The following is a 103,870-nucleotide window of genomic DNA, read 5'->3' on the forward strand; positions in this document are numbered from 1 at the left end:
CCGGACCACGTTGGTCACCCCTTCCCGTACCGCCCAGCCGAACAACCGGTCCCACTCCCGCGGCAGGTCCGGCACCTCGGTCGGCACGTCCGCCGCGATGCCCGCCGCGGCCAGCGCCGAGCGGGCGCCGGCCACCTCGGCGGCGAGGCTGACCTCGCGGTACGCCCCGACCGTCTGCCGTACGTCGGCCAACGCGGCCCGAGCCAACGCCTCCACCTCGGCGATCTCGGCGGCGGCCCGCTCCCGGTCGACATCGAGCAGCCGCCCGGCCAACTCGGCCTTGATCGCCACCACGGTCAGCGAGTGCCCGAGGATGTCGTGCAGGTCGCGGGCGGTGCGGGCCCGCTCCTCGGCGACCGCGAGCCGACCGATCTCCTGCTGGGCGGCCCGCAGTTCGCTGTTGCGCTGGGCCAACTGGGACACCCCGAACATGGCGAACGAGGCGAGCAGCACCGCGAAGACGATGCCGTGCTCCGCCTCCCACCCCGGCACCAGCCACGACGCCAGCACGGGGGTCACCGCGCAGAGCGCCACGACGGCCAACGCCTCCCACTGCGGCAGCAGGAAGACCGCCGCCGCGGCCACGTAGACCAGTGTGGCCAGCCAGTCCCCGCCGGTGCCCGGGAGGCTGGCCAGGCCCACAGCGAGCAGCAACGCCAGCCCGGCCCGCGCCCGGCCCGCCGGGATCGGCCGCAGGGACTGGCGCAGCTTGCGGGCCCACTGGAACAGCAGCACGTAACCGACGCTGAAGACGACCAGGGTCGACACACCGAGGATCCGCCGCCACGGCTCCGGTTGGTGCAGCGCGGTGGCGAGCGGCACGTTGAGGAAGAACAACCAGACGGCGGCCAGCAGCCAGCCGGTGTACCGCCAGTGGCGGCTCACCGGCCAGGGCTGCCCCGTCGAGAGGTCCATCGGGATCACGCTATCGGCCCGGCCGGTCAGACCCGCGCGGTGTCCCGGCGGAACAGCCGGGCCGCGCCGACGCCGAAGACCAGTGCCCAGACGACGAGGTTGACCACCGCCGCCATGCTCACCCCGTCGCCGGTGAGGGGGGCGCGAGCCAGCACACCCATGCCGTACACCGGGGTGAACGTCGCGACCTGCTGGAGCACGTCCGGCAGCACCTCGACCGGGACGAACAGCCCGCCGAACATGGCCAGCACCGCCAGCACCGGACCGATGATCTGCATGACGTTCTCGGCCGGCGCCAGGTACCCGATGAACAGACCGAACGCGGCGAAGACCAGCGAGCCGACCCAGGCGGCGAGCCCGGACAGCAGCCAGACGTACGCCGGGACGCGAACGCCGGCCACGGCGCCCACCAGGAACTCGATGACGACCGCGAGCAGGCCCAGGCTCATCGCGGTGATCAGCTTGGTCGCCACGTACGCCGCCGGGCGCAGCGGGGTGAGCCGCAACTGTCGGCTCCAGCCCAGCGCCCGTTCGGTGGCCACCGCACCACCGACGCTGGTGGTCGCCACCATGGCCGCGTACACGGCCAGGCTGATCATGACGTACGCCGTCACCGGGCGGCCGTTGTCCAGTGACTGCCCGCCCTGCGGCAGACCGAAGATGAGGAAGAAGACGCCCGGCATGATCAGCGTGAAGGCGAGGGTGCGGCGGTTGCGCAGCACCCGGCGCAGCTCGATACCCAGGGCACCCGGGGCGAACCCGCCCAGTGCGGGCAGCCGACGGTCCGGCGTCGTGACAGCGGCGCGCGTGGAGGTGGAGGTGGTCATCTCAGGCTCCGGTCTGCGTGGTGGTCAGGGCGAGGAAGGCGTCCTCGAGGTTGCGGGAGGTGATCTCGACGTCCCGGGCGGCGGTCCGGGTCAGCAGGTGCCGGGCGACCGCGTCCGAGTCGCCGGTCCGCACCAGCACACTGTCGCCGCGCACCTCCACGGCGTCCACGCCGGGCAGTGCGGCGAGCGCGGCCTGGTCCGCGCCGGGCAGGGTGGCCCGCACGGTACGACCGGCGGCCAGGTTCTTGATCTCGGCGGTGGTGCCGTCGGCGACGATGCGCCCCTGCCGGACCAGCACGATCCGGTCGGCGTACGCGTCCGCCTCGTCCAGGTAATGGGTGGCGAAGATGACGGTCCGTCCACGTCGGGCGTCGCGGCGCAGGGCCTGCCAGAAGTCGCGCCGACCCTCGACGTCCATGCCGGTGGTCGGCTCGTCGAGCACCATCAGGTCCGGGTCGGGCAGCAGGGCCAACGCGAAGCGCAGTCGCTGCTGCTGACCACCCGAGCAGCGCCCGACCACCCGGTCGGCGATGTCGGTGATACCGGCCCGCTCCAACACCTCCACCGCCGGGCGGGTGTGCCGGTAGAAGTGGGCGGTCATCCGCACCGTCTCGCCCACCGTGAGGTCCTTGAGCAGCCCGCCGGTCTGCAGGACGGCGGCGACCCGCCCCCGGGCCACCGCGTCGTCCGGGGTGCCGCCGAGGACGCGGACGGTGCCGGCGTCCGGGCGGGACAGCCCGAGCAGCATGTCGATGGTGGTGGTCTTGCCCGCCCCGTTCGGGCCGAGGAACGCCACCACCTCGCCGGGCTGCACCCGCAGGCTCAACCCGTCGACAGCGGTGACCGCGCCGAAGCTCTTGCTGAGGCCGTCCAACTCGACAGCCGGATGCGTACTGGTCATGGCACTGATACTCCGGCGGGGCGTACCCCGGTGCCCGGAGCGGTCGTCACCTCCCGGCCGTGACATTTGTCAGGGGCCGGACGCCACGGAGAGTGACCTCCGTGCGAGCAAACACCGCGACGAGCGTGATGCCCCTGAGTCATCACGATGCCCCTGTGTCATCACGCTCACTGCCACGTCCGCCTCCCGAACGCGACCCGCCGAGGCGAGCAACCGGCGGAGGAATTCCCGGCACGGCAGCGGGTAACCGCTGCCCCGGATGCCGCGACACCGGGGGGACGAGATGGGTGCCACGCCGCAGGGCCAGGTCGACACGGTCGTGCTGATCCACGGGCTCTGGATGACGCCGCGCAGCTGGGAGGGGTGGGCGCAGCGGTACACCGAGCGTGGCATGCAGGTCATCGCCCCCGCCTGGCCCGGCATGGACCGGTCGGTGGAGCAGTTGCGGGACGATCCCAGCCCGATCGCCGAGCAGAGCATCGCCACGATCGTCGCGCACTACGACAAGATCATCCGGGCGCTGCCGCGACCACCGATCATCATGGGGCACTCGTTCGGCGGCCTGTTCACCCAGATCCTCGTCGACCGGGGCCTCGGCGCCGCGGCGGTCGGAGTGCACCCCGCGCAGGTGAAGGGCGTGCTCAAGGTGCCGCTGAGTCAGCTGCGCTCGGGCTTCCCGATCCTGCGCAGCCCCGCCAACCGGAACAAGGCCGTCCCGTTCACCCCGGACGACTTCGCCTACACCTTCGGCAACGCCATGAGCCGGGAGGACTCCGACCGGGCCTGGCAACGCTACGCCGTCCCCGGTGCCGGGCGGGTCTACTTCGAGGGCGCGTTCGCCAACCTCGACCCGCGCTCGCCAGCCCGGGTCGACGTCGGGCGTAACGACCGGGCGCCGCTGCTGCTGATGGCCGGCGAGGTCGACCACGTGGTGCCGGCGTCGGTGGTCCGCGCCAACGCGGGGCTCTACCAGAAGTCGCGGGCGCTCACCGCGTACGAGCAGTTCGCCGGCCGCTCGCACTTCACCGTCGGGCAGGACGGCTGGGAGAAGATCGCCGACTACGCGCTCGACTGGGCGCTGCGGGCGGCGGCCCTGCCCCGGGAGGCCACCATCGCCAGCGAAGCCCCCCGCCGCTGACCGATCAGGCGAAGTGCCCTCGCATGCCCACGGCCTGGCGGGGTACCCCGCTCGGATGAGGGCCAGTTTCCGGCTTGGCCGGGTCGCGGGAGTGCCGGTCGGCGTCAACTGGAGCGTGCTGGTCATCTTCGCGCTGATCGCGTGGGGGTTGGCAGCGAACCAGTTCCCCCGCTCGTACCCCGATCACTCGCCGGTGGCGTACACGCTGGCCGGGCTGGCCGCGGCGGTGGTCTTCTTCGTCGGCCTGCTCGCCCACGAGGTGTCGCACGCGGTGGTGGCCAAGCGCAACGGGCTGACTGTCGACGGCATCACGCTGTGGCTGTTCGGCGGCGTCGCCGAGTTGCGGGGCGAACCGCGTGACCCGGGCGCGGAGTTACGGATCGCGGGCGTCGGCCCGCTGGTCAGTCTGCTGATCGGGGCGTTCTTCGGTGCCATCGCGGCGGTGCTCGCACTGGCCGGGCAGACCGGGCTGCTGTTCGGGGCGGTGGCCTGGCTGGCGGGAATCAACGTGCTGCTGGCCATCTTCAACGTGCTGCCGGCCGCGCCACTGGACGGTGGACGGTTGCTGCGCGCGGCGGTCTGGAAGGCCACCGGTGACCGAACCCGGGCGTCGGTGGTCGCCGCCCGGGCCGGCTGGGTGCTGGGGGTGCTGCTGATCGGCCTGGGGCTGTGGCAGTTCCTGTCCGGGGTCGGGTTCGGCGGGCTGTGGCTGGCGCTGATCGGCTGGTTCCTGATCGGCGCGGCCGGGATGGAGGAACGGCAGGCCCGCACCGGCACCGCGCTGCGCGGGATCCGGGTGGGCGATGTGATGACCCCGCAGCCGCAGACCGCCTCGGCGGAGATGACTGTCGCGGACTTCGTCGACCACTACCTGTTCGCGTACCGGCATTCGGCGCTGCCGCTGACCGAGGACGGCCGGCCGACCGGCCTGGTCACCGTCGACCGGGTGCGGGGCGTACCGCCGGAGCGGCGGGCGTCGACCACGCTGGCCGAGGTGGCCTGCCGCGCCGACCAGTTGGTGCTGGCGAAGCCCGGTGAACAGCTCAACGACCTGCTCCCCCGCCTCACCGAGTGCGCCGACGGCCGAGCCCTGGTGATAACCGAAGACGGCCGCCTGACCGGCATCATCTCCCCCAGCGACATCAGCCGAGCCGTCCAACGCAGCACCCTCGCCAGCTCTCGGTGATCATGAGGTTAGCGGGCACGACACGCCGACATCGGTATCGCTAACCCCATGATCAACCGAGGTCAGCGGGGGAAGTAGTGGGCCAGGGCCTCGGTGTGGAACTTGGCCTTGGGGTCCAGGTCGGTCAGGAGGGTGGCGAAATCGGGGTGGCGTGGGTAGCGGGCGGCCAGCTCGGCCGGATCGGTGACGAAGACCTTGCCCCAGTGCGGGCGGGGCGCGAAGGGCGCCAGGCGCTCCTCCACGGCGGCCACCACCGGCAGCACCGCCCTGGTGTCGTCGACCCAGGTGAAGTGCAGCACGAAGCTGTCCCGCCGGTAGTTCGGGCTGAGCCACAGCTCGTCGGCCGCCACGGTGCGCAGCTCGGATACCAGCAGCACCGGGGCGATCAGCTCCGCCACGTCGTCCAGCGCGGCGAGCGCGTCAGCCGCCACCGCCCGTGCGACGTGGTACTCGGACTGCAGTTCGTCGCCGCTGCTGGGGGTGAAGCCGAGCTTGAAGTGCGGCAGCCGCTCGTGCCACGGGCCCGCCTCGCCGAGCTGCGGGGTGCAGTTCTCCGGCGGCATCCCGAGCACCGGGTGCCGGGGCTGGTCGGCCGCTGTGGTGCCGAGCCAGTCCGCCGGGGGTGGCGGCTGGTCCGCCAACTGTTTGCGCCACACCTCGCGCAGTCGGGGCGTCCGGAAGTCGGTGAAGACACTCACGCTGTACGCCGAGCCGAGCGCCTCGTCGAGCGCCGCTCGGTCGAGGTCGAGGCGTACGTACTGGCGCAGCGCGAAGGTTGGCACCACGTCCAGCGTGACCCGGGTGACCAGACCGAGCGCGCCGAGCCCGACCACCATGCCGGCGAACCTGTCGGTGTCGCGGTCGACCCGCAGCAGGTCGCCGTCGGCGGTGACCAGCTCCAGACCGGCGACGGCGCTGGCCAGGTTGCCATGGCTCTGACCGGACCCGTGGGTGGCGGTGGCCACCGCGCCGGCCACCGAGATGTGCGGCAGCGAGGCGAGGTTCGCCAGCGCGTACCCCTGGGTGTGCAGCTGTCGGGCGAGGTCGCCGTAGCGCATCGCGGCGCTCACGGTGACCTGCCCGCGCTCGTGGTCCACCTCGACGACCGGGGGCAGCCCGGCGAGGCTGACGAGGTCGCCGTCGGTGTCGCCGAGGCTGTTGAAGGAGTGCCCGCTGCCCACCGCCCGGATCCGGCTGCTGCCGGCGACGAGCCGGCGCAGGTCGTCGACGGAGGTGGGCCGGTGGAACGCCTTCGCGGCGTACCGTACGTTGCCGGCCCAGTTGCGGCGCGGAACGTCGGTGCTCGACGCGGCGTGCGGTGCCTGCGCGGTCATGTGGCGGTCTCCCGATCGGTGCTCTGCTGGTCGGCCAACGCGGCGACGAGGGCGTCCAGAACGGTATCCGTCTGGAGCGTGTGGTAGCCACGCTGGGCGATCGGCAGGCCGGCCGCGCTGGCGCGTTCGATCTCACCCCGGGCCGCCTGCCGGGTCGCCGCGTCCCCGGACATCAGGGCGTCCTGGCCGCGTCGGATCAACCGGTCGACCCGGTCCATGTGGTACCCGCGCAGGCCGACCGGGAGATCCGGGGTGTCGAAGGCGGCGCGTCGCAGCGCGAGCAGGTCGACGAAACGACCTCCGGCATAGCGGGTGAGCGCGGCGGACACCTGGTCGGGCTGCTCCCGGACCTGGTCGAGAACGAGCAGTTCGATGGCGGGTCGGCCGTCGATCGGGTGACGGGCGGTCACCGGCTCAAGCGGCACTCCCGGCGCGGGAACCAGCAGCAGTCGCGGCGGTTCGGGACGACCGTCGCGTCGGGGCGGCTCGTCGAGGACCAGCACGCCGACGTCGGCCCACCGGATGTCCCGGCGCAGGCCGGGCCGTCGGATGGTGAGCCCGTCCGCGTGGATCCCGAAACGGAACGGGCGCAACGCGCTGACCAGCGCCACCGCGCCGAGCGCGATCGCCCCCACCGCGATGATCGTCCGTAGCAGGGCGCCGTCGCTGGGATAGACCAACAAGAGCACCCCGCCGAGTACGCAGACCAGGGCGAGCACCCGGGCGCCCCGACTCCGGCGCAGTTCCACGCTCGGACCCCCGTTCATGACCGTGGCGTCGGTCCCCGCATCTTCCGCCAAACCGGGCACCGGGGACACCGGACGATCGGGCACGGTTGTTCTCGTCATCGTCGGGGAACCCTACGCCCATGAGCAGCTACCGTGATCCGGCCGCCCGAGGTGACGTCTACCCCTCCGAGGAGGAGCTTGACCCGACCGGTACCGGGGTCGAGCAGGCCAGCGCACCGCCGGCCGACGGGTTGCCGAGTCACCCGTCCCCCACACCCGGTCCCCGGCCCACGCCGGCGCCCGCGCCCGCCCCGACACCGGTGCCGACGCCCGGTCCGCCACCGCGCGCCCCCGGCGCCCAGACGATCGTGACCCGTCACCTGGACGGCTCGGTGGAGGTGGTCACCGACCTCGACGGTGACGGCGTGGCCGACGTCGTCCAGATCGACGTGGACGGTGACGGTGTCCCGGACATCACCTACGTCGACAGTGATCGTGACGGGCGGCTGGACACCGTGCTGGGCGACCCGGACGCGGTCGGGAGCGGCGCCCACCGGGCCTGACCGGCGGCGTCGCTCCCCACCATCCGCCCGGCTCAGAGCTTCGCCATCACCTCGCTGGCGACCAGCTCCAGGTGCTCCAGGTCGCTGAGGTCCAACACCTGAAGGTAGAGCCGCTCACTGCCGATCTCCGCGTACCGGCCGATGGTGTCGAGCACCTCGGCGGGAGTCCCGGCCAGACCGTTGGCCCGCAGCTCGTCCGGTTCGCGGCCGATGGCCGCGGCGCGGCGGGCCACCTCGGCGTCGTCGCGCCCACAGCAGAGCACCAGCGCGTTGGACCAGACCATGTCGGCCGGGTCCCGGCCGATCTCGGCGCAGGCCGCGCGGACCCGGTCGAACTGCGCCGCCGTGTCCGGCACCGAGGCGAACGGCAGGTTGAACTCGTCGGCGTAGCGGGCGGCCAGCCGAGGGGTGCGCTTCGGACCCGTCCCGCCGAGCAGGATCGGTGGGCGCGGCTGCTGCACCGGCTTGGGCAGGGCGGGCGAGTCGCGGACCGGGTAGTACCGGCCGTCATGGTCGAACCGCTCCCCCGCCGGGGTGGACCAGAGCCCGGTGATGACGGCGAGCTGCTCCTCCAGCCGGTCGAACCGCTCGGCGAGCGGCGGGAACGGCATGCCGTACGCGCTGTGTTCCTCGGCGTACCAGCCGGTGCCGATGCCCAGCTCCACCCGGCCGCCGCTCATCTGGTCGACCTGCGCGACGGTGATCGCCAGCGGGCCGGGCAGCCGGAAGGTGGCGGCGGTCATCAACGTGCCGAGCCGGATGCGGCTGGTCTCCCGGGCCAGGCCGGCGAGCGTGGTCCACGCGTCGGTGGGGCCGGGTTCGCCGCTCACGTCACCCATCATCAGGTAGTGGTCGGAGCGGAAGAACGCGCCGTAGCCAGCGTCCTCGGCGCACCGGGCGACGGCGAGCAACTGGTCGTAGGTGGCGCCCTGCTGGGGCTCGGTGAAGATCCGAAGTTCCATGATCCGAGCATAGGGTTCCCCGGTCGGCCCGGCCGGCGCTATGCCGACCGGACCGCCGGCGTCAGCTCAGACGTACGGCCGTTTGGCGTACGCCTCGCGGAGCGCCGTCAACCCGGGCGCCTTCGGCGTCAGGGTGCCCCAACCGGAGTTGAAGTAGTTGGTCCGCACGATCCGTGGTCCACGCTCGGCGTTGAGCTGGGCGATCGCCGCCGGCACGGTGGCGATCCAGGCGGCCTGGTTCGGGATCTCGGCCACCCGCACCCCCCACTCGGCGATGATCACCGGTCGGGACAGCGCCACCGGGCCGAGATCGGCCACCGCCCAGTCCTTGGTGCGACGGAACCGGGCCAGCGCGGTGTGGCTGGCGTTGGTGGCGTACGCGTTCCACTGGAGATAGTCGAGGCGGGACATCAGCGACTCCGGGTGGGTGCGCTGGAAGCAGGCCCTGTCGAAACCGCCGAGCCCCACCGAGAAGGTCGTGCCGGCCGGCAGCGTCCGCGCCTTGAACCACGTGAGGATGTAGTTCATCGCCTGCACCGCCCGCGCGTCCGACTCGGCCCAGCTGTACGCCTTGCCGTCCTCGGTGGTGCCGAACTCGTGGTCGGTGTCCAGTTCCGAGGCGAGCTGGATGTTCACCCCGAAGCCGAGCGTGCGGTACTGCGACAGCGCGCGGGCCAGCAACCCGTCGCACTGCCCCTTGATCACCTGCCCGTACCCGTACGCCCTCGGCCAGGTCGTGCCGGGTCGCTGCTGGATGGTCATCGTCGGTGCCGGCACGGTGTAGCTGGTGCCGTCCACCGAGAAGCTCTGCGTTCCGTAGTTCGAGGCGCCGTAGTGTTTCAACTCCAGGACCATGTTCATCTGCACACCGGCCTTGCCCAGGTTGACCAGCCAGGGCCGGTTGTAGCCGGGGAAGATGTAGCCGTCCGCGAGGCTGCGGTACTGGGTGAGTGACCGGAAGTTGCCGCCGGCCATGTCGGCGGTCGGATCGGCGCCCCCGGAGAGGTAGTAGCCGCCGAGCACCGGTTGTCCCAGGCTGTAGTCGGCGGCGGCCGTCGCGGTGTTGCCGGCGGCGTCACGGACCTGGACGGTGACCCGGGGCATCACGCCACCGACCGATACACGGCCACGGAGCCGTTGTCGGAAACCCGGGTCCAGGTACGCCCGGAGTTGTCGGAGACGGTCACGGTGAGTGGGTCGATGACCGCCGTGACCTTGACCGGCGCGCTGCTGTTGCCCTGCGCGTCGGTGACCACGATGGTGACGGTCAGCGGCTTGGTGTCGGCGTCCGAGTAGGTCACGGTCAGCAGCATCTGGTCACCCGGCGCGAAGACGGATGCGTTCAAGGCTGCGGTCGCGGTGGGAGCGGCCATGTCGGGCCCTTTCTGGCTCGGTCGCCAGGGCTCGGCGCGCGGTCGAGCGACGCCGGACCCCGGCGGGGTCCACGGTGCGAAAGGCCGGCGGGGCACGGGGGCGGCGGCACGGCCGGCGGACGGCGTTGCCTGACAGCCGACGGTGCTGACGTCCCTGTCCCGGTGGGCGGAGGCACCGCTGCGGGCGCCCGCAGGGTGTCGGTGGCAGCCTCGGCCTGTCGTACGCGCGATCGGAGCGGCAGCTGTGCCGTGACCGTCGCGGCTTCGAGGCCGGGCTGGGTGAGGGCGGCACCGGTACGGACGATCTTGTCCGAACCGGGCCGGAGGATCGGGATGTGGCCCGCCACCCGTCTACCTCCACCTGCCCCAAGAGTGCTCTACCAGGGGCTTTACCGTCTTGTCCGAATTGCGACAAGGCTCCGGTGGGGCTCGGCGCGACGGTTACTCGGGCGGCATGCCGCGTACGGCCCTTCAGTCACGTTTCGAAATGCCAGATATCGTCTACTTCGTCCTTGTGCATGGAAGAGTGAGCACCATGACGACGAATCATCCGGCATCTGCGGCGACAGACCCGGGGTACGCCGCCGCGCTGGACACGGCTGAGCGTCTGCTGGGCTTCCGCTTGGAGCGCTTTCTTGGCGCCACCCCTGGTGAGCCAGCCAACGGCGCAGACTTCAAACGGATCGCGACGATGCACGCCTTCGGCGACGTCTGGCCGCGCACCGAGCACCTGGATACACGGACGCGGGCACTGGTGTCCGTCACCATCGCGGCGACGCTCGGTGTCCTGGAGCCCCTCCGTGGTCAGCTGCGCATCGCGCTCAACGCCGGCGCCACCAAGGAAGAGATCGCCGAAGTCTTTCTTCAGGTCGCGGCCTACGCTGGCGTAGCACGCGCGTTCGACGGCTACCAGGTCGCCGCCCAGGTCTTCGCCGAGAACCCCGAGCCCTCAGGCCCTGGTAAGTAAGGTCCCCCGCAGGACCTGATCACCCACCGCCGGGACCGTTACGCGGAAAGGCTCATTGGGCGGCTGAACGACGAGGTGAGCGAGCCCACGCCGTGCGGGGACGGACCCCAGCGACCCATCCGTGCAGACGCTCAGTGCCTGCCCGTCAGCTTCGCCCGACGCCGCGCAACAGCGCGTCGACGACCAGGTCGGCGGCGGGTGCGGCGGCCAGGTCGGGAAAGTTTTCCGCGGTGGCGTTCACAAGTTGGTCCAGCAGCGTCCTGACCCAGCCCGGTGGCAGGTCGGCGCGGAGTAGCCCCTCGTCGGTGGCGCGCTGGATGAACCGGTCGAGCCGCTCGCCGAGTTGCTTGCTCCGGGCCGCGGCCTCGACGTCCATGTTCATCATTGGCTTGAGGACCTGGATCGACCACCGCCGGATGACCGGGATGATGCCCTCCACATAGCGGTGCAGGGCCACCGCGACCGGTGCCTCCGTCAGCCGGGCGTCGTCGAGCGCGCGCTCGGAGGCGTCGAGCTTGGCCTGGTAGACCCCGGCGAGCAGGGCCTCCCGGGTGGCGAATCGGCGGTAGACGGTGCGCCGGTCGACGCCGGCCGTGGCAGCGATCGTGGCGATGCTGGTGGCCGGATCCTGCGCGAGCAGCCGAGCACCCACGTGGAGGACCGTGTCGAGGTTACGGGCTGCGTCGGCTCTCATAGTGCCGTCAATTCTACCCCTGTGTGGCAGGTCACGCCGCTAGTTGCACACGTTGGTGGCGAAACCAGAGATAAGCGCTACGGTTTTGTGGCAGCTAGACATACGACGCGCCACATCGTTGTGCCCCCCGATGATCGCGGCGCGGAACGCGTACGCGGCGGGGGCGGCAGTCCGGACGCCGATTACGAATCGGCCCAAAACCTGCAATAAGGGAGTAGTCACTGTGATCGTTCACGACAAGCTCTACGTTGGTGGCCAGTGGGTAGCGCCCGCCGAGGGCGGCCTGCTCGACGTCCACTCGCCACACGACAAGTCGCTGGTGGGGCGGGCCGCCGAGGCCTCACCGGCCGACGTCGACCGAGCGGTCGCCGCCGCGCGGAAGGCCTTCGACGACGGGCCGTGGCCCCGGATGACGCCGCGGGAACGCCAGGCGGTTATCGCCCGATTCAACGAACTACACGCGGCGCGGGCCGACGAACTGGCCGCATTGATCACTTCGGAGAACGGCTCCGCGTCGTGGTTCACCCGGTGGACGCTGCACGCACTGGCGGAGCAGACCGGCGCCTACCTGAGGGCCGCCGAGGCCTTCGGGTGGGAGGAACGGGCAACCGAATCCGGCCCGCTGATCCGACGCGAGCCGGTCGGTGTGGTCGCCGCGGTCATCCCGTGGAACGCCCCGCACCAGTCGGCACTGGTGAAGATGATTCCGGCGCTGCTGGCGGGCTGCACGGTCATCCTGAAGGCGTCGCCCGAGACCGCGCTGGACGCGCTGGTGCTGGGCGAGATCTTCGAGCAGGCTGGGCTGCCGGAGGGCGTGGTCAGCATCCTGCCGGCGGGCCGGGAGACGAGCGCGTATCTCGTCGCGCACCCCGACGTGGACAAGGTCGCCTTCACCGGATCGACCGCCGCCGGGCGCACGATCGCGTCCGTGGCGGGCCAGCAGCTCAAGCGGGTGAGCCTGGAGCTGGGCGGCAAGTCCGCGACGGTCATCCTGCCGGACGCGGACCTCTCGGCCGTGGTCGAGGGACTCAGGTTCCTGTCGTTCGGCAACAACGGCGAATCCTGCGTCGCGCACACCCGCATCCTGGCCCCGCGCAGCCGCTACGAGGAGGTCGTCGAGGCCGTGAAGACCATGACGGAGAGCCTCGTCGTGGGAGACCCCGCCGACCCGGGTACGTGGATCGGCCCGATGGTCCGCGCCGACCAGCAGCAGCGGGTCCGGAGCTACATCGAACTCGGCATCTCCGAGGGGGCGCGTCTCGTCACCGGCGGTCCCGAGGTGCCGGAGGGGCTCGAGGGCGGTTACTACGTACGGCCGACGGTCTTCGCCGACGTCGACAACGGCATGCGCATCGCCCAGGAGGAGATCTTCGGACCGGTCCTCGTCGTCATCGCGTACGAGGACGAGGACGACGCGGTACGCATCGCCAACGACTCCCCGTACGGGCTCGGCGGTGGGGTGTGGACGGCCGACGTCGAGCGTGGCCTGGCGCTCGCCCGCCGGATCCGTACCGGCTTCTTCACCGTCAACGGCGCCGACCCGGGCTTCGACGCGCCCTTCGGCGGCTACAAGGGCAGCGGTATCGGCCGCGAGTTCGGAACCGTCGGCCTGGCCCAGTACGTGGAGCACAAGACCATCGCGGTCTGAGCAGGACCGCTGTCTGCTCCCGACCACCGAGAACTGGAGTCTTTTCGTGGCTCGGACCACCACCCGTACCCCCTACCGGATCACATTCGCCGTCCTCGCGGCCGGCGCCGGTTTCTTCGCGATGCTGCAGTCGCTCGTCAGCCCGGTGCTGTCGACGATCCAGCACGACCTGCACACCTCGCAGAACACCGTGACCTGGGTGCTGACGGCGTACCTGCTCTCCGCGTCGGTCTTCACGCCGATCCTCGGACGGATCGGTGACATGGTCGGCAAGGAGCGGATGTTCGTCGTCTCCCTGGTCGCGCTCATCGCCGGCTGCCTGCTGGCCGTCATCGCACCGAACATCGGCGTGCTCATCGTGGCCAGGATCGTGCAGGGTGTCGGTGGTGCCGTCTTCCCGCTGTCGTTCGGGATCATCCGGGACGAGTTCCCGGCGGCCCGGAGCACGGCGGCGATCGGGGCGATGTCGGCCCTGCTCGCCGCCGGCGGGGGACTGGGCACCGTGCTCGCCGGGCCGATCGTCGGCGCCTTCGGCTATCGGGGGCTCTTCTGGATCCCCATGGTCGTGCTGATCGCGACGGCCGTGGCGGCGCACTTCCTCATACCGAAGTCGCCCGTACGGACGCCGGGCCGGATCAACTGGCTCGCCACCGTACTGCTGTCCGGGTGGCTCGTCGCGCTGATGCTGGCGGTCAGCAAGGCCCCGGCGTGGGGTTGGACCTCGGGTAGGGTACTCGGTCTCCTGCTCGTCACGGTGCTCGTCCTCGCCTCCTGGGTGATCACCGAGACCCGTTCGACCAACCCGCTCGTCGACATGCGGGTGATGCGCCTGCCGACGGTGTGGACCACCAACCTGGTCGCGCTGCTCTTCGGCGCGGGCATGTTCGCCATCCTCGCGTTCCTGCCGCAGTTCGTGCAGACTCCGACGGTCGCGGGCTATGGGTTCGGGGCCAGCGTCACCGAGGCGGGGCTGTTGCTGGTGCCGATGCTCGTCGCCATGTTCCTGACCGGCATCGTCAGCGGCCGGATGGAGCGGATTCTCAGCGGTAAGGCACAACTCGCCGCGGGCTCCGCCTTCAGCGTGGTCTCGTGCGCCCTGCTCGCCGTGGCCCACGACGCACGCTGGCAGATCGTGGTCGCCTCGTCCGTGTTCGGGGTCGGCATCGGCCTGGCGTACGCGTCCATGACGAACCTGATCGTGCAGAACGTCTCGGCCGCGCAGACCGGTGTGGCGGCGGGGATGAACGCGAACATCCGGACCATCGGTGGATCGATCGGGGCGGCCGTGATGAGCAGCATCGTCACCGGCCACCTGCGTCCGGACGGTCTGCCGTACGAGTCCGGGTTCACCCACGGGTTCGAGATGCTGACCGTCACCTCGCTCGCGGCAGTGGTGGCGGCGCTTGTCGTGCCCGCCGTCCGCCGAGCGTCCCGCACGGGCGAGAGCGGTGTGGCACCGGCCCCGCTGGTCGCGCGGCGCCCGTAGGCGAGGGCGCGTCCGACCAGCGGGCGGCGGACACAGCGACCAGGCGGCTCCACCGACCCACGTACGCCTCGTACGTGTCACCGTTCGCCCACACCGGCTGCACCATCCCGGACCGATACGACAGGCCAGGGGCCGTCGGTGCTGGCGTTCAGTCGAGATGGTCGGCGGGGCGGTCTGGAGCAGCCAGACCAGCGGCGGGACCAACGGCGCCGCCCACCGCACCCGTTGGCTCAGCGACGCCGCAGCGCCGGGTCGAGCAGGGCGGGCGGGGTGTCGAACTTCTCGCCTGCGGCGAGGTCGACCCCGGGTGCGACGATCGCGTCGATCGCGTCGAGCACGTCGGCCGGGAGCACGGTGTCCGCGGCGGCGAGTTGGGCGTGCAGGTGGTCGATGGTGCGGGGGCCGATGATCGCGCTGGTCACGGCCGGGTGCGCGGTGACGAACCCGAGTGCGAGCTGGATCAGGGTGAGCCCCGCCTCGTCGGCGACGGTGGCCAGCTGCTCGACAGCGTGGAGTCGGGCCTGGTTGGCCGGGATGCTGAGGTCGAAGCGGGCGGGCAGGATCGCCGAGCGGCTGGTGGTGATCTCCCGGCCGGCGCGGATCGCGCCGGAGAGCCAGCCCGAGGCGAGCGGGCTCCAGGCGAGCACGCCGAGCCCGTACTGCTCGGTCACGGGCAGGACGTGGGCCTCGATCCCCCGTTGCAGGATCGAGTAGCTGGGCTGCTCCGTGACGTACCGGCCCAGGTGGTGCTCCCTTGCAGCCCATTCGGCCTGGACGATGCGGTACGCGGGGAAGGTCGAGGAGCCGAAGTAGCGGATCTTTCCCGCCCGTTGCAGGTCGGTCAGCGCCGACAGGGTTTCCTCGTCGCTGGTGGTCGGGTCCCACCGGTGGATCTGGTAGAGGTCGACGTGGTCGACGCCGAGGCGGCGCAGGCTGTTGTCCAACTCGGTGACCAGCCAGCGGCGCGAGCTGCCCCGCTGATTGCGCTCGTCGCCCATCGGCATGCCGGCCTTCGTGGCCAGCACGATGTCGTCGCGACGGCCGGCGATGGCTTTGCCGACCAGTTCCTCCGACTCCCCCTGGCTGTACATGTCGGCGGTGTCGATCAGGTTGATCCCGGCCTCCAACGCGGCGTCGACGATCGCCGTCGCCTCGCCCTGGGTGGTGTGCCCCAGTTTGCCGAAGTTCATTGCGCCGAGCACGAGGGTGCTGACCTGGACGCCGGTGCGCCCGAGGGTGCGGTACTGCATGACTGTTCCTCCACGGAAGGTTGAGGTGACACTGGCCCACCGGCTCTGACATCCTGAGCAAGTGGAACCACGTTCCGCTACGAACGATACGGAACGCTGTTCCGTTTGACAAGTGACGGAGGCGACGGCGGGGTGGCCGGCGAGGGCGCCGGGCCGCGATAACTTATTGATCATGGCGGACTGGGAGCTTCGGCCGGCTTCGGCGGCGGACGTCGAGGCGGTGGCCGAGTTGCGGGCGGTGGTGCTGCGTGCCGACCTGGAGCGGCTGGGGCGGTACGACGACCAGCGGGTGCGGCAGCGCCTGCGGGACGGTTTCGCGCCGGCGTACACCTGGGTTGTCGAGGTGGACGGCGCGTTCGCCGGCTGCGTGGCGCTGCGACCGGACGGGGACGCCCACTGGCTGGAGCACTTCTACCTGGCCCCACGGTTACAGGGCGGTGGCATCGGCACGGCCGTGCTGCGCGAGTTGCTGGAGCGCTGCGATCGCGACGGCACCCCGGTTCGCCTGAACGTGCTGCGGGGCAGCCCGGCCCGACGACTGTACGAGCGGCACGGTTTCACCGTCGACGCCGAGGATCCGGTGGACGTCTTCCTGGTCCGCGCGCCCAGGATGATCAGCGCCGAAGGCCTGTCAATGTAACGTTGACACATGACGTCGGAGCTGGCGCGGTTGGCGGAGGTGCGCGCCGCCCGCGCTCGCCTGGACGAGCGGGAGCTGGAGATCATCGATCGGGCGCGCCACGACGGTGCGACCTGGGCGCAGATCGCGACAGCCCTCGGCCTCGGCAGTCGACAGGCCGCCGAGCAGCGGCGACAGCGGCTGGTGGCGGCGCGGTGGTCGCGGCGGCAGCAGCTAGACCTCCGGCTGCCTCCGCAGGTCGCGGCACTGCGGACGGCGGTCGCCGACCTTGCCCGGTGGATCGGCGCCGATCAGCGGTGGGACAACCGTTTTCGCCGCGCGGCTCTGGTCCGGAGCACTGTGGAGACCGCGTTGGATGCCGCCCCGGGCTCGCTGTACGCGCTGGCAGTGCACCTCGCCACCGACCTCACCGAAGCGGGCGAGCGACTGCCCGCGCCCGCCCGAACCGCGGCAACCACGATCAATGCCGCCTTGTCAACGGAGCGTTGACAGGATCGAGCAGCATTGCGCGCACTCAGCTCACGCTTGAGGATGTGAGTCACCTCGACTCAACTCGGAGCGCTCATGCGTCGCAACGCGAGCCTGTTCGTGGCGATCTCCCTGCTGTCCGGCTTCGGCAGCAGCGCGATGTCACTGGTCAACGGCATCTGGATCCTGGACCTCACCGGCTCCACCGGCCTCGCCGCCCTCGCCGGGCTCTGCGTGTACGCCCCGGTGCTCGCCGGGCCCTGGCTGGGCGGCCTGCTCGACCGGGTGCCCCGGCGACCGCTGGTCATCGCCGTCAACCTCCTGTTGGCAGCCGCCCTGCTGACCCTGCTCACGGTGCGGGGGCCCGGGCAGACCTGGCTCATCTTCACCGTCTCGTGCGCGTACGGCGTCAGCTACGTGCTGATCGACGCCGGCGAGACGGCGCTGCTGCCGTCGGCGCTCGCACCCACTGAACTCGGCGACGTCAACGGGTGGCGCTCCAGCGCGCAGGAGGGCATGAAGCTCGTCGCTCCCCTCGCCGGGGCCGGCCTCTACGCGTGGCGGGGCGGTCCCGCCGTCGCCGTGCTCAGCGCCGCGATGCCGATCCTGGTCGCCGTCCTGTACGCGGTGCTCCGGCTGCGCTGGACGCCCGCCGACCAGCGGATCGAACCCGGCGGCGGCCCGCGTACCGGATTGGTGGCCCTGTTCGGAGAGCGGGCGACACGTCTGCCGGTCGTGCTCGCCGCGGTGTCCATCGCCATGTCCGGCTTCACGACGGCGGGGATCTACGCGATCGTCGTGACCGAGCTGCGGCTGCCGACGACGTTCCTCGGTGTGCTGGCCAGCGCGCAGGGGGCCGGTTCGATTCTCGGTGGCCTGATCGTCGGCCGGCTCATCGCGGCCCGGGGTGCCGTTGCCGTCGGTGTCGCCGGCACGGCGCTGTTCGCGCTCGGCTGCCTGGCACGTTGCCTGCCGTGGTGGCCGGCGACCGTCCTCGGGGCGGTGGTGGCCGGCGTGGGCCTGCCCGCGACCCTGGTCGCGGCCGTCACCGCCGTGCAGACCCACACGCCGGCGGCGCTGCTGGGACGGGTCGCCGCGACGGCCAACACCGCGATGTTCGGACCGCTCGTCGCGGCGATCCCCCTCGGCTCCGCTGCCGTGCACCTGGGCGCCCGCCCGCCGCTCGTCGTCGCCACGGCGATCTGCCTGACAGCAGCGGTGGCCGCCACGGTCACCCGTCGGTCGACGGCGCTCGGCCAGACGCCGACCATGCCCGCCCCGCCGCACCGGAAGGCCGGAACGAGCCCGGCGAGCCGCTGACCGCTGTCACCCGCGTACCGGATGGGTTGCCTGGAACGCGAGCCGAAGGTCCGCGTCGGCGGCGATCCGGTCGAGGATGTCGTCCAGGTCGAGGAAGACCGACTCGTAGCCGGCGGGCTCGTGCGCGGACCCGGGACCGGACAACTCCTCCGGGTGCCGGACCTTGCCGACGTCGTGGGTGGCGGCCCCGAAGAGCACCGCCTCCCGGTCGAACGGGAGCTGCGGGAACCGGACCGCCACCGCGTCGGTGAGCTGCGCGGCGACCTCGTGCACGGCCCGCAGGTGCGCGGCGAGACGCGGCGGCGCGTGCAGGGTCTCCAGCAGGGCGACGACCTGCTCGGGCAGGGGCCGCAGCGGCGGGTCCGCGGGTGCGGTGAGGGCACGGCGCAGCGAATCGGACGTCACCGCAGCAAGGGTACGACCAGCACGCTCGATCACGTGATCGCAGCACCTGCGCGCAGCGGCCGGAAGAAGGCGCGCAGGTCGGCGATCAGCAGCTCCGGCACCTCGAGCGCGGGAAAGTGCCCACCGCGATCGTGCTCCTTCCAGTACCGGAGGTCCGGATAGCGGCGGGTCACCCAGCGCCGGGACGGCCGGGGCAGCTCGGCGGGAAAGATCGAGGCACCGACGGGTACGCGGACCTGAGTGGCGTCTTCGCCGCTGATCCACCCGGACACCCGGTCGATGCTCTCCGCGTACAGGCGTGCTGACGATGCCGCCGTCCCGGTCAACCAGTACAGCGTGACCTGGTCCAGGATCTGGTCCCGCGTGAGGCCGGCGGAAGGGCCAGCGGGGTCGGTCCAGCTGATCAACTTCTCGCCCATCCAGGCGCACAGGCCGGCCGGCGAGTCCAGCAGGGCGTACCCGACGGTCTGCGGCGCGGTGCGGTGGGCTTCCGAGTACGCCGAGCTGGACACGCCGCGTCGGCGCAGGTGAGCCAACGCTTGGCGCTCGGCATCGGTGAGGTCCTCGGCGGCGGCCGGGTCCGGTCCCGCGAGCGGCGGTACGAGGTGAACGCCGGCCACGTGCTCGCCGTCCAGTGCCCCGAGGAGGCTGGAGACGCTGGTGCCCCAGTCGCTGCCGGCGGCTCCGTACCGGGTGTAGCCGAACGCCGCCATGATCTCCGCCCACGCGGCGGCTATCCGTTCGATGCCCCACCCAGGGCGGATGGGTTTGCCACTGAAGCCGTACCCGGGCAGCGACGGGATCACTACGTCGAAGGCGTCCTCGGCGGTGCCGCCATGGCTCAGTGGGTCGGTGAGCGGCTCGACCAGGTCGACCAGCTCCAACACCGAGCCAGGCCAGCCGTGGGTCAGCACCAGCGGCATCGCGCCCGGGTACGACGACCGGGCGTGCAGCACATGGATCGTCAAGCTGTCGACGGTGACGAGGTACTGCGGGACCGCGTTGAGCCGCGCCTCGGCGGCCCGCCAGTCGTACGACTCTGCCCAGTACCCGCAGAGGCTCCGCACCTCGTGCAGGGGTATGCCGTGTGTCCAGCCGGACGCCGTCGCCGCCTCGGGCCAACGCGTACGCGCCAGCCGAACACGCAGGTCAGTCAGCTCCGACTCCGGCACGTAAATTCGATAGGGTTCGACGTCGACGGGCATGCGGGTCCTTAGCTGCCGAGCGGTGCTGACGGCGACACCGGAAGTCCTCAGTCTTCCATGATCGACGCTGTCGGGTACGCCGTCGATCGGCCGGCGAGGTCGCGGGCGTGGTTGACTATCGAACCATGCCGCTCAGTCCGGACGAGGTGGAGCTGTTCGAGCGCTCCAGGGCCCGCCTGGAGGCGATCGCCTATCGCCTGCTGGGCTCGGCCAGCGACGCGGAGGACGCCGTCCAGGACACGTTCCTGCGCTGGCAGGCCGCCGAGCGGGAGCACGTCGAGACGCCCGAGGCGTGGCTGACGAAGGTCCTCACCAACGTGTGCCTCAACCAGCTCACCTCGGCGCGGGCCCGGCGGGAGACCTACGTGGGCACCTGGCTGCCCGAACCGGTCCTCGCCGGGGACCGGATGCTCGGCCCCCTCGACACCGCCGAGCAACGCGAATCGGTCTCGATGGCGGTGCTCACCCTGCTGGAGCGGTTGTCGCCCAACGAGCGCGCGGTGTACGTGCTGCGGGAGGCGTTCGGCTACTCGCACGGTGAGATCGCCGAGATCCTCGGCATCACCGAGTCGAACTGCCAACAGACCTACCGGCGCGCCAAGCAACACGTCAGCGCCGAGCGGGCCCGCGCGGAGGTCGACCGGGCCACCGCCCGGAAGATCGTCGCGGAGTTCCTCACGGCGGCGAACAACGGCGAGATCCAGCGGCTGGTCGAGTTGCTGACCGACAACGTGACGAGCACCGCCGACGGCGGCGGCAAGATCCCGGCCCGGTCCGCGCCGATCGTCGGCGCACTGGCCGTGGCGAAGTTCCTGCGCGGCCTGTTCAAGCCCGCCGACGTCAAACGGGACCTGGTCGGCGGCAGCCCCGCCCTGCACGTCGCCACCGCCAACGGCGCTCCGGCGGTGGTGGTCGTGGTCGACGACCGGGTCATCGGCGTGATGTCGCTGCAGGTGACGCCCGAGGGGGTCACCGCCATCCACAACCAGGTCAACCCCGACAAACTCGGCCGCGCCAGCCGGCAGTGGTCCGTCTCCGAGCACGAGGATCCCGCCCTGCACGTCTGGTGATCCAGCTCATAGCCCGCTCCTGTCAGGAATCGGGGCGCTGTCCGGTTCAGGAAGCGACCACCACCGAGACAGGAGTGCCACCATGAAGCACCGCATCGTCGTCCTCGGAGCGGGCTACGCCGGAGCCATGGCCGCTGGGCGCCTCGCCAAGCGGTTGCACCCCGGCGACACCGAGATCACCGTCGTCAACGCCGACGCGGATTTCGTCGAGCGGGTCCGCATGCACCAACTCGCCATCGGGCAGGACCTCAAACCCCGCCCGCTGAGCGAGATCTACGCCGGCACCGACGTCACGCTCCGGTTGGCGCGGGTCACCGCCGTCGACGCCGACCGCCGGACCGTCGCGCTCGCCGACGACCACGGCACCGACGAGATCGCCTACGACACGCTCGTCTACGCCCTCGGCAGCACCGCCGCCGACCATGGCGTCCCCGGGGTCGCCGAGCACGCGTACGACATCGCCGGCAGGCCGTCGGCGCTGCGGTTGCGCGACCGCCTCGCCCACCTCGCGGCCGGCGGGACCGTGCTCGTCGTCGGCGGCGGCCTCACCGGCCTCGAAGCGGTCACCGAGATCGCGGAGGCCCGGCCGGACCTCCGTGTCGCGCTCGCCGCCCGCGGTGGTCTCGGTGACTGGCTCAACGGCAGGGCGCAGCAGCACCTGCGCGGCGTCTGCGACCGGCTCGGCATCACCGTGCACGAGCACGCCGACATCGCGCGGGTCGAGGCGACCGGCGCGCTCACCCGCGACGGTCGGGAGATCCCGGCCCAGGTGACAATCTGGACGACCGGCTTCGCCGTGCACCCGATCGCCGCCGCCACGACCCTGGCGGTCGCGGAGACCGGGCAGATCATCGTCGACGACAGCATGCGGTCGGTCTCCCACCCCGAGGTGTACGCGGTGGGCGACGCCGCGATCGCCGCGGGACCGGGCGGCAAGCCACTGCGCATGTCGTGCGCCTCGGGCATCCCGATGGCCTGGCAGGCCGCCGACGCCATCGCCGCGCGGCTCACCGGTCGGACGAAGTTCCCCAAGGCCCCGCTGCGCTACTTCAACCAGTGCATCAGCCTCGGCCGCCGCGACGGCATCATCCAGTACGTCACCGCCGACGACCGGGCCAAGCCGGCTCTGCTCACCGGGAAGCTGGCGGCCCGCTACAAGGAGATCGTCTGCGCGGGCGCCGCCTGGAGCATCTCCCACCCGGTGCTGTACCCGGTCCGCCGCCACCGCGTCGTCGCGACCCGATCGGAGATCCGCACCGGCGTGTCCTGACCCGGTCGCGGACTCCTCGGCGGAGGCTACTCACTCCTCCGGCTGTTGATCCGCCCCACCGGACTCAGCCTGGCGCCCGGCCAGCCAGACGGCGTGCTCCTTGAGCAGGTATCCGATCCAGTAGACCGCGAAGAGGATCAGGAAACACGCGAAGAACACCCCCGAGACGATGCTCGCGATGATGAGTGCTTCCCGGCCGTCGCCCGCCCCGTGCGCGGCGAAGGCAACCAGGCCCAGCACGAAGAAGAGGACCATGTAGAGCGGCAGTGTCGAACTGTCCGCCGGGTGGGACGAGCGGGACGGCCACGGGAGGCGAGGGTCGCTGCTGATCACCTGAGGAGTATCGGGGCACGCCCGGTTCGCGGCTGTCCCTGCCGGACACGCGCTGGCGCTGTCGCCGGTGACCAGCAGCCGCGGGCATGCGGTCCCGCTCCGCCTCGACCGGTGGGGTCGATCCGGAGCGGGACCGTCCGACGGCCTACCCGTCAGAACCCGCCCCATTGCCGGGCCGAGCATTTCCAGGTCTTCCCGCCATCCTGCGAAACGCAGAACACCAGGATCTTGCCGAGGATCGGCAGGTTGAGGGTGAAAAGGTGCCCCTTGGTCTTCGCGTACACGACACCGGACTTCTCCGCGATGTCCGCAAGCGCCCACCCGGGATCCGGCCCGTCCACTGTCGCCACCCGCCGCAAGGACTCGACGTCCTTGCCGTCGAGCAGTGCCTTGATCTCATCCGCCGACGGCTCACCCTCGCCGACCAGGGTCTCCACGGTGTCCGGGCCGTCGACGGCGACGCCGTTGGCCTTCTCGAAGGCAGCCTTCGTCTCGCCGATCGTGGTGCCGCCGGCCAGGTCGAGGGTGAGGATCAGGTCGCCCGTCCGGCGCGACAGCAGGCATTCCCAGATGGACTTGCCCGACGCGACGCACATCGTCAGGCACCACTCCCGGCCGTCGGGGGCGGACGACGCGAAGAGCAGTGAGGTCGCCGTCGGGCTGTCGCCGGTGCCGTCGTACGTCCCGTCGGCGAGGTCGGCCATGGTCGTGCCGAGGACGCCCCGGCTGCCCGCAATCGTGCCGACGACAGTGACACCGTCGACCTCCTTGCCGGTGGCCAGCGCTTCGAGCTCGTCGCCGGTGAGGTTCCGCCCGCCGGTGTCGACGGCCAGCACCTTGTCCAGGTCGCCGACGGGCCGGCCGGTCAGCTCCTCGAACCGTTGCAGCATCGTCCCCGGCGCACCGGGGTGGTCGGTGATCGTCGTCCGGGCCGCACCGTCGGCGGCCTGCGACGGCGCGTACGAGGCGGTCAGCCCGACGATCAGGGCGGTCGTGACGACGGTGACGCGCCTGGTGATGTCCCGCAGAGTTGTCATCTTCTTCCCCTCACTGTCTCGATGAGCACTGTCGGTCGGGCTACCAGCGGCACGTGACGATGTCGCCGACGTCGTTGGGGGATCCCCAGTCGCAGTGGTCGTCGATCCACTCACCGATCTCGCCGACCGTGTCGACGATCCAGGCGAACACCGACTTGATCGCTCCCCAGAGGCTGAAGTAGACGACTGTCGTCTCGGGTGTGCCGCCGGCCTCGTCGATGATCTCCTTCGTCGACATGGCGGCGTCCGGCTTCTCGACGATGTCCAGCACCCGTACGCCGGTGTCGTCCTTGCCCGCCAGCAGCGCCGCGACCTGCTCCGGGGTCCGCTGCTTGCCGTCGTCGACCGCCACGATCGCGCGGTCGACGAACACCTCCCGGCTGCCGCTGACGGCCTGGGCGATGCCGGCGATCTCGCCCACTGTGAGGTCGTTGCCAAGCGCCGGGCCGGTGAACCGCCGGACCGACACGGCACCGGCCGGGTCGACCTGAATCTCACCGGCCGTGATCATGTCGTCGGCCGCGAAGGGCGCCCAGCCGAACGTCCACAGTCCGCCGACGCAGCGGAACGCGCCGTACTCCTTGCCTTCGGGCGCTGTCTCGGTACGGACGGTTCCGCCGCGTTCGTCGACGTGCTGGACCACGCAGTCGGCGCCCTTCCGCGGCGGCTTGACGGTCTGGGCCACGGCGGCGGAGGACATGGCCAGCACCGTCGCGCTGGCCACCCCGATCACCGCGAGGCGGTGTGCCAAAAGACTCATCGAACGCTCCATTCCTGGTGCGGAAGAAACTGGTGTCCGAAGAGTGCCGGGCCGCGCTGAAGCGGCCCGGAAACGGCGCTGAAAGCGGGGTACGTCAGTGCAGTCGACTCGCGTCGAGCTGGTCGAGGTTGGCGCGGATCGAGTCGGCGTCGGCATCGCCGAGTTCGTCGAGGATGGTCAGGGCCCGCCGCCAGGCGGCACGGGTGGCACCGAGGTCACCGAGCGCCCGGTGGCTGCCGCCGAGGTTGACGTACGTGCTCGCCTCGGCGTACCGGTCGTGGACCTGCGTGAAGAGTTCGAGGGCGTGCTCGTAGCAGGCGATCGCCCGCCGGTCGTCACCGAGCTGGTGGTGGGCGTGGCCGAGGCTGTCCCAGGTGTCGGCCTGCCCCTGGACGTCGTCCACCTCCTGCAACATCCGCAGCGCCTCACCGCACGAGGCAAGGGCGCTGTGGTAGTTGCCGAGCAGCGCCTCCTGCCAACCGACCGCGTTGAGGGTGTAGCCCTGACCCGCCCGGTTCCCCGCCGACCGGAACAGGGCCAGCGCCCGCCGGGAGTGGGTGAGCGCCTGCTGGTGCTGGCCCTGCCGCTCCGCCAGCTGACCAAGGTTCAGGCAGGTGTGTGCTCGTCCGGCGTCGTCGCCGACGTCGGTGAACAGGTCGAGCGCCCGCCGCAGGTGGTCGTCGGCCTCGTCGTACCGTCGGAGCCGGGAGCAGGCGAGACCAAGGCTGCGGTGCGCGTGGCCCTGCCCGGCCTGATCCCCGATGCGGGACGCGGCGGCCAGCGCGATCCGTTGCGTGCCCAGCCAGTCCTGCCAGTGCCCCTGCCGGTGCAGGAAGCCGGCCATGGCCCAGGCGAGCCGCCAGGCGTGCCCCTCGAACCCGGACCGCGCCGCGAGCGGCACCGCGGCGAGCAGGACGGGAACCTCGGTGCTGAACCACGCCCCGGCGGCCGACCGGTTCCGGGGTCGTTCCGGCAGCACGCCCGCGCGGGGCGGCGGGAGACTGATCGCGCTGAAGTGCGGGTGCAGTGCGAGGTCGGCGGCGTGCGCGGTGTGCAGGCAGTGGTCGAGCAGCCGGTGCACGGCGGCCCGCTGCTCGGCCGGCGGCTCCGCCTCGTCGGCGAGGCTGGCCGCGTACGCGCGCAGCAGGTCGTGGAACGCGTAACGCCCGTACGTGTGCTCGGTGAAGAGATTCGCCCGGGTCAGCTCGGTGAGCAGCGGACCGATCGCCGGCCCGTCAGCGCCGGCCAGGCTTGCCACGGCCGGGGCGGACACGTCCGGGCCGGGATGCAGGCTCAGCAACCGGAACAGTCGGGCAGCGGGTGGGCTGAGCGTCCGGCACGACCAGGAGAAGACCGCCCGGACGTCGGTGGCCTCGTCACCCGCGTGGAAGGCGTCCAGGTCGCCCAGCTCACCGGCGACGGCGGCCAACGAGAACTGCCGGTTGGTGGCGGCTCTGGCCGCCACGATGGCCAGGGCGATGGGTAGCCGCGCGCAGCGGTCGGCGATGTCGTCGGCCGCCGCGGGTTCGGCGGCGACCTGACGCTCGCCGAGCCGACGGACCAGCATGTCGCGGGCCTCGCCAGGGCTCAGCAGATCGAGGGGCACCGGCTGGGCGCTTTCGGTGACGACCAGCGGGATGAGCTGGTCGCGGCTGGTGACGATCGCGAGGCAGTGCGGTGAGCCGGGCAGCAGCGGCCGGACCTGTTCGGCGTCGCGCGCGTTGTCCAACACCACCAACAGGCGCTTGCCCGCGAGCGTCGTGCGGTACAAGCTCACCATCGCGTCCGGGTCGCCGGGCATCCGTGCCGCCGGAACACCGAGCGCCTCCAGGAAGCCGTGCAACGCCCGCGCCGGGTCGGTCGGTGTGGCCGCCGGGTCGAAACCCCGCAGGTTGACGTAGAGCTGCCCGTCGGGAAAGCGTGTGGCCGCGCGGTGCGCCCAGTGCACGGCGAGCGCTGTCTTGCCGACGCCGGCGGTCCCGGAGACCACGACGGCACCGCCCCGCTCGACGAGCGCGTCGAGGGCGGCCAGCTCCGCGGTGCGCCCGGTGAACGTCGGTACGGGAGGAGGCAGCTGCGCCGCCACCGGCGCCACAGCGGCAGCGGCGGGTGCGGGCGCGGCGATGGCGGTGTCCTGGCGCAGGATGGCGCACTCCAGGTCCCGCAGTCGCGGACCCGGGTCGATGCCGAGGTGCTCCCGCAGGTTGTCGCGCAGCCGTCGGTACGCGGCGACCGCCTCGCCCTGCCGGCCGTCGCGGTACAGGGCGAGCATCAGCTGAGCGTGCAGGTGCTCGTCGAAGGGGTGCTGTCGGACGAGCCGTTCCAACCCGGGAAGGAGCCCCGCGTGCTCGCCGACGGACAACCGGGCCTCGACGAGCGACCGTTCGGCCTCCAACCGCAGGCGTGCCAGGTGTTCCGCCTGCTCCTCAAGCCACGCCGACCCGGCCACGTCGGCCAACGGTGGACCCCGCCACAGCGCCACCGCCGCCGTCAGGTGCTTCACCTGCTCGTGGCCGTCCGTCGACCGCCGGGCCAGCTCGATGAGGCGTTCGGCGACCTGCACGTCGGTGGAGTCCGGCCCGGTGTCGAGCAGGTAACCGGGCTGGCGCGCCACGATCGATCCCGGCTCGCCGAGCACCCCGCGCAGATAGGAGACGTGACGCTGCAACGTGTTCGCCGCGGTGGCCGGCAGGTGGTCGCCCCAGACCACATCGATGAGCCGGTCGACGCTGACCACCCGGCCCACGTGCAGCGCCAACGTCGCCAGCACCGCCTTGCGGCGCAGGCCGTTCACCGCCTGCGGACTGCCGGCGACGACCACCTCCACCGGCCCGAGCAGCCTGACGCGCACGCCAGTGCCAGCCATTGAGATCACCAGGTCAGGCTATTCCTGAGCCCAGCGAGCTCGGTCTGTTCGTCGCGCACTGGACACGATCCGCTGTCGAGCCCGGCAGCACTCGGCCCACGCGTCGTAGGCTGACCACTCGCCCCTGAGTCGTCGATGGAGAGCGCAGTGACCACACGCAGCGGCAAGGTGATCGCCGACCAGACCATCTCCGCCGACGGGTACTCGGCCGGTCACAACCAGACCGAGGAACGCCCGTTCGGCGACGACGGCGGTGACGGCTGGGGCGCGGGGCTGCACTCCTGGATGTTCGACGCCGCCGACGAGAACCGGGCCGAACTCGACCAGACCAGAGCCGCCTCAGCGGTCATCATGGGGCGCAACATGTTCGGCCCGGTGCGCGGCGCGTGGGACCGGCAGTGGAACGGCTGGTGGGGTGACGATCCGCCGTTCCACAAGCCGGTGTTCGTGCTCACCCATCACGCGCGTGAGCCGCAGCCGATGGAGGGCGGCACCACCTTCCACTTCGTCACGGACGGGATCGAGTCGGCGCTCGCGCAGGCGCGCGCGGCGGCCGGCGACGGCGACGTCCTGATCCACGGCGGCTCGACCACCATCAACCAGTACCTCGCCGCCGGTCTGGTCGACGAGCTGCGGCTGCACATCGCGCCGCTCACCCTCGGCACCGGCGTACGGCTGTTCGAGGGTGTTCCGCCACTGAACCTCGAACAGGTGACGGCGCGGGCGGCGAGTTCGGTGCTGCACGTGACCTACCGCGTGCTGAAGTGAAGCCGTGCGCCACCGCGTGAATTGCTCCGGGGGTGGTGACGGTGGCGCGCGTCGGTCGCATCGACGGCAGCGAACGCCTGCGGCGTGGTGTGCATCGACCGTTGTAGGGTGCCCGCCGTGGGATACACAGTGTCACCGTCAGGCCGTCTGCACCTCCCGGAGTCGGAGGACGCCGCCGCGGCCATCGCCGTCCAGGCCGCGCTGGCTGAACGAGGTGACTGGTACGGGCCGGACGGGTTTCCGTCCGATGGCACGCTGGTCGACCTCGCGGAGGCGGCCCGCGCCTCCATCGTCCGCGACGGGGACTGGATCGAGTTCGGGCACGACGACGAGGGCGATCCCAAGTGGTCGGACCGGGCAACCGCCTTCTACGTCGCGATTGCACCGTTCGTTAGCGAGGGCACCGTGGAGATCGAGGGTGAGGACGGGGCCCGCTGGTCGTACACCTACGCGGACGGGCAGGTGACCCAGCGAGGTTGGAACGGGTGGGATGGGTCCGTCGAGCCGTTTGGCGACTACGTGGAGCACCCGGCCTCGGATCACTCGTAGCCGCGACTCCCTCACCGGCCGCCCGGGGTTTCGGTGAACGGATCTTCTCGGCGGGCGGTCTCCCAGACCGGTCGCTGCGGCTCGTCGTTGTGCACGACGATGTCGGCGTGCTGGGTCGGGCAGGCCGTAGCGAAGTAGAGCTGCTGAGAAGGGATGTAACGCTCGCGCCAGCGTCGTTCGACGTCGGCCCGAGGTGACACCAGCCGCTCCCGGATGACGGCACGATCCACTGTCTTCTCCAGTGCCGTGGACACGAAGATGCGCAGGTCCCACCGATCGACCAACTCCGCGCGCAGGAGGAAGACGCCGTCGAAGACGAGCACGGCGTCGGGTGGGGCGGTCGTGACCGGCGGGGACAGCACAGCGTCCGCGGCGCGGTCGTAGACCGCGTGTTGGAAGCGCCGATCTCCGCCCGGCCCGAGCGGGTCGAGCAGGACCCTTTTCAGCGCGTCGTTGTCGTGGGTGTCGTGGTAGCAGCCTTCGGCCGAGTACTCGCCGCGCGGATAGCGTTGTGCTCGGGGGAAGAGCAAGTCGTCGATCGAGGCGCGGATGACGTCGCGGCCCTGGTCGCGCAGGACGACGGCCAGTTCGTCGGCGAGGGTGGTCTTGCCGGCGGCGGGTGGTCCGTCGACGGCGACCCGCGTCGGGTGCGCGACGGTCACGGACCCGACCGCCTCAGCCAGGCGGTGGATCAGGTCGTCGCGGGTGCCGTGGGCCAGGTCTGCTGGTTCTCGTCTCACATCGCTCCCCCACCGTCCGTCGACGGCCCGCGAACTGGATGCGAATCCCTGTCACAGTGGGTCACATCACGTATGGTCGTCCGATGGTCGCACGGTTGCTGGCGTACCTCCGCCCCCCGCTTGTCGTCTGCGGACACGTGGTGGCACTGGTGTTGCTCGCCCTGGACGCGCGCCGTGAATGGAGTGCGTACGGGCTTGTCGTGCTTCTCCTGCTGCTTGGTGCGCTTGCCGCGATACCGGCGGCGCTGGTCGACTCGCCGAGGTTCCGGCTGGTCAGCCTGGCCGCACAGACCGTCGGAGCCGGCGTCGTCGCGTTGGGTCTGCACGACTCGGCCGACAAGCGGGCGCTCTGGGTGTACGTGCTGTCCGCACTGGTGGCGGTGGTCTCGCCGACCAGCCGGCCGGGGCTTGGCCGGATGACAGTGATCGGCGTGGGGTCGGCAGTGGTGCTCACCGTCGGCGTGTCAGCTCCGGCACTGGCCTGGGGTGGTGGTCAGCCCGAAGCGGTGGTGTGCGTGCGGCAGGGGGAATCCGCTGACGAACTGGTGCGCGAGAGCCACCGCTTCGACCCCGACGGCGTGGTAGCAGGCTTCGGGTCCGAAGGGCCGCAGGCACCGTGCCTGGAGGTGCTGTTCGATCCCGGTGCCACCGCTGGCGACGCCGCCGACGTCGTCCGCCGCTACTCCGTGGACCCGAGGGTCTCCTCCGTCAACCGGACGCGCTGACGCTGGAGGGTCGACTGTCTGGGCGATTCCGTGGTGTGGCGGGCGGGACTCGGACCCCCACACCGCTCCCGACGCGCGGGGAACCACGGGTCTAACATCCCAGGTCATGCGTAGGTTCTTCACCGTTGGGAGTCGGACTCTTTCCTATCTGGACTTCGGTGGCCCGGGTGCTCCCCTCCTGGCTCTTCACGGGCACTACAACGAGGCGTCGGCATTCGCGCCGCTGGCTGAGGCGTTGGCACCGCAGTGGCGGGTGATCGCGCTCGATCAGCGCGGGCACGGAGCGTCGGACCGTGCCGAGAGCTATGCGCGTGACGATTATGTCGCCGACCTCGCCGCGTTCCACCGGCACCTGCAGGTCGGCCCCGTGGCGGTGCTGGGCCACTCACTTGGCGGAGTCAACGCCTACCAGTACGCCGGGCGGTACGCGGACCGGGTCACCGCGCTGATCGTCGAGGACATCGGCGCGGACGTGGACGTTGATTGGTCGTTCACGACCAGCCTCCCCCGCCACGCGCCGTCGCGCGATGCGCTGACCTCGGCACTGGGCGCGGCGGCGCCCTACCTGGAGTGTTCCTTCCGCCAGTTCACGGACGGATGGGGCTTCTCATTCGACATCGGCGACACGGTCGCGTCCCAGCAGGCACTCAGCGGTGACCACTGGAAGGACTGGGTTTCGGTGAGCTGCCCTACTCTCCTGATCCGTGGTACGCGCAGCGATGAACTGGCGGCGGACCACGCTCGCGAGATGATCGCCCGTCGCGCCGGCCAGGCTCGTCTTGCCGAGCTGCCCGCGGGTCACGTGGTGCATCACGACGCTCAGGCACAGTTCGCCGCCGCCGTTCGCGCCTTTCTGTCCGAACTCGGGGATCGTCCCGACTCAGGATCGCGTCCATAACGCCGCCCGGTTGCTCATGCGCGTTAGGGTGCGCCGTGATCGTATGGATCAACGGCACCCACGGCGCGGGCAAGACGACGACCAGCGCGCTCGTGCAACAACTGGTCCCGAATTCACGGGTGTTCGACGCCGAGAAGGTCGGCGAGACACTCATGGACATCACGCCGGGGCTGCCCGCGACGGACAACTTCCAGCACTGGCCGCCGTGGCGGCAGCTCGTCGTCGAGACCGCCCACCGCGTGCTCGACTACACCGGCGGCACTCTGGTGATGCCGATGACCGTCCTGGTCGAGCAGTACTGGCGCGAGATCAGAGGAGGCCTCGCGCAGCACGCCATACCGGTGAGGCACTTCGTCCTCCACGCCGACCAGGACACCCTCCGTAGGCGTATCGAGGGGGAACACCCCGTCCCCTCCCCGTTCCGCCTCAAATACCTTGAGCCCTACGCCGAGGCGGCCCGCACCTGGCTGCATGCCGAGGCCGAGGTCGTTGACACCACGCACCTCACGCCCGCCCAGGCAGCCCAGCAAATCGTTCTCCGGGCCACCGGGGGGATCTCGGGCACGCTCCTGGCGAGACCTGAAGGCCGGCACTGACGGTGGTTTTCCGGGTCGTCGGCGGCATGGCTGACCGGGGGGACGGCTGGTGGGGCGGGCGGGACTCGAACCCGCGACCGAGGGATTATGAGTCCCCTGCTCTAACCGGCTGAGCTACCGCCCCGAACACCGCGCCGGATCTTATCCCGCTCGGCGGTCAGCAGCCAGCACCGCGCCGGCCGGCGCCCACGCCTGCGCCAGCACGATGGGCAACAGGAATATAACAGCGTGCTCAGGTACGCCTGTCAGCCGGCACGCAGCTCGTCCAGCACGGCGCCGGCGGCGCGCCAGCCGCTGGTGAGAGCGCCCTGGATCGATGGACTGTCCCGGTGATCACCGGCCACGAACAGGCCCTCCCCCAACGCCACCGGCTTGCGCAGTTTGCCCTGCGGTGGTGGTGCGGCGGGTAGCGCCTCGGGGACGGCGACGGTGGTGAGGTGGGTCCAGTCGGCGGTGGAGCGGCCGTACAGCCGGGTCAGCTCGGCCCGGATGGTCGGCTCGGGTGGGGCCGTCGGGCCGACCACCGAGGTGGCGATCAGGTGTCGTCCGGTCGGCGCGTATGTGGGGGCGGCGTTGCTGAGCACCACGGTGTTGGCGACGAGTTCGCGCCGGCCGCCGTCGACGAGCAGGATCGGCTCGGTGAGGGGCGGCTCGGGCGCGCTGTGGTAGTAGGTGGTGTAGCTGTGCATGCGTACCGTCGCCAGGGTCGGCAGCAGCGCGGACGCGGCGGGTGGGTCGACGGCGACCACGACGGCCCGGCAGCGGATGTCGCCGGCCTGGGTGCGGACCCGGCCCGGAGCGACCTCCGCGACGGGGGTGTCCAGGTCGAGCAGGTCGGCGGGTAGCGGCGCGGCGATGGCCAGTGGCAGCGCGGCCATCCCTTCGGCGGGCAGGCCGATCCGGCCGCGGGCGAAGGAGCGCAGCACCATTGCCAGTACGCGGCTGGAGGTGGACAGCTCCCGGTCGATGAAGACACCGGAGAGGAACGGTCGCAGCAGTTCCTCGATGAAGGCGTCGGAGAGGCCGGCGCGGCGTAACGCCGTCTCGGTGCTGGTCTCCGGCGCGGCGAGCAGCCGGGACGTGGGCAGGGTGGCGCAGCCGGTGGCGAGCGCGGCGAAGCGCAGCCGGTCGAACAGCGAGCCGACCCCGGCGAGCGCGGTGCCGGGCCCGCCGGTCGGTTCGCGCACTGGGTTGACCAGCCGCAGCAGGTTGTCGCCCTTGCGGACCAGCACACCGGAGGTGAAGTAGCCGAGGTTGAGCTGGCCGGTGTCGAGCAGCGTGCCGAGCCGGGGGTAGGCGGTGTTGAGCACCTGGAAACCCCGGTCGATGAGGTGACCGTCGATCACGTCGGTGGCGACTCGACCGCCGAGTCGGCCGCTGGCCTCCACCAGCCGCCAGGGCACGCCGGCGCGGTGCAGTCGGCGGGCGGCGGCGAGGCCGGCCAGGCCGCCGCCGATGATGACGACGTCGACCTCAGCGCCCATGCCCTCATCCTAAGCCGATCAGCAGCGCGACCTCGGTGGTTGCCACGGACGGCGAGGAGTACGTGGACGCGAACGAACCCCGGGTTCTCGGCAGGTCCGAGGCCCCGGGGTTCGGGAGGGAACGTCAACCGGCGAGCGCCAGATCGGCGGTCGTGGCCTTGATGCCGCGCATGAGCGTGAGGACGGCCTGGACGGACGGCAGCATCAACGCGCCGGAGCGGGTCAGCGTGACGCCGGCGGAAGTACGGACGAACAGCTTCGTGCCGAGGGTCATCTCCAGGCACTTGATCTGGTAACTCACTGCGGGCTGCGAGTAGCCCAGGGCCCGGGCCGCCATGTCCATCCGTCCGTGCTCGGCCACCGCGACGAAGGCCTGTAGTTCGCGCTCGTTCACCTGATACCCCCGAATATCGACTGGCTCCGCTTGGCTTGTCATCACCAGGCAGTCATCAGAGTAATGACTTTCGTCATGCCGGTCAATACCGTCCGGCGGAAGTCCCAGCCGCATCGTGCCCGGTCAGAGCAGCTTTCAGGAAGTACACAGCCAACGTGTGGTGACTCCATCAGAGTCATGCGCTACAGGAGAGTGAGTCATACCCGATGACTGGATCGGACGAGGACCGCCGTTGGCGGTCGGTCGTCCCGCACGACGACGAGGACCTCCGTCGCAGGTGGCAGTCCCACCTCGACCGGAGGTCCTCGTGATTACCGCTTGTCGGTGCCGCCCACACCCGACCTCGACCAGCGGGCCGCGGCGGCGCACCCGGCACTGGTCACCAGAGCGTCGTCGAAGCGCCGCAGGCGGTGCCCGCGCACAGCCGGGCGGTGGCGGAGGGCCGACCGATCAGGAAGGTCTGGAAGGTCGTGACGAACGACTGCGGGCTCTCGCCGGCGCACGTCACCGGCGACTCCCAGGTGGTGCCGCCGTGCTGGATCTGCACGTGGAAGCAGCCGGTGGCGGTGCCGGTCGTGATGATGCCCTTGACCGTACGCTTCTGGCCGACGCCCAGCGGGTCCTGCTGGACGGTCTGGGTGCCGCTCGCCGTGGCACCGTCATAGGCCACCTGCCACGCCAGGGGCAGCACGGACGTGGTGGCGGACGGGCGGGCGAGCGCGGGCGCGGCGACGGAGACCGCGGCGGCAGTCATCAGTACGGTCGCGGTGACCACCCGGCGGACTTTTCCTGACAGGGACATGAATTGCCTCCGAATACCGATCGATGGTTCGGGAAGCGGCGCGGCGGAAATGATGCGGCAGGTTACCGATCACATTGCCGTGCTCTCGCCGAAGCAATCTCAGCCATCGGGTGACGGGGCGGGCAACGCCATATCGAACTCTTGAAAGAGCAGCCCAGCCGCAGGCGGGGCGGCGCGCGATTTTAAGGGCAGCCGGCTGCCTTACGCCACCCCCGATCAGCCTGGCTCCAAAAAATTCGAACCAGACTCCACCGGCGCGACGCGAGCCACTAGACATAGAGGCATGACGAAGCACACCGCAGCCGCCGCCACTGACGACTCCCGCCTCGTTCGCCGCCTGGTGATGCCGGCGATCGCGTTCGCCGCGATCGCGCTCGCCGGCTCGGAGGCCACCGACGAGGCCGCTACCGACACGTCTCAGACCGGCGTCGTCGCGGTCGCCGACGCGCCGGAGCTCGCGGCCCCGGCGTCGGCCGACTGGCCCTGGTGAACGACGACGCTCGATCAGCCGGTCGCGGCAGCGAGGGAGCCGCGGCCGGCTTCGCGCCCTCCATCACCTGACGGTGCTGGAGGGCTTCTTCATGTGCCCACCGCTTGTTCACGGACCCGGCTCAGGACGCCGGGGCGTCATCCACCTCACGCCAGATCTGGACCGCCCGCCGGTACGCCGAAGCCGCCTCGGCGAGCTGAGCCGCCCGGCGCAACGAGCCGGCGGCTTCCTCGGACCGCCCGCAGCGGCGCTGGGCCCGGCCGACGGCCAGGACGAAACGCACCCGCTCGATGGCCGACAGGTCGGCCTCGTCGACGGTGCTGGCGATCTCCAGCGCCCGCTCCGGCTCGCCGACAGCCACCGCGTACCGGACCTCCAGGCTGGCGGCGGCGGACGGTGAGGTGGCGAGATCGGCGGCGGACATGGCGGCGCGGGCGGCGACCATGTGCGCGGTGATCTCCGACAGGTCGGCTTCGGCGTCCATCAGCGCGGACACCGCCGCGGCGGCGAACCGCGCCCAGTCCCGCAGCGAGGTGGTGGGGTTGGCCAGCATCTCCCGTGCCGAGCGCAGGTGCTCCAGCGACCGCTCGACCTCGCCCATCCGGGCCATCGCGATGCTCGCCACCCAGTGCGCGCGACCGGTGATGGCGGGGCTGTCCAGCTCCAGCGCCATCGCCATCATCCGCTCGACGATCCGGATCACCTCGGCCCCGCCGCCGGCGTCGCTCAGCACCGAGATGTGCACCGCGTACAGGCGAATGTGCTCGCTGCCACGGACGAACGCGGTGCTGGTGATCTCCTGCTCGGCGAGCTCGATGTGGGTGAAGGCCTCGTCGAGGCGGCCCACGTCACGGGCCGCCCCGATCAGCGCGATGCGGGCGCGCACGAGCGCCTCCGGGACGCCGGTCTTCTCGGCGACCTCGACGAGTTCCTCAAGCAGCGCGTGTCGGGCGACCCGGTCGTTGCGCTGCTCCAGGATTCGTTCCAGGGCCAGGCCGTGGCTCAGCATCGACGCCGCCTCGCCGGCTTCCCGGGCGGCACGGTAGGCGCTGGTCAGCCCCTGCTCGGCGCGGACCAGATCGCCCTGTTCGATGGCGCTGCTGGTGACCAGTTCCTGGGCGAGCCGGGCGGCCTCCACTGGCGGTCGCGCACCGTCGTCGGACGGTCGCGGCCCCGGCGTCGGCGCGGGCGCCGGGTCCAGGGCGGCGTCGTCGACCAGGGCCGCCATCGGTACGCCGAGGACACCGACCAGGTGGGCGACGACCTCCAGCGTCGGCACCCGGGTGCCGGACTCGAGCAGCGAGATGTAGGACTGGTTGACCGCACCCACGGCAAGGTCCCGTTGGGACATTCCGCGTTCGGTGCGGAGGCGTCGCAGCCGTCGCCCGAAGTCGGGCTGAGCAATCTGCGTGGCCATGCGACTACCTCGTGTGCCTTTCCGTAATCCAATACGACGCGGTCCGACGCTGGACCAGGGAGCAGAATACGCCGAGCACGCCGACGCATCGCCTCCGCCGAATGGCCCGCGCTGAATTCTGCCGGGACCATACCGGGGTACGGGAGCGGGGGCGGTGAACGCCCCCGCGAGCAACCCCGGGGGAAGGTGCTCGCGGGGGCCGGGACCCGTCACGGCCCGGAGGTGATGACTCCGGTATATGACTGGCCCCGGCTACCTGCCCGACGGGGTCCGACTGGACACCTCCGGGCGGGTCGCGCCTGCTCCCCTCTATCCCACCGAAACCGACGCAGTCCGACAAGTCGCTATTGAAGATTTCGAATCGACACCGGGCGACGACGCCTGGCGCGGTGCGGCACCGGCAGGTGAGCGGTTCAGCAACCGGTCCAGCACCCCCCGGGCCACCCGGGCGTCGAACCGGGCCGACAGCCCCGCTCCGGCCGTCGCGGCGAGGCGTCCGGCCAGCTCGTCGTCGCGGAGCAACCGGACCAACTCGCCGGCCAGCTCCGCGGCGGTCTCCCCGCCCAGGACGTCGACGCCAGCCACCAGGCCCATGCCCTCGAAGGCGATCGGTGTGCCCACCACCGGTACGCCGTACTCGATCGCCTCACCCACCTTGCCCTTGACGCCGGCGCCGTAGCGCAGCGGTGCGACCGCCACCCGGGCCTGCCGGTACATCGGTGCCAGATCGGGCACCCAGCCGTGCACGGTGACCCGGTCACCGGCCATGGCCCTGACCGCCGGCGGCGCCGCGTCACCGACCAGATCTACCGTCACCTCTGGCATCTCGGCCCAGACCAGCGGCATGATCTCGGTACACAGCCAGCGGGCCGCGTCGACGTTCGGCTCGTGCAGATAGTTGCCGACGAAGAGCACCCTCGGCGTCGACGCCCGCTGCGCAGTGGTCCGCGCCGGCCGGTGGATGTTCGACAGCACCTCGACCCACGCGTCGGGCACCAACTCCCGCAGCAGGTGACGCTCCTCGTCGGAGACCACCAGCGTCACGTCGCATTCCCGGGTCAGCAGCAACTCCACCGCCCGCATGCTGTCGGCTCGGGCCCGCAGCGCGTACCGGTCCGGGCTGCCCTGCGCGGCGGCCAGCGCCGCCTGCCGGTCGAGTCGACGAAAGTGCACATCGACCGTGTCGTACGCGACGAGGCAGCCCGGCGCGGCGTCGCGCACCCGCGCCAGCATCTGCACCGCCGGCTCGGGCCGGCAGAGCAGCGCCAGGCCGATCCGGTGCCCCTGGTCGGCGAGGAACCGGACCTGCTGCCTCCGGTCGGTGATGACACCGACGCCGGCCGCCCGCAACCGGTCCGCGTACTGCCGCTCGGCCGTCCCGTTCTGCGGAAGGAACACGACCTGACGCCCCAGGGCGAGCAGCTCGTCGATGACGCGTTGCAGGCGCAACGAACCGGAGTCGCGGTCGGGTGTCGGCAGCTGGTGGTCGACGACGAGGACCAGGTCGGCGGCGGGTGACACGGCGGTCAGCTCGCGGCGAACAGGATCAGGAGCTGTGCCGTGTCCAGCCCGTGGAAGGCGTCCCGCAGCGGGCCGGACGCCCAGGCGGTCCGGGCGATCTCGGCGGCCCGCTGCCGGGTCGCCTCGTCCCGGGCACCGGGGACCGCGCCGATGCCGTGCAGGATCGTGATCAGCACGGCGGTCTCCTCGTCGGGCCGCGCGCCGTTGAGGGCCGCGTCGATCCCGGCCCGGATCTCCCGCTCCCGCGAACCGTCAGCGGTCGGGAAGCTGCGGGTCTTCACCAGGCCGAGCACGCGATTCTCCTCGACCCGGATCGCGCCGTCGGCGGTGAGCAGCTCCAGCAGCGGCTTCCAGCAGTCGTGCCCGAGGTTCTCGGCGGCCCAGCCGACCTTGGTCGGCTTCTCCCCCAGCTTCGCCAGCGCGGTGTCCAGGGCGGGGTCGCCGGTCGGGGTGCCGTCGGAGACCACCACCCGGGCCTCCCGGGCGTCGTCCGACGCGGGGATCGAGATGCGACCGGCCCGCACCAGGTCGAGCAGCACGGCACTGCCGACCGCCCGGTACCGGCGGCCGAGGTCGACGGTGCTGCGCCCGCTCTCGTCGTCGAGCAGCAGCAGGACAAGGTCTTCGGCCAGTCGGGACATGAGCACTCTCCTCGGTGGGATCGGATGAACATCGAACAGCTACGGGTGGATCAGGGTCAGGCCGCGCGGCGGCTCAGGGCGCGGTCGCGGCGGGCGGCCATCGTGGAACCGGACTCGCGGCGGGCCATCAGGCGCAGCACCACCGGCGCGGCCAGCATGCCCAGCACCGCCCAGCCGCCGAGCACCGCCACCGTCTCCCAGTGCCGCCACGACTCGCCGATCTCGGCGGCGAGGGCGCTCTCCGGCAGCAGCGCGGACCGGGCCGCCAACCCCAGCCAGTACAGCGGGAACACCTGCGCGACGACCTGCAACCAGGTCGGGAAACCGGCGATCGGGTGGAAGATGCCGGAGATGGTGGCGAGGGCGAAGACCGGCAGCATGATCAGACCGATGCTGCGCGGGCTCTCGATCAGCGAGCCGAAGACCGCGCCGAGGGGCAGCATCGCCAGCAGGCCCAGCGGCAGCAGCCAGAGCAGGGTGAGCCACCGCCCGGCCTCGCCGAGGTGCAGACCGTCGACGAGCAGCGCGCCGGTGCCGAGCACCGCGACCCAGGCGACCAGGACCATGCCGGCGACCAGCAGCACCTTGCCGATCAGGTACGACACCATCCCGTGCGGCAGCGCCTTGAGTCGCAGCAGCGTGCCGTCCTCGCGTTCGACGACGAGTTGCTGCGCCAGGTTGAGCAGGCCGTTGAAGCCGATGCACATGCTGAGCAGGCTGGGCAGGACGAAGGCCGCCACCGACACGTCGGTGCCGGCGAGCATGTTGTCGCGCAGGAAGTAGATCGGTGCCAGCAGGCCGATCAGCCACACCAGGTTGCTGCCGAGGTCCTGGCCGTTGCTGAGCACCTGACGGAGCTCGGTGCCGCCACGACTCAGGCCCTGCCGTACGGCGTTGCCCGTCACGTTCATCGTTTCGCCTCCTCGCCCGCCACCATGGACAGGTAGATCTCCTCCAGACCGGCCCGGTGCACCCGCAGGTCGTCGACCTCTGCGCCATCCTGGATCAGCTGCCGCACGAACGCGGAGACATCGGCGGTACGGGCGCTGTGCGCCCGGCCGCCGCTGGTCCAGGTCACCTCGGCCTCCCCGCCGAACTCGCGGGCCAGCTCGGCGACGGTCCCCCGGGCGGCGATCCGACCGCCGGCCAGGATCAGCACCTGGTCGGCCAACTTCTCGGCCTCGTGCAGGTCGTGGGTGGTCAGCAGGATCGTCATCCGGGCGTCGGCCAGGGTTCGGAGCAACTCGTGGAACTCCTGCCGAGCCTGCGGGTCGAAGCCGACGGTGGGCTCGTCCAGGAAGAGGACCTCGGGCCGGCCGACGATGCCGACGGCGATGTCGAGGCGGCGGCGCTGCCCGCCGGAGAGCGCGGCGATCGGCTTGTCGGCCTGCTCGGTCAGCCCGACGGCGGCCAGCAGCTCGTCGACATCCCAGGGCCGGGTCACGCCGTCGGTCGCGTACGGCCGGTAGAAGGAGCCGAAGTGCGACAGCAGCTCCCGGACCCGCCACTTGCCGTGGTCACGCCAGGACTGCAGGACGATGCCGAGCCGGGCCCGCCACGCCTCGTCGCCACGGGCGGGGTCGACGCCGAGCACGCTGACCTCACCGGCGGACCGGAGCCGGAAGCCTTCCAGGATCTCGATGGTGGTGCTCTTGCCGGCGCCGTTGGGCCCGAGCAGGGCGACGATCTGGCCTTGGGTGATGGTGAAGTCGATGCCACGCAGCACCTGCTGGGTGCCGTAGCTCATCCGCAGCCCGCTTACCCGCACCACGGGCGGCGGCTCCGCGGGGGCGGTCCGGACCGGATCCGGTGCGGTGAGAGTGCTCGTCATGCCGCGCGTCCTTTCTCGACAGGGGTTGCCCCGGCCAGGGGCAGGTGCAGTTCGATGTGGTCGGCGGCGGCGCGGGCACCACCGGCGGCGGCGATCTCGGCGCGCAGTTCGTCGAGCCGTACCCGGGTTTCGGGGCTGGTCGTGACGGCCCGCACCGCGTCGCGCACGGCTTCCGCGTCGAAGGCCCGGGGCGGGACGACCCGGCCGACGCCCAGGGCCTCGACGCGGGCGGCGGTCACGAACTGCTCGACGCCCTGCGGGACCACCACCAGCGGCACGCCCTGGGTGAGCCCTTCGAGGACGCTTCCGGTGCCGCCGGCGGTCACGAAGACGCCGGCCTGTTCCAGCACCCGCACCTGCGGCACCCAGCGGTGCACCTCGACGCCGGCCGGGAGGTCGCCCAGCGCGGCCGGATCGACTGTGGTGCCGGTGGCGATCACCACGTGCCAGCCGTCGCCGGCCAATGCCGCCGCGCAGTCGGCGAAGACACCGGGCCGGGTGTTGTACGTGGTGCCGAGCGAGACCAGGGCCACCGGGCGGCCCGGCGGGGCGGTCCAGTCACCGTCGGTGCGTCGACGCCACGGCACCGGGCCGACGAAGAGGTACGAGTCGTCCACCTGCGCGGCGTTGACCTGCAACGATCGCGGCATCGCCACCACGCACGGCTTGACGTCGGGGGCGACCCGCACGGGGGCGCCGATCTGCTCCTCGCTGCCGGAGTAGAAGACGTGGGTCGGTGAGAACTGCACCTCCGGCACCCGCCAGTGCCTCGCCAGCAGCGGTGCGTGGGCGGTGACGGTGTCGTACACGATCAGGTCCGGGCGGTCGCCCTGGTACGCCGCCGCGACCTGCGGCAGCGCGACGTCGCGTTCGCGGGCGAAGACCGCGGCGGCCTGCCGGCCGTCGTCGTCGGTGGCGAGCCATCCGCGCCCGGGGGTGCCGGGCGACGGGAACGTCGAGGTGTACGGCACCAGTGTGGCGCCCGCCTCCTCGACCAGCGCACCGAAGGCGGGTGCGGTGGCGAAGGTGACGCGGTGCCCCCGGCCGACGAGCTCCGCCACCACGCCGAGCATGGGGTTCACGTGACCGTGCAGCGGCACGGACATGAAGGCGATGTGGGCTCCGGGCGGCGAGTGGGCTGGCGTCACGGTCGTTCCCCCCTCTTCCAGGTTGGCCGCCGCCGGTGCGAACGATCGGGTCGCTACGGACGGGGGCGGTCGTCGGTCACCACGCTGTCGGCGACTCGGCGAAGCTCGGCCATGTGCGCGGTGAAGACAGTTCTACCGAGCGGTGTGAGCGCCACCCAAGCGTGGATTCGAGAATTGAATGACTCCTTGCGCACTGTCACGTAACCGGCTTCCTGCAACACTTTGAGCTGCTTGCTGAGCACCGAGTCGCTGACCGCCAGGGCGTCGCGGATGGTCGAGAACGACAGCGACTCGACGCGGCTGAGCATGGCGCAGATCTGCAGTCGGTTGAGCGGGTGGATGACCTCGTCGAAGCCGGACCTCATGCCCGCCGGCCCAGGTCACGTACGAGCGCCGCGTCGATGCGACGGCCGGCGACGATCGTGATGACGAGCATGACGACGCCGCAGACCGCCATGCTGCCGCGCAGGTCGGCACCCCATTCGAGGGCGAGCCCGAGCACGATCAGCACGGGCAGCGCCGCACCGGCGCGGACGCTGATCCGGCGGGCGCCGGGGGTCGCGTGGTAGCGGTCCAGTGAGATGCCGGTGACGTGGTTGGCCGCGAGGTTGAACAGCAGTGGCCCGACCAGCAGACCGATGATCACGCCGTACGGGATCCACGCCCAGCCGATGGAGACCGCCGCGAACGCCCACAGCAGGGACAGGCCGATACCCAGGTGGTACCACCAGGGCGCGACGGCCCGGTCGGCGATGATCTCGCGGCCACCGGCGACCTGGACCAGTGCCTGGCGCGCTTCCTGCGGGCCTATCCGGTTCATGATTCCTCCTGTTTCCATAATGGAAAGTCTAGGCTCGACTTTCCACAGCGGCAAGTCGATAGGTCGAAAAGTCGGCGGGCGGGTCACCCAGCACGACGGTGTGACTCAGCGCGCCGAAGAGGTCCCGGGCGGCGGCGGACACGTCCACGGGTCGTGGCGTACGCAGCAGCTCGGGCCGTCGCACCACCCAGTCCAGTCCGCGCCCCGAGGCCGTGGTGTGCCGCAGCGCGTCCGCCAGCCCCGCCGGTGAGTCGAAGGCCGACAGCAACTGCGCCGAGCAGTACCGGCGCACGGCCGCCAGCTCCTCCTGCGACGGCGGCTCGGCGATCAGCGCGGCAACCTCCGCACGGACCCCCGCCACCGCCTCGCCGATCCGGCCCCGCGGCACTGCCAGCCGCACGGACGCCCGCCGGTACCCGGCCAGCACGTCGCGACGCGCCACCATGACATCGGGGTGGCCCAGGCGACGACACCGCTCGGCCAGCCGGGCGGAGGTGTGCCCGCCCAGCAGCGCGGTGGTCAGATACCGGGCGGGCTCCGCCGACCCGACCTCGGGCTCACGCCCGGAGAGCGTGAGATGGACGGTGTCGCCGGCCGCCTCCCGCAACAGCAGCAGCTGCGGCCCGGGATCGTCCGGTGCCGGTCGGGCAGCGGGCCCGGCCGGCCAGCCGCCCAGGACGTCGGCGACCGGGGCGAGGAGCACCTCGGCGTCGGCGGCGCCGACGATGACCAGCGTGGCGTGCTGCGGTCGGAACACCCGCCGGTGCAGCGCGCTCGGGTCGACCGCTGCCGGCCCGGTCCGACCGGCCCAGTGCCGGCGCAGCGCCTCGTCCATCCGCTGCTGTGGGGCGACCGGCACGGGCCGGGCCGGCGGCAGCGGTCGCCACTCGGGCAGCGGCCCCGGAACCAGCACGTCGGCCACCACGCGCAGCAGCGCCGGCAACTGCGCGACCGGCGCCCACGCGCTCAGGTCGGCCCACTGGCCGTCCTGCGCCAGCTGCACCTCACCGCCGATGGCGGCGACCCGCCGGGCCGCGTCGGTGTGCGCGCCGAGGACCCGCAGCAGCTCGGCGGCCCGCCGCGGATCACGCCAGCCGTCCGGCCCGAGCGGTAGCCGCAACCGCAGCTCCACCAGCTCGGCCCGGCGATCGGGGATCGCGATGACCCGCAGACCATTGCCGAGGCTGATCTCCCGCGACCCGGTCAGCGTCGGCGGGACGGCCGCGCCCAGCTCGGGCAGCTGGCGCGGCCCGCCAGGGCTGGAACCGAGCTGCGCGGCGGTGCGCCGGGCCCGGCCCGGACGCCGGCCCGGCGCCCCGACCGCTGCGGAGTCCGGCCGCCGGATGGGCCGATCCTCCCCGTGCGGGCCGGCGACGAGCAGCGCGCTCGGCGCGGCGGCAAGCGCCGCAGCGGCCCGGGACACCCGCTCAGCCGAGGTGTCCGCGATCAGGCGGGGCAGGTCGTCGACCAGCTCCGCCCGACCGAACAGCAGCTCGAAGCGGCCCAGCGCGCGGCAGCGCTCCTCCAGCCGGGCATGCCGCCGGCGGTGCTGCCCGGCCAGTTCGGCAACCGCCCGGCGCACTCCGGCCCCGGCCCGCGCCGGATCGCCGAGGCCCGACCACTCGGCCGCCAGGTCGGCGACGAAGCCGTCCGGCGTCACGTCGTCCGGCAGCACGGCGGTCACCACGAAGGCATCCGGTGCCAACGCGTCGAGCGGCCCGAAGAAGCCGCAGCCGGCGCTGGCGCGTACGCCGGAGCGCGGCGGCCGCCACCGGGTGGTCATCCAGCCCAGCACCATGCACGCCACGTAGTCCGGCAGCTCCCGCAGCGGATCAGGCAGTCGGTAGCCGAGCGCCAGCGCGGTCCGCGTCGCGTCGGGGACCCGCTGACGGACCTGCCGGTCGGAGTCCGGCGGTGGCTCGGCGATCCACGGCGGCGGGTCCGCCGGCCGGGCGGGCACGCCCGCGAAGTGCCGCTCCACCAGCGGCCAGACCGCCGCCGCCGGGTGCGGGGTCACGATCGTGAGAACCGCGTTCGCGGGTACGTAGTGCGCGTCGAAGAAGGCGGCGCAGTCGTCGACCGTCAACGTTCGCAGCCTGGCCACGTCGCCGTACCCGTCGTGGGCGTTGGCGAACGACCGGAACATCACCTCGGGCAGGCCCGGCCACGGCAGCTTGCCGTACAGCCGACTGTCCCGCATGCTCTCGATCTCGCGGCCCACCTCGACGAGCTGACTGGCCAGCTCGGCGTCGGTGAACCGCGGCGCGCGCATCCGGTCCGCCTCCCGGAACAGCGCCTGTTCCAGCGCCGCGGCCGGCACCACCTGGAAGTAGTCGGTGTAGTCGGCGTGCGTGGTGCCGTTGGCCGTACCGCCGAGCGGGTGCAGGTCGTCGTAGAACCGCCCGTCCGGCAGGCTCTCGCTGCCCCGGAACATCAGGTGCTCGACGAGGTGGGCGATCCCCTCGCTGCCCGGCGACTCGGCCCGGAAGCCGGTGCCGTAGTGGACGCTCACCGCGCACCGGGGGGTCGGCCAGTGGGGCAGGAGCACCACGCGCAGGCCGTTCGGCAGCGTGCGCCGGTGCAGCGGATGAGCGGGCCGTGACCCAACCGGGACAGTCATGGGTTTTCCTCAGGAGGACAGCAGGTGCCGGGCGAACCCGGTGTATTTGTCGAAGACCTTCGGCTCCCAGCCGACGTAGCTGATGTAGTCGTGCACGTGCAGCAGCACCCGGAACGCGACGGTCTCGCGCCACCGGTCGTCGAGTTCGCGGCCGTAACCGTCGAGCAACGCGTTGATCAACAGTTGCCACGCCGGCCGGTCGCCGCCGAGATACCACTGCAACTCGACGAGCTCACCGAGGACCCAGCCCAGGTCGTAGTACCAGGGCGCGGCGCACACGTCCTCGCCGATGAGCGCGTCGGCGGCCGCCGGCTCCCCCTCCGCCGGAATGAGCGAGCCCAGACCGGGCGCACCGTGGCACAGGACGCGCTCGTCGTCGGCGGCGATCTGGGCGGTGTGCTCCCGCACCCGGGCCAGGGCCGCGCCGCCGAGCCGGGAGCGCAGCAGGGATTCGGCGTACGCGCCGCGCGGGTGCGGTGAGCGCCCGTTGAGCCAGCGGGTGAACCGGACCAGCCCGCGCGGCGCTCCCCCTGCCGCGACACCGGGCGGGAGCGGTTGCGCGTGCAGCTCCCGCAGCGCCTGGCCGAGCCCGTGCAACAGCGACGCCATCGCCGGCTCGGGGCCGTTGCCCAACAGGACGGCGGCCACCGAGGTCGCGCCCCGTACCCGGTAGGTGCGGGCGTCGCCGTCGGGCTCACCCACGACCCAGTGCACCGACGTCGCGCCCGGTCGTGCGGTGCCGAGCCGGCGCGGTGCGGTGCCGGTCGGCACGAACTGCGCGGGCGCCAGCGGCCCGGGGGCGCGCCGCCACCGGTAGCCACCGGCGGGTTCCGGGCGTACCGCGGTGACCAGCAGGCCGGTGCCGAAGTCCCGGCCGGCCGGCGCGGTCACCGTGGCGGTGGTCATCGGGTCGCTCCCCCGGTCAGGACCGGCACGTCCACCTCGGCCAGCTCGCGACGGCGGGCCTCCAGCCTGCGCAGCGCCTCCGGCAGTGGTGGACTCACCCAGCCGTCGTCACGGCCGGTGGTGAGGCTGCGTGCGGGCAGCGGAGGGATCAGGGCCACGTTGCGCCGCTCGGCCAGCGTCGCCCAGTGCCGCTGGAACGCCGGGCTGTCCAGGCCACCGGGCGGCAGCGCCGGTGACAGGCCGACCGGCGCGGAGGTGCACTGCATCGCCAGCAGCGCGGGGCTGTCGGCGAGCCCGAGGGCGAGCCGGGCGACGAAGTGGAACGTCGCCGGGTAGACCAGCATGGCGTCCGCCCACTCGACGTGCTCGACGTGCCGAGCCCGCTCGCAGTCCTCCCAGGTGTCGACGAGCACCTCGTGGTCGGTCCGCAGGCTCAGCGCCTGCCGGGTCACGAACCGCAGGGCGCTGGGGGTGGCGACCACTGCCACCTCCAGCCGGGGGTACGTCTCCCGGAGCCAGTTCAGCCAGGTCGGCACGTTGCTGGCCGCGGCCGAGCCGGTGATCACCAGCAGCAGCCGCCTCAGCTCCAGCTCCGGTGTCTCCAGGAACTCCAGCGGTGGCCCGGCACTCATCGCGCCACGTTCCCGAGGATGGTCTCCAGCTCGCCCAGCGTGGTCTTGGCCCCGTAGGTCACGCAGACCCCGGCCAGGTTGAACGCCACCTCGTCGGCGCCCGCGGCGCTGAACTCCTTGATGCCCTGCGTCAGCTCCTCCTGGTCGCCGTAGAGGAAGGCGCCACCCTCGACGAGGGCCCGACCGCTGGCCCGCGGGTCGTCGGCCATGTCCACGTCGATGCCCGAGCGGCTCAACATGTCGATGTAGTGCGGCAGGCGCATGTGCCCGGAGTTGCTGTTCAGCGCGAGGTCGACCGGGTCGCGGTCGGGCGTGCGCAGCGCCATCGGCACGATCGCGACCACGCGCGGCATCGGCCGCCCGGCCCGCTCCGCACCCCGGCGCAGCGCGGGCACCACGGTGTCGCGCAGGTACGAGGCCGGCGTCAGCCAGGTGATCGCCACGTCCGCGACCTCACCCGCCAACTCCGCCATCCGGGGCCGCAGCACGCCCAGCCCGATCTCGATGGCCGGGCGGGGGAACGTGCCCAGTTCCATGCCGCAGGAGAAGAACTCGCCCTGGTGGTTGACCTTGCCGGTCTCCAACAGGGACCGGACGATCGTCACGTACTCGCGGACCGCGCCGAGCTGGCTGCGGTACGGGGCACCGAGCGTGCCGCGCTGCAACGACGCGCCACCGGGGCCGAAGCCGGCCACCACACGGTGCCCGGTGGCCACCGCCAGGGTCTGGGCGCGCAGCGCGGCGTCGTACGGGTGCAGGAACGGCATGAGGTTGACCGAGGTGCCCATCGGGACCCGGAAACCGCTGGCCGCGGCGTACGAGAAGCTGATGTGGGTGTCGCCGACGTTGCCCTGCCCCTGCCAGAGGCAGGATGCCTCGCTCCACTGGGTGAGCGCGGCGAACGGCAGCAGTTGCTCGGGGCGGCGCGGCGCGAACGGCATCATGATCGAGTAGTGCGTCATGCCAGGGCTCCTGTTCCGACCAGCATCTGGCCACGGACCAGATCGGTGTAGTTCGAGCAGTTGCGCAGAAGCTCGTCGTGCGGCCCCTGACCGACGACCTCGCCCGACTGGAGGATGACCACGTGGTCGGCGTGCTGGATCGTGGAGATCCGGTGCGCCACCACCAGCACGGCGCGGGTGGCGGCCAGGTCGTCGACCAGGTCACGGAGCTTCTGCTCGTTGATGCTGTCCAGGTGCGACGACGGTTCGTCGAGGAGCACCAGTGGGGCGTCGGTCAGCATGGCCCGGGCGATGGCAAGCCGCTGACGCTGACCGCCGGAGAGGTCGACGTCGCCGGCCAGGACGGTGTCCAGGCCCTGCGGCTTGCGGCGGATCTCGTCGGCCAGGCCGACGCGGTGCAGCACCGCGTACAGCTCCCCGTCGGAGAACGCCGCGTCGCCACGGCCCAGGGTGAGGTTGCGGCGCACGGTGTCCTGCACCGAGCTGGCCGCCTGGTCCACGTAGGCCACCTGGGCGCGCAGGTCGGCGAGTGGCCAGTTGCGGGTGTCCCGGCCCTGCACCCGGATGCTGCCCGAGGTGACGTCGGCGAAGCGCTGGATCAGCTCCACCGCGGTGCTCTTCCCCGCTCCGGAGAGGCCGACGATGGCGGTCAGCCCACGGGCCGGCACCTCGAAGGAGACGTCCCGCAGCACCGGCGTGCTGCCGTAGCTGAAGTCGACGTGGTCGAACTGCACCGCCGGCACCGGACCGGCCGGAACGGTGACCGGCTGCGCGGTCTCGCCGCCGGACTCCTGGGGCTTCTCGAAGAGGCCGGTGAAGCGTTCCCGGGCGACAGTGCCCATCTTCAGTGCCGTGACACCCGCCGCGATCATCATGAACGGGCCGGTGAGCTGAAGCAGGTAGAGCAGGAACGCCACGAAGTCGGCCAGCGACAGGGTGCCGGCGACCAACCGCGCGCCGCCCCCGGTGATCACCGCGACCAGTGCGATCTGCTGGCCCAGGTTGACCACCGGGGTCATCAGGGCCTCCATCCGGGCGGCGTCGATCTCGCGGCGGGCGACGGTCTCGGCGTGGGTGGCCAGGTCCGCGCTCACCGACTCCTCGGCCCGGTACGCCTTGATCACCTTGACGGCGTCGACGGCCGCGACGAACCGCTGGGCCAGCAGGCCGGTGGACTCCTGCACCGCGACGTAACTGCGCCGCAGTCGCTTGACCACCAGGGTGATCAGGCCGCCGGCGACCGCGAACGCGCCCACCGTCACGGCCAGCAGGAGCCAGTCCAGGAAGCCCATGATCACCAACGTGCCGATGGCGGTGAGCCCGGCGATCGGGAGCTGGATCGGGCCGACGTCGATCAGCTTCTTGACCCGCGAGGTGTCAGCGGTGATCCGGGTGACCAGGTTGCCGCTGCCCTCGCGTCGTACGTCGGCGAGCGGCAGACGCAGCGCGTGACCCATGGTGCGGACCCGCAGCCGGCAGATCATCCGCTGGCCCAGCCGGGAGAGCAGGAAGGTGGCGAGCGTGTTGGCCAGTGCCGCGCCGAGCCCGAAGACGATCAGCCAGACCGTCCAACGGTCGGCGGCGCCGTCGCCCAGCGTGGCGATGAGCCGACCGACCGCCCAGGGCAGCGCCAGGGTGCCGGCGGTGGACGCCAGGGCGAGCAGGCCGATCAGCAGCATCGTGCCCGGGTGCCCGGTGGCCAGGTCGCGCAGGATGCGCAGCGGCCGGTCCGCTTGTTGCCGCGCCTCCGGCGGATGGTGTCGCATGGGATTCTCCGTTCGGCAGCTGTGCTAGTGGGCGGTGAACTCGATCAGGGTCCGGACCGCCGTGGCGGGGCCGCGCCAGGAGACCTGGAGGCCGGCCTCGGCGCCGAGCCGCTCGATGTCCTCGACCGTCCGCGTGGGCGCCGGCATCATCGACCGCAGCTGAAGTTCCGAGCCGGGGCCGGAGACCGGCATGGCGATGTCGGCGACCAGCACCCGGCCGGTGGCCCCGGCCGCCTCCCGGCAGCGCTTCAGGATCAGGACCGCCTCGTCGTCGGACCAGTCCGCGAGGATGGCGGAGAGCAGGTACACGTCCTTGCCGGGCGGCAGCGGGTCGAAGAAGCTGCCCTGCACCGCCGTCACCCGGTCCGCGACGTCGCTGCGCGCGAAGCGTCGACCGGCCTCCGCCGACACGTTCCGCAGGTCGAGCAGGGTGCCGTGCAGGTGCGGGTGGGCCCGGGCCAGGGCCATGGTCAGGCTGCCCAGGTGACCGCCGACGTCGATGAAACTGTCGACGCCGCTCCAGTCGTACTCGGAAATGATCTTTCCGGCGTCCCAGCGGAGCACCTGCTTGTCGAGCTCATCGGCGGCCTCGCCCTGCTCGCGCCACTCGGCGACGAAGGCCGGGTCGGTGTTCACCGCGTCCCAGTAGTCCCGGCCGAACTCGGCGGCGTAGCCCGGCCGGCCGGTACGCACCGTGTGGTCGAGGCGCAGCAGGCTCAGCGTGATGCTGCCGATCATGCCGTCGTTGCGCAGGACCTGACGCACGCTCTGCGGATGGTCCGAGCGCAGCGGGTCGCCCAGCGGGGTCAGTGCGTACTCCCCGTCGGGGCCGCTCTCCAGGATCTTGATCTCGACCAGGTAGCGCAGCAGCGTCCCGGTCACGTCGGGGGCGCTGCCGGCGCGGTGGGCGATCTCGGCAGCGGTGGTGGCGCCGGCCGCGATGTGGTCCGCGATGCCGAGCGTGGCGGCCGCGCGGACGGCGGCCGGGACCAGAAGGTCGGTCATGGTCAACAGTTGCTGGAAGGGCGGGATCTCAGTCATCGCGGTGCACCTCGCTAGGGGTCGGCAGGGTCCGAGCGGCGGGCCGGCGGGATTCCGGCCCGCCGCTCCGGACCTGGTACTCGTTTCAGCAGCCGTCGTCGATGGTCTTCGAGACCACCTGGCCGCTCATCCAGCTGACGCCGGCGCTGACGATGGCGCAGCCGGGAGTCGTGGCGGGAGCGTCCGAGACGGCCGAGAGGTCGATGTCCTCGGCGGTGCTGTAGGTCTCGTAACCCGCCAGCAGCTCCTCGATGTTGTTCGCCTTCTCCTGCATGTACCTCTCCTCTGTGTGCGTGGTGTTACCTGACGTCCGCCTGAGCGCGGACGGGATCGGGGAAGAGCTGGTCAGCAGGTCGCCTCGTAGGTGGCGGCGGTGAGGAAGCTGACCGCGGCGCTCGCGCAGTACCAGGTGGTCGCCGGGGCGTCCGCGACGGCGGAGACACCCAGGTCGTCGTCCGCCTCGAGGTAGGTCTCGTAGCTGGACACGAGCTCCATGATGTTGTCGCTCTTGGTGATGTCCGTGTTCACTTCTCTCTCCTTCGGGGAAGCACTGAGCTCCAAACTGGGAACGCCCCTGTTGACCCTCCCAGCAAGCGAGCTCAGGTCTTGGCGATGTGTTGTCGGTCGGTTTCAGACGGTGGTGTTGCGGGCCGGGTTGGTCGGGTCGATGCCGGCCTCCCGGAAGCGCGAGACGATCAGCGAGTCGACCCGCTGGAGGTCGTCGGCGGCCTCCACCAGTGCCGCGGCCAGGACGGTGGCGCGGTGCTGGCCGAAGCTCAGCCCCTGCCTGCCGGACCTGCCGTCGACCGGTTCCCAGGCCGTGCCGACGCCGGGGGCGATCCGCTCGACGAACACCGACGTCTCGGGGCCGGTGCCGCGCAGGCCCTGGGCCAGCTCCGCCAGGTCGGCGGCGACGTGCTGCCAGTCGCTGCCCAGGTAGACGACTATCGCGTCGCGTCGGGGATAGAGCTCCCGGGCTGAGAGCACCTTCGCCCGGTACGGCACCTGGCGCTCCTCGAGGAACGTGAGCACCTCGCGCCAGGCCTCGACCGCGTGATCCACGTCGAGGACGTTGAGGTAGACCCGCAGCACACCCCGGGAGGTGTCCCGTTGCCGGGAACCGTCGACCAGGAAGAAGCCCGGTGACAGCGCGGCCCGCCACGGCGGTACGGCCAACCGCACCGGTTCGCCCGGGGCGTACCCGGTCGTGGTGATCGCTTCGATCGGCGCCCAGATCCGCAGGCCCTCACGTTCGACGAGGATCCGTCCGCGTCCGGCGGCGTCGCGCTGGACGGTGGACCGGACGACGGCCCCGACCTGGATCTGCCGGTGCGGCACGGCCGCGGTGAAGCGTTCCTCGAGTGCGTCCTCCCGCAACCGGGTCGGCACCTTGCCGTCCGGCTGGCCGGAGTGCAGCACGTTGTAGATGGATTCGGCGAGCAACCGGCGAAGCTCGCGGGGGAAGTCGGCGACGACCTCGCGACCACCGATCACGGCCGTGGTCCGGTCCGGGGAGACCCGGATCTGACGGACCGCGTCCCGGATCGCGGGGGCCAGTTCCTCGGCCAGTGGTTGGGCTTGCAACGTCATCGGGCACCTCCAAAGCCGAGGGTGGTGGCGAACTTCTCGGGGTTGACCAGCGCGGCGCGGCCGACGCCGGCGGCGGCGCGCTGGATGGCGGACAGCCGCGACGAGGACAGGGCGCCAGCGACCAGCCGGTCCAGCAGGTGCCAGCCGGCGAAGGCGGTCGCGCGGACCGCGAGGCCCGCATCGATGTCCGGCCGGACGTCGGTGTACGCCCGCCAGAACTCGTGCACCAGCGGCAGCAGTCGGCGCATCTTCTCGACACCGCGTTGCAGGACCAGCTCGTGGGTGAACTCGGTGTCGACGAACGCCTCGTCGCCCCGGTTGGTGACCAGGTCGAGCACCGACCGGTAGACCCACTCCCCGGCGAACGCGCCGACGTCACGGGCCGGGTCGGCCAGTCGGAACTCCTCCCAGTCGGTGAGGAACAACCCGTCCTCGGCGACCAGGAACTGGTCCACCCGCAGGTCGCAGTGCGAGGGGACGCGGGGGGCGTCCCGTTCGGCGTCGCGCAGGCGCTGCACCGCGGCGATCAGCTCGGGGTCGTTCTGCAACAACCGCCAGGCCTCGATCTCGCCGGCACTCGACTTGAGGAACACCGAGAGCGGCAGGCCCTGCAGGAACGTGACCGGCGGAAACCCGGGCGGCGACTCGTCGAGGCGCAGGCCCTCCGGTGGCGGGGTCGCGTGCAGGTGGCCGATCGCCCGGCCGACCTGCTGCGCGTGGGCCAGGCTGAAGGTCTCGTCGACCATCAGCGCGGCACCGTTCACCGCGTCGTTGATTCGTTCGAAAACGACGATCCGGTGGTCGGGGTGGCTGCCGATGAACTGCGGCCAGTGCACATTCTCGAAATTGGCCTTTGCGGCGTAGGCTTCGAAGTCGAGCAGCCTGCGCATTCTGTTCTTGGTGTCTTCGACCTGTCCGGTGAGGCGCTTGACGAAAACGTCCCGACCGCTTTCGGTGACTCCCGACCAGGCGTCGTTACGGCCGATTGGAGCAGAGACAGTGTCCCGTACGAACGGGCCGACACCCAGCTCCACCAGCACTTCGTCAACCTCGGGGACCGAGTCCAAGTCGATCGGCATCACGTGTTTCGTGACCACCGTCGCCACCTCCAACAATTCTCGGACGGGCACGCCAAGGCGCAGCCAACGTTCAGTTGAATATTCCGGCGAGGGTGCCGGACCCGGTCTTCCGCCTGCCTTTGCGACTGTCTTTCTGTCGTACCGGCGAGCGGCGTGGTTGAAGATAATCACGACCGGGTAGGACCCGGCAAGGCATCGATGTCGGGCCGTATTAAATTCGTTTCTACGGGCCGCGGCATTTTGTCCGATGTACCGGTTGGCCGAACCCGACAGGACGGCCGGTCAGCCGGCGAAACCCCAGGTCAGCGCGGATCGACGGGGGTTAAACCCCGGAATTTCCCGGGTTCCAACTTTCGCAACTGGGCGATCCGCTGGCCCAGCGACGGCGAGGCCGCCGCAACGGCCCGCCCGGATGCGCCAAAGTGGCTGGTCAGGGCCCGTCCAGCGGTCCGCGCGACAGCACCGGGCGACCGGTCGCCGGGTCTGCCACGTACCCCGAAACACTGCTGTAGACATTTATGATCTTCTGATGCAGACGACTGTGGATCGAACGGGACTCGGCAGACTCATCTCCGCGGCCGGGGGCAGCGCCGACGGCATCACGGCGGTGATCGACGACCTCGGGGCGGACGCCGTCGCCGCCACCGTGGTCCGCGAGCTGCTGCACCGGGCGGACGTGCCGGCGGGCCCCGACGTCGCCGTCCAGGTGGGACTGCGGCACGGCGACGCGACGATCCGGTACGGGCTCCAGGTCGGGTCGGCGGGGATCGCACACCTCCCCGAGCCCGTCGGGACGCCCGACGCGTCGCTGACCCAGGACCTCACCGAGGTGGTCCGCAGCCTGTTCGGGCCGCGCGGCGCGCAGTCCAGCGCGAGCCGGGTGGTCCACTGGGGGCACCTGGAGGACCCGTCGGCGTTCGACCGCCCACTGCCCGCCTACGACGTGGTCCGCCGACTCGTGGACGCGCTGGACCGGCCGTACGACATCGGCCTGGCCGAACTCTGCGTCCGCTACGGCTCCGACAAGTGGGGCCACCACACCTACCCCCGCCGGTACGAGCAGCACTTCGGCCCGCTGCGCGACCAGCCACTGACCATCCTGGAGATCGGGGTGGGCGGGTTCGGTGACCAGCACCGCGGCGGGGCGTCACTGGAGGTCTGGCGGCGCTACTTTCCCCGGGCGCTCGTCTACGGGCTCGACATCGTCGACAAGTCGCACCTCACCGACCAGCGGGTCACAGTGCTGCAGGGCGACCAGTCGTCCCCCGCCGACCTGGCCCGGGTGGTGGAGGTGATGGGCCGGCCGGACATCGTCATCGACGACGGCAGCCACGTCAGCGCCCACCTGCTCGCCTCGTTCGCCTCCCTCTTCCCCGTCCTGCGCCACGGCGGCCTGTACGTCATGGAGGACCTGCAGACGTCGTACTGGCCGACCTTCGGCGGTCGGGCCGGGACCTACGACGACCCGGCGACGAGCCTCGGGTTCCTCAAGACGCTCGTCGACGGCCTGCACCACGAGGAGATCGTCGGACGGACCCCGGCCTTCACCGACCCGGACATCGGGGGCGTGCACTTCTACCACAACCTGGCGTTCGTCGAGAAGGAGCGCAATCTGGACGGCGGAGCGCCGTCCTGGATTCCCCGGGGAGTGCGGCAACGCGCCGGCGTGCCGGACTGACAGCGGCGCGCGCGAGCCGTCTCAACCAGCGTCGCGCGCCTCCCGCTCGCCGTTCGCCCGGGACAACCGGCCCGGCCACCAGATCTTCGGCCCGATGTCGTACGCGAGCGCGGGCACCAGCAGCGAGCGGACGACGATGGTGTCGATCAGCACCCCGATCGCGACAGCGGTACCCAGCTCGACGAGCACCACAAGCGGCAGGACGGCGAGGGCGGAGAACGTCGCGGCGAGCACGATGCCGGCGGAGGTGATCACGCCGCCGGTGACGGCGAGACCGGAGAGCACCCCGGCGCGGGTGCCGCGCTTCACCGACTCCTCGCGGACCCGGCTCATCAGGAAGATGTTGTAGTCGATGCCGAGCGCGACCAGGAAGACGAACGCGAACAGCGGGAACGACGAGTCCACGCCGGGGAAGTCGAAGACGTGGCGGAACAGCAGCGCGCAGAGACCGAGGGTCGCCGCGAAGCTGAGCAGCACGGTGGCGATCAGCAGCACCGGGGCGAGCAGCGCGCGCAGCAGCAGGGCCAGGATGACCGCGATGACCACCAGCACCACCGGGATGATGACGTTCTGGTCGCGCTTCGCGGCGTCCGAGGTGTCCACGTTGATCGCGGTGAAGCCGCCGACCACCGCGTCCGCGCCAGGCACCTGGTGTACGGCGACCCGCAGCTCGCGGATGGTCCGTTCGGCGCCGTCGCTGTCGGGTGGGTCGGCCAGCGTGGCTTCCAACTGCACCCGCCCGTCGACGACCTTCGGGGCGGCGTTCGCCTCGGGTGGGCCGGTCTGCGGCCCGGTGGTGAGAGGGCGGACGTCGGCGACGCCGGGGACGTCCTTCGCGACCTGGGCGACCTGCCGGGCGGTCTGCTCGGTGGTGAAGATGGTGGCCGGGCTGCCGGTGCCGGCCGGGTAGTGCCGGGAGATCACTTCCTGGCCGTCCACCGAGTCGGTGCGCTGGGTGAAGAGGTCGGACTGGCCGAGGGTGGTGGCGCCGAGCTGGGTGAGGCCGAGCGTCAGCACTGCCAGCACCACGGCGGTGCTCAGCCAGATCGGCCGGGCGTGCCGGGCGACGAAGCCGGCGATGCGGCTCCAGATGCCGTGTTCGGCCCGTGGGTCGGCCTGGTCGGCTTCGGGCCGTCGGGGCCAGAACGCCCACCGTCCGCCGAGCACCAGCAGCGCGGGCAGGAAGGTGAGCATCACCAGCAGGGTGGCGCCGATGCCGATGGCGGCGACCGGGCCGAGCGCCCGGTTGGAGTTGAGGCTGGACAGCAGCAGGCAGAGCAGGCTGACGATGACGGTGCCGCCGGAGGCGATGATGGCCGGCGCGGCGCCCTTCCAGGCGGCGCGCATGGCGTCCCAGGGCCGGTCGTGCTGGTGCAGCTCCTCCCGGTAGCGGGCGATCAGCAGCAGCGCGTAGTCGGTGCCGGCGCCGAAGACCAGCACGGTGAGGATGCCCTGGGCCTGCCCGTTGAGCTTGAGCACGTCCGCGTCGGCGAGCAGGTAGACGAAGACCGAGGCGAGGGCGTACGACATGCCGGCGGCGAGCAGCGGGAAAATCCAGAGGACCGGGCTGCGGTAGACGACCAGCAGGATGATCAGCACCACGACCAGGGTGACCAGCAGCAGTGGGCCGTCGATCGCCGAGAAGACCTCGATCAGGTCGGCGAGCAGGCCGGCCGGGCCGGAGACGTCGACGGTGAGGCCGTCCCGGCCGCCGCCGGTGATGTCGCGCAGTTGCTCGACGACCGCGCCGATCTCCTCGCCCTCGGCGTCGTCCACCGGCACGACGACCTGCAGTGCCTGGCCGTCCTCGCTCGGGATGGGCGGGGGCAGCGGGGTGACCACGCCGGGGATCTGGGCGAACCGGGCGGCGTCGGCGCTGACCCGTTGCCGGTCCGCGTCGGTGATCCCGGAGCGCCGCTCGTAGACGACCAGCGCCGGGGTGGTCTGCCGGTCGACGAACTCGCCGGCGAGATCCTGGGCACGGGTCGCCTCGGCGTCGGTGGGCAGGAAGGCCGCGTTGTCGTTGGTGGCCACCTCGCTCAGACGTCCTGCGTACGGGCCGGACACGCCGCCGATCACCAACCAGGCCAGCACGACCGCCACCGCGATCAGCGTGGCCCTGCCGCCTCGTCCGGACATCCGCACTCACCTCAAGGATCGACGCATCAATCGACGCAGCGGGAGCCTCAGTCGACATCGACCATCCTGCCGGGCAGGCAGGTCCAGGGTGGGTGAAACAGGGTCACACACACGAAAACGCCCGTCGGCATCAGGCCGACGGGCGTTGGGTGGAGAAGCTCCCCCGATTGGACTCGAACCAATAACCTGCCGGTTAACAGCCGGCTGCTCTGCCAATTGAGCTACAGGGGATCGTGCACCGCCCGGAATCGGATCTCGCCGACGCCGTGCGACGGGACAAGAGTACAGGACTTTCCCCCGTGGCGGTCCAGTGGGTTCCACCCGGACACCTGATGATCGACATCCGCAGGTCAGGTGCCACGACACATCGACATACAGGGTAAATCGCCATCCCGGCCCAGACATGCTTGAGCGGAGAGCAGGATGGGTAGTTAGCTGCGGACAGAGGACGCAGGCGCGAACAGGTCGCCTTCCGACGGGGCAACCCACCGGGAGGATGACGGCGCGTCAGGTACGGAAGGAGCCGCCATGCGCGGAAAGATCATGTTTCTTGGCGGGCTGGCTGCGGGATTCGTCCTGGGCGCCCGTGCCGGCCGGGAAAAGTACGAAGAGCTCGTGGTTCGGGGCCGCAAGGTGCTCGACCACCCGACCGTCCAGGAGGCGGCCGGGGTCGCGCAGGCCCAGGCCAACAAGCTCTACAGCGAGGGCAAGGACAAGCTCGGCCAGACCAAACTGGCCGAGAAGCTGGGCACCGGCAACGGCAGCACCGGCAAGCAGGAGCTGACCGCCGCCGACGACGCGTTCGCCGGCACGCCCGCCACCGTGGGCGCCAAGGCGGGCACCAGCACGGTCGGCACGACCTCCGGGTCGCCGTCGTCCACGAACCCCCGCACCAAGCCGTCCGGCTCGGGCACGAACGCCAGCACGCTCTGACCACACGCACGTACACGGGCCGGTCGCCGCAGGGCGACCGGCCCGTGGTCGGTCCGGGGTGCGATCAGTCCTTGCTGCTGAACGCCGCGTCGAAGGCGGCGCTCGGTGCGTCGAAGGCGAGCCGGCGGACGAACTGCAACGCCTCCGGGGCGCCGACCAGCCGGTCCATCCCCGCGTCTTCCCACTCGACCGAGATCGGGCCGGTGTAGCCGATCGCGTTCAACGCGCGGAAGCAGTCCTCCCAGGGCACGTCGCCGTGGCCGGTGGAGACGAAGTCCCACCCGCGGCGCAGGTCCGCCCAGGGCAGGTGCGAGGCGAGCCGGCCACGCCGGCCGTCCCCGGTACGCACCTTCGCGTCCTTGCAGTCCACGTGGTAGATCCGGTCGGCGAAGTCGAAGATGAAGTTCACCGGGTCCAGCTCCTGCCACACGAAGTGCGACGGGTCCCAGTTCAGACCGAACGCGGGCCGGTTGCCGATCGCCTCCAGCGTCCGCTTCGTCGTCCAGTAGTCGTACGCGATCTCGCTGGGGTGCACCTCGTGGGCGAACCGCACCCCCACCTCGTCGAACACGTCGAGGATGGGGTTCCACCGGTCGGCGAAGTCCTGGTAGCCGCGCTCGATCATCGCCGGCGGCACCGGCGGGAACATCGCCAGGGTGTGCCAGATCGACGAACCGGTGAAGCCGACAACGGTCTTCACCCCGAGCTTCGCCGCCGCCCGCGCGGTGTCCTTGATCTCCTCGGCGGCCCGCTGGCGAACCCCCTCGGGCTCTCCGTCGCCCCAGATGCGGCCGGGCAGGATGTCCTGGTGCCGCTCGTCGATCGGGTGGTCGCAGACCGCCTGGCCGACGAGGTGGTTGGAGATCGTGAAGACCTGGAGGTTGTACTTCGCGAGGGTCTCCTTCTTCCGCTCGACGTACGAGTCGTCGGCGAGCGCCTTGTCGACCTCGAAGTGGTCGCCCCAGCAGGCGATCTCCAGACCGTCGTAGCCCCACTCGGAGGCGAGCCGGCAGACCTCCTCGAACGGAAGATCGGCCCACTGGCCGGTGAAGAGCGTGATGGGTCGCGCCATTGTCCTTCTCCCCTGTTGTGATGGGGATTCCCTGTGCGGACCGGGGCGAGGGGTGACCGGACGTACGCGGCGTTCGCACTGTCACCGGTGGGTGCGGAACACACCTGGGCCCGGCGGGTTGCGCCTCCCACCGGGTCACCGGCCACCAGCACGGTCGCCGCCCTCAGCCTATTTCCGAGGTGCCCGATCGGGGAAGCCCTGGAGTCGACAGTTCATCCGATCATTTCCTCGGGGGCGGGCAGGACCGCCCGTACGGCGAAGCCCCCTCCGGCGCGCGGGCCGGCGGAGAAGGTGCCGCCGAGCCGCTCGGCGCGCCTGCGTACCCCGAGCAGACCTCGCCCGGCGACCTGGCTGCCGCCGCCTGCCGGGGCGGGCCCGACGCCCTCGTCGCGGATCTCGATGGTGATGCCCGCGGCGTCGTAGCGCAGGCGGACCCCGACCGCAGCGCCCGGCGCGTGCCGGCAGGCGTTGGTCAGCGCTTCCTCGATGATCCGGTACGCCACCACGTCGACCGGGCCGGGCAGCGGCCGGGGTTGCCCGGCCATGCTCCACCGCACCGGTTGGCCGGCGGTGAAGCCCTCCACCAAGGCGTCGAGACGGTTCAGGCTGGGCGTCGGCTCGGACGGGTCGTCGGGCTCCTCCGCCCGGCCCAGCGCACCGAGCAGCTGATGGCCTCGCGCCAGCACCGTCCCACGCCACTGCGCGAACAACCCCATGCTGGTCAAGGTACGGCAGCAAGCTGTGAAGCGGTCGGCGGCGTCCACGCAATGTGCCGCATCCGAATGCCCCGGCAGCGGTGCGGGGATCAGCCCACACCGAGGCTCCGACCTCCCCCGCAACCCCGCGCCCACGGCGGCCGGGCGAAGCGGTGATGGCGGGCCGGCCGGCGAAGCAGTGATGCCTCTGAGTCATCAGGATGACTCAGAGGCATCACGCTCGTTGGCGACACCGCTCGTCGCGCTTGTGCCGAGGCGGAGGGGCCGACGACGTGGGTCGCAGCCCCTCCGGGATCAGTCGGTCAGGGCAGGGTCCACTTCTGGTTGGCGGCGTTGAGGCAGGTCCAGAGGTGCACGATCGTGCTGTCGGCGGAGTTGTTGCCGGAGACGTCCAGGCACTTGCCCGACGACGGGTTGCGCAGGGTGCCGTCGGACTGCGCCGCCCAGTTCTGCGCGCCGGTGCCGTTGCACGTCCAGAGCTGGATCTTGGTGCCGTCGGCGGTGCCGCTGCCGTTGACGTCCAGGCACTTGCCGAGCGCCTTGATCGTCGAGTTCGGCGTCACCGTCCAGGTCTGCGCCGCGCTGCTGTTGCAGGTGTAGATCTGGATCTGGGTGCCGTCGGCGGTGGCACCGTTGCGCACGTCCAGGCACTTGCCGGCGAGACCCTTGATCGGGCCGACCCCGGTGCTGCCGCCGCTCCCCTTGACCAGTGTGAAGTCGTCCACGTCGAAGAGCCCGGTGCCGCTACCGGTGAAGGTGAGATACAGGTTCTGGGTGCCGGACGGGACGTTGGACAGCGCCGTGGTGACGTTGGCGAAGGTCGTCCAACTGCCGGTGTTGGGCACGGCGACCGAGCCCAGCACCGGGCCGGTGGCCGAACCGGTGCGCACCTGGATGGTGCCGCCCGCGCCGCCGGAGACGACCCGGGACGTGAACGAGGTGACCCCGGTCAGGTTGACGCCGTTGTAGGCGGCCCAGTCGCCCGGGTCGATGTAGCCGATGGTCTGCCCGCCGTTGGCGCCCGCCTTGGTGAACGCGGAGACGCCGTTGGCCGCGCTGAACGTCTCGGCCTGGATCGTGGTGTTGCCGGTCGGCGGCGGCGTGGTGCCCAACTCCTTGATCCGGATGTTGCGGAACGAGGCGTCGTCACCGGTGCCGTGGTTCTGGATGCCGATGTGGCCGGCCAGCGATCGGACCGGGTTGGTGTTGGTGAAGTCGTTGATCTTCACGCCGTTGAGGAAGATCTGCAGCCGCTCCCCCTCGACCAGCAGTTCGTAGGTGTTCCACTCCCCCGGCGCGTTCAGCGCCGCGTCGCGAGCGGCGATGTCGGCGGACTTGAAGGTGTAGACCGCGCCGGTGGTGCGGTCGGTCGCGTCGGTGGCGTCGATCTGGATCTCGTAACCGTTGTCGACCGCCGACCACGGGTCACTCGACGGTGGGAAACCGATGAAGATGCCGGAGTTGTCGTCACCGGCCAGCTTCCAGTCCAGCTTCAGCGAGTAGTTGGTGAACTGCTTGGCGTTGTACCAGAACAACCCCATGCCGCCGACCGAGGTCAGGGTGGCGTCGGAGTTGGTGAAGCTGCCCGGGCCGGCCTGTGACCAACCGGCCGTCGAGCCGTTGAACAGCGGGGTGTAGCCGGTCTCGGGCCGGCAGTCGGCCTTGCTCCGACCGGAGGCGTACCGGATGCCGCCGAGCAGGTGGTTGCGGAACGCCGGCTCCGCGTACGACGCCTGTGTGTGCCCCGCGCCGGTGTAGAAGGACCGGCCGCCGCTGTAGCTCTTGCACCAGCTCAGCGGGTGGTCGGCGCCCATGCCGCCGCCGGAGTACGACGACTCGTCAAGGGTGGCCAGCACGTGCGCGGTCGACCGGGCGTTGGTGCGGTAGTTGTACCACTCGTCGGTGCGGGTCCAGGTCTGCGGCAGGTGAGCGGTGGCCGCGTGGCCCCGGTCCTCCACCTTCATGTTGGCCTGCTGGATCGCCGGGTGCGAGGCGAACCACGCGCCCACCAGGTTGCCGTAGAACGGCCAGTCGTACTCGGTGTCGGCTGCGGCGTGCACACCCACGTACCCACGGCCGGAGCCGATGTACGACTCGAAGGCGGTCTGCTGGCTGGCGTTGAGCACGTCGCCGGTGGTGTTGAGGAAGACGACCGCCTCGTACTGGTTCAGGTTGCTGGTGGTGAACGCGGCGGCGTCCTCGGTCGCGGTGACGGTGAAGTTGTTCGCCGCGCCCAGGTCGCGGATGGTCTGGATGCCGACCGGGATCGCGTCGTGCCGGAAACCGGCGGTCTTGGAGAACACCAGCACGTCGTACGGGGCGTCGGCGGCGCTGGCCGGGGTGGCCGGGGTGGTACAGGCGATGACGGCGAGTGCGGCCATTGCCGCACCGAGGACGGGTCGCAGGCGTCTGCGCATATCGCTCTCCTAATTGCGGTTAGGAGGGGCCCCTCGCACCACACTAGGCGTTGTCGAAGGGCCCCTCCCGCCAGCTCAGGGCAGGGTCCACTTTTGGTTGGCGGCACCACTGACACAGGTCCACAGGTGGACCACGGTGCTGTCGGCGGAGCTGTTACCGGAGACATCGAGGCACTTGCCGGACGACGGGTTGCGGAGCGTGCCGTCGGCCTGGGCGGCCCAGTTCTGCGCGGCCGTGCCGTTGCAGGTCCAGAGCTGGATCTTGGTGCCGTCCGCGGTGCCGGCACCCGAGACGTCCAGGCACTTGCCCAACGACTTGATCGTCGAGTTCGCGGTGACCGCCCAGGTCTGCGCCGCGCTGCCGTTGCAGGTGTAGATCTGGATCTGCGTGCCGTCGGCGGTGGCGGCGCCCCGCACGTCCAGGCACTTGCCGCCCAGGCCCTTGATCGGCCCGGTCCCGCTGGCCGGCGGCGTGCCGGTGACGAAGGTGAACGCGTCCAGGTCGTAGAGCGCCCCGGTGCCCGACCCGGCGAAGGTCAGGTAGAGGGTGGTCGTGCCGGTCGGCGGATTGCTGATCGTCCCGGTGACGGTGGTGAAGGTTTCCCAGCCGCCGGTCACTGGGACCGTGGCCGAGCCGAGCACCGTGCCGGTGGCCGAGCCGGCCCGGACCTGGAGGGTGCCACCGGCACCCGCCGAGGAGACCCGGGCGTTGAACGAGGTCACGTTGCCCAGTCGGTACGGCTGGAAGGCGATCCAGTCGCCGTTGTTGATGTCACCGACGGTCTTGCCACCCTCGGCCGGGGTCTTGCTGAACACGTTGATCCCCGACGAGGTGGCGTAGAACTCGGCCTGACGGTGCCGCGGCGGCAGCGTGTGCTGGGTGTGCGTGGTCAGCCCACCGGCGTCGGTGTACTCGGCGTCGAAGATCGCGAAGATGTTCGCCGCGTCGTCGTGCTCGCCGTCGACCGGGATGGTGATCGATCCCGAGCAACCGGTCTTCGAGGTGATCTGGTGCCCGTGCTGGTCGTGCCCGAGCACGTAGGTCATCTTGACCTTGGTGCAGTCGATGGTGCCGTCCTCCGGGTCGGTCACCGTGATGCTGTACGGCACGGTGTCCCCGAAGCTGAACAGCTGACCGTTACCCGGGTTGTTGATCGTGACCGTGGGCGCGGTGTTGCCGACGCTGATCTGCACGCTGCTGCTGCCGGTGGCGCCCTGCGGGTCCCGCACCGTCAACGTGGCGGTGTAGGTGCCGTTGGCGTTGTACGTCTTCGACGGGTTCGCCGAGGTGGAGGTGGTTCCGTCACCGAACGCCCACGAGTAGGTGAGCGCGCCGCCCTCGGGGTCGGACGAGCCGGCCGAGGAGAACGCCACGGTGAGCGGGGCCGCCCCGGACGTGCGGTTGGCGCTGGCCTTCGCGGTGGGCGCCCGGTTGCCGCCACCGACGTAGTCGAAGCGGTAGAGCGCCGAGTTGGCGTCACCGTTGAAGTAGCCGGTGCCGTAGTCGAGCACGTAGTACGCGCCGTCCGGGCCGAACGCGGAGTCCATCACCTGCTTGCCGACCCAGGGGAAGGTGTCGATGGTGCCCCGGGAGCCGTCGGCGTTGACGTGGATCGGCTTGATCCAGCCGCGGCCGAACTCGGTGGCGAAGAACTGCCCGTCGAACGACTGCGGGAACTTGGTGGTGGAGGTCGACGAGGCGTTGTACCGGTAGACCGGGCCGCCCATCGGCGACTCGGAGCCACCGCCGAACTCGGTCGGGGTGCCGGCGTCGCCGGCGTACCGGATCCAGGCCGGCTGGGCCGGCGGCAGGGTGGTCAGGCCGGTGTTGCGGAACGAGTTGTTCGTCGGCCCGCCGGTGCAGTTGTACTTCGCGCCACTGGTGTTCGTCGCGAAGTCCCACTCGTTGTACGTCTCGGTGCTGGTGTTGGTGCCGGTGCAGTACGGCCAGCCGTAGTTGCCCGGTGCGGCGACCCGGTTGAACTCGACCTGGCCGGACGGCCCTCGGGTGGAGCTGGTGGAGCCGGCGTCCGGCCCGTAGTCACCGACGTAGACCACCCCGGTGGCCTTGTCCACGCTGATCCGGAACGGGTTGCGGAACCCCATCGCGTAGATCTCCGGCCGGGTCTTGGCCGTGCCGGGGGCGAACAGGTTGCCCGACGGGATGGAGTACGTGCCGTTGGCGTTCACCTTGATCCGCAGGATCTTGCCGCGCAGGTCGTTGGTGTTGCCGGCGCTGCGCTGCGCGTCGTACGCGGGGTTGCGGTTGGTCCGCTCGTCCAGCGGCGAGTAGCCGGCGGACTCGAACGGGTTGGTGTCGTCCCCGGTGGACAGGTAGAGGTTGCCGGCGGCGTCGAAGTCGATGTCCCCACCGACGTGGCAGCACAGGCCCCGGTTGGCCGGCACGTCGAGCACGTCGACCTTGCTGGACTGGTTGAGCGTGAAGTCCGCGTTGAGGGTGAACCGGGAGAGCCGGTTGACGCCGTTCCAGGCCGAGAAGTCGGTGCCGGTGGCCGGCGCGTCACCGCCGGGGGTGGAGAGCGGCGGGGCGTAGTAGAGGTAGATGTACCGGTTGCTGGCGAAGCCCGGGTCGACCCCGACGCCCTGCAACCCCTCCTCGTCGTGGGTGTAGACCGACAGGGTGCCGATCACGCTGGTGGTGCCGCCCGCGTCGGTGCGGCGCAGGGTGCCGTTGCGGGCGGTGTGCAGGACCGAGCGGTCCGGCAGCACCGCCAGGGACATCGGCTCACCCATGTCGGTCACGCCGCGGGCCAACTCGACCTGCTGGAAGTCGCTGGCGACGATGGTGTGCGCCTGCGCGGGGGCCGAGCCGGCGGCGAGTGTGACAGTGCCGGCGGCGACCGCGAGCAGCAGTGCCGATCCGGCGGAGAACCATCGTCGGGACCGTTGTCTGAAAACGTCCTTCATGGACATCTGTGCTGCCCCTTCCTGACGAGTGACTGCCAGGCCGGGCGCGCGCCGTCGCGCCGGATGCCGTAGCGGTGGTGGGGGTCGATGGGTTACCGCGCCGCCGGTTCACCTCGACGAAACATTGTCGTGTTGGTCACGACACTAAGTCCCATGTGTCGATGTGTCTATATCTTCCGGCGGTTCAGCATCAACTTTCGTCGATTTGATCGAAAGTCGCCGGTCAGGCGCGTCGGTCGATCGCCTGCCCGGCCAGCTCGACCAGGGCCACGCGGGCATCGTCGGCCACCGCCGCGCTCTGTAGGGCGGACAGCGCGGCCGCCGTCCGGACCCGGATCATCTGCTCGATCCGCTCCCGCGCGCCGGTCGCCTCGATGATCTCGCGCAACTCCGCCGCGCCCTCGGCGTCCAACGCCGGGTTGCCGAACAGCTCCCGCAGCCGGACGGTCTGCGACCGGTCGGCGGCGCTGCGGGCCAGCGCCATCATGACCGTCGGCTTGCCCTCACGCAGGTCGTCCAGGACCGACTTCCCGGTGACCGCCGGATCACCGAAGACGCCCAGCACGTCGTCACGGAGCTGGAAAGCGTCACCCAGCGGATCACCGAACTCGCCCAGCGCGGCGATCAGCTCCGGTCCCGCGCCGGCCAGGGCCGCGCCGATCTGCAAGGGTCGGGTGACCGTGTACCGGGCGGCCTTCATCCGGATCACGGTGAGCGCGCTGGCCACCGAGCCGTCCCCGACGCCCGAGACCAGGTCCAGGTACTCCCCCGCGATCACCTCGGTACGCATCAGCGCGAACACGCCGTAACCCCGGTGCACCTGCTCGGTGCTCAGCCCGCACTCGTGGAACATCTGATCCGACCACGCGGCGCAGAGGTCCCCGCAGAGCAGCGCGGTGTTGCGGCCGTACGCCTCGGGGTCACCCCGCCACGACGAGCGGGCGTGCAGGTCGGCGAAGAGCCGGTGCACCGACGGCTCACCGCGGCGGCGGTCGCTGCCGTCCAGGATGTCGTCGTGGATCAGCGCGAACGCGTGGAACAGCTCCAGGGCGGCGGCCGCCACCACGATCGGGGTGCCGTCGGCCGCGCCCGCCCCGCGCCAGCCCCAGTAGCAGAAGAGCGGTCGTATCCGTTTGCCACCGGCCAGCACGAACCGTTGCAGGGCGGTGAACACGCCACGCGGCGCGCCGTCGGGCCAGTCCGGGCCCTGCCGCTCCAGGAACCCGGCCAGTTCCGCGTCGAAGCGTGCCCGCAGCCCGCTCGTGTCGGTGGGCGCGACGGTGACCGTCATGTCCGCTCCCCTGAACCGCTCGCGCCGTCGACGCCTAATCCGGCCAGCTCCAGCAGCAGCGCCTTGACCTCGGTGGCCGCGATCTTGTCGCGGGCCGCCGTCGGGTCGGAGCAGAGCAGCACCGGGGCGTCGGCCGGGTCGTCCGGCAGCCGCCCGTGCGAACCGCGCACCGCCCGCGCGCCGGCGTCCAGGCCGACAGCGCTCATCAGGTAGCGCATGCCGAGCTTCTTGCGAGCCAGCGCGACCCCGGCCCGGGCCTTCGCGGCACCGGGGTTGGCCGGGTCGAAGAACAACTCCGCCGGGTCGTAACCCGGCTTGCGGTGAATCTCCACCAGCCGGGCGAAGTCCGGCGCCCGGGCGTCGTCCAACCAGTAGTAGTACGTGAACCAGGCGTCCGGCTCGGCCACGAGCACCAGCTCACCGGCGCGCGGGTGGTCCAGCCCGTGTGCGGCCTTGCCGTCGGCGTCGAGCACCTCGGCCACCCCGGGCAGGTTGGCGCAGAGCTTCGCCACCGCCGCGACGTCGGCCGGGTCCTTGACGTAGACGTGCGCCACCTGGTGGTCGGCGACAGCGAACGCCTTCGACGTCCACGGATCGAGGTACTCCATGCCGGCCTGGGTGTGCACCCGTAACAGCCCTTCGGCGCGCAGCAACCGGTTGACGTCCACCGGCCGGGACACGTCGGTGATGCCGTACTCCGACAGCACCACCACCGTGGCGTCCCGGGCCCGGGCGGCGTCCAGCAGCGGGCCGAGGACCGCGTCCAGCTCGGCCGCCGCCGCGGCGGCCTCGGCCGACGAGGGGCCGAAACGTTGCAGGTCGTAGTCCAGGTGCGGCACGTAGACCAGCGTCAGGTCGGGTGACACGTCGGCGAGGATCTGCTCGGCCGCCTGGCAGATCCACCGTGACGACGGCAATCCGGCCGTCGGCCCCCAGTAGGTGAACAGCGGGAACGTGCCCAACCGCCCGGTGAGCGCGTCGTGCAGCTCCGGCGGGTCGGTGTAGCAGTCCGGCTCCTTGCGCCCGTCGGCGTAGTAGACCGGCCGGGGCGTGACAGTCCAGTTCACGTCGGCGCCCATGGCGTACCACCAGCAGACGTTGGCCACCGTGTAGCCGGGTTCGGCCCGCCGGGCGGCCTGCCAGAGCTTGTCCCCGCCGACCAGCGCGTTGTGCTGCCGCCACAGCAACACCTCGCCCAGTTCCCGGAAGTACCACCCGTTGCCGACGATCCCGTGCCCGCTGGGCGGCTCGCCGGTGAGGAAGGTGGACTGCACCGAGCAGGTCACGGCGGGCAGCACGGTGCCCAGCTCGGCCCGGAAGCCGCCGTCGGCGACTCCCCGCAGTCGCGGCATGTGCGCCAGTAGTCGGGGCGTCAACCCCACCACGTCGAGGACCACCAGTCGCCGGCTCATCGCGTCACTCCCATACTCACGGATCGCTGCGCGGTCAGGCCGAGGCCGACCAGTTCGTCGCGGGCGAAGGCCAGTTCCGCGGCGATGCCGGCGGCCAGCTCCGCATCGGTGCCGGGCCGTCGGGCGGCCGGCAGCACCCCCCAGGTGTACGTCTCGACGTCGAGGTGGTCGCAGCCGGCGGTCGGACCCTCGAAGAGCGCTCTCAGGGCCGCGCGGAGCACCGGCAGGGTCGAGCCGAGCGGTTCCTCGGGCGGGGCGTGCAGGGGCACGTGGTAGTGCACCCGCCACGGGCCGGGGAGCGCCCGGTCCAGCGCCTCGTCCAGGTCGTCGGCCGCGTACGCCGGGTCGGCCGGGTCGGCCAGACCGGCACAACCGGCGCCCCGGGTCTGGTGCAGGAAGCGGGGCTCCACCCAGCGGCGCAGCGCCTCGGCCCCACCCTCCGGGTCGGCGGCCTCGACGGCGGCCGACACCTGCACCTTCACCACCGGAAGGCCGGCGGCCCGCAGCCGGTCCAGCGCCTCGGCGGGCTCCTCCCAGGCGCAGGCCAGATGGGCCAGGTCGACACAGACACCCAACCGGTCGGTGTCCATTCCGGACAGCAACGCGGCGGCCTGAGCGGTGCTCTCCACGACACAACCGGGCTCCGGCTCGAAGGCGATGCGCACCTCACGGCCGGTGTCCCGCTGCACCGTGGCCAGGCCGGCGGCCAGCTGGTCCAGTCGCTGTCGCGCCGCGTCCGCGCGGCCGGTGTCCCACGGTTGCCGCCAGGCCAGCGGCAGGGTGGAGATCGAACCCCGGGCCGCGTCGTCGGGCAGCAGGTCGGCGAGCACCCGGGCCAGGTCCAGTGTGTACGTCAGACGCTGCTCGGTGGTCCAGTCCGGGTGGTACACGTCCTGCTTCACCACCGGTGCCTGGAAGGCCGCGTACGGGAAGCCATTGAGGGTGACCACCTCCAGACCGCGCGCGTCCAGTTCGGCGCGCAGCCGGCGGCGCAGCGTCGGGTCGGCGGCCAGCTCGGCGGCGACCGGGGCGGCCAGCCACAGGCCGAGCCCGAGCAGGTCACTGCCGAGCGCCTGACGCACCGGCAGGGCGTAGGTGTCCAGTTGGCCGAGGATGCCGGCGAGGTCCTCGGCGGGGTGCACGTTGGTGCAGTAGCCGAGGTGGACGGTCTCGCCGCCGGCGTGTCGCAGCCGCATCAGCTACCGCCGCGCAGGATCGAGTTGCCGGTCTGCGGGTCCACGGCGGCGCTGACGTCCAGGTCGCTGAGGTCGAGCCGCCCCGACTGCCCGTAGAACTCCACCGGGTTGCGCCACAACACCGTGTCGACGTCGTCGTCGCTGAAGCCGGCCGCCAGCATCGCCTCGCCGGTGGCCCGGGTCAGCAGCGGGTCGGAGCGCCCCCAGTCGGCCGCCGAGTTGACGAGCATCCGGTCCGTGCCGTACTCGCGCAGCAGCTCCACCATCCGCTGCGGGGTCATCTTGGTGTCCGGGTAGATCGAGAAGCCCAACCAGCAGCCGCTGTCCCTGACGAGCTTGACGGTCACCTCGTTGAGGTGGTCGACCACCACGCGACCCGCGTCGATGCCGGACTCGGCGACCACGGCGAGGGTCCGCTCGCAGCCGCGCGCCTTGTCCCGGTGCGGGGTGTGCACCAGCGCCGGCAGGTCGTACGCCACAGCGAGGGCGAGCTGCGCGGCGAACGCCTCGTCCTCCTCGGGCGTCATCGAGTCGTACCCGATCTCGCCGACCGCGACCACCGCGTCCTTGTCCAGGTAGCGGGGCAGCAGGTCGAGGACCGGACGGCAGCGCGGGTCGTTGGCCTCCTTGGGGTTCAGCGCGATGGTGGCGAAGTGGCGCACCCCGAACTGCCCGGCCCGGAACGGCTCCCAACCGATCAGCGAGTCGAAGTAGTCGGTGAACGAGGCCGCGCTGGTGCGCGGTTGCCCCAGCCAGAACGCCGGTTCCACCACCGCGCGCACGCCGGCGGCGGCCATCCGTTCGTAGTCGTCGGTGGTGCGTGAGGTCATGTGGATGTGGGGGTCGAAGATGCGCATGTCACGCCTCCCGGGGCAGTGCGGCGGTGAGCCGGTGGAGCAGGTCGGTGGCGTCGGCGGGCAGGTCCCGGCCGGCGGCGTGCCGTTCGGCGGCGAGCGCGGCCAGCATCGCGGCCAGTTCGCCGTCGGCCCGGGTGTCCAGGTCGGCCACCGCGGCCAGGGGGACGCCGCTGAACACGCACTTGAGCACCGCCTGTCGCCAGGCGGCCGGGTCGAGGTGCCGGGCGTACGGGCCGAGCGCGGCGGCGACCAGCCGGGTGTCGTTGGTCCGGATCGCGTCGTGCAGCAACGGCACGCCGGCGGCGCCGATCGGCAGCAGCGACAGGGCCCGCAGCACGGCTCGCCGCTCGGCCGCGTCACCGTGCTGGTAGAGGCGCTCGGCGTACTCCGCGTGCTCGCCGGGCAGGCTGGTCAGCAGCAGCACCCGGGCCGCGTCGTCGGCGGTCCAGCCGGGGGCGTCGGGCAGCGCGGCCCGGCCGCAGCGGCGGCCGACGGCGGGGAAGAGCCGGGTGATCGCGGTGGGCTCGGTGGTGACCCGGCGCAACGCCGTGTCCAGCCAGTCGGGATCGGGTACGCCTCCCAGCGCGGCCCGTAGTGAATCCGGTGTCATCCCGTCTCCTCCCTCTTGCTGCTCCAGGCGCCCCACCACCCTTTGCTCTGCACCTACATATGCGCCGGGGCCTCTTCAGTGGGTGTCGCCTCGGCGGGTGCAGAGCAAAGGGGGCTGGCAGAGTGGTCATCGGCGGCTGTCGCGGCGGCGGCGCGCAGGAACTCGATCGACCGGGCGGCCACGGCGGGTGCGGCGTGCGAGTCGCGGGGCAGCTCGACGGCGACCAGGCCGCGGTAGCCGGCGTCGCGCAGCGCGGCCAGCACCGGCGGAAAGTCGATCTCGCCGACCCCGAACTCCAGGTGCTCGTGCACGCCCCGGCGCATGTCGTCGATCTGCACGTTGACCAGGTGATCGGCCACCTCGGCGACGCACTGCGGCACCGGCCACGGCTCCAGGCACCGGCAGTGGCCGATGTCGAGGGTGATGCCGAAGCGGGCCGGGCTGCCGAGGGCGGCGTACAGCCGACGCCAGTCGGCGATGTCCTGCACCAGCATGCCCGGCTCCGGTTCGAACCCGACTGTGACGCCGGCGGCGTCGGCCGCGTCGACCACCGTGGCGCACCCGGCCACCAGCCGGTCCCAGGCGCACTGCTGCGGCACCGCCTCGGGTCGGACGCCGGCCCAGAACGAGACCGCCTCCGCGCCCAGGTCGGCACCGATCCGCACGGCCCGCCGCAGGAACTCGATGCGCCGGGTCGGGTCGTCGTGCAGCAACGTGGGGGCGTGCTTCTGCCACGGGTCGAGCAGGTAGCGGGCCCCGGTCTCGATGACCACGGCCAGGCCCAACGATTCCAGCCGGCGACCGACGGCGGCGACCCGGCGGGTGAGCCCGGGCGCGAACGGGTCCAGGTGGTCGTGGTCCAGGGTGAGCGCCACCCCGTCGTAGCCGAGTTCGGCGATGACGGCGAGCGCGTCGTCGAGCCGGTGGTTGGCGAAACCGTTGGTGCCGTACCCGAGGCGCAGCGTCGTGGCGTCGGCGGCCGGCGCGCCCGGTCGGGGCTCGGGGACGCTCATGTCGGGGAGACCTTCCGGGCCAGCCGTCGACCCAGCGGCGCGGCCGCCGCGACGGCCACCCCGAGCAGACCCGCTCCACCCCGCGCGGTGAGGGCACCCTGGAGGGCCGGCAGCCCGGTGATCCCGGCGCCGACGGCGGCGCGGACCCGTCCGGCCGACGGGTCCCGGACAACCTGGGCCTGGGCCGCGCCGTACCGGGCGGCGTACCAGCCGGCCAGCACGGCGGGCAGCACCGCGGCGATCCCGGCCATGCGGCCGCGGCCCGCGCTCACCCCGATCTCGCCGACGGCCTCGGCCCGGTCGGTGGCTCCGGCTCGGTCGGTGACTCCGGCCTGTTCAGCGCTACGAGCGGCGGCGCGTCGGGCCCCTGGCGCGGCGACGGCGGCGCTGGCGGCGACCAGCGCGGTGCCGGCCAGGGTGCGCATCGGCAGGGTGGCGTCGGCGCCGGTGACCTCCCGGCGGGACAGCGCGGTGACCGTCCAGGTGTGCGCGGCGACTGTCGCCGCCGCCGGCAACGCCCGGGTCAGCCGGCCGCCGGACGCGCCGAGCAACACGTCCAGGCCCCGGCAGGCGGCCATCACCGCCGGGCCGGCGGCGGTGTTCTTGGCCAGCAGGTCGTACCCCCAGATGGTGGCGGCCAGCGGCACGGCGAGCGCGGCGGCGCGGCGACCGCCCACGGCGGCGGCCAGGCCCACGCCGGCGGCGGTGAGGCCCGCCGCGAGACCGACCGCGGCGGCCGGGGTGACCCGCCCGCTCGGGATCGGTCGTTCGGGCCGCTCCTCGGCGTCCAGGCGTCGGTCGGCCCAGTCGTTGGCGGCCATCCCGGCCCAGTAGAGCAACACCGAGGCGCCGGCCAGAGCCGGGGTACGCGGGCTCAACGCGCCGGCCGCCGCGGCCCCGGCGATCACGTCACCGGGCACCGAGAGCGCCGCCGGAGCGCGGACCAGCTCGGCAAGATCAGCCAACGTTGTCATGGGCACCGTCCCCGCCGTGCAGTTGCCGGGTGAAGGCGGTCAGCCGGGCCCACTGTTCGCCGAGCGAGTGGGTGGGCGCGCCCAGCGGGTCCTTGAAGAAGAAGCCCAGGTCGACGAGCGGTCCCACCTGCCCGGCGGCGTGCGCGGCGGCGGTGAGTCGGGCCAGGTCGAGCACCAGCGGCGCGGCCAGCGCCGAGTCGCAGCCGTGCCAGGTGAACTCCATCCGCATGCCGGTGCCGAGGAAACCGGTGAAGGTGATCAGATCCCAGGCGGTCTTGAAGTCGCCCAGCTCCTCGACGTACTCGATGCGGGTGCCGCCCTGCGGGACGTAGCCCAACGTCTCACCGAGCACCCGCTGCTTGCTCTGCACCTTCGCCGCGTTCGCGGCCGGGTCGGCGAGGGTCGCGCCGTCGCCGCCGCCGAGCAGGTTGACCCCGGACCAGGACCCCACGGCCAGGTTGCGCATCGCGAACATCGGCGCGAGCACCGACTTGACCAGGGTTTCCCCGGTCTTGCCGTCGTGGCCGGCGTACGGCAGGCGGGCCTCCTCGGCCAGCGCGGCGAGCGCCGGCAGCCGCAGCCCGGTGGACGGGGTGAAGTCGACGTACGGGCAGCCGGCGAGCAGCGCCGCGTAGCCGTAGAGGGAGCTGACCGGCAGCACCTCGTCCGGGCCGTCGAGGGCGGCGCGCAGCGCGGCCGGGTCGGCGTGCCCGGGGTGCGGTCGAGGGGCCGGCTCGGTGGCGGAGACGTTGACCACCACCACCCGGTCCAGCTCGTGTCGCTCCCGGAAGGTGGTGAGATCACGGACCACGGCGGCGGCCCGGTCGGCCTGGGTGTCGCCCACCGGTGCGGGGCGCAGCTCCTGCTCGACCACGCCCAGCTCGTCGCGGAGCGCCGCGACCAGCCGCCAGGGGATGACACCGGCGTCAGCGAGGGCCTCGGCGCGTTTGCACAGCGGAGTGGTGGCCAGGTCGTGCCCGCCGAAGACGAGGTCGGCGAAGGCCGGCAGGGCCGGGCCGCGCAGCTCGGGCAGCTCGGTGACGCAGCCGGTCGGCCCGGCCAGACCGGCCCGCAGCGCGAGCCCTCCGACGATGCTGGTGGTCGCAACGGACCCGCGCGCTCCTACCAGCCAGACACCTGTTCGCATGGTGCTCCTTCCCCGTTCACGAGGAACCGTCGGTACCGCTAAATATAGGAATATCAGAATATGTTTCGGAAAGATACGCCCCGGTTTTCCGAACAGCCGGGGTGGATGGGCCCCGTCCGCCCGTCCCGCACCGGAACAACACCGGCTTCCGACGTCGGCGTCGGCGGCGACGACGCCGGACCGGTCCCGGCAGGTGCGAGCAGACGGGGCTGGTAGGCAGGGTCGGGTCGGCGTCTCGACCCTGCCTCCCCCGCATCCGGCCGGTCGGGGCGTTGGCATGCCCCGGCCGGACGCCTCAGGCCGCCGCGCCCACCGGAACACCGACCGGACCACGACCCGTTGGAAAGCGTCGGGCGGGTACGGCAGGGCTCGGGGTAGCGGCGGACGGTCTCATCAGGTCCTGTGGATCCTCACCGGTGGCGGTCCTCCGGTGCGACCGGGGAATCCCGGTCCGGTCACACCGGACGACCGTCCTGCTCGTGCGCCACCGGGCCGTACGGCCCGGGTGCACGCTCCCCGATGCCGACCTCTGTCCCGGCCACGGGGCGCAATCCGTGGCTGGTCCCTCGCCGGTCGGCGTCGGAAAGCCCGTCGGGCGACGGCGGCGCGTTCACCGCCGTCGCGGATGGTCAAAGGTCAGACGGCCGCCGCGGTCAGCGTCGGCGCCACCTCGGCCCAGGAGGAGCCGAGCTCCGCCGAGCGCGTCACCGCGTCCAGCACCAGCTGGACCTGCAACGCGTCGGCGAAGGAGGGAGTCGGGTCGACACCGGTGGCGACCGCCTCGATGAAGTCGCGCATCTCGTGCGTGAACGAGTGCTCGTAGCCGATGATGTGGCCTGGGGGCCACCACGCCGACATGTACGGGTGCTCGCCCTCGGTCACCAGGATGCGGCTGAAGCCCTGCTCCGCGGCCGGTCGGGTGGCGTCGTAGAACTCCAGCTCGTTGAGGCGCTCCAGGTCGAAGACCACGCTCCCCAGCGATCCGTTGATCTCGACGCGCAGGCCGTTCTTGCGGCCGGTCGCGAAGCGGCTGGCCTCGTACGTGGCCAACGCGCCACCGTCGAGCCGGGCCACGAAGACCGCGGCGTCGTCGACGGTTACCGGCCCGGTGGGCGCACTGCCGCCGTCCACGGTGGCCGCCAGGCCGCTCGACTCGGCCGGCAACGGCCGCTCCTTGACGAACGTCTCGGTGACCGCGCTGACGCCACTGATCCGCTGACCCGTCACGTACTGGGTCAGGTCGATGATGTGCGCCCCGATGTCACCGAGCGCGCCGGAGCCCGCCCTGTCCTTCTGCAACCGCCAGACCAGCGGGAACTGCGGGTCCACGATCCAGTCCTGCAGGTACGTCGCACGGACGTGTCGAATCACCCCGAGCCGTCCGTCGGCGACCAACTGGCGCATCATCGTGACCGCGGGGACCCGGCGGTAGTTGAACCCGCACATCGACCGCACTCCGGCGGCCCGGGCGGTGTCCGCCGCGGCGGTCATCGCCCGTGCCTCCTCCACCGTGTTGGCCAACGGCTTTTCGCACAGCACGTGCTTGCCGGCGGCCAACGCGGCGAGAGCGATCTCGGCGTGACTGTCGCCCGGGGTGCAGATGTCGACGACGTCGATGTCGTCCCGGTTGATCAGGTCACGCCAGTCGGTGGTGTACGCGTCCCAGCCGAGCCGGTCGGCGGCGTCGGCCACCTTCGCTGTGTCTCGGCCGCAGATCAACGCCATCCGGGCCCGTGCCGGCAGGTCGAACACGCGGTTCACGGTGCGCCACGCCTGCGAGTGCGCGGCGCCCATGAACGCGTAGCCGACCATGCCGACCCGCAGTTCTTTGTCGTTCGTGGACAAGGTGGGTCTCCCCCCGGTATGTCAGAACCCGAGCTTGTCGTAGCTGCTCGCGTTCTCCTTGGTGATCGTCTCCGAGGCCAGGGTCACTTCCTTGGGCACCTGCAGCTCCGTCAGGTCGCCCAGGCCCCGACCCTGCGCGATGAGCCGCGCGAGGGAGACCGCCGAGGAGGCCATCGACGGGTTGTAGGTGACAGTGGCCTTCAGCACGGTGTTGTCGGCCTTGATCGCGTCGATCGCGAGCTTGGAGCCCGCGCCGCCGACCATGAAGAACTCCGACCGGTTGGCCTGCTTGATGGCCGCGAGCACACCGATGCCCTGGTCGTCGTCGTGGTTCCAGACAGCGTCGATCTTCGGCAGCGCCTGGAGCAGCTGGGCCGCCTCGCGCTGGCCGCTGTCCGAGGTGAACTCGGCCGAGCGCCGGTTGCTCACCGTGAACCCGTAGGTGGCCAGGGCTGCCTTGAAGCCGTTGCTGCGCTCGACGGTCAGCGGGATCTCCAGACCGGCGATCTCACCGATGACCGGGTTGGCGACACCCTTGTCCTTGAGCATCTTGCCGATGAAGTGCCCGGCCGAGACGCCCATGCCGTAGTTGTCGCCCTTGATGACCAGCCGCGAGGCCAGCGCGTCGGGGAACGCCCGGTCCAGGTTCACGATCGGGATGCCCGCCTGCATCGCCTGGAGGGCAACGGCGTTGACCTCCTTGCCGTCGTGCGGCAGCACGACGATGATGTCCGGCTTCTGGGCGATCAGCGTGCCGAGCGTGGAGCGCTGGGCCTCGGAGTTCGACCCGCCGTCGACCTCCTTGAACTCCACGTCCGAGTAGGCCGCGGCCTGCGCCTTGGCGTTGGCGTGGATCGCGCCCATCCAGCCGTGATCGGCGGCCGGCGCGGAGAAGCCGATGACGACCTTCTTGCCCGGGGCGTTGTTGCCTTCGGCGTTTCCGGCGGCCTTGGTCTGGGTGCTGGCGGCCGGAGTCTCGTTGCTGGTGCACGCGGTGAGAAGGGTGGCAGCGCCCACTGCGGCTCCACCGAAGAGCAACCGGCGGCGCGACAGGTCGCGACTGTGCTGGGTCATGAATGACCTCCTGGGAGCGGGATGTGACTTTGTGAGGGTGTGCGGGCCCCGGCCACCGTCGAAGATCTCGACGTCGCCAGGACAACGGTGCGGTGCGTCAGGTTGCGGTGGTGACCCTGTTCCGCGCGAGGAGCCGAGTGACGGACTTGAACTGGAACTGCTGGACCAGGACGGCGGCGACGATGATGCCGCCCTTGACCATGTTCTGGGCCTCGATGGAGAGGCCGTTGATGGCGAAGAGGTTCGTGATCGTGGCGAAGATGATGACGCCGAGCAGCGAGCCGACGATCGTGCCCCGGCCGCCGCTGAGCAACGTCCCGCCGATGATCGCCGCGGCGATCGCGTCCAACTCGTACAGGTTGGCCATCGCCGCCTGCGCCGAGGTGGCCTGCGAGGTGAGCATGATGGCGGCGATGCCGCAGCAGAGACCGGAGAGCGCGTAGAGCAGCATGGTGTGCCGCCGGACGTTGATGCCGGCCAACCGGGCCGCCTCCGGGTTGCCGCCGACGGCGATGGTCCGCCGGCCGAAGGTCGTCCGGTTGAGCACCACCCACCCGGCCAGCACCACCGCGCCGAGGATGTAGACGAGGATCGGGATGCCGATCACCTTGCGCGCCGCGATGTCGTTGATGAAGGTGCTGCTCGACACCTGGGTCTGCTTGTTGGAGATCGACGCGGCGAGGCCGCGCGCGGCCACCAGCATCGCCAGCGTCGCGATGAAGGGCACCAGCCGCCCGTACGAGATGAGCACACCGTTGACCAGGCCGACGCAGATGCCGACCACCAGGGCGGTGAAGATCATGCCGCCGGCGCCGTAGCTCTGGGTGGCCACAGTGGTGCACCAGACCCCGGCCAGCGCGACGATCGCACCGACCGACAGGTCGATACCACCACCGATGATCACGAAGGTCATCCCGACCGTGACCACGCCGACGACGGAGGCCAACTGGAGGATGGCCAGCACGTTGTTCCAGACCCAGTTCGGGTCGCCGTACAGGTCGGGCTTGGTGACCGCGCCGACCACGATGAGCGCGGCCAGCACCCCGATCAGACCGAGGTTGCGCTTCGCGCCGTCGCCGCCGTCACCCCGCCACCAGGAGAGCTTCCCCCCGGAGGATGCTTTGTCGCTGGCCACCGCAGTCTCCGCCGGGTCCACCGGCGGCGACTGTGCCGGAAGCTGCGGGCGCTCCGGTGTCGCGGTGGGAGTGGGAGTCGCGTCGCTCATGCCGGTGCGCCTTCCATCAAGGACCCCGCCATCACGAGGTCAAGCACAGTGTTCTCGTCGAGTTCGCCGGCCGCGGCTTCGCGGACGACCCGCCCTTCCCGCATCACCAGCACCCGGTCGGCCAGACCCAGCACCTCGGGCACCTCGCTGGAGACCAGCAGCACCCCGACGCCCTGCGCGGCCAACGCCCGGATGACCTGGTAGAGCTCAGCCCGGGCGCCCACGTCCACACCCCGGGTCGGCTCGTCGAGAAGCAGCAGTTTGGTGCCGCCGAGCAGCCACCGCCCCACCACCACCTTCTGCTGGTTGCCGCCGGACAGGGTGCGGACCGGCCGGTCGACGTCGCGGGGCCGCAGCTCCAGGGTCTCGGCGATCCGGTCCGCCTCGGCGCGTTCCTTGGCCGCGTTGGTGAAGCCGAGCCGCGCGTACCGGCCGAAGGTGGCCAGCGTGACGTTGCGGTAGATCGGCTCGCCAAGCAGCAACGCCTGGCTCTTACGTTCCTCCGGGGCCATCCCCATGCCGGCGCGAACCGCCGCGCCGACGCCGGGCCGCAGGACCTTGCCGTCCATCCGCACCGTGCCGGCCTCCGGCAGGCGGGCACCGTAGATCGTCTCCAGCAGCTCGGAACGACCGGAGCCGACCAGCCCCGCGATGCCCACGATCTCCCCGGCGCGCACGTTCAGCGAGACGTCGGCGAACTCGCCCTCGCGGGTCAACCCCTCCACCTGGAGCAGGTCGGCACCCGCCGGGTCGTCGGCCGGCCGGTCCGGGAAGACGTACTCGATGGTGCGGCCGGTCATCCGGCTCACCAGGTCGCGGGTCGGGGTGTCGCGCGCCGGCAGGTTCGCCGCCGTGGTCCGGCCGTCCTTGAGTACGGTGACCCGGTCGCCGATCTCGCGGATCTCCTCCAACCGGTGGGAGATGTAGATGACGGCGATGCCCTGCGCGGTCAGCTCGCGGATGATCCGGAACAGGTTGCCGACCTCGTCGTGGGCCAGCACCGCGCTCGGCTCGTCCATGATGATCAGTCGGGCCTCGTGCGACAGCGCCCGGGCCATGCTGACGATCTGCTTGCCCGCCGCCGGCAGGGACCTGACCATCCGCCCCGGCGGAATCTCACCGTGGCCGAGCCGGCTGAGGATCTGCCGGGTGTGCCGGGCCATCCGGCCGCGCCGGACGAACCCGAAGCGGCGGTACTCGTGCCCGAGGAAGGCGTTCTCCGCCACCGACAGGTCCTCGACCAGGTCAAGCTCCTGGTAGATCGTGGCGATGCCGGCCTTCATGGCCGCCTGCGGGTTGGCGAACGTGGTCGGCTCACCGCGCCACTCCACCAGCCCGGAATCCGGTTGGTGCACCCCGGCGAGCACCTTGATGAGGGTGGACTTGCCGGCGCCGTTCTGCCCGAGCAGGCAGTGCACCTCGCCGGCACGCACCTCCAGCTGCACGCCGTCGAGCGCGCGTACGCCAGGGAAGGTCTTGACCAGATCGGTGAGGCGCAGGACCACCTCGCCCGCGACGGTGTCGGCGGGAGCCTCGACCAGCGGCGCCTCGGCGACGGCCTCGGCCGACGCGGTGGCGGGGTCATCCTCGGGCAGGGCCACAGTCTCCTCCTCGCTCACGACGGAATCTCGAACAGCTCACTGTGCCGGCCTCTGTTCGCGACTGCGGGGCTCGCAAACCCGGCTCACTCCTCGCGCTCACGATGCCGGCCTCTGTTCGCGACTGCGGGGCTCGCAAACCCGGCTCACTCCTCGCGCTCACGATGCCGGCCGCTGTTCGCGACTGCGGGGCTCGCAAACCCGGCTCACTCCTCGCGCTCACGAGGCTTCCCCGAAGGCGACGTCGCTCGCGAGCACCGCCGCGCCGGTGACACCGGCCCGGCCGCCCAGCTCGGACAGGACGACGGGAAGGTTGCCGGTGGCCAGCGGCAGCGACCGGCGGTAGACCACGCTGCGGATCTCGGCGAGCAGGATGTGACCCAGCTGGGCCAGCCCGCCGCCGATCACGATCATCGACGGGTTGGTGAAGCTGACCAGGCCGGCGAGCACGCCGCCGACCCGCCGTCCGCCGTCGCGGATCAACTGGATGCAGGTCAGGTCGCCCTCGACGGCGCCCTCGGCGACGTCCAGGGCGGTCACCACACCACGCAGGGCCAATCGCTCGGCGAGCGCCGGCGACGTGCCACTGCGGGCGGCGGCCGCCGCGTCCTTGGCCAGCGCGGCGCCGCTGAACAGCGCCTCCAGGCAGCCGACGTTGCCGCACGAGCACATCGGACCGTGTGAGTCGACCTGGATGTGGCCGATGTCGCCGGCACAGCCGTCGGTGCCCCGGTAGACCTCGCCGGTGAGGTAGATGCCGCACCCGACGCCGGTGCCGATCTTCACGAAGAGGAAGTCGTCCACCGAGTGGGCGACACCGCCGTGCCGCTCGCCGATCGCCATGATGTTGACGTCGTTGTCGACGACCGCCGGGCAGCCGTGCTCCCGGCTGAGCAGTTCACGCACCGGGAACCGGTCCCAGCCCGGCATGATCGGCGGTGAGACCGGCACGCCGTCACGGAAGCTGACCGGGCCGGGTACGCCGATGCCCACCGCGTCCAGTCGCTCGTACGCGCCGTCGACCCGGGCCTTGTGCAGCAGCTCGTTGACCCGTTGCAGGGTCACCTTCGGGCCGTTGCGGATGTCCGCCGCCTCGGCGTAGTGGGCCACCGGTTCGAGGCGACCGTTGACCACCTCGACGTCCATCGAACTGGCGCCGAGGTCGACGGCGGCGAAGCGCAGCTTCGGGTTCAACTCGACGAGCGTCGAGCGACGCCCACCTCGGGACGCGGCGAGCCCCGCCTCGGCGACGTAACCCAACGCCACCAGGCGGTCCAGCTCGGCCAGCATGCGTGGACGCGGCATCTGGAGGCGGTCGCCCAGCTCGGCGCGGGACACGGCCCCCTCGTCGCGGAGCAACCGCAACAGTCGCACGTGCAGGGGGTCGACGGTACGCACCGGGGAGGCCCCCTCTTCATTGGCAGCGTTCACATCGACGCAATGCCGATGTGTTGTGTCCGACACAGTAAGAGCGTTCAGCGCCGCCTGTCCAGAGCTTCAACCGTTCCGAGACCAACTTTTGTCCGAAAGAACAAAAGCTACTAGTCGATCAAGGAAAGGATCACGGACGGCCTGCGACCCCTCGCCGCCAGTTTCATCGACAGACATGCAATCGCCCCGCCAGCCGATCCTCGGGTGGCGGGGCGATTGGCGCTCTGCTGGCCTGTGCTGGCCCGGCTCCTGGCGCTGGGCCGTCAGCGGCGGCCGGCGGAGTTGCGCTTCTTGCGGAGCTTGCGATCGTCGCGCAGCTCGACGTACGGCTCGTCGTCCACCGGGTGGCCGGCGGAGATCGCGCGACCGCGTTCCAACTCCGCGTCGAACTCCGCCCCCAGCAGGATCGCGATGTTGCTCAGCCACAACCAGACCAGGAAGATGATCACGCCGGCCAGCGTCCCGTACGTCTTGTCGTACGAACCGAAGTTGCTCACGTAGAAGGCGAACAGGCCGGAGATCACCAACCAGATCACCACGGCCAGCACCCCGCCCGGGCTGACCCAGCGGAAGCCGCCGTGCCGCGCGTTGGGCGAGGCCCAGTAGAGGATCGCGAACATCAGGCTGACCAGGACCAGCAGCACCGGCCACTTGGCGACGTCCCACACCGCCACCGCCGTCGAGCCGACCCCGATCACGTCACCGACCGATTCGGCCAGGCGGCCGGTGAAGACCACGATCACCGCGCTGGCCAGCAGCAGCACCCCGATCACCGCCGTCACGCCGAGCCGGATCGGCAGCGTCTTCCAGATCGGTCGCCCCTCCGGCACGTCGTAGATGGTGTTGGAGGCACGCATGAACGCGCCGATGTAACCGGAGGCCGACCAGAACGCGGCCAGCAGACCGACGATCGCGGCGATGCTGGCCAGGCCACCGTTGCGGCCCGCGGTGTCGATCGCGCCCTCGATGATCTTCTGGATGCTGTCGTTCGGCACCGCCTGGTTGACGGTGTCCTTGACGCCCTCCGTCGCGCTCTCGCCGAGCAGGCCGAGCAGGGAGATCAGCACCAGCACGCCGGGGAAGATGGACAGCACCCCGTAGTACGTCAGTGCCGCCGCCCAGTCGGTCAGGCTGTCGTCCTGGAACTCGGTGATCGTTCGGCGGAAGGCCGCCTTCCAGCCACTGCCGGGCAGGTCGGTGGGGCTGTCCGGGCCCGCGTCGGGGCCAACGGGCGTGGTGGCCCGATCGCGATCACGCTCGCGCTGGGCGGAAGACTCGTCCGAGGCCATCGCCCCTCCTCCTGGTCGGTGGTGTCACCTCCGGTCATGCCCCGTCGACGGGCGCGGATAACCCCTAGGTGTAGAGCAACCTGGCCATTCGCCGGGAAGCCACCAGCAGGCCGAGCACCACCATCGCCAGCAGGTAGAGCACGTCGAGCAGCCAGAGCCAGCCGCCGCTGCCCAGCGTGACCCCGCGGATCAGGTGCACCGAGCGGTACAGCGGGGTGATCTCGACGAGCCAGTGCAGCACCGTCGGATAGGCCTGCGCCGGCACGAAGGTGCCGGAGAAGAGGAAGAGGGTGAACTGCGCGGAGCCCATCAGGTCGAAATCCTGCCAGCTGCGCATCAGGGTGGCGATCGTCATGCCGAGCGCCCCGAACGCGAACCCGACCAGCACCGCGGCCGGGAGGGCGGTCAGCGCGCGGGCGACGCTGGTCAGATCCAGGGCGACCATCACCCCGAGGAACGCCGCCGAGTAGGCGCCGCCCCGCAGCATCGCCCAACCCAACTCGCCCACGGCGATCTCGAACGGCCGTACCGGGGTGGCGATCATCCCGTCGTACAGCTTCATGTACTTCATCTTGCCGAAGAAGTTGAAGGTGGTCTCCGCGAGCGCCCCGGTCATCGCCGAGGCGGCGAGCATCGCCGGGGCCACGAACTCGGCGTACGAGACCAGCCGCCCGTCGGGCAGCGGCAGGTCGCCGACGAGCGCTCCGACGCCCACCCCGATGGAGAGCAGGTAGAGCAGCGGCTCCACGAAGCCGGAGAGCAGCAGCAGCCAGTAGACCGACTTCAGCGCCGCGACGTTGCGCCCGAGCACCGACGCCGACCGCCGGGACGCGGCGGAGACGTCGACCAGCCGGGGCAGGATCAGCGTGACCACGACACCCTCTCTGCTCGCTCTTCGGGTTGCTGTTCAGACGACGAGCTTGCGGCGGAACGCGCGCACCGCCAGCAACCAGCCGGCGATCGCCCAAGCGGCCAGGTAGAGCAGGTGCCCGACGATCGACCACTGCGGGGCGACACCGAGCGTGGCCGCCCGGCACAGGTCCACGGCGTGCCACAACGGCGTCACGTACGCCAGCCAGCGCAGCGCGTCGGGCAACGACTCGACCGGGAAGAACACCCCGGCGAAGAGCGTCATCGGAATGACCGCGAACCGGAACAGCATCGCCAGCCAGTTGTCGCTCGACACCGACGCGGCGTACGCGAAGGTCGGCGCGGCGACGGCCAGCCCGAGCAACGCCACCACCGGCAGGGTGGCCACCGCCCACGGCGAGCGCAACGCCCCGAACACCCCGGTGACCAGCAGGAACGCCGCGATGGTGGTGAGCACCCGGAACAGCACGAAAGCCAGGTGCCCGGCCACGATGTCACCCACCCGCAGCGGCGAAGCGCCCTGCGCGAAGTAGGTCTTGACCCACTGGAAGTTGCTGAACACCGGCCAGGTGGAGTCGCCGACGGTCACCTGGAGCGCGGTCGAGGCGATCAGCCCGGGGACCAGCCAGTCGAGGTAACGCACCCCGCCGACGCCCTGGTCGATGTAGGCGCCGACGCCCAGCCCGAAGCCGAGCACGGTCAGCACCGGCAGCAGGAACGAGGAGAACACCCCGGCCCGCCAGGTGCGTCGCAGACCCACCAGGTAGTGCTCGAACACCGCGTACGCCGGCACCCAGGGGAACCGCGCCGATCCCGCCACACTCACCCGATCACCCCGCCCACCGCGTCGTCCACCACGACCTGTCTACCCCTGGGGTACGACAGACCGCCGGTCACCCTACGACGGGCCCGCCGACGTGTCGCCCGGGTTTCGCCGCGCGCCACTCGAGGCCCGCTCGTTGATCAACTCGGGTTTCAAGAAGTCGGGGTGTCAACGGCCGCGGGTCGGCCCGACTTCCTGAAAGTCGAGTCGATCAGCGGGGCGACCCGCACCCGAGACGGGTCGGTGCCGACGGCGTCGACCGGTATCGGGAACTCCCTCCGGCCAGCGTCCACCCGAGTTCGGCCGCGGAACCGATCGGAGCGACGACCGCCACCTACCGGCCGACGGGGTCGGACCCGACGAACGCCCGCCACGCGCCAGGCGTGAAGACGAGCACCGGGCCGCCCGGGTCCTTGGAGTCGCGAACGGCGACCACACCAGGAATGTTGTCGGCAACCTCCACACAGTTGCCGCCATCCGGGCCGCTACGGACGGTCTTGCGCCACCGGGCGCCGGTCAAATCCATGTCTCCGCTACTTCCGCCATCAGATCGAGGGACTGCCTGTGCGATAGTGCCTCACCGCGGATCGACTCCCACACCTCGACCATCTGCCGGATGTACTCGACTCGGTCGATCACCTGCCCATGGCGCTGTCCGGCGAGGTAAACGAGGTCCTCCCCCTGCGTCGAGGTAGCGATCACAAAGGGGCCCCCGAGCCCAACGTAAGCACCGGCAGCGGTTGGCACCACCTGAATTCGGACCCTGGGAAACGCCGAACCAAGCTTCACGAGGTGCTGAATTTGCTCGACCATCACTGCCGGCCCACCAACCGAGCGGCGCAGCACGTGCTCATCGATCACGGCTGTGAGCAGTGGGGGCCGGTCGCGGGTGAGCAGTCCCTGACGGTCCAGCCGGGTCGCCACCTGCTGCTCGACCTCGTCCGGCGCGAACAACCCGCCGCCGGTCAGTAGGGCGCGGGCGTACCCCTGGGTCTGCAACAGACCTGGCACACACAGCGGCTCGAACGAGCGCAGTGCGGTTGTCTCCTGCTCGATGGCGGCCCAGTCGCGGAACCACGGCACCACGGCCTCGCGGCTGATCCGCCGCTGGATGCGTTCGAACCGACCGTCAGCTGAGAACACGGCGTCACACCGGCGGGCGAAGTCGAGACTCGGCCGCCGCTCGGACGTCTCCACCTTGGCGACCAGCGCCCCGGAGTAGCTCAGCGCCTCGGCCAGCGCCGTCTGCGACATGCCACTGGCGGCCCGGGCCAGCCGCAGCTCCTCGGCGAAGTGCTCCAGCATGGACGAACTCTCCACGGACAACCCCCGTACATCCTCGTACCGTGCCGGGCCGGCCGCCGTACGCGCTGGTCGTCGGCGTGCGGAACCTCCCACCGTAGTCGGATCCTCAGCAGACTGTCACGCAGCGGAACCGCTCACGGGATCGGACGGCGGGCGGAACCAGGCCGGGAGCGCCCTGTGACCCCCCGATCCGGGGCGCTCCCACCCACCCGACGGAGGTTCCCTCGTGCCACTGACCCGGTCGACTCATGACGGTGGCGGGCACTGATGCCCCGGTACCGCCCGCACGTGGCGGCCCGGCCGTCCTGGCGCTGCCGGGTCTGCGGTGCGGCGTGGCCCTGCTCGCCGGCCCGTCTGGCGCTGCTCGGCGAGTACCGCGAGGACCGGATCAGCCTGCTCATCTACCTCGCCACTGTGCACCACGAGGCGGCCGGGGACCTCGCCGGCCAGGTCGACAACGACCGGCTGTGCGACCGGTTCCTCACCTGGGCCAGAGCCCGCTGAGCGGTGATCGTTGGCAGCTCAGCAGCGCGACACGCGGCAGCGGTTGCTGCTGAGCTGCCAACGATCCGAACGGGTCGACCTCGACGGCCGCCACCGGTCAGGCCGGTCGGTACGCGCGGACCAGCGCCTGCACGGCGTAACCGAGCAGCAGCACTCCCGCGCCGACGCCGACCACCAGACCGGCGGAGACCGCCGAGGCGAGGGCGATGCCGAGCCCGGCCGCCGCCACCAGGCACAGCGCCCCACCGAGCGGGCGAAGCAGCGGGTCGCGCAGCAGCGGCGCGAGTGGGAAGAAGTGCAGACCGACCACCAGGCAGACCAGCACCGGAACGTACTCGGACCAGTCGGCGGCGACCAGCACGGCGGCACCCAGCCCGGCGGCGGCGAACTCGGCGACGACGATGAGCAGGTACGGGCGGTCAGCTGCCCGGTCCCGGGCGCTGCCGGCCCCCCGGAGTCGGGCGGACAACACGCCGCCCAGCACGGCGGTGAGCAACGCGGCGATGCTTCCCACCACGAGCAGGGCGCGCAGCGGTTGCTCCGCCGCCGGCACACTGAACCAGACCATCGCGAAGAAGCCGAGGTAGAGGGCGGTGAGCCCGGCCTGACGTCGGTTGGCGGTCACCAGATCGGACATGAAGCTCCTTCGGGATACGGCATACCGCCGGTCACCTTACGGCGGCCCACTCCCCGCCCGTTCCTTGATCGACTCGGGTTTCCGGAAATCGGGCTGTCGGGCCCGCCGCGTCACCCCGACTTTCAGAAAGCCGAGTGGGTCTTCGCGGGTCCGCGTCGGTACGCCGGAGATGTCGCGGCCGAGCTGGCAGCGATCAGGGGTGGGCGGTCAGTCGACCAGGGTGCGGCCGGTCAGCCGTGGGTGCTCAGTCGACCAGGGTGCGGCCGATCAGATGCAGGAAGACATCCTCCAGGCCGCTGCGCCGGACCAGCACGTTCGCCGGCTGGAGCCCCAACGCGGCGACCTCGGCGACCGCCGTGTCACCGTCGGGCACGTAGAGCAGGACCCGGTCGGGCAACACCTCGACCCGCTCCCCCAGCCCGTCGAGCTTGCCGGCGAAGGGCTCCTGCGACTCGGCGGCGAAGCGCAGCTCGACCACCTCGCGGGTCGAGTGCTGCTCGATCAACGCCCGGGGCGAGCCCTCCGCGACGATCCGCCCGCCGTCCATCACCACCAACCGGTCACAGAGCTGCTCGGCCTCGTCCATGTAGTGCGTGGTGAGCACCAGCGTGACGCCCTGCTGCTTGAGCCGGAACAGCCGCTCCCACACCAGGTGCCGGGCCTGCGGGTCGAGCCCGGTCGTCGGCTCGTCGAGCAGCACGATCTCCGGGTCGTTGACCAGCGCGCGGGCGATGGTCAGTCGACGTTTCATGCCACCGGACAGCGGCTCGACCTTGCTGTCGGCCCGCTCGGTGAGCTGGACGAAGTCGAGCAGCTCGGCGGCCCGCTCCCGAGCCGTCCGGCGGGAGATGCCGAAGTAGCGGGCGTAGACGGTCAGGTTTTCCCGGACGGTCAGCTCGGGGTCGAGATTGTCCAGTTGCGGGCACACCCCGAGGCGCGCGCGGATCGCCGGCCCGTCAGCCACCGGGTCCATGTCGAGGATGCGCAGCTCGCCACCGCTGGGCGGGGAGATGCAGCCGACCATCCGCATGGTGGACGACTTGCCCGCGCCGTTGGGCCCGAGGAAGCCGAACGCCTCACCCGAGCGGACCTCGACATCGATGCCGGCCACGGCGGTGAAATCGCCGAACCGCTTCACCAGCCCACGAGCCTGAATCAGTGGTCGCCCCGAAGTCACCGCCCGACACTAACCGCCGGGTCCGACAGACCTCCACGCACATACGTCCGCATTGGCCGGTAGCGCCGGTGCCGGTGCCGGCGGTGGGGAAACGCCGATCGATGCCCCACCCGTCAGCTGATCGACGTGTATCGTCCCCCTGTGTCGCCCATCAGCTCGCCCGATGGTTCGTCGTCACCTACCCGACCAGCCAACTTGCCCGCCGACAAGAGCGCGGCGCGCCCCGGCGGCAGGCCACCCCGACCACGACCGGGAGCCGGGCCGGCGGAACCCGCCGAATCCGACGGCACCAGCCCGGCGACCAGACCCGACCAGACCGAGCCCGACGCAGGCAAGCCAGGCCAGGCCAGGCCCGACCCGAGCAAACCCGACCAGGCCAGGCCCGACCAGGCCGACCCTGATCCGGGCAAGCCCGACCAGGCCGGGCCGGACGTCGCCGAGCAGGCGACTCGGGACCTGGCCGCCCAGTTCGAGGACGAGAAGCCGGGCCGGGTGCTCTCCGGGCCGACCGGGCTGCTTCTCACCATCGCGGCGCTGGCGGTCGGCGCGCTCGCCCTGTGGCAGGTGTTCCAGCCCCTGTCGCAGGGCAGCAAGTATTACCTGATCATCTTCCTGGCCGGCGTCCTTCCGCTGGTCTTCCTCGCCTACCCGGCCGACCTGCGATTGCCGGCCCGCCTCCGCATCCGGCGGCGACCCGCGTCGACGCGGCCCACAGTGACCGACTGGGTGCTCGTCGCCCTGGCCGTCGCGGCCTGCCTCTACCCCATCGTGCCGATCCGGATCGGCGACGGTGGCGGCGGCTACAACGCGTTCCTCGACCGACAGGGTCTGCTGTCGCCGACGGATCTGGTGCTGGGCACCGTCCTGCTGCTCCTGCTGCTCGAAGCCTGTCGACGGACCACCGGTTGGATCCTGCCCGCCATCTGCCTGGTGTTCCTCGGCTACGGCTACTACGGCGGGTTGCTGCCGCAGTCCTGGCCGGTCGCGCACGCCGGGCTGGACTTCAGTCAACTGGTCGACGCGTTCTACAACTCCGACAGCGGCTTCTACGGCACACCACTCGACGTGGCCGCCTCGTACATCGTGCTGTTCACCATCTACGGCGCGGTGCTGGACCTGTCCGGGGCCGGGCGGTTCTTCGTCGACCTGTCGGCCGCGGCGTTCCGGCGCTCGCGTACCGCCGCCGGCCGGACCGCTGTCGCCTCCGGCTTCCTGCTCGGCACCGTCTCCGGCTCCGGGGCGGCGACGACGGTGAGCATCGGCGCGGTCACCTGGCCGCTGCTGCGCCGCGCCGGCTACCCACCGGAGCGGGCCGGCGGCATGCTGGCCGCGGCCGGTGTGGGCGCCATCCTCTCCCCGCCGACCCTGGGCGCGGCGGCGTTCATCATCGCCGAGTACCTGGGCGTCTCGTACCTTCAGGTGCTGGGCTGGGCAACAGTGCCGACGGTGCTCTACTACCTCGGCATCCTGCTCGCCGTGGAGATCGACGCCCGCCGCTCCGGCGTACGCCCGGTGGTGGTCGACGTCGGCTCGCCCTGGCGTCTGCTGGGCCGGTTCGGCTACCACTTCGCCTCGCTGATCGCCATCATCGTGTTCCTCGCGATGGGAATGTCCGCGACGAGGGCGGTCGTGTTCGCCACCGTTCTGGCCGTCGCGCTCTCCTTCCTGGACCGCACGCACCGGCTCACCCCGGGCAGGCTGGTGACAGCGCTCGTCACCGGCGTACGCGGCGTCCTCGCCGTCACCGCCGTCTGCGCCGCCGCCGGCATCATCACGGCGACCACCACGAAGACCGGCCTGGGGCCGCAGGCGGCGGCGCTGCTGATCGGCGGGGCGAAGGCGGCCACGTCGGATCCGACGCTGGTGCTGGTGCTCACCGCGCTGCTCGCCGCCCTCGCGCTCAGCCTGCTGGGCCTGGCCGTGCCGGTCACCGCGTCGTTCGTGATCGGTTGGGTGATCGTCGGCCCGGCGCTGCTCGACCTGGGCGTCACCGCGCCGGCTGCGGCGATGTTCGTCTTCTACTTCGCGGTGCTGTCCGAGGTGTCCCCACCGACCGCGCTCGCCGCGGTGGCCGCCGCCGCGGTCACCGGCGGCCGGCTGGTGCCCACCATGTGGCAGACCCTGCGGTACGCGTTGCCGGCGTACCTGACCCCGATCGCCTTCGTCATCACGCCGGCCGGGCTCGGTCTGCTCGGCATCGGTGGCGTCGGGCGCATCGCCTTCGCCGCCGTGGTCACCGCGCTCAGCGTGGCCGTGCTCGCCGTCGCCGCCGGTGGTTGGCTGCCCGGCGTGGGGCCGGTCGGCGCCCCGGAACGGCTGCTGGGCGTCCTCGCCGGCGTCACACTGCTCTGGCTCGAACCCGTTCCGGTCACCGTCGGCGCGACGCTGGCCGCCGTCGCGGCAGCGGGTGTGTTCCTGCGACACCGGTCCGCCGACCGACAACCGTCCGATCCTGTGGAGGAACAACTGTGAGACGAATCGACGTACGGCTCGCCGCGAGCCTGAGCGTGCTCGCCCTCGTCGCGGTCGGCGCCGCGGGGTGCGGAGGTCAGCAGGGCGGTGCGGCCACTGACGACGCGGCCAGTGAGGTCACCTGCGAGGTGACCAAGGAGACCCGCGTCGGCATCGCCACCGGCAACGCGACAGGCGTCTACTACGTGGTCGGCAACGCCCTGGCCGGGCAGTTGTCCGGGGCGACCGGTGGCAAGCTCACCGGCACCGCCGCCGAGACCGGCGCGTCGGTGCAGAACGTCGAGCAGCTCGTCGGCGGCCAGTACGACGTGGCGTTCTCGCTGTTCGACACGGCGGTCAACGCGGTCGAGGGCAAGGGCAGCTTCTCCGCGCCGCAGCCGGTGCAGGCGCTGGCCCGCATCTACGACAACTACACGCAGGTGGTGGTCCGCAACGACTCCGGGATCACCTCGGTGGCCGACATGCGGGGCAAGCGGATCTCCACCGGCTCGCCGAAGTCCGGCACCGAGGTGATCGCCAACCGGCTGTTGGAGGCCGCCGGCCTCGACCCGGCGAAGGACGTCCGAGCGCAGCGACTGGACCTGACCAAGACTGTCGAGGGAATCAAGGACGGCAGCGTCGACGGCTTCTTCTGGTCCGGCGGTCTGCCCACCGGAGGGCTCACCGACCTGTTCACCACGGCCGGCGACTCGGTGAAGTTCGTCGACCTCTCGCCGTTGCTGCCGAAGATGGCCGCGCTGAGCCCCGGCTACCAGGAAGGCACGATCGGGCGGGACGCGTACGGCACGGCCACCGACACCCCGACCATCGTCGTACCCAACGTGCTGTTGGTCCGCAAGGACCTGGACGCCAACGTCGCCTGCGCGATCACCCGGACGGTGTTCGACAAGCGCGACGCGCTGGCCCAGGCCAACCCGGCGGCCAAGGGGATCTCGCTGGAGAGGGCCCGCAGGACCCTGCCGGTGCCGCTGCACCGCGGCGCGGAGAAGGCGCTGAAGGACCTCGGCGCGAGCTGACCCGGCCGCTCAGACGTCGGCCGGCGCGGTGGCGGCGCGGGCCACGGCGACCAGCCGGTCGGTCTCGGCGAAAAGGGCCTCGTCGTCCGCCGCAGTGCCGGGGTCGAGTCGGACCGTCCAGGTCAGACCGTCGACCCCGGCCACGCGCCGGGCCGCGACCCGCGCCGCGCCGCCGGGCACCGGCTGGTGCTCGGTGTACGCGACCGAGCGGGTCACCCGGGCCCGCACCTGGTGCGGCAGCTCTCCCGGGTCGAGCAGCAGGTACGTCTCCGCCGGACCGTCGACGACCACCGTGTAGCCGTCCCGCTCGGCGACGGGCTCGGCGGGTGTGACGGTCAGCTCCCGGCCGGACCAGACCGCCTTGAGGATGGTGTGCCAGCCGAGCCGCTGCCCCCGACCGGGCAGCCACAACCCGAGGTTGGTGGCGACCACCACCCCGTCGCCCTCGCCGTTGCCGGCGGCCGCCCAGGCCAGCACCCGCTCGTCGGAGGTCAGCGGCGGCCGGTCGGCCGGCGGCAGCTTCGGCTTACGGCTGAACAGTCCCATCTAGAGGCCTCCCGCAGCCTGCTCGCGCAGCGCCCGGGCGTGCTGCTCCAGGGACAGCAGCTCACCGAAGGCGGCGAAGTACTCGTCCTTGTTGTTGACCGGGTTGATCCGTTGGATGCGTGACTTGAGGTCCCGGATCCGGCCGGTCACCGACCCGAACTGCACCCGGGCCATGGTGATCGACACGTAGCGCGGGTCCGGTTCGCCGTCGATCCGCAGCGGTTCGACGGCCAACTCACCGACCAGCGCCGCTGCCGCCAGGTCGTCGCAGGCGTCGCGGACCGACTCGATCCAGACCGCGCCGCCGGTCGCCGACGCGGCACCACCGGCCGCGGCGATGGCCGTACGCACCGCGACGTGCACCGGGTGGCGGTATTCGGTGGCCTCCACCGCGTCGAACATCGGCCCGGCCAGGACCGGCTGCTGGAGGGCGAGTTTGAGCGACTCCCGCTCGACCATCGACTGTGGGCTGTCCACTGCCGGCTCGGGGCGGGCCGAGGTGGGCCGGCCGGCGGGGGCGGCGTCGCGGGTGCCGGGCGACGCGGTGTTGCCGGCGGCGAGCACCGCCCGCTGCACCGGCTCGATCTCCATGCCGAGGTCCATGGCGAGCTTGCGCACGTACTCCGGGCGCTTCTCCCGGTCCTTGAGGCGGGCCACCAGCGGCGCGGCGTGCCGCATCGCCTCGACCCGGCCGTCCACGGTGTCCAGGTCGAAGCGACCGATCACGTGGCGCAGCGCGAAGTCGACGAGCGGTTCGCGGCGGGCGACCAGGTCCCGCACCGCCAGGTCGCCCTTGGCCAGCCGCAGATCGCACGGGTCCATGTTGTCCGGGCTGACCGCGATGAAGGTGCGCCCGACGAAACGCTGATCGTCCTCGAAGGCGCGCAGCGCGGCCTTCTGCCCGGCGGCGTCGCCGTCGAAGGTGAAGATGATCTCGCCGGCCACCTCGTCGCTGTCGAACAGGAGCCGCCGCAGCACCGAGATGTGGTCCGCGGCGAACGCGGTGCCGCAGGTCGCCACCGCCGTGGTCACCCCGGCCAGGTGACAGGCCATCACGTCGGTGTAACCCTCGACGATCACCGCCCGCCCCTGCTTGGCGATCTCCCGTTTGGCCTGGTCGATGCCGTAGAGCACGTGCGACTTCTTGTAGATCGGCGTCTCGGGGGTGTTCAGGTACTTCGGGCCGTCGTCGTCGTCGAAGAGCTTGCGCGCCCCGAAGCCGATCACGTCACCGGCGAGGTCGCGGATCGGCCAGAGCAGCCGGCGGCGGAACCGGTCGATCAGGGTGCCGGAGCGGGCCTCCCGGGACAACCCGGCGGTGACCAGCTCCTGGTGGGTGAAGCCCTGCTGGCGCAGGTGCTTGGTGAGCAGGTCCCACCCGTCCGGCGCGAACCCACAGCCGTAGCGCTCGGCGGCGGCCCGGTCGAAGCCCCGTCGGGCCAGGAACTCCCGGGCCGGCCGGGCCCCGGCGGTGCCGAGCTGCGCCCGGTAGAACTCGACGGCGGCGGCGTGCGCGGCGACCAGACGCTGCCGCTGACCCTGCTGCGGGCGGGGCCGCGGGGTGCCCTTGTCGTCCTCGACGTAGCGCAGTTGGATGCCGGCGCGGCCGGCCAGCCGCTCGACGGACTCCACGAAGCTGAGGTGGTCCGCGTCCATCAGGAACTTGATCGCGTCCCCGCCGGCCCCGCAGCCGAAGCAGTACCAGACGTTGCGGGCCGGAGACACGTTGAACGACGGACTCTTCTCGTCGTGGAACGGGCACAGGCCCTTGAGGTTGCCGCCGCCGGCGGACTTCAGGGTGACCGTCTCGGAGATCACATCCCCGATCGAGGTGCGTTCCCGGACCAGTGCGATGTCCTCGTCCCGGATCCGCCCAGCCATTCGCCACCCCCTCCCCGTACATCCTGCCCTGCCGGACCGACGACACGCCGGCCGGGGGACGCCGGTGTGGCGGCGGCCGCTGCCGGCTGGGCGGTTCCGACCCGCGAGCCGGGTCCGCGCGGGGACCATGACCAGATGCGCCGGGTACGGACCCAAGCCCTCCGCCTGCCGAGATGGCTGGCCGGTCTGGTCGGGCTACCCGACCAGACCCCGGGTGCGGACGAGGCCGGGCATCGGCACGCCACCTGGTTGGAACTCTTCCTCGACCTCATCTTCGTGTACGCGCTGGCGGCGGTGGTGGCCCGGCTGGGCGACGAACCGAGCCCGTCGCCGAGGGCGGTGCTGGCCGTGATCGGGCTCTTCGTGGTGGTCCAGTGGGCCTGGATGGGGCAGGTCTACTACGACACCCGCTTCGACCCGGACGACGCGCTGCACCGGGTGCTGGTGCTCGTCGCGTTGGTCGGCGCGGGCGCGATGACCCTCGGCGTCGACGAGGTGCCGGAGAGCGTGCTCCTGCCGGTCGGGTACCTGATCGTGCGGGGCGTGCTGCTCCTGCTGTACCTGCGCGCCCGTCCCACCAGCCCGATGGCCCGGATGGTCACGACGGTCTATCTGATCGGTTTCGGGTCGGGCTGGACGCTCTGGCTGGTGTCGCTGGCCGCGCCCATCGAGCTGCGCCCGGTGCTGTGGATCGTCGCGATGGTGATCGAGCTGGCCACCCCCTGGGTCGGGGTGCGCTGGCTCAACCGCTGGCCGGTGGACAACCGGCACCTGCCGGAACGGATCGGCCAGTTCACCATCATCGTGCTGGGTAGCGCGCTGGCCAGCCTGCTCTTCGCCGTGCCGGACCACCCCCCGCCACACATGATCCTCACCGCCGCGTTGGCCTTTCTGATCCCGGCGGCGGTCTGGTGGGTCTACACCACCTTCGTCACCACCCGCCTGACCCAGCGCCGACTGCGCGGCGGGCAGGCGTACAGCTACCTGCACATTCCGCTCGGCGGTGCGCTGCTGCTGCTCGGCTGGGCGCTCGGGCAGGTCGTCCGGCTGGTCGACGACAACGCCAACCGACTGCCGCTGGAGCTGCGGCTGCTGCTGGGTGCCGCGATGGTGATCTGGACGGTCTGCGGGCTCGCCCTGTACTGGCTGTGGACCCGACCGAGCGCCGCCCGGTTGGCGATCGCCGCCTACGGGGTGGTCTCGGTCGGCGTGATCACCACGACGGTGCACCAGCCGAGGCTGATGCTGTCGCTGCTCTCCCTGGCGGTCGTCGGGTACGCCGTACTGCTCAGCCGGCGCCTCGCCCGCGCCGGTCAGGAGCTGAACACGCCCGAGGGATGACCGGCGCGTCAGGCCGCCGCGGCCGGCGCCGGGACCGCTGCCTCCTCGGCCGCCACCTGCTGGTTCCAGGCGGCCTTGGTGGAGCGCCAGCCCTCGTCGTCCATACCGCGCCGCCAGTAGCCGGAAATGGAGAGCCGGTCCAGGGGTACGCCCCGCTCGCCGCGCAGCAGCCGGCGCAGCTCCCGGACGAAGGCCGCCTCGCCGTGCACGAACGCGTGCACCTGGCCGGCCGGGAACTCCAACGCCCGCACCGCCGCGACCAGCGCCTCGCCCACCGGGCGTGCGCCGCGATGCAGCCAGGTCAGCTCGACCGCCCCCGGGCTGAGCAGCTTCTGCTCCTCCGCCGGGTCGGAGATCTCCACGAAGACATGGGCCCGCGCGCCCAGCGGCAGGCGCTCGCACGCGGCGGCGATCGCCGGCAGGGCGCTCTCGTCACCGACCAGCAGATGCCAGTCCGCGTCCGGGTCCGGGGCGTACGCGCCGCCCGGCCCGAGGAAGTGCACCGGGTCGCCGGGGCGCAGCGCGGCGGCCCACGGGCCGGCCAACCCCTCGTCGCCGTGGTAGACCACGTCCACGGTCAGCTCCCCGGCCAGCGGATCCCAGCGCCGCACCGTGTACGCGCGCAGCCGGGGCCACTGCTCCCGGGGCATGTCCCGGCGGATCGCGGCGAGGTCGAACGGCTGCGGGTACGCCACCCCCGGCTGCGGGAACACCACCTTGATGTAGTGGTCGGTGAACTCGCCCACCGGCAGGCCGACCAGTTCGTCCCCACCGAGGACGAGCCGGATCAGGTGCGGGGTGGGCCGCTCGGTGCGCAGCACCCGGGCCGAGGTGACGTTCCTGGGGCGTTCCGTCATGTCAGTTAGGTTAGCCTAAGTTCGCTGGTGGCCGGTCGGGGGTGCACCAGTACCGACCAGGCGGGTGTGCCAGGTCACCGCCGCCGGGTCGGTGAGCGACGCCACCTGGTCGATCACCACCCGCAGTCGGGCCGCGTCGTCCGGGGCGGCCCGCCACAGCGGGGCGAAGATCGGGTCGAGCCCTTCCGGGGCGTGCCGGACCAACGCGGCGACCAGTTCGGCCAGCATCGTCCGCTGCCGCTCATAGCGGCCCCGGAAGCCACGGCGACGCATCACGTACCGCAGCGCGATGCCCTTGAGCAGCGCGCACTGCGCCCGGACCAGTCGGGGCACCACCAGGTCGGCACCGTAACGGCGGTGCGGGCCCGGACCGAAGCGCTCCTCGGTGGCAGCCACCGCCGCGGACACGAACAGCCCGGTCACCCCGCTGGTGGTCGCCTTCAACGCCACCTGCGCCCGGTGGCTGCCGTCGTACCCGGCGAGCGGAGCGAGCAACGGGCCAGCCAGCAGATCGACAAGGACCTCGGCCAGGTCCGACGCGGACTCCCCGGAATAGGCGGCGGCCACGTCCGCGCAGAGCGCCGCCCGCTCGTCGGCGTCGGTCAACAGCGGACGCAACGTGACGTATCCACCGTGGATGCCGTCCTCCACGTCGTGCACCGAGTACGCCACATCGTCGGCCCAGTCCATCACCTGGGCCTCCAGGCAGCGCCGCTCACCCGGCGCACCGGCCCGGATCCAGTCGAAGACGGCGGCGTCGTCCGCGTACACCCCGAACTTGCGCTCGCCCGGCCGGCGCGGCCAGGGGTACTTGCCGATCGCGTCGAGCGACGCCCGGGTCAGGTTCAGCCCCGCGGACGAGCCGTCCGGGGCGAGCACCTTCGCCTCCAGGCGGGTCAACACCCGCAGGGTCTGCGCGTTGCCCTCGAACCCGCCGCACGGCGTGGCGAGCAGGTCCAGCGCCGCCTCGCCGTTGTGCCCGAACGGCGGGTGCCCGAGATCGTGCGCCAACCCCGCCACGTCCACCACATCCGGGTCGCAGCCCAACCGGGCACCCATCTCCCGCGCGATCTGGGCCACCTCCAGCGAGTGCGTCAGCCGCGTACGCAGGAAGTCGTCAGTGCCGGCGGTGTGCACCTGGGTCTTGGTGGCCAGCCGGCGAAACGCCGCCGAGTGCAGCACCCGGGCCCGGTCGCGCTCGTACGGCGACCGGCGGTGCCCAGTGTCCTTGGGCGGCTCCTCGACCAACCGCGCGTCCGCCGCGTCACCCCTTCCGCGCATCAATTCGCTGCAGTTCGCGACTGCGGGGCTCGCAAGACCGGCTCACTCCTCGCGCTCACGGGGTTTCCGCAACTCGCGACTGCGGGGCTCGCAAGACCGGCTCACTCCTCGCGCTCACGGGGTTTCCGCAACTCGCGACTGCGGGGCTCGCAAGACCGGCTCACTCCTCGCGCTCACGGAGCACGCAGAACTCGTTGCCCTCCGGGTCGGCCAGCACCGTCCACTCGACGTCGCCCTGACCGATGTCGACGTGCCGGGCGCCCATGTCGACCAGCCGCTCGACCTCGGCTTCCTGGTCGGCGGGGCGCAGGTCGAGGTGCAGGCGGTTCTTGCGCTCCTTGCCCTCGGCGACCGGCACGAAGACCAGGCCGGGCAGGCGGTCGGCGGACTGGCGGATCTCCACCTCGTCGGGCTTCTCGGTGACCACCTGATAGCCGAGCGCCTCGGCCCACCAGCGGGCCAGCCGGGCGGGATCGCGGGCGTCGACAGTCAGGCTCTCCCAGACACTGGTCATGCAGTCACCTCTTCCCGTTCGACGCGGCGCCCAATCGGCCGTGTGCGAGGGAGCCAAGATTACGCCCGCCACCACCGCGCGAAGCACCCGCGACGCATCGACGGAAGGCACACAACCACCGATTGGCCCCCAGTTGCCAACCGATCGCCGAGGGTTACGGGCTCGCGGTCGGAAGTGGCTACCGGTAGCGTTCCCAGCGCGGAACGTGACCAGGCGACTGACACGCAGAGCCAACCGATGAGGGGTGACGCTCGTGGACGCAGACACGGTGATGGGTTCGGAGCTACGCGGGCTACGCCACCGCCGCCCCGACATCGCCGGGGCGGTGCTCGCCGGCACCGACGGGCTGCTCATCTCCAGCGACCTGCCCCGCACCGACGCCACCCATCTGGCCGCGCTCGCCGCCGCGAGTTTCGGGCTCGGTCACCGGGTGGCCGACACCGTCGGGCACTGTGAGTTCCGGGAGTCGGTGGTCTGCACCACCACCGGTTGCGTGGTGACCTACCCGGCCGGGCGCAGCGCCCTGCTGACAGTCGTCACCGGGTCGACCGTCGGGGACCTGGAGGCGTTGCACGAGGAGGCGCGGGCGGTGGCCCGTCGGGCGGGATCGTTCCTGGACGTCCGTGGCACGGGCATCGGCGCCACCTCCGTGCCGGACGCGCACGCCCCGCTGGCCACGCGTACCCCGATGGCGACCCTGCCGGCGCAGTTGCGCCGCTCGTCCCGACCCACCTGGCGTCGCCCGCCGATCTGAGCGTCGACGGCGGCCCGGACGTCCGGGCCGCCGTCGACGTGCGTCAGCGGCTGTCCGACCCGCCGCTCTCCACGACCGCCCGACCGGCCTCCAGCCGCGCCACCGGCACCCGGAACGGTGAGCAGGACACGTAGTCCAGGCCGACCTCGTGGAAGAAGTGCACCGAGTCGGGGTCACCGCCGTGCTCACCGCAGATGCCGAGCTTCAGGCCGGGCCGGGCGGCGCGCCCCTCCTCGGCGGCGATCCGCACCAGCCGGCCGACGCCGTCGCGGTCGATCGACTCGAACGGCGAGATGCCGAAGATGCCCAGCTCCAGGTAGCGCCAGAAGAACGCGCCCTCGACGTCGTCGCGGGAGAAACCCCAGCCCATCTGGGTCAGGTCGTTGGTGCCGAAGGAGAAGAACTCGGCGGCCTCGGCGATCTGCCCGGCGGTCAGCGCCGCCCGGGGCACCTCGATCATGGTGCCGATCAGCACCTCGACCCCGCTGTCCCCGACCACCTCCGCGATGATCTTCTCGGCCTCGGCGCGGACCGTCTCCAGCTCCTGCACGGCCCCGACCAGCGGCACCATGATCTCCGGCTTGGCGACCCGACCCTGGCGGGCGCAGGTGACGGCCGCCTCGGCGATGGCCCGCACCTGCATCGCGAACAGGCCGGGGATGACCAGGCCGAGGCGGACGCCGCGCAGCCCGAGCATCGGGTTCTCCTCGTGCATCCGCCGGACGGCGGCAAGCAGCGCCTCCTCCTTGGCGACGTCCTCGCCGCGTTCCTGGGCGACCGCCACGTTGACCGCGAGCTGCTCCAACGGCGGCAGGAACTCGTGCAGCGGCGGGTCGATGAGCCGGACGGTGACCGGCAGACCGTCCATCTCGCGGAAGATCTCCTCGAAGTCGGCCCGCTGCAACGGCAGCAACGCGGCCAGGGCCGCCTCCCGCTCATCTGCGCCGCGCGCCAGGATCAGCCGCTCGACCAGCTCCCGCCGGTCACCGAGGAACATGTGCTCGGTGCGGCACAACCCGATGCCCTCCGCACCGAAGCGCCGGGCCCGGGCCGCGTCCGCGCCGGTGTCGGCGTTCGTGCGGACCGCGAGCCGCCGCTTGCCGTCGGCGTGCGTCATGATCCGGTGTACGGCCCGGACAAGCGCGTTGTCGATGTGCTCGGGGTCGAGGCTGCCCTCGAAGTACTGCACCACCTCGGAGGGCATGACCGGCACCTCACCGAGGTAGACCTTGCCGGTGGTGCCGTCGATGGACACCACGTCGCCCTCGTTGACGGTCTGCCCGGCCACCGTGAACCGCTTCGCCGGGACGTTCACGTCGATCTCGTCGGCACCGGAGACGCAGGTCTTGCCCATCCCCCGGGCCACCACCGCGGCGTGGCTGGTCTTGCCGCCGCGCGAGGTGAGGATTCCCTTGGCGGCGATCATGCCGTTCAGGTCGTCCGGGTTGGTCTCCCGGCGGACCAGGATCACCGACTTGCCCTCGGCGGCCATCTCGACGGCCCGCGCGGAGGTGAAGACCACGGTGCCGGACGCCGCGCCGGGCGAGGCGCCGATGCCCTTGGCGACCGGCTGGAAGTCGTGGTCGAGCTGGAAGCGGGGGAACATCAGCTGGGCCAGCTGCGCCCCGTTGACCCGGTGCAACGCCTCGTCCAGGTCGATCAGGCCCTCGTCGACGAGCTGCCCCGCGATGACGAACGCGGCGGCGGCGGTGCGCTTGCCGACCCGGGTCTGCAACATCCACAGCTTGCCGCGCTCGATGGTGAACTCGATGTCGCAGAGGTCCTTGTAGTGCTCCTCCAGCCGGGCCATGATGCCGAGCAGCTCGTCGTAGGAGGACTTGTCGAGCTGCTCCAACTCCTGCAACGGCACGGTGTTGCGGATGCCGGCGACCACGTCCTCACCCTGGGCGTTGGCCAGGTAGTCGCCGTAGATGCCCTGCGCGCCGCTGGCCGGGTCACGGGTGAACGCGACGCCGGTGCCGGAGTCCGGCCCGAGGTTGCCGAAGACCATGCTGACCACGTTGACAGCGGTGCCGAGGTCGGCCGGGATCCGCTCCTGGCGGCGGTAGAGCACCGCGCGCTCGGCGTTCCACGACTCGAAGACCGCCCGGATGGCCAGGTCGAGCTGCTCGCGTGGCTGCTGCGGGAACTCCCGCCCGGTGTGCTTCACAAAGATCTTCTTGTACGCGTCGACCAGCCCGCGCAGGTCGTCGGCGTCCAGATCCAGGTCGTTGTGGGTGCCCTTGGCGTGTTTGACGTCGTCGAGCGCGTGCTCGAACTCCTCGCCCGGCACCTCGCACACGGTCTTGCCGAACATCTGGATGAGACGGCGGTAGGAGTCCCAGGCGAACCTGTCGTTCTGTCCGGCCTGGGCGGAGAGTCCCACCACGCTCTGGTCGTTGAGGCCGACGTTGAGGACGGTCTCCATCATGCCGGGCATGGAGAACTTGGCACCGGAGCGGACGGACACCAGCAGAGGGTCCTGCGGGTCGCCGAGGCGCTTGCCCATCGCGCGCTCCAGCGCTTCCAGGTGCGCCTCGATCTGACCGGCGAGCCCGTCCGGCTCCCGGCCCGTCGCCAGGTACGCCTGGCACGCCTCGGTGGTGATGGTGAATCCGGGCGGGACGGGCAGACCCAGGTTGGTCATCTCGGCGAGGTTCGCCCCCTTGCCGCCGAGCAGGTCCTTGAGGTCCTTGTTGCCTTCGGAGAAGTCGTAGACGTACTTGTGATCGACGGTCTCTTGCGCTGCCACCAGAGCCTCCACAACACACGCGCCGGGATTGACACTTAACGAAGGTTCAGTTTCTTCTTCCCCGGGACGGACCGCCGGTAATCCCGGGGTCAACGTCGGTCGGTGGGCGAAGGTTAAGCGACCATCGAGTGACCTGGGACCGTTCGGTGACAATTGGCACAGCCATCACGACTATCCGTGTTCGTACCGGTTTTTGGGAACGCTTCCATGCGCACCATCACGCATCCCGGCCGAGCGTCGTACGCTTGACGCCACGCCAGCCGGTGAACCTCACTTTTGCCATAACGGACGCGAATACACCCCCCGGAGTCGCCGCCGTGTCGACCATCCCCTCCTCCGCCCCCAGCGCCGTCCCCGCCACCGACGCGGTGCCGCTGCCGACGCGGGAACCTGACGCGGCCACGCTGGCCCAGGCCGACGCGGCCACACTGGCCCAGGCCGACGCGGCCACACTGGCCCAGGCCGACGCGGCCACACTGGCCCAAGCCGCCGAGCGGGCGGCGGGCGACCTGCTCGCCCCGCCGGCCCGACACCGGCTGGCCGACGTCGTCCCCGCCCCGCAGCAGGTCCAGCCGGACCCGACCGGGGACTGGGTGCTGCCGGCCGAAGCGGTCATCGTGGCCACCGCCGACCCCGCCGCGCTGGCGGTCGCCGAGCAACTCGCCCACCTCCTGCGTCCGGCCACCGGCTACCCGCTGCCGGTCACCGACGCCACCACGCCGGAGCCCGCGGGTGGCATCGCGCTGGTGCTGGACGACACCGTCGACCTCGGCGCGGAGGGTTACCGGCTCGACATCACCACCGACGGGGTACGCGTCACCGCCAGCACCGCCGCCGGCCTCTTCTACGGCGTACAGACGCTGCGCCAACTGCTACCGGCGGCGATCGAGAGCCGCGACCCGGTCACCGAACGGTGGGCGCTGCCCGGCGGGACGATCACCGACGCACCCCGGTTCCCCTACCGGGGCGCGATGCTCGACGTCGCACGACACTTCTTCGCCGTCGAGGACGTGCTGCGGGTGGTCGACCACCTGGCCCGCTACAAGCTCAACCATCTCCACCTGCACCTCACCGACGACCAGGGGTGGCGCATCGCCGTCGACTCCTGGCCGAAGCTGACCACCCTCGGCGGGACCACCGAGGTCGGCGGCGGCCCCGGCGGGCACTACACGAAGGCCGACTACACGCGGATCGTCACCTACGCGGCCGACCGCCACATCACCGTCGTCCCGGAGATCGACCTGCCGGGGCACACCAACGCGGCGCTGGTCGCGTACCCCGAGCTGGCACCCGACAAGATCGCGCCGCCGCCGTACACCGGCACCGAGGTCGGTTTCAGCTACGTCGACCCTGCCGACGAGCGGACGTACGACTTCGTCGCCGACGTCCTGGGCGAGCTGGCCGCGCTCACCCCCGGCCCCTGGTTGCACGTCGGCGGCGACGAGGCGTTCAAGGTCAAGGGCGAGGTCTACACCGGTTTCGTCGAGCGGGTCCAGCGCATCGTGGCCGGCCTCGGCAAGACCGTCGTCGGCTGGCACCAGCTCGCACCGGCCGCCCACCTCGACGGGCGGGTCCTGCAGTGGTGGGGCACGAACGGCGAAGACCCCACCACCGCCGAGGCCGTACGTCGTGGCGCTCAGCTGATCATCTCCCCCGGCAACCACGCTTACCTGGACATGAAGTACGCCCCGGACACCCCGATCGGGCACGACTGGGCCGGACTCATCGACGTGCGAAAGGCGTACGACTGGGATCCCGGCACGCACGTTGCCGACGTACCCACCGAGGCGGTACTCGGGGTGGAGGCCCCGCTCTGGACCGAATCGGTCACCTCGCTGGCCGACATCGAACTCCTGCTGCTGCCCCGGCTCCCCGCCATCGCCGAGCTGGGCTGGTCGCCCCGGGCGACCCACGACTGGAACGGCTTCCGCGACCGCCTGGCGGGCCACGGCCCACGCTGGGAGACCGCCGGCATCACCTTCCACCGCGCGCCCGAAATCCCCTGGTCCACCACACCGGCCATCCCGACACAGCGCAACGTCCCCCAAACGGACACCACCAAGCCCTGACCTCCGCCCCGACCCAGTCCGCCCCGGCGCGGCCCTCTAGGCGCGGCCGCCAAGGCGCGGTCGACCCAGGCACGGCCCGTCGGGGGCACGGCCCGGCCCGGCCCGGCCCGGCCCGGTCGACCCAGGCGCGGTCCGCCCGGGCAACACGGCCCGCCCAGGCACGCCCCCAGGCACGGTCCACCCAAGCACGGCCTGCCCGGGCACGGCCCGCCCAAGCACGGTCCCCAGCCACGGGCCGCCCAGGCACGCCCACACGACCCGCCCTGCCCGGATCGTCCTGCCCGGACCGCCCCGGCCCGGACCGGCCCGGTCCGCCCCCAGGCGGCACGAACGGCGCAGACGGGCGTGATCCACTCGGGTTTCATGAAGTCGGGGCATCCTGGGCTCCGGGACAGCGCGGTTTTCAGGAACCCGAGTCGATCACGCCGCCTCGGCCGTCGTGTCGGGTTGGACCGATGGTCAGGGTGTCCGGTTTGGGGGCGAGTGTCGGGTGGTCGGGGCCACCCCGACGGCGGAATCGCCGACTGGGCCGGGTCGTTATACCTGGCAGACCACCGCACCCCCGCCAGCCGGTGGAGCAGCCGCCGGGAACACCCGCCAGGCCGCCCCGGTTACACCCCCCGCACGGCCAAGCACCACCGGCCAGCCCCGGGCACGCCGAACCAGCCAGCCCCCGAGCACCACAACAGGGCCGGCGGGCCGGCGGAATGACCCGCCACCGCCAACCGTTACACCCTGTCCCGACGCCGACCCCAGCGGGTCGCCGGGCACCCCGCGAACGTCCCCGCACGGCCACACCCCCGCACGGGCACACCCCCGGTTGAGTGCCTGTGCTATCTCCCCCGATGCAGAGGAGCACGCCATCATGCGTACCGATCTGATCCGTAAGACCGCCCTGACCGCCGCCGGCCTCGCCTTCACCGGCGGCGCCATCGCCGGCCCCGTCACCACCGCTTTCGCCGCCCCGAACACCAGCAAGCCGGCGTCGCAGACCCAGACCGACCGCCAGCCCGCCGGTGAGCGTCAGCTGGGTGTGCGCTACGAGGCCCAGCCGAACTTCTACTACTGCGGCCCCGCCGCCGCCCGTAACGCCCTGTCCGTACAGGGCAAGGACATCAGCGTGGACGCCATGGCCAAGGAGATGGGCACCACCGAGGCCGGCACCAACTCCATCAACGACATCACCCCCGTGCTGAACAAGGAAACCGGTAAGAACGACGCCTACCGCTCGGTGGAGATCAGCACGCCCGCCGCGGATGACAAGCAGACCGACCAGCTACGCGCCGACATCGTCCGCACCGTCGACGACGGCCGGGCCGTAGTCGCCAACATCGCCGGCACCACCACCGACACCGACGGTGGTATCCACTCCTTCGAGGGCGGGCACTACATCAGCGTCGTCGGCTACCGCGACAACGGCAACACCGTCAAGATCGCCGACTCCGCCAACCCGAACACCG

94 protein-coding genes, 2 tRNA genes and 1 pseudogene (1 of these 97 cut by a window edge) are annotated in these 103,870 nt (G+C 71.4%); 26 read left to right on the plus strand and 71 right to left on the minus strand.

Annotation, left to right across the window (positions count from 1 at the left end):
• The 3 genes in view from AB0C03_RS13290 to AB0C03_RS13300 are tightly spaced (at most 26 nt apart) and all read right to left on the minus strand, a layout consistent with a single transcriptional unit that may run on beyond the window.
• On the minus strand, nucleotides 1-915 hold the 5' portion of the coding sequence (locus tag AB0C03_RS13290) for a sensor histidine kinase (protein ID WP_357636699.1). It extends 216 nt beyond the left edge of the window; 915 of the gene's 1,131 nt are visible here — the first part of the coding sequence; its start codon is at nucleotides 913-915; its stop codon lies off the left edge, out of view.
• Nucleotides 916-941: 26 nt separating this feature from the next.
• The gene (locus AB0C03_RS13295; RefSeq protein ID WP_030330338.1) at nucleotides 942-1,742 is read right to left on the minus strand and encodes an ABC transporter permease; all 801 of its coding nucleotides are present in this window, start codon (nucleotides 1,740-1,742) and stop codon (nucleotides 942-944) included.
• 1 nt (nucleotide 1,743) lies between these two features.
• Nucleotides 1,744-2,643 carry an ABC transporter ATP-binding protein gene (locus AB0C03_RS13300; RefSeq protein WP_030330339.1) on the minus strand — a complete coding sequence of 300 codons (900 nt, stop codon included), beginning with the start codon at nucleotides 2,641-2,643 and terminating at the stop codon, nucleotides 1,744-1,746.
• A 283-nt stretch (nucleotides 2,644-2,926) separates the two neighbouring features.
• Here AB0C03_RS13300 and AB0C03_RS13305 point away from each other — a divergent pair, with 283 nt between their 5' ends.
• Both AB0C03_RS13305 and AB0C03_RS13310 read left to right on the plus strand, forming a co-directional pair.
• Complete coding sequence (locus tag AB0C03_RS13305; RefSeq protein ID WP_030330340.1) at nucleotides 2,927-3,781, plus strand: alpha/beta hydrolase; 855 nt, start codon at nucleotides 2,927-2,929, stop codon at nucleotides 3,779-3,781.
• A gap of 55 nt (nucleotides 3,782-3,836) precedes the next feature.
• A complete protein-coding gene (locus AB0C03_RS13310; RefSeq protein WP_030330341.1) occupies nucleotides 3,837-4,967 on the plus strand; it encodes a site-2 protease family protein in 1,131 nt (376 codons plus the stop codon).
• A 62-nt stretch (nucleotides 4,968-5,029) separates the two neighbouring features.
• Here the strand turns inward: AB0C03_RS13310 and AB0C03_RS13315 are convergent, their stop codons facing one another.
• Both AB0C03_RS13315 and AB0C03_RS13320 read right to left on the minus strand, forming a co-directional pair.
• Nucleotides 5,030-6,301 carry an FAD-binding protein gene (locus AB0C03_RS13315; protein ID WP_030330342.1) on the minus strand — a complete coding sequence of 424 codons (1,272 nt, stop codon included), beginning with the start codon at nucleotides 6,299-6,301 and terminating at the stop codon, nucleotides 5,030-5,032.
• Nucleotides 6,298-7,050, minus strand: coding sequence for a hypothetical protein (locus AB0C03_RS13320; protein ID WP_030330343.1), 753 nt, complete (start codon nucleotides 7,048-7,050; stop codon nucleotides 6,298-6,300). Before AB0C03_RS13320 ends, AB0C03_RS13315 begins: the two co-directional genes overlap by 4 nt.
• A gap of 119 nt (nucleotides 7,051-7,169) precedes the next feature.
• Here AB0C03_RS13320 and AB0C03_RS13325 point away from each other — a divergent pair, with 119 nt between their 5' ends.
• Nucleotides 7,170-7,592, plus strand: a complete 423-nt coding sequence (locus tag AB0C03_RS13325; protein WP_030330344.1) for a hypothetical protein — start codon at nucleotides 7,170-7,172, stop codon at nucleotides 7,590-7,592.
• Between the two features lie 32 nt (nucleotides 7,593-7,624).
• On the opposite strand, the gene AB0C03_RS13330 is transcribed toward AB0C03_RS13325, so the two are convergent.
• From AB0C03_RS13330 to AB0C03_RS13340, 3 genes are all read right to left on the minus strand, one after another.
• Nucleotides 7,625-8,554 carry an LLM class F420-dependent oxidoreductase gene (locus AB0C03_RS13330; protein ID WP_030330345.1) on the minus strand — a complete coding sequence of 310 codons (930 nt, stop codon included), beginning with the start codon at nucleotides 8,552-8,554 and terminating at the stop codon, nucleotides 7,625-7,627.
• 66 nt (nucleotides 8,555-8,620) lie between these two features.
• On the minus strand, nucleotides 8,621-9,658 hold the full coding sequence (locus AB0C03_RS13335; protein WP_030330346.1) for a hypothetical protein: 1,038 nt from the start codon (nucleotides 9,656-9,658) through the stop codon (nucleotides 8,621-8,623).
• The gene (locus AB0C03_RS13340; protein ID WP_030330347.1) at nucleotides 9,658-9,927 is read right to left on the minus strand and encodes a hypothetical protein; all 270 of its coding nucleotides are present in this window, start codon (nucleotides 9,925-9,927) and stop codon (nucleotides 9,658-9,660) included. Before AB0C03_RS13340 ends, AB0C03_RS13335 begins: the two co-directional genes overlap by 1 nt.
• A gap of 535 nt (nucleotides 9,928-10,462) precedes the next feature.
• On the opposite strand from AB0C03_RS13340, the gene AB0C03_RS13345 reads away from it, so the two are divergent.
• Complete coding sequence (locus tag AB0C03_RS13345) at nucleotides 10,463-10,894, plus strand: carboxymuconolactone decarboxylase family protein (protein ID WP_051708279.1); 432 nt, start codon at nucleotides 10,463-10,465, stop codon at nucleotides 10,892-10,894.
• Nucleotides 10,895-11,039: 145 nt separating this feature from the next.
• Here AB0C03_RS13345 and AB0C03_RS13350 read toward each other — a convergent pair whose 3' ends face one another.
• The gene (locus tag AB0C03_RS13350; protein ID WP_030330349.1) at nucleotides 11,040-11,588 is read right to left on the minus strand and encodes a TetR/AcrR family transcriptional regulator; all 549 of its coding nucleotides are present in this window, start codon (nucleotides 11,586-11,588) and stop codon (nucleotides 11,040-11,042) included.
• 223 nt (nucleotides 11,589-11,811) lie between these two features.
• On the opposite strand from AB0C03_RS13350, the gene AB0C03_RS13355 reads away from it, so the two are divergent.
• Complete coding sequence (locus AB0C03_RS13355; protein WP_357636709.1) at nucleotides 11,812-13,236, plus strand: aldehyde dehydrogenase; 1,425 nt, start codon at nucleotides 11,812-11,814, stop codon at nucleotides 13,234-13,236.
• Between the two features lie 46 nt (nucleotides 13,237-13,282).
• On the plus strand, nucleotides 13,283-14,722 hold the full coding sequence (locus tag AB0C03_RS13360; RefSeq protein ID WP_357636712.1) for an MFS transporter: 1,440 nt from the start codon (nucleotides 13,283-13,285) through the stop codon (nucleotides 14,720-14,722).
• 230 nt (nucleotides 14,723-14,952) lie between these two features.
• On the opposite strand, the gene AB0C03_RS13365 is transcribed toward AB0C03_RS13360, so the two are convergent.
• Nucleotides 14,953-15,972 carry an aldo/keto reductase gene (locus AB0C03_RS13365; RefSeq protein ID WP_030330352.1) on the minus strand — a complete coding sequence of 340 codons (1,020 nt, stop codon included), beginning with the start codon at nucleotides 15,970-15,972 and terminating at the stop codon, nucleotides 14,953-14,955.
• Nucleotides 15,973-16,144: 172 nt separating this feature from the next.
• Between AB0C03_RS13365 and AB0C03_RS13370 the strand changes: the two genes are divergently transcribed.
• From AB0C03_RS13370 to AB0C03_RS13380, 3 genes are all read left to right on the plus strand, one after another.
• Entirely contained in the window at nucleotides 16,145-16,612 is a 468-nt protein-coding gene (locus tag AB0C03_RS13370; protein WP_357636716.1) for a GNAT family N-acetyltransferase, read from the plus strand.
• Between the two features lie 9 nt (nucleotides 16,613-16,621).
• Nucleotides 16,622-17,101 (plus strand): hypothetical protein, encoded by a 480-nt coding sequence (locus tag AB0C03_RS13375; RefSeq protein ID WP_357636719.1) that lies wholly within the window; start codon nucleotides 16,622-16,624, stop codon nucleotides 17,099-17,101.
• A gap of 75 nt (nucleotides 17,102-17,176) precedes the next feature.
• Nucleotides 17,177-18,400, plus strand: a complete 1,224-nt coding sequence (locus tag AB0C03_RS13380; protein WP_357636722.1) for an MFS transporter — start codon at nucleotides 17,177-17,179, stop codon at nucleotides 18,398-18,400.
• 6 nt (nucleotides 18,401-18,406) lie between these two features.
• Here the strand turns inward: AB0C03_RS13380 and AB0C03_RS13385 are convergent, their stop codons facing one another.
• Both AB0C03_RS13385 and AB0C03_RS13390 read right to left on the minus strand, forming a co-directional pair.
• Nucleotides 18,407-18,805 (minus strand): HD domain-containing protein, encoded by a 399-nt coding sequence (locus AB0C03_RS13385; RefSeq protein WP_357636725.1) that lies wholly within the window; start codon nucleotides 18,803-18,805, stop codon nucleotides 18,407-18,409.
• 29 nt (nucleotides 18,806-18,834) lie between these two features.
• Nucleotides 18,835-20,010 carry an epoxide hydrolase family protein gene (locus AB0C03_RS13390; protein ID WP_210865411.1) on the minus strand — a complete coding sequence of 392 codons (1,176 nt, stop codon included), beginning with the start codon at nucleotides 20,008-20,010 and terminating at the stop codon, nucleotides 18,835-18,837.
• 125 nt (nucleotides 20,011-20,135) lie between these two features.
• Here AB0C03_RS13390 and AB0C03_RS13395 point away from each other — a divergent pair, with 125 nt between their 5' ends.
• Both AB0C03_RS13395 and AB0C03_RS13400 read left to right on the plus strand, forming a co-directional pair.
• The gene (locus AB0C03_RS13395) at nucleotides 20,136-21,080 is read left to right on the plus strand and encodes an RNA polymerase sigma-70 factor (RefSeq protein ID WP_357636729.1); all 945 of its coding nucleotides are present in this window, start codon (nucleotides 20,136-20,138) and stop codon (nucleotides 21,078-21,080) included.
• An 82-nt stretch (nucleotides 21,081-21,162) separates the two neighbouring features.
• Nucleotides 21,163-22,350: an NAD(P)/FAD-dependent oxidoreductase gene (locus tag AB0C03_RS13400; RefSeq protein WP_210865410.1), complete on the plus strand. Its 1,188-nt coding sequence runs from the start codon at nucleotides 21,163-21,165 to the stop codon at nucleotides 22,348-22,350.
• 30 nt (nucleotides 22,351-22,380) lie between these two features.
• Here AB0C03_RS13400 and AB0C03_RS13405 read toward each other — a convergent pair whose 3' ends face one another.
• The 4 genes from AB0C03_RS13405 to AB0C03_RS13420 form a co-directional block, all read right to left on the minus strand.
• Entirely contained in the window at nucleotides 22,381-22,683 is a 303-nt protein-coding gene (locus AB0C03_RS13405) for a hypothetical protein (RefSeq protein ID WP_210865409.1), read from the minus strand.
• A gap of 152 nt (nucleotides 22,684-22,835) precedes the next feature.
• Nucleotides 22,836-23,720: a hypothetical protein gene (locus AB0C03_RS13410; protein WP_210865408.1), complete on the minus strand. Its 885-nt coding sequence runs from the start codon at nucleotides 23,718-23,720 to the stop codon at nucleotides 22,836-22,838.
• A gap of 40 nt (nucleotides 23,721-23,760) precedes the next feature.
• Nucleotides 23,761-24,480 (minus strand): hypothetical protein, encoded by a 720-nt coding sequence (locus AB0C03_RS13415; RefSeq protein ID WP_357636734.1) that lies wholly within the window; start codon nucleotides 24,478-24,480, stop codon nucleotides 23,761-23,763.
• A 94-nt stretch (nucleotides 24,481-24,574) separates the two neighbouring features.
• Nucleotides 24,575-27,346, minus strand: a complete 2,772-nt coding sequence (locus tag AB0C03_RS13420; protein ID WP_210865459.1) for an AfsR/SARP family transcriptional regulator — start codon at nucleotides 27,344-27,346, stop codon at nucleotides 24,575-24,577.
• A gap of 147 nt (nucleotides 27,347-27,493) precedes the next feature.
• Here AB0C03_RS13420 and AB0C03_RS13425 point away from each other — a divergent pair, with 147 nt between their 5' ends.
• Nucleotides 27,494-28,114 carry a dihydrofolate reductase family protein gene (locus AB0C03_RS13425; protein ID WP_357636737.1) on the plus strand — a complete coding sequence of 207 codons (621 nt, stop codon included), beginning with the start codon at nucleotides 27,494-27,496 and terminating at the stop codon, nucleotides 28,112-28,114.
• A 117-nt stretch (nucleotides 28,115-28,231) separates the two neighbouring features.
• Nucleotides 28,232-28,663: a hypothetical protein gene (locus AB0C03_RS13430; protein WP_357636740.1), complete on the plus strand. Its 432-nt coding sequence runs from the start codon at nucleotides 28,232-28,234 to the stop codon at nucleotides 28,661-28,663.
• An 11-nt stretch (nucleotides 28,664-28,674) separates the two neighbouring features.
• Here the strand turns inward: AB0C03_RS13430 and AB0C03_RS13435 are convergent, their stop codons facing one another.
• Entirely contained in the window at nucleotides 28,675-29,382 is a 708-nt protein-coding gene (locus AB0C03_RS13435) for a cytidylate kinase family protein (RefSeq protein ID WP_357636849.1), read from the minus strand.
• A gap of 104 nt (nucleotides 29,383-29,486) precedes the next feature.
• Here AB0C03_RS13435 and AB0C03_RS13440 point away from each other — a divergent pair, with 104 nt between their 5' ends.
• The 3 genes from AB0C03_RS13440 to AB0C03_RS13450 all read left to right on the plus strand — a co-directional run bounded on the left by AB0C03_RS13440 (nucleotide 29,487) and on the right by AB0C03_RS13450 (nucleotide 31,622).
• Nucleotides 29,487-30,128 carry a hypothetical protein gene (locus tag AB0C03_RS13440; RefSeq protein ID WP_030330367.1) on the plus strand — a complete coding sequence of 214 codons (642 nt, stop codon included), beginning with the start codon at nucleotides 29,487-29,489 and terminating at the stop codon, nucleotides 30,126-30,128.
• Nucleotides 30,129-30,234: 106 nt separating this feature from the next.
• Complete coding sequence (locus tag AB0C03_RS13445) at nucleotides 30,235-31,026, plus strand: alpha/beta fold hydrolase (protein WP_357636743.1); 792 nt, start codon at nucleotides 30,235-30,237, stop codon at nucleotides 31,024-31,026.
• Nucleotides 31,027-31,061: 35 nt separating this feature from the next.
• A complete protein-coding gene (locus tag AB0C03_RS13450; RefSeq protein ID WP_357636746.1) occupies nucleotides 31,062-31,622 on the plus strand; it encodes an AAA family ATPase in 561 nt (186 codons plus the stop codon).
• A 47-nt stretch (nucleotides 31,623-31,669) separates the two neighbouring features.
• On the opposite strand, the gene AB0C03_RS13455 is transcribed toward AB0C03_RS13450, so the two are convergent.
• From AB0C03_RS13455 to AB0C03_RS13470, 4 genes are all read right to left on the minus strand, one after another.
• Nucleotides 31,670-31,746: transfer RNA gene (locus AB0C03_RS13455), tRNA-Ile, on the minus strand.
• Between the two features lie 121 nt (nucleotides 31,747-31,867).
• Nucleotides 31,868-33,106, minus strand: a complete 1,239-nt coding sequence (locus tag AB0C03_RS13460; RefSeq protein WP_357636749.1) for an FAD-dependent oxidoreductase — start codon at nucleotides 33,104-33,106, stop codon at nucleotides 31,868-31,870.
• A 124-nt stretch (nucleotides 33,107-33,230) separates the two neighbouring features.
• Entirely contained in the window at nucleotides 33,231-33,500 is a 270-nt protein-coding gene (locus tag AB0C03_RS13465; protein ID WP_030330371.1) for a LysR family transcriptional regulator, read from the minus strand.
• A 379-nt stretch (nucleotides 33,501-33,879) separates the two neighbouring features.
• Complete coding sequence (locus AB0C03_RS13470; RefSeq protein ID WP_156057403.1) at nucleotides 33,880-34,302, minus strand: hypothetical protein; 423 nt, start codon at nucleotides 34,300-34,302, stop codon at nucleotides 33,880-33,882.
• Between the two features lie 283 nt (nucleotides 34,303-34,585).
• On the opposite strand from AB0C03_RS13470, the gene AB0C03_RS13475 reads away from it, so the two are divergent.
• Nucleotides 34,586-34,792, plus strand: coding sequence for a hypothetical protein (locus tag AB0C03_RS13475; RefSeq protein WP_030330373.1), 207 nt, complete (start codon nucleotides 34,586-34,588; stop codon nucleotides 34,790-34,792).
• A gap of 121 nt (nucleotides 34,793-34,913) precedes the next feature.
• On the opposite strand, the gene AB0C03_RS13480 is transcribed toward AB0C03_RS13475, so the two are convergent.
• From AB0C03_RS13480 to lxmK, 18 genes are all read right to left on the minus strand, one after another.
• Nucleotides 34,914-36,209, minus strand: coding sequence for a helix-turn-helix domain-containing protein (locus tag AB0C03_RS13480; protein ID WP_081883761.1), 1,296 nt, complete (start codon nucleotides 36,207-36,209; stop codon nucleotides 34,914-34,916).
• Between the two features lie 309 nt (nucleotides 36,210-36,518).
• On the minus strand, nucleotides 36,519-37,730 hold the full coding sequence (locus tag AB0C03_RS13485) for a glycosyltransferase (protein WP_357636754.1): 1,212 nt from the start codon (nucleotides 37,728-37,730) through the stop codon (nucleotides 36,519-36,521).
• Nucleotides 37,731-37,735: 5 nt separating this feature from the next.
• Nucleotides 37,736-38,371, minus strand: a complete 636-nt coding sequence (locus AB0C03_RS13490) for a GOLPH3/VPS74 family protein (RefSeq protein WP_210865400.1) — start codon at nucleotides 38,369-38,371, stop codon at nucleotides 37,736-37,738.
• Nucleotides 38,372-38,427: 56 nt separating this feature from the next.
• A complete protein-coding gene (locus AB0C03_RS13495) occupies nucleotides 38,428-39,282 on the minus strand; it encodes an ABC transporter permease (RefSeq protein ID WP_030330377.1) in 855 nt (284 codons plus the stop codon).
• Nucleotides 39,279-40,202 carry an ABC transporter ATP-binding protein gene (locus AB0C03_RS13500; protein ID WP_030330378.1) on the minus strand — a complete coding sequence of 308 codons (924 nt, stop codon included), beginning with the start codon at nucleotides 40,200-40,202 and terminating at the stop codon, nucleotides 39,279-39,281. Before AB0C03_RS13500 ends, AB0C03_RS13495 begins: the two co-directional genes overlap by 4 nt.
• The gene (locus tag AB0C03_RS13505) at nucleotides 40,199-41,350 is read right to left on the minus strand and encodes a nucleotide disphospho-sugar-binding domain-containing protein (protein ID WP_357636759.1); all 1,152 of its coding nucleotides are present in this window, start codon (nucleotides 41,348-41,350) and stop codon (nucleotides 40,199-40,201) included. The genes AB0C03_RS13500 and AB0C03_RS13505 overlap by 4 nt, the downstream gene beginning before the upstream one ends.
• Before the next feature lie 53 nt (nucleotides 41,351-41,403).
• Nucleotides 41,404-41,715 (minus strand): transcriptional regulator, encoded by a 312-nt coding sequence (locus AB0C03_RS13510; protein WP_030330380.1) that lies wholly within the window; start codon nucleotides 41,713-41,715, stop codon nucleotides 41,404-41,406.
• Nucleotides 41,712-42,188, minus strand: coding sequence for a hypothetical protein (locus tag AB0C03_RS13515; protein ID WP_357636762.1), 477 nt, complete (start codon nucleotides 42,186-42,188; stop codon nucleotides 41,712-41,714). The genes AB0C03_RS13510 and AB0C03_RS13515 overlap by 4 nt, the downstream gene beginning before the upstream one ends.
• Before the next feature lie 10 nt (nucleotides 42,189-42,198).
• Nucleotides 42,199-44,790 carry a M16 family metallopeptidase gene (locus tag AB0C03_RS13520; protein WP_357636765.1) on the minus strand — a complete coding sequence of 864 codons (2,592 nt, stop codon included), beginning with the start codon at nucleotides 44,788-44,790 and terminating at the stop codon, nucleotides 42,199-42,201.
• 9 nt (nucleotides 44,791-44,799) lie between these two features.
• Nucleotides 44,800-45,696, minus strand: a complete 897-nt coding sequence (locus AB0C03_RS13525; protein ID WP_357636768.1) for an aminoglycoside phosphotransferase/kinase family protein — start codon at nucleotides 45,694-45,696, stop codon at nucleotides 44,800-44,802.
• On the minus strand, nucleotides 45,693-46,328 hold the full coding sequence (locus AB0C03_RS13530) for a flavoprotein (RefSeq protein WP_051708268.1): 636 nt from the start codon (nucleotides 46,326-46,328) through the stop codon (nucleotides 45,693-45,695). The genes AB0C03_RS13525 and AB0C03_RS13530 overlap by 4 nt, the downstream gene beginning before the upstream one ends.
• Nucleotides 46,325-47,290 carry an LLM class flavin-dependent oxidoreductase gene (locus AB0C03_RS13535; RefSeq protein ID WP_030330385.1) on the minus strand — a complete coding sequence of 322 codons (966 nt, stop codon included), beginning with the start codon at nucleotides 47,288-47,290 and terminating at the stop codon, nucleotides 46,325-46,327. Before AB0C03_RS13535 ends, AB0C03_RS13530 begins: the two co-directional genes overlap by 4 nt.
• Entirely contained in the window at nucleotides 47,287-49,056 is a 1,770-nt protein-coding gene (locus AB0C03_RS13540; protein ID WP_030330386.1) for an ABC transporter ATP-binding protein, read from the minus strand. The genes AB0C03_RS13535 and AB0C03_RS13540 overlap by 4 nt, the downstream gene beginning before the upstream one ends.
• 24 nt (nucleotides 49,057-49,080) lie before the next feature.
• Nucleotides 49,081-50,097 carry a methyltransferase gene (locus AB0C03_RS13545; RefSeq protein ID WP_081883762.1) on the minus strand — a complete coding sequence of 339 codons (1,017 nt, stop codon included), beginning with the start codon at nucleotides 50,095-50,097 and terminating at the stop codon, nucleotides 49,081-49,083.
• 85 nt (nucleotides 50,098-50,182) lie between these two features.
• A complete protein-coding gene (locus tag AB0C03_RS13550; protein WP_030330388.1) occupies nucleotides 50,183-50,371 on the minus strand; it encodes an LxmA leader domain family RiPP in 189 nt (62 codons plus the stop codon).
• A gap of 71 nt (nucleotides 50,372-50,442) precedes the next feature.
• Nucleotides 50,443-50,625, minus strand: coding sequence for a hypothetical protein (locus tag AB0C03_RS13555; RefSeq protein WP_030330389.1), 183 nt, complete (start codon nucleotides 50,623-50,625; stop codon nucleotides 50,443-50,445).
• A 102-nt stretch (nucleotides 50,626-50,727) separates the two neighbouring features.
• Nucleotides 50,728-51,687: a T3SS effector HopA1 family protein gene (locus AB0C03_RS13560; protein ID WP_051708270.1), complete on the minus strand. Its 960-nt coding sequence runs from the start codon at nucleotides 51,685-51,687 to the stop codon at nucleotides 50,728-50,730.
• Nucleotides 51,684-52,766 (minus strand): class V lanthionine synthetase subunit LxmK, encoded by a 1,083-nt coding sequence (lxmK, locus tag AB0C03_RS13565; protein ID WP_030330391.1) that lies wholly within the window; start codon nucleotides 52,764-52,766, stop codon nucleotides 51,684-51,686. Before lxmK ends, AB0C03_RS13560 begins: the two co-directional genes overlap by 4 nt.
• Before the next feature lie 529 nt (nucleotides 52,767-53,295).
• On the opposite strand from lxmK, the gene AB0C03_RS13570 reads away from it, so the two are divergent.
• The gene (locus AB0C03_RS13570) at nucleotides 53,296-54,444 is read left to right on the plus strand and encodes a hypothetical protein (RefSeq protein ID WP_030330392.1); all 1,149 of its coding nucleotides are present in this window, start codon (nucleotides 53,296-53,298) and stop codon (nucleotides 54,442-54,444) included.
• 21 nt (nucleotides 54,445-54,465) lie between these two features.
• Here AB0C03_RS13570 and AB0C03_RS13575 read toward each other — a convergent pair whose 3' ends face one another.
• Together AB0C03_RS13575 and AB0C03_RS13580 are read right to left on the minus strand one after the other, a co-directional pair.
• Nucleotides 54,466-56,583 (minus strand): MMPL family transporter, encoded by a 2,118-nt coding sequence (locus tag AB0C03_RS13575; protein ID WP_357636777.1) that lies wholly within the window; start codon nucleotides 56,581-56,583, stop codon nucleotides 54,466-54,468.
• Nucleotides 56,584-56,741: 158 nt separating this feature from the next.
• Nucleotides 56,742-56,814 (minus strand) — tRNA-Asn (locus tag AB0C03_RS13580).
• 297 nt (nucleotides 56,815-57,111) lie between these two features.
• On the opposite strand from AB0C03_RS13580, the gene AB0C03_RS13585 reads away from it, so the two are divergent.
• A complete protein-coding gene (locus AB0C03_RS13585; protein WP_030330394.1) occupies nucleotides 57,112-57,516 on the plus strand; it encodes a hypothetical protein in 405 nt (134 codons plus the stop codon).
• 64 nt (nucleotides 57,517-57,580) lie between these two features.
• Here AB0C03_RS13585 and AB0C03_RS13590 read toward each other — a convergent pair whose 3' ends face one another.
• From AB0C03_RS13590 to AB0C03_RS13695, 22 genes are all read right to left on the minus strand, one after another.
• Complete coding sequence (locus AB0C03_RS13590; RefSeq protein ID WP_210865393.1) at nucleotides 57,581-58,588, minus strand: sugar phosphate isomerase/epimerase family protein; 1,008 nt, start codon at nucleotides 58,586-58,588, stop codon at nucleotides 57,581-57,583.
• 212 nt (nucleotides 58,589-58,800) lie between these two features.
• The gene (locus tag AB0C03_RS13595) at nucleotides 58,801-59,304 is read right to left on the minus strand and encodes a sensor histidine kinase (protein WP_357636781.1); all 504 of its coding nucleotides are present in this window, start codon (nucleotides 59,302-59,304) and stop codon (nucleotides 58,801-58,803) included.
• 302 nt (nucleotides 59,305-59,606) lie between these two features.
• Entirely contained in the window at nucleotides 59,607-61,721 is a 2,115-nt protein-coding gene (locus AB0C03_RS13600; RefSeq protein ID WP_030330397.1) for a ThuA domain-containing protein, read from the minus strand.
• Nucleotides 61,722-61,796: 75 nt separating this feature from the next.
• Nucleotides 61,797-64,649, minus strand: coding sequence for a PQQ-dependent sugar dehydrogenase (locus AB0C03_RS13605; protein ID WP_400447596.1), 2,853 nt, complete (start codon nucleotides 64,647-64,649; stop codon nucleotides 61,797-61,799).
• Nucleotides 64,650-64,872: 223 nt separating this feature from the next.
• Nucleotides 64,873-65,940 (minus strand): polyprenyl synthetase family protein, encoded by a 1,068-nt coding sequence (locus AB0C03_RS13610; protein ID WP_030330399.1) that lies wholly within the window; start codon nucleotides 65,938-65,940, stop codon nucleotides 64,873-64,875.
• A complete protein-coding gene (locus tag AB0C03_RS13615; protein ID WP_030330400.1) occupies nucleotides 65,937-67,352 on the minus strand; it encodes an alkaline phosphatase family protein in 1,416 nt (471 codons plus the stop codon). The genes AB0C03_RS13610 and AB0C03_RS13615 overlap by 4 nt, the downstream gene beginning before the upstream one ends.
• Nucleotides 67,349-68,548 (minus strand): metabolite traffic protein EboE, encoded by a 1,200-nt coding sequence (gene eboE / locus AB0C03_RS13620; RefSeq protein WP_357636790.1) that lies wholly within the window; start codon nucleotides 68,546-68,548, stop codon nucleotides 67,349-67,351. The genes AB0C03_RS13615 and eboE overlap by 4 nt, the downstream gene beginning before the upstream one ends.
• Nucleotides 68,548-69,405 carry a TatD family hydrolase gene (locus AB0C03_RS13625; RefSeq protein ID WP_030330402.1) on the minus strand — a complete coding sequence of 286 codons (858 nt, stop codon included), beginning with the start codon at nucleotides 69,403-69,405 and terminating at the stop codon, nucleotides 68,548-68,550. Before AB0C03_RS13625 ends, eboE begins: the two co-directional genes overlap by 1 nt.
• 1 nt (nucleotide 69,406) lies before the next feature.
• The gene (locus AB0C03_RS13630; protein ID WP_210865388.1) at nucleotides 69,407-70,015 is read right to left on the minus strand and encodes an EboA domain-containing protein; all 609 of its coding nucleotides are present in this window, start codon (nucleotides 70,013-70,015) and stop codon (nucleotides 69,407-69,409) included.
• Nucleotides 70,016-70,068: 53 nt separating this feature from the next.
• Entirely contained in the window at nucleotides 70,069-71,028 is a 960-nt protein-coding gene (locus AB0C03_RS13635; protein ID WP_357636794.1) for a sugar phosphate isomerase/epimerase family protein, read from the minus strand.
• Entirely contained in the window at nucleotides 71,025-72,002 is a 978-nt protein-coding gene (locus tag AB0C03_RS13640; protein WP_357636797.1) for an SCO3242 family prenyltransferase, read from the minus strand. Before AB0C03_RS13640 ends, AB0C03_RS13635 begins: the two co-directional genes overlap by 4 nt.
• A complete protein-coding gene (locus AB0C03_RS13645; protein ID WP_357636800.1) occupies nucleotides 71,986-73,149 on the minus strand; it encodes an inositol-3-phosphate synthase in 1,164 nt (387 codons plus the stop codon). Before AB0C03_RS13645 ends, AB0C03_RS13640 begins: the two co-directional genes overlap by 17 nt.
• Before the next feature lie 636 nt (nucleotides 73,150-73,785).
• Entirely contained in the window at nucleotides 73,786-74,961 is a 1,176-nt protein-coding gene (locus tag AB0C03_RS13650) for a Gfo/Idh/MocA family protein (protein ID WP_374224275.1), read from the minus strand.
• A 54-nt stretch (nucleotides 74,962-75,015) separates the two neighbouring features.
• Nucleotides 75,016-76,068: a substrate-binding domain-containing protein gene (locus AB0C03_RS13655; RefSeq protein ID WP_030330408.1), complete on the minus strand. Its 1,053-nt coding sequence runs from the start codon at nucleotides 76,066-76,068 to the stop codon at nucleotides 75,016-75,018.
• 97 nt (nucleotides 76,069-76,165) lie between these two features.
• Nucleotides 76,166-77,293: an ABC transporter permease gene (locus AB0C03_RS13660; RefSeq protein ID WP_030330409.1), complete on the minus strand. Its 1,128-nt coding sequence runs from the start codon at nucleotides 77,291-77,293 to the stop codon at nucleotides 76,166-76,168.
• The gene (locus AB0C03_RS13665; RefSeq protein WP_030330410.1) at nucleotides 77,290-78,798 is read right to left on the minus strand and encodes a sugar ABC transporter ATP-binding protein; all 1,509 of its coding nucleotides are present in this window, start codon (nucleotides 78,796-78,798) and stop codon (nucleotides 77,290-77,292) included. The genes AB0C03_RS13660 and AB0C03_RS13665 overlap by 4 nt, the downstream gene beginning before the upstream one ends.
• 312 nt (nucleotides 78,799-79,110) lie before the next feature.
• Nucleotides 79,111-80,289, minus strand: a complete 1,179-nt coding sequence (locus AB0C03_RS13670; RefSeq protein ID WP_030330411.1) for an ROK family protein — start codon at nucleotides 80,287-80,289, stop codon at nucleotides 79,111-79,113.
• Nucleotides 80,290-80,585: 296 nt separating this feature from the next.
• Nucleotides 80,586-81,611: a YihY/virulence factor BrkB family protein gene (locus AB0C03_RS13675; RefSeq protein ID WP_210859094.1), complete on the minus strand. Its 1,026-nt coding sequence runs from the start codon at nucleotides 81,609-81,611 to the stop codon at nucleotides 80,586-80,588.
• 64 nt (nucleotides 81,612-81,675) lie between these two features.
• Nucleotides 81,676-82,485: an ABC transporter permease gene (locus tag AB0C03_RS13680; protein ID WP_030330413.1), complete on the minus strand. Its 810-nt coding sequence runs from the start codon at nucleotides 82,483-82,485 to the stop codon at nucleotides 81,676-81,678.
• Nucleotides 82,486-82,518: 33 nt separating this feature from the next.
• A complete protein-coding gene (locus AB0C03_RS13685) occupies nucleotides 82,519-83,307 on the minus strand; it encodes an ABC transporter permease (RefSeq protein ID WP_051708273.1) in 789 nt (262 codons plus the stop codon).
• 331 nt (nucleotides 83,308-83,638) lie between these two features.
• Nucleotides 83,639-83,830 (minus strand): DUF397 domain-containing protein, encoded by a 192-nt coding sequence (locus AB0C03_RS13690; protein WP_030330415.1) that lies wholly within the window; start codon nucleotides 83,828-83,830, stop codon nucleotides 83,639-83,641.
• A complete protein-coding gene (locus AB0C03_RS13695; protein ID WP_030330416.1) occupies nucleotides 83,821-84,609 on the minus strand; it encodes a helix-turn-helix domain-containing protein in 789 nt (262 codons plus the stop codon). The genes AB0C03_RS13690 and AB0C03_RS13695 overlap by 10 nt, the downstream gene beginning before the upstream one ends.
• A 267-nt stretch (nucleotides 84,610-84,876) precedes the next feature.
• Between AB0C03_RS13695 and AB0C03_RS13700 the strand changes: the two genes are divergently transcribed.
• On the plus strand, nucleotides 84,877-85,113 hold the full coding sequence (locus AB0C03_RS13700; RefSeq protein ID WP_030330417.1) for a hypothetical protein: 237 nt from the start codon (nucleotides 84,877-84,879) through the stop codon (nucleotides 85,111-85,113).
• Between the two features lie 97 nt (nucleotides 85,114-85,210).
• Here AB0C03_RS13700 and AB0C03_RS13705 read toward each other — a convergent pair whose 3' ends face one another.
• Nucleotides 85,211-85,750 carry a hypothetical protein gene (locus AB0C03_RS13705; RefSeq protein WP_357636807.1) on the minus strand — a complete coding sequence of 180 codons (540 nt, stop codon included), beginning with the start codon at nucleotides 85,748-85,750 and terminating at the stop codon, nucleotides 85,211-85,213.
• Between the two features lie 244 nt (nucleotides 85,751-85,994).
• On the minus strand, nucleotides 85,995-86,927 hold the full coding sequence (locus AB0C03_RS13710) for an ABC transporter ATP-binding protein (RefSeq protein WP_357636810.1): 933 nt from the start codon (nucleotides 86,925-86,927) through the stop codon (nucleotides 85,995-85,997).
• Between the two features lie 195 nt (nucleotides 86,928-87,122).
• Between AB0C03_RS13710 and AB0C03_RS13715 the strand changes: the two genes are divergently transcribed.
• A complete protein-coding gene (locus AB0C03_RS13715; RefSeq protein ID WP_357636813.1) occupies nucleotides 87,123-89,399 on the plus strand; it encodes a TRAP transporter permease in 2,277 nt (758 codons plus the stop codon).
• Nucleotides 89,396-90,415 (plus strand): TAXI family TRAP transporter solute-binding subunit, encoded by a 1,020-nt coding sequence (locus AB0C03_RS13720; protein ID WP_210865382.1) that lies wholly within the window; start codon nucleotides 89,396-89,398, stop codon nucleotides 90,413-90,415. The genes AB0C03_RS13715 and AB0C03_RS13720 overlap by 4 nt, the downstream gene beginning before the upstream one ends.
• A gap of 9 nt (nucleotides 90,416-90,424) precedes the next feature.
• On the opposite strand, the gene AB0C03_RS13725 is transcribed toward AB0C03_RS13720, so the two are convergent.
• Together AB0C03_RS13725 and dnaG are read right to left on the minus strand one after the other, a co-directional pair.
• Nucleotides 90,425-90,961 (minus strand): hypothetical protein, encoded by a 537-nt coding sequence (locus AB0C03_RS13725; RefSeq protein WP_030330422.1) that lies wholly within the window; start codon nucleotides 90,959-90,961, stop codon nucleotides 90,425-90,427.
• Nucleotides 90,962-92,864: pseudogene (gene dnaG / locus AB0C03_RS13730) on the minus strand (DNA primase).
• Nucleotides 92,865-92,977: 113 nt separating this feature from the next.
• Here dnaG and AB0C03_RS13735 point away from each other — a divergent pair.
• On the plus strand, nucleotides 92,978-94,183 hold the full coding sequence (locus AB0C03_RS13735) for a low temperature requirement protein A (protein ID WP_156057408.1): 1,206 nt from the start codon (nucleotides 92,978-92,980) through the stop codon (nucleotides 94,181-94,183).
• 8 nt (nucleotides 94,184-94,191) lie between these two features.
• On the opposite strand, the gene AB0C03_RS13740 is transcribed toward AB0C03_RS13735, so the two are convergent.
• The 3 genes from AB0C03_RS13740 to AB0C03_RS13750 form a co-directional block, all read right to left on the minus strand.
• Entirely contained in the window at nucleotides 94,192-95,040 is an 849-nt protein-coding gene (locus tag AB0C03_RS13740; protein WP_030330425.1) for a siderophore-interacting protein, read from the minus strand.
• 15 nt (nucleotides 95,041-95,055) lie between these two features.
• A complete protein-coding gene (locus tag AB0C03_RS13745) occupies nucleotides 95,056-96,321 on the minus strand; it encodes a deoxyguanosinetriphosphate triphosphohydrolase (protein WP_210860063.1) in 1,266 nt (421 codons plus the stop codon).
• A gap of 160 nt (nucleotides 96,322-96,481) precedes the next feature.
• Nucleotides 96,482-96,835, minus strand: coding sequence for a VOC family protein (locus AB0C03_RS13750; protein ID WP_030330427.1), 354 nt, complete (start codon nucleotides 96,833-96,835; stop codon nucleotides 96,482-96,484).
• A 253-nt stretch (nucleotides 96,836-97,088) separates the two neighbouring features.
• On the opposite strand from AB0C03_RS13750, the gene AB0C03_RS13755 reads away from it, so the two are divergent.
• Entirely contained in the window at nucleotides 97,089-97,589 is a 501-nt protein-coding gene (locus AB0C03_RS13755; RefSeq protein ID WP_279518704.1) for a roadblock/LC7 domain-containing protein, read from the plus strand.
• A 43-nt stretch (nucleotides 97,590-97,632) separates the two neighbouring features.
• Here AB0C03_RS13755 and ppdK read toward each other — a convergent pair whose 3' ends face one another.
• Nucleotides 97,633-100,341, minus strand: coding sequence for a pyruvate, phosphate dikinase (gene ppdK / locus AB0C03_RS13760; protein ID WP_357636821.1), 2,709 nt, complete (start codon nucleotides 100,339-100,341; stop codon nucleotides 97,633-97,635).
• Between the two features lie 317 nt (nucleotides 100,342-100,658).
• Here ppdK and AB0C03_RS13765 point away from each other — a divergent pair, with 317 nt between their 5' ends.
• Together AB0C03_RS13765 and AB0C03_RS13770 are read left to right on the plus strand one after the other, a co-directional pair.
• Nucleotides 100,659-102,410: a beta-N-acetylhexosaminidase gene (locus AB0C03_RS13765; protein WP_030330430.1), complete on the plus strand. Its 1,752-nt coding sequence runs from the start codon at nucleotides 100,659-100,661 to the stop codon at nucleotides 102,408-102,410.
• 865 nt (nucleotides 102,411-103,275) lie between these two features.
• Nucleotides 103,276-103,870 (plus strand): C39 family peptidase (locus tag AB0C03_RS13770; RefSeq protein ID WP_357636824.1); only part of this gene is annotated, 595 nt, incomplete at its 3' end.

It is taken from the genome of Micromonospora parva (genome assembly GCF_040649675.1).
In the GTDB taxonomy this organism is placed as follows: domain Bacteria; phylum Actinomycetota; class Actinomycetes; order Mycobacteriales; family Micromonosporaceae; genus Micromonospora; species Micromonospora parva.

Bases quoted from the DNA above. Each gene is read 5' to 3' on its own strand.
- AB0C03_RS13560 (WP_051708270.1), bottom strand. From the start codon at position 51,687: ATGACGTTGCAAGCCCAACCACTGGCCGAGGAACTGGCCCCCGCGATC.
- AB0C03_RS13345 (WP_051708279.1), top strand. From the start codon at position 10,463: ATGACGACGAATCATCCGGCATCTGCGGCGACAGACCCGGGGTACGCC.
- AB0C03_RS13640 (WP_357636797.1), bottom strand. From the start codon at position 72,002: ATGACAACGTTGGCTGATCTTGCCGAGCTGGTCCGCGCTCCGGCGGCG.
- AB0C03_RS13500 (WP_030330378.1), bottom strand. From the start codon at position 40,202: ATGACGAGCACTCTCACCGCACCGGATCCGGTCCGGACCGCCCCCGCG.
- AB0C03_RS13295 (WP_030330338.1), bottom strand. From the start codon at position 1,742: ATGACCACCTCCACCTCCACGCGCGCCGCTGTCACGACGCCGGACCGT.
- AB0C03_RS13340 (WP_030330347.1), bottom strand. From the start codon at position 9,927: ATGGCCGCTCCCACCGCGACCGCAGCCTTGAACGCATCCGTCTTCGCG.
- AB0C03_RS13645 (WP_357636800.1), bottom strand. From the start codon at position 73,149: ATGCGAACAGGTGTCTGGCTGGTAGGAGCGCGCGGGTCCGTTGCGACC.
- AB0C03_RS13330 (WP_030330345.1), bottom strand. From the start codon at position 8,554: ATGGAACTTCGGATCTTCACCGAGCCCCAGCAGGGCGCCACCTACGAC.
- AB0C03_RS13605 (WP_400447596.1), bottom strand. From the start codon at position 64,649: ATGAAGGACGTTTTCAGACAACGGTCCCGACGATGGTTCTCCGCCGGA.
- AB0C03_RS13650 (WP_374224275.1), bottom strand. From the start codon at position 74,961: ATGGTCGGCTACGCGTTCATGGGCGCCGCGCACTCGCAGGCGTGGCGC.
- AB0C03_RS13475 (WP_030330373.1), top strand. From the start codon at position 34,586: ATGACGAAGCACACCGCAGCCGCCGCCACTGACGACTCCCGCCTCGTT.
- eboE (WP_357636790.1), bottom strand. From the start codon at position 68,548: ATGCGGCTGCGACACGCCGGCGGCGAGACCGTCCACCTCGGCTACTGC.
- AB0C03_RS13520 (WP_357636765.1), bottom strand. From the start codon at position 44,790: ATGACTGTCCCGGTTGGGTCACGGCCCGCTCATCCGCTGCACCGGCGC.
- AB0C03_RS13725 (WP_030330422.1), bottom strand. From the start codon at position 90,961: ATGGGACTGTTCAGCCGTAAGCCGAAGCTGCCGCCGGCCGACCGGCCG.
- AB0C03_RS13700 (WP_030330417.1), top strand. From the start codon at position 84,877: ATGCCCCGGTACCGCCCGCACGTGGCGGCCCGGCCGTCCTGGCGCTGC.
- AB0C03_RS13615 (WP_030330400.1), bottom strand. From the start codon at position 67,352: ATGAGCCGGCGACTGGTGGTCCTCGACGTGGTGGGGTTGACGCCCCGA.
- AB0C03_RS13490 (WP_210865400.1), bottom strand. From the start codon at position 38,371: ATGTCCCGACTGGCCGAAGACCTTGTCCTGCTGCTGCTCGACGACGAG.
- AB0C03_RS13600 (WP_030330397.1), bottom strand. From the start codon at position 61,721: ATGCGCAGACGCCTGCGACCCGTCCTCGGTGCGGCAATGGCCGCACTC.
- AB0C03_RS13350 (WP_030330349.1), bottom strand. From the start codon at position 11,588: ATGAGAGCCGACGCAGCCCGTAACCTCGACACGGTCCTCCACGTGGGT.
- AB0C03_RS13305 (WP_030330340.1), top strand. From the start codon at position 2,927: ATGGGTGCCACGCCGCAGGGCCAGGTCGACACGGTCGTGCTGATCCAC.
- AB0C03_RS13400 (WP_210865410.1), top strand. From the start codon at position 21,163: ATGAAGCACCGCATCGTCGTCCTCGGAGCGGGCTACGCCGGAGCCATG.
- AB0C03_RS13300 (WP_030330339.1), bottom strand. From the start codon at position 2,643: ATGACCAGTACGCATCCGGCTGTCGAGTTGGACGGCCTCAGCAAGAGC.
- AB0C03_RS13525 (WP_357636768.1), bottom strand. From the start codon at position 45,696: ATGACCACCGCCACGGTGACCGCGCCGGCCGGCCGGGACTTCGGCACC.
- AB0C03_RS13395 (WP_357636729.1), top strand. From the start codon at position 20,136: ATGCCGCTCAGTCCGGACGAGGTGGAGCTGTTCGAGCGCTCCAGGGCC.
- AB0C03_RS13575 (WP_357636777.1), bottom strand. From the start codon at position 56,583: ATGTCCGGACGAGGCGGCAGGGCCACGCTGATCGCGGTGGCGGTCGTG.
- AB0C03_RS13610 (WP_030330399.1), bottom strand. From the start codon at position 65,940: ATGACGGTCACCGTCGCGCCCACCGACACGAGCGGGCTGCGGGCACGC.
- AB0C03_RS13745 (WP_210860063.1), bottom strand. From the start codon at position 96,321: ATGCGCGGAAGGGGTGACGCGGCGGACGCGCGGTTGGTCGAGGAGCCG.
- AB0C03_RS13630 (WP_210865388.1), bottom strand. From the start codon at position 70,015: ATGACACCGGATTCACTACGGGCCGCGCTGGGAGGCGTACCCGATCCC.
- AB0C03_RS13590 (WP_210865393.1), bottom strand. From the start codon at position 58,588: ATGGCGCGACCCATCACGCTCTTCACCGGCCAGTGGGCCGATCTTCCG.
- AB0C03_RS13585 (WP_030330394.1), top strand. From the start codon at position 57,112: ATGCGCGGAAAGATCATGTTTCTTGGCGGGCTGGCTGCGGGATTCGTC.
- AB0C03_RS13310 (WP_030330341.1), top strand. From the start codon at position 3,837: ATGAGGGCCAGTTTCCGGCTTGGCCGGGTCGCGGGAGTGCCGGTCGGC.
- AB0C03_RS13625 (WP_030330402.1), bottom strand. From the start codon at position 69,405: ATGCGCATCTTCGACCCCCACATCCACATGACCTCACGCACCACCGAC.
- AB0C03_RS13445 (WP_357636743.1), top strand. From the start codon at position 30,235: ATGCGTAGGTTCTTCACCGTTGGGAGTCGGACTCTTTCCTATCTGGAC.
- AB0C03_RS13690 (WP_030330415.1), bottom strand. From the start codon at position 83,830: ATGGATTTGACCGGCGCCCGGTGGCGCAAGACCGTCCGTAGCGGCCCG.
- AB0C03_RS13550 (WP_030330388.1), bottom strand. From the start codon at position 50,371: ATGCAGGAGAAGGCGAACAACATCGAGGAGCTGCTGGCGGGTTACGAG.
- AB0C03_RS13480 (WP_081883761.1), bottom strand. From the start codon at position 36,209: ATGGCCACGCAGATTGCTCAGCCCGACTTCGGGCGACGGCTGCGACGC.
- AB0C03_RS13380 (WP_357636722.1), top strand. From the start codon at position 17,177: ATGCGTCGCAACGCGAGCCTGTTCGTGGCGATCTCCCTGCTGTCCGGC.
- AB0C03_RS13705 (WP_357636807.1), bottom strand. From the start codon at position 85,750: ATGTCCGATCTGGTGACCGCCAACCGACGTCAGGCCGGGCTCACCGCC.
- AB0C03_RS13655 (WP_030330408.1), bottom strand. From the start codon at position 76,068: ATGACCCAGCACAGTCGCGACCTGTCGCGCCGCCGGTTGCTCTTCGGT.
- AB0C03_RS13410 (WP_210865408.1), bottom strand. From the start codon at position 23,720: ATGACAACTCTGCGGGACATCACCAGGCGCGTCACCGTCGTCACGACC.
- AB0C03_RS13420 (WP_210865459.1), bottom strand. From the start codon at position 27,346: ATGGCTGGCACTGGCGTGCGCGTCAGGCTGCTCGGGCCGGTGGAGGTG.
- AB0C03_RS13695 (WP_030330416.1), bottom strand. From the start codon at position 84,609: ATGCTGGAGCACTTCGCCGAGGAGCTGCGGCTGGCCCGGGCCGCCAGT.
- AB0C03_RS13540 (WP_030330386.1), bottom strand. From the start codon at position 49,056: ATGCGACACCATCCGCCGGAGGCGCGGCAACAAGCGGACCGGCCGCTG.
- AB0C03_RS13510 (WP_030330380.1), bottom strand. From the start codon at position 41,715: ATGAGGTCCGGCTTCGACGAGGTCATCCACCCGCTCAACCGACTGCAG.
- AB0C03_RS13515 (WP_357636762.1), bottom strand. From the start codon at position 42,188: ATGGAAACAGGAGGAATCATGAACCGGATAGGCCCGCAGGAAGCGCGC.
- AB0C03_RS13740 (WP_030330425.1), bottom strand. From the start codon at position 95,040: ATGACGGAACGCCCCAGGAACGTCACCTCGGCCCGGGTGCTGCGCACC.
- AB0C03_RS13495 (WP_030330377.1), bottom strand. From the start codon at position 39,282: ATGAACGTGACGGGCAACGCCGTACGGCAGGGCCTGAGTCGTGGCGGC.
- AB0C03_RS13335 (WP_030330346.1), bottom strand. From the start codon at position 9,658: ATGCCCCGGGTCACCGTCCAGGTCCGTGACGCCGCCGGCAACACCGCG.
- AB0C03_RS13325 (WP_030330344.1), top strand. From the start codon at position 7,170: ATGAGCAGCTACCGTGATCCGGCCGCCCGAGGTGACGTCTACCCCTCC.
- AB0C03_RS13470 (WP_156057403.1), bottom strand. From the start codon at position 34,302: ATGTCCCTGTCAGGAAAAGTCCGCCGGGTGGTCACCGCGACCGTACTG.
- AB0C03_RS13735 (WP_156057408.1), top strand. From the start codon at position 92,978: ATGCGCCGGGTACGGACCCAAGCCCTCCGCCTGCCGAGATGGCTGGCC.
- AB0C03_RS13365 (WP_030330352.1), bottom strand. From the start codon at position 15,972: ATGCAGTACCGCACCCTCGGGCGCACCGGCGTCCAGGTCAGCACCCTC.
- AB0C03_RS13545 (WP_081883762.1), bottom strand. From the start codon at position 50,097: ATGACTGAGATCCCGCCCTTCCAGCAACTGTTGACCATGACCGACCTT.
- AB0C03_RS13570 (WP_030330392.1), top strand. From the start codon at position 53,296: ATGCAGACGACTGTGGATCGAACGGGACTCGGCAGACTCATCTCCGCG.
- AB0C03_RS13675 (WP_210859094.1), bottom strand. From the start codon at position 81,611: ATGGCCTCGGACGAGTCTTCCGCCCAGCGCGAGCGTGATCGCGATCGG.
- AB0C03_RS13535 (WP_030330385.1), bottom strand. From the start codon at position 47,290: ATGACGCACTACTCGATCATGATGCCGTTCGCGCCGCGCCGCCCCGAG.
- AB0C03_RS13440 (WP_030330367.1), top strand. From the start codon at position 29,487: ATGGTCGCACGGTTGCTGGCGTACCTCCGCCCCCCGCTTGTCGTCTGC.
- AB0C03_RS13660 (WP_030330409.1), bottom strand. From the start codon at position 77,293: ATGAGCGACGCGACTCCCACTCCCACCGCGACACCGGAGCGCCCGCAG.
- AB0C03_RS13635 (WP_357636794.1), bottom strand. From the start codon at position 71,028: ATGAGCGTCCCCGAGCCCCGACCGGGCGCGCCGGCCGCCGACGCCACG.
- AB0C03_RS13460 (WP_357636749.1), bottom strand. From the start codon at position 33,106: ATGGGCGCTGAGGTCGACGTCGTCATCATCGGCGGCGGCCTGGCCGGC.
- AB0C03_RS13530 (WP_051708268.1), bottom strand. From the start codon at position 46,328: ATGAGTGCCGGGCCACCGCTGGAGTTCCTGGAGACACCGGAGCTGGAG.
- AB0C03_RS13370 (WP_357636716.1), top strand. From the start codon at position 16,145: ATGGCGGACTGGGAGCTTCGGCCGGCTTCGGCGGCGGACGTCGAGGCG.
- AB0C03_RS13595 (WP_357636781.1), bottom strand. From the start codon at position 59,304: ATGGGGTTGTTCGCGCAGTGGCGTGGGACGGTGCTGGCGCGAGGCCAT.
- AB0C03_RS13415 (WP_357636734.1), bottom strand. From the start codon at position 24,480: ATGAGTCTTTTGGCACACCGCCTCGCGGTGATCGGGGTGGCCAGCGCG.
- AB0C03_RS13375 (WP_357636719.1), top strand. From the start codon at position 16,622: ATGACGTCGGAGCTGGCGCGGTTGGCGGAGGTGCGCGCCGCCCGCGCT.
- AB0C03_RS13390 (WP_210865411.1), bottom strand. From the start codon at position 20,010: ATGCCCGTCGACGTCGAACCCTATCGAATTTACGTGCCGGAGTCGGAG.
- lxmK (WP_030330391.1), bottom strand. From the start codon at position 52,766: ATGCCGATCGACTTGGACTCGGTCCCCGAGGTTGACGAAGTGCTGGTG.
- AB0C03_RS13750 (WP_030330427.1), bottom strand. From the start codon at position 96,835: ATGACCAGTGTCTGGGAGAGCCTGACTGTCGACGCCCGCGATCCCGCC.
- AB0C03_RS13315 (WP_030330342.1), bottom strand. From the start codon at position 6,301: ATGACCGCGCAGGCACCGCACGCCGCGTCGAGCACCGACGTTCCGCGC.